Genomic DNA, 115,343 nt, shown 5'->3' with positions numbered 1-115,343 from the left:
GGGGTTAGCAACCAGAGGGCAGGCGGAAGACGCAGGTGAGCGTGCGCATCAGGCCTTGCGGCGGACGCGCGCCACCGCGAAACGCATGGCGCATCGCGAGTAGTCGTTCAGAGATGTCAGGCTAAAGCGGGAGGACCGCGTGAAAACGCGGAGAGCCAGACGGTGCGGGAACGCAGATGTTCGGAAGGCGCAGAAAAGCGGGCGCTGCCATCGAGAACCGCCTCAAGAACGAGGGGCGACAAGCCTGGTAGCAAGGCTGCGTGCCCCGCGTGCGGCAGGCAGAACGGGCAGGCGTTGCGCTCGCTGCCGGTTTCGAGCGGGGGGTCACGCCCCTCCTCCGCCGACAGATCGACCAGGATCATGCCGCCGGTGGTGCAGATCTCCGTCCACCGTCCAGGATCGCTCGCGCGCAGCAGCGCCTGCCCTAAAACGGGCATGAGCGCGCTCAGCAGGATCACGAATATCGCGACCCGCGCAGCAAGCACCTGGTGATGGAAACGTCTGATCATGAACAGAACGGGACTGAATCGGAACGGTGGAAACGCGCCGGCCGAGCAGACACCGCACTCAGTGCGAATGTCCGGCTGACCGGCCCGGGTGATCAGTGCATCTTGTGCATCTGCATGCCGCCGGCCGCGCTGTTGAGCGGACGCACCGGCGCATTGACCTCAACGCTTTCACGCTTGCCGTCTTTGCCTTCGACAACAACAGTCAGGGGCACCATGTCACCCTCCTTCACCTGTGCGTTGAGGTTGATGAGCATGACGTGATAACCACCGGGCTTGAGCTCGACCGCCTTGCCGGCCGGCAGATCCAGACCGGGAATGGCGCGCATCTTCATCACATCCTTCTCCATGACCATCTCGTGCACTTCAACCACTTTGGCTGCGGGCGAACGAACCTCCACAAGCTTCGCATCCACCGGCGAGGTGATCTGCATGAATGCACCGGTCGCTTTCTGTTGCGGAACGGTAGCGCGTACCCAGGGCTCAGTGACGGAAACCTGCGCAAAGACGGCAGACGAAATCAGTGCAGCAAACAGCGAGGCGACGATCTTCACTTTCATGGTGTTCTCCTTAGGGGCGGGATGAAGCTGTTTGAATCAGGGTTTGCACATCGGCCGCAACGGATTCGGCCGGACTCTGGTAGGACACGGCGAGGCGCAGGCGCCCTGCCGGATCAAAAACGTAGCTCGTTGCGGTGTGATCCATCGAGTACGAGCCGCCAGTCGGCACCTTGCGATAGAAAACACGGAATTCGTCGGCAACCTTGCGGGTTTCCTCGAGACTGGTATAGAGCCCGAGGAAGTCGGGATCGAACGCAGCGGTATAGGCCTTGAGCACACCGGGCAGGTCGCGCTCGGGGTCGACACTGACAAAGATCACCTGCAGCCTGTCGGCATCGTCGCCGAGCAGTTGCCGCACCTGCGCGGCGCGCGAGAGTGCAGTCGGGCAGATGTCCGGGCATTGGGTGAAGCCGAAGAACATCATCACGACCTTGCCGCGAAAGTCAGCGAGGCTGCGGGTCGCGCCGTCGGGGTCGAGCAGGCTGAAGTCGTGGCCGAAATTGGCGCCGGTGATGTCGGTATTTCTGAAGCTGACCGTCTCCCTGTTGCAGGCGCTCAGCGCCATTGCAATGAACAGCCCCATCAACAGGACGAGCAGCGTACGCAGCAAGCGGGTCCGCGCCAGCGCGGCGTGGAAGAAATCGTGTAAAGGCATGAATGCCTCCGGAATCGGTGATTGGCCAGCGCACGCCGCGCACAGAGTGCGGGCAGAACGCGTTCAGCGACGATCAGGAGGCAGCGGGTGGCGCGCGCGGGCTCGAAGCCGTCCACGCAAACAGTGGCCGGGGAGCGGAGAAGAAAAGCGGGGGTTCGAGCGCGGCCATGCCGATGACGGCAAATCCGGCGGACAGCTCAGGAGGCAGACCGAACGAGCCTGCGTGCGGACAGCAATAAGGGCAGGATGCAGTGGACGCGCCCGGCGCGTCGTCGCCGTGTTGCTCGCTGTCCGCATCGACCGCAATCCATTGCATGCCAGACGCCGAGCACACCTCAATCCAGCGCTGATGCCCATCCCCGAGCACCGTCATTGCCTGGCTCACCGCAGGCGCAAGCGCACCGAGCAGGATCGCAAGCGTTGCGAACCAGGCAGCAAGGCGGAATTGGCGTCTTCGGATGAACATCAATCAGGGTCGGGGCAAAGGGGCTGGCGTGCAGACTGGCAGGGTGAGCGGTAATGTCGGGCGATTATAGACGTTTCGACACATTGAAACTTGACCCAAATCATTTAATGCTGTGCGACGCGCGCCTGCAGCAGTGCGATCATGCAAGCCCCTGTTCGGCCGCACTGAAGCGCGCCCACCCTGATGGAGGCCAGGCACTGAACGCCCGCTGCGCACAGACAGTCCTGAATGGCACAACGGGGTGCCGGTTCCCCGGTCACCCCGTTGTCACGCCCGAACCGGGTCGGGCGCAGAATCAGCGAACAGGCGCCGAGCCGATCACCCCAGCCACTTGCGCGCGTTGCGGAACATGCGCAGCCACGGCGAAGCATCCGGGCTCTCGTCGATCATCCACTGCGGTGCCCACGACATCTGCAACGTGCGGGCGGTGCGCTCGGGGTGCGGCATCATGATGGTGAAGCGGCCATCTGCCGTGGTGAAGCCGGTTGCACCCAGCGCCGAACCGTTGGGGTTCTGCGGATAGGTTTCGGTCGGCTGACCATGGTTGTCGACATAGCGCAGCGCCAGCAGCGCCTTCTCGCGGTCGGCTTCAGCCGCGAACACCGCCCTGCCCTCACCGTGGCTGACGACGATCGGCATGCGGCTGCCGGCCATGCCAGCGAGCAGGATGGACGGGCTGTCGACCACCTCGGTCATCACGAAGCGGGCCTCGAACTGCTCGCTGCGGTTGCGATGGAAGGTCGGCCAGGCTTCTGCACCCGGAATGATCGGTGCGAGGTGGGCCATCATCTGGCAGCCGTTGCACACGCCCAGCGCAAAGCTGTCAGTGCGCCCGAAGAAGGCTTCGAACTCTGCGCGCAGCCTGGGGTTGAACAGGATGGACTTGGCCCAGCCCTGACCGGCACCGAGCACGTCGCCATACGAGAAGCCACCGCAGGCAGCCAGGCCGTGGAAGTCGAGCAATTGCTTGCGGCCGGACTGCAGATCCGACATGTGGACATCGACCGGCTCGAAGCCGGCACGCTCGAAGGCCGCTGCCATTTCGAACTGCGAGTTCACGCCCTGTTCGCGCAGCACCGCGACCTTGGGTCGGGCGCCGGTGGCGATGAAGGGCGCTGCGACGTCGTCCTTGACGTCGAAGGACAGCGCGACCGACAGACCGGGGTCGGTCGCATCTGCGAGACCGTCGAACTCCTGCTGCACGCACTCGGCGTCGTCGCGCAGACGGGCGATCTGGTAGCTGGTCTCGGACCAGGCCTGCATCAGCTCGCTGCGGCTGGCGGCAAGAATGCGCTTGGCACTGCGCCAGAAGCGAATTTCGTCCTTGTCGTTGGGCTCGCCGATGAAGTGATAGGTCAGGCGGGCTTCACGCAGAATCTCGGTGATCTTCGAACGCTCGTCACGACGGATCTGGATGACCGCACCGAGCTCTTCGGCAAACAGGCCGGAGATCAGCTTGTCATCGAAGCGGCCCTTGAGCATGTCGGGCTTCTTCTCGAGGCCATCGACATCGTTCATGTAGGGGTCGTAGCAGACGGTGTCGAGCACCAGCGACAGGCCGCACTTGCTGGCGAATGCCATCTCGCACACGGCTGCGAACAGGCCGCCGTCGGATCGGTCGTGATAGGCCAGGATCAGGCCTTCGCGACGCAGACGCTGGATCGTGGCAAAGAAGGCCGCGAGCTGCTCGGGGCCGACATCGGGTGCGTGCTCGCCCACCGAGTTGAAGACCTGTGCCAGCACCGAACCGCCGAGGCGGTTCTTGCCATTGCCGAGGTCGATCAGCATCAGCTCAGTTTCAACACCTTCGGGCAACTGCAGTTGCGGCGTCAGCGTGCGACGGATGTCGGTCACCGGCGCAAACGCGGTGGCAATCAGCGACAGCGGCGACACCACCTGCTTGTCCTCGCCATTGTCGGCCCATGCGGTGCGCATCGACAGCGAGTCCTTGCCCACCGGGATCGACACACCGGCCTTGATACAGAAATCCGACACCGCCTTCACCGTGTCGAAGAGCTTGGCGTCCTCGCCGCGATGGCCGGCAGCTGCCATCCAGTTGGCCGACAGCTTGACGTCGCCAAGGTCGGCAATATCGGCCGCGGCGATGTTGGTAATCGCCTCGGCCACAGCCATGCGCCCCGAAGCCGGCGCGTCGACGCAGGCCAGCGTGGTGCGCTCGCCCATGGCGAAGGCTTCCCCACGATAGCCCTGGAAGCTCATCGCGGTAACCGCGACGTCGGCCACCGGCACCTGCCACGGTCCGACCATCTGGTCGCGCGCGGTCAGGCCGCCCACCGAGCGGTCGCCGATGGTAATCAGGAAACGCTTGCTTGCCACGGTCGGGTTGCGCAGCACACGCAGGCCGGCGTCCATCAGATCCATGCCGGTGACGTCGAACGGCGGCAGATGGACGGCGCGGCGCGAGACGTTGCGCGTCATCTTCGGCGGCTTGCCGAGCAGGACCTGCATCTCCATGTCGACCGGCTTGTTGTCGAAATGACGGTCGCTCACGGTGAGGTGACCGTCAGCGGTCGCGGTACCAAGCACCGCGAAGGGGCAGCGCTCACGCTCACAGAAGGCGCGGAACTGGTCGAGGCTTTCCGGTGCAATCGCAAGCACGTAGCGCTCCTGCGATTCGTTCGACCAGATCTCGCGCGGGCTCATGCCCGGCTCTTCGATGTGCACTTCGCGCAGTTCGAAATGCGCGCCCAGGCTGGCGTGGTCGGCCAGTTCCGGCATCGCGTTCGACAGACCGCCCGCGCCGACGTCGTGGATGGCGATGATGGGGTTGGCCTCGCCCTGCTGCCAGCAGGCGTCGATCACTTCCTGGCAACGGCGCTGAATTTCAGGGTTGCCGCGCTGCACCGAGGCAAAGTCGAGATCGGCTGCATTGGTGCCGGTGGCCATCGACGAGGCAGCACCGCCGCCCAGACCGATGAGCATGCCCGGACCACCCAACTGAATCAGCAGCGTGCCCGGCGGGAAGGTCGGCTTGTGCGATTGCTGTGCCTGGATGCTGCCCAGACCGCCGGCGATCATGATCGGCTTGTGGAAGCCGCGCACCTCGCCCTGCACTTCCTGCTCGAAAGCGCGGAAGTAGCCGGTCAGGTTGGGGCGGCCGAATTCGTTGTTGAAGGCTGCGGCGCCGATCGGCCCTTCGATCATGATGTCGAGGGCGGAGGCGATGCGCTCGGGCTTGCCGTAAGGCTTTTCCCACGGTTGCTGATAGCCCGGGATGTTCAGGTTGGAGACCGAAAAGCCGGCCAGGCCCGCTTTCGGGCGCGAACCGCGACCGGTCGCACCTTCGTCGCGGATCTCGCCACCGGCGCCGGTGGCTGCGCCCGGGAAGGGCGAAATGGCGGTCGGATGGTTATGGGTCTCGACCTTGGCGAGGATGTGGGTTTCTTCACTGTGGTAAGAGAAACGACCGTTCGCATCCGGGTACAGGCGCTCGATGGCCGCGCCCTCGATCACCGAGGCGTTGTCCGAGTAGGCCACGACCGTACCTTGCGGATGGGCCTTGTGCGTGTCCTTGATCATGCCGAACAGGGTCTTCTCCATCGGACGGGCATCGATCACCCAGTCGGCGTTGAAGATCTTGTGGCGGCAGTGCTCGGAGTTCGCCTGGGCGAACATCATCAGTTCGACATCGGTCGGATTGCGTGCGATGCGGGTGAAGTTCTCGACCAGGTAATCGACTTCGTCGTCCGACAGCGCGAGCCCCAGCGTACCGTTTGCCTCTTCCAGCGCAGCGCGGCCACCACCGAGAATATCCACCGAAGTCAGCGGCTGCGGGGCGTAGTGGTGGAACAGGGCATCGGCCTCGTCCATCTTCGCCAGCACCGACTCGGTCATGCGGTCGTGCAGCTTCGCCAGCAGCTCGGGCCGGCCATCGACGCCCTTGCCCGCCAGCGTGAAGGCCGTGCCGCGCTCGATGCGCACGACCTTGTCGAAACCGCACTGATGCGCGATATCGGTCGCCTTGGAAGACCACGGCGAGATCGTGCCCAGGCGGGGAACGACCAGCATCATGGTGCCGGCCGGCGCCGTCGGCGTCTCCGGCGTGGCACCGAGCAGATCGACCAGACGGGCGGTCTCTTCGGCGTCCAGCGCGGCATTCAGTTCAACGAAATACCAGTGCTCGGCGGCCAGCCCCTGCAGTTTGGGCAGCACTTCGGCCACACTGCGGGAGAGACGATCCAGGCGGGACCGGGAGAGCGCGGCAGCGCCACGGAGCTTGAGGATTTGGGTCATGTCTGTCGAAACGCGAAAAAAGAGGTACCGAACAACGGCAATCGGAAGCGCGGAATTATACCCGAGGCGCTCCCTCCCCCGACGCGGATGAAGCGTCTGTGACAAAGCTGCGCGGCTAGAAGTACGGGGGATCAGCTAAAATGCGCCTTTGTCTGCCCGCCCCACGCCCGATGAGCGCTTCCGTTTCACGTTTCGCGAGCGATGACTCACCCTCGATCGGGTGGTTCGTCTTCCCTGCCGCAGTGTGCGCACTGTGTGCAGCAGTGCTGGCTGCGCTCGGCCTGAACGAGACCTGGTTCATCGCCTGGAACACCGCTGCAAGCGGCATCGCACCGGGATTCGTGTGGGCCGGCATCACCAACCTGGCCTCGACGCTGGGCGCCTTCGCGCTGATCACGCCTGCACTTGCGTGGCGTCCGCGCTGGCTCGCAGCCACCCTGCTCGCGGCCCCCGTCGCCACCCTGTATACCCACGGCCTGAAACAGTTTTTTGCCGAACCACGGCCTGCCGCCGTGCTCGCGCAGGATCAGTTCAACGTTGTCGGCCTGCCGCTGCGCACCGACTCCTTTCCCTCCGGACACTCGCTTACCGCCTTCGTCATAGCGGGCGTGGTCGTACTCTGTGCCAGCCCTGCGGTGCGCCGGCAATGGGCGTGGGTTGTCCTCGCGGCTGCGGTTCTGATGTGCTTTTCCCGCGTTGCCGTCGGTGCGCACTGGCCGCTCGACCTGTTTGCCGGGGCGGCGGGTGGATGGCTGAGTGCGGTCATCGGCGTGCGCTGGTCCGCTCACTGGCGCTTCTGGGAACGCCGACGCGGCGTGCAGACCATGGGGGCGCTGATGATCCTGGTCGCCGTGCTGCTTGCGTTCGAGGACCTCGGCTACCCGGAAGGGCTGTGGATGCAGTACCTGCTGGTGGTGTGGGGCATGGCCGGCGCCGTTTTCGCACTGGTGCGCCCGGTGACCGGCAAGGTGCCCGCATGAAGCGCGCCATTGCAATCCTGCTCAGCCTCGGTCTGCTGGGCTGGTTTCTCGCCGACGCCCGCTGGCAGACCCTGGGCACGGCGCTGGGCCGCCTGACCCCCGCCATCGTGGCCGTCGCCGTGGCCGGCTTTGCCGCCAGCTACCTGCTGCGCGCACTGCGCGTGTACGACGAATTCCGTCGCGATGCCGCGGGCCGCTTCGGCGCCTGCGTGCGCATCGTGCTGATGCACAATGCGATGGTCAATATCGTGCCCTTCCGGGGTGGTGAGGCCGCATTCCCGCTGCTGCTGCAGCGTACCTTCGGCACGCCGCTGCCGCGGGCGATTGCCTCGCTGTTCTGGTTCCGCCTGCAGGATGCGCTCGTGGTCGGCATGGTCGCGGTCGCGGTATGGCCCGAACTGCCTCTGGCACTGCGCATTGCGGGCCTGGTCGCGCTCGCCGTCTTTGCCTGGGGCCTGCCGCGCTGGGCACGCAAGCCACATGACTGGGCAGAGCGCGGTGCGTTCGCGGGCAAACTGGCGAAGCTGCGCAACGCATTTGGCGAATCCACCCGTCACGCCCGTTTCGGCTGGCTATGGACGGTTTCCAACTGGTCGGTGAAGCTCGCCGCGCAGGCGTGGTTGCTCGCAGCCCTGCTCTCCACCGGCATGCCGGAGGGCGCAGCCGGTGCGCTCGGCGCAGAGCTCGCCGCCATTCTTCCGATTCAGGGCGTGGCCGGTTTCGGCACCTACGAAGCCGGCGCCGCCGCCGCCCTGCTGCCCGCCGGCATCGCTTTCGGCGACGGCCTGCAGGCGGCACTCGCCCTCCATCTTTTTGTCATTGCCTGTGCGCTGAGCGCAGGCGCGCTGGCCTGGCTGTTCCCGAACGCCGGCCCGGCAGCTGCCGCAACATCGGCACAAGCCCATTCATCTTCCGAGAGTGCATCCCGTTCATGAACAAGTCGCCCCTGCCCCACGCCGAACCGCAGATCCCCGAGGGCCTGCCCGAGCACACCCTGTCCGTGGTGGTGCCGATGTACAACGAGGCGGAGAACGTCGAGCCGCTGCTCGACCGCATTCATCTCGCCCTCGGTCCCTACCCGTGGCCCTGGGAAGTGGTGCTGGTCGATGACGGCAGCTCGGACGCCACGCCGCTTGAGCTGGCGCGCTGCGCCAAGCAGTTCGGCCCTCACGTCCGTGTTGTCGAACTGATGCGCAACTTCAAGCAGACCGCCGCGATGCAGGCCGGGCTCGATGCCGCCCGCGGCAGCGTGATCGTGACCATGGACGGCGATCTGCAGAACGACCCGATCGACATCCCGCGCATGGTGTACCGCCTGCTCACGGAAGATCTCGATCTCGTGGCCGGCTGGCGCAAGGATCGCCAGGACGGGCTGCTGCTGCGCAAGATTCCGTCACGCATCGCCAACCGCCTGATCGCCCGCCTCACCGGCGTGCATCTGCGCGACTACGGCTGCAGCCTCAAGGTGTTCCGCGGCTCCGCCATCAAGAGCGTGCGCCTGTACGGCGAAATGCACCGCTTCATTCCCGCGTGGCTGGCGACCGTCACCACGCCGCGACGCATTGCCCAGGAAGTCGTCACCCACCACGCACGGGTGTTCGGCCAATCCAAGTACGGCATCTCGCGCACCTTCCGCGTCATTCTCGACCTCGTCTTCGTGTACTTCTTCATGCGCTTCCGCACGCGCCCGGGTCACTTCTTCGGCGGCATCGGTATCGGCCTCGGCGCCCTGGGCAGCCTGATCCTGGCCTACCTCGGTTTCGTGAAGATCTTCCTCGGCGAAGAAATCGGCACCCGCCCCCTGCTCTTCGGCGGCTTCTTCCTGGTGATTGCGGGCGTTCAGATGGTGACGTCCGGGGTACTGGCAGAGCTGCTCACCCGGGTCTATTACGAGTCGGGCACGTCGCGCCCCTACCTTTCCCGCCCGGCCGTCGAACTTTCAGCGGATGAGGGCTGGCGCCAGCCCGTCGAGGCGTGAGCATGCTGTCGCGCAACCCCGTCGTCGCCACCCTGATCCTGCTGCTGCCGCTGGCGAGCTTCTTTCTGCTGCTGGGCGGTGCGCCGCTGTTTGACGTAGACGAAGGGGCCTTCTCCGAGGCAACCCGCGAGATGTTCGCGCGCGGGGACTTCCTGTCCACCTATCTCAACGGCGAGCACCGCTTCGACAAGCCGATTCTGGTGTACTGGTTTCAGGCGCTGGGCTACCTGATCTTCGGCGCCACCGAGTGGGCCTTCCGTCTGCCTTCCGCAGTTGCGGCAGTGATCTGGAGTTACGCCACCTGGTATTTCGCGCGCCAGCGTTTCGGCCCGGACACTGCGCTTGCCGCACTCGCCGTCGCCGCCACCGCCATCGGCCCCTTCGCCATCGGGCGTGCGGCCACCGCCGACGCCCTGCTCAACATGCTGCTGGCGCTGGCACTGTTCGATGCCTGGCGTCATCTGGAGTCGGGCCAGCGCACGCCCTTGCTGCGCAGCTACGTCTGGATTGCGCTGGGCGTGCTCACCAAGGGGCCGATTGCCCTGATCGTGCCGGGCACGGTCACGCTGCTGTACTGCGCCACGCGCGGCGAATGGAAGCGCTGGGCACGCTCCGTGTTCGACCCCACGGGCTGGGCGATTCTCGCCGTCCTGGTCACGCCCTGGTACGTCTATGCGCTGTTCACCCACGGACAGAACTTCATCGACGGCTTTATCCTCAAGCACAACGTCGAACGCTTCACCGGCACCCTCGAAGGGCATACCGGCAGCCTGTTCTATTACATCTTTGCCGTTCCGCTGCTGCTGCTGCCATGGACCTCGCCGCTGATCGCGTCGCTGCGAAACATCCGCGCCGACGCGGGCACCGGCGTGCGCCGTTTCCTGTGGATCTGGGCCGGGTTCGTCGTCGTCTTCTTCTCGCTCTCCGGCACCAAGCTGCCGCACTACGTGCTCTATGGCTCGACCCCGCTGTTCCTGCTGATCGCAGCACACCGCGACAGTCTGCGCCGGGGCTGGGTGCACTTCGCACCGCTCACCCTGCTGCTAGCGCTGTTCGTGGCCCTGCCGCTGGTGTTCGATCTGCTCTCGGCGAGCTCGGCGGGCAATGCCTACTACCGTGCCCAGCTCGGCGATGCGCTGGCGCGTGCCGATGCGATCTACTACACCGTCACCCTTGCCTGCCTGCTGCTGTGGCTGGCAGTCGCATTTCGCCTGCCGGCGGGCATCTGGTCAAAGATGATGGTGGGTGCGGCGCTGCAGGTACTGGCACTGACCACGGTCGTCGTCCCCTGGGTCGGCAACGTGCTGCAAGGGCCCGTGAAGGAAGCCGCAGCCTTCGTGCGCGAGCGACCCGAGCCCGTGGTGGCATGGCGGCTCGACGTGCCCAGCCTCAGCGTCTACCGCGAGGCCGTCACACCCTCGCGTGCGCCGCTTGCCGGTGAGCTTGCCGTCACCCGCATCGATCGCGTACCTGAAACCGGATACGAAACACTGTTCCTCAAGGGCGGTGTTGCAGTTGTCAGGCAGCAAACCGCAGAGGAATGAACATGGACGCAGCACAGACCCCGGCCGGCACTGCGCCTGAAGGCGGACCGCGAAGCCGCCTCACCCTGATCATGCTGGTCAGCATGCTGGCCTGCTCCGCACTGTTTCTGCTGTGGCCTGAAATCGATCTCCGCACCAGCGCTGCCTTCTACACCGAGGGCAGCGGCTTCTGGGGCGAGCGCAATGCATTCGTGATGGCGCTGTACCGGGGCATTCCGATGATGTCGAACGCCATCATCATCGGCCTCTTCATTGCGCTCTTTGCCTACATGTTTCAGCGCGGCCTTCAGGGTGCCCGCAGGCGCATCCAGGTCGGCTACCTGATCACGGCGCTCATCCTCGGCCCCGGCCTGCTGATCGACGTCGTGCTGAAGGATCACTGGGGACGGGCGCGACCGGCAAAGGTCACCGAGTTTGGCGGCGCCGCGACCTTTTCGCCCGCCATCATTCCGACCGATCAGTGCGGCAAGAACTGTTCGTTCGTCAGCGGCCATGCATCGGCAGGCTTCTATTTCGTCAGTCTCGGCTTTCTCGGCGGGGTTGCAGCCCGCCGGCGGTGGACGCTGATCGGACTCGGACTCGGCGCGGTCTTCGGGTTTGGTCGCGTCGCACAGGGCGGACATTTTCTGAGCGACATCGTCTTCAGCTTCTACGCAACCTGGTTCGCCGCGTGGCTGGCATGGGTGATCTTCATAAAACTCGGCTGGATGAGCGACCCCGACGAAACCGGAGCCACCACGCCCGGCTGATCCTCGCACCCCGTTTCAAGCCGGGCATCGCACAACCCCGACATCGCGTCTGTCGCCGCAGCGCATGCACACGGCGCAGGCCGTGCTCCGCTCAGCGCGGCTTGGGGCTTGCCGTTCGCGACTTGAGAAAGGCCAGTTCGGCCTGACGCTTCTTCAGCGCATCGTTGAGTTCAGCCAGCTGGCGCTCCAGCTCGGCCCGGGTCGCGCGCTCCATCTCAAGCGCAAGACGCCCCACACTGAGCTCCTCGGCAAGGCGCTGATTGTCCTGCTCCAGCGCCTGCACCTTGACCCCATGCGCCAGGTCGGTGTCGAGATACCACACCAGGCAGATCAGAAAAGTCAGCAAGGCTCCGCCAATCGCGGCCCCGATCACCAGCTTGCGCTGGTGCGCGGCAATACGGTCGCTGACGGCGTCCTCTCCCAGACGACGCGGGCGAAAACCGGCGAATCGGTTCACAGTGGCACTGCGTCAGGAGTTGTCGAGGTAACGCAGGGGATTGACGAAGGCCCCGTTGCGGAGCACTTCGAAGTGCAGGTGCGCGCCGGTCGAGCGGCCGGTCGAACCCACCGCGGCGATCCGCTGCGACGGCGTCACCACGTCGCCCACCTTCACGAACAGACGCGAACAGTGCGCATAGCGACTCACGAGCCCGTTACCGTGATCGATCTCGACCAGATAGCCGTACTCGCGGTGATAGCCGGAAAATACCACCCGACCGCCGGCACTGGCATGAATCGGGGTGCCCGCACGCGCCTGAAAATCGAGACCGGAATGAAACGCACTGCGCCCGTTGAACGGATCGACCCGGGTGCCAAATGACGAGTTGCGACGCCCGTTAGGCACCGGATTACGGCTCGGAAAGGCCATCTGCGCAAGGTCGAGTTCGGTGGCTGCACGATCGACCTCGAACAGCACGGCGCCCAGACGCTCAAGCTCGTATTCGAGATCGGTCAGGCCCGCGCCCTGGTCGTCGAATGCGGCCAGCGCGGCATCCGCCTGACCCGTACTGCCAAGCAGCGAAATCAGCGGTCCACCACTTGCGCCGACCGCTTTCCTGGCCGCTTCGGACTGCGTGGCAGCGGTCTTTCCGGCTTCCGCCGCCGGCGGCACTGCCTGTGTGGCCGCAGCGCTCTCGGCACCGGTGCCCTTGCCCTTCAGGACGCCCACCCGCTTGGCGAGTGTCAGCGCCTCGGATTCGAGCCGTGCAAGTTTTCCGGAGATCTCGCCCAGCCGATCGACCAGAAAACGGCCTTCGGGATGGTCCACACTCAGCGGAGAGGCAGGCGTGTCGACCTCGGCACGCCCCACACCGACGCCGAGCGCGAAAGCACCACCGGCCACTGCAAGCAGGGTTCCTGATGCAATCAGGATCAGGGCGCGCGAACTCAGCGTGCGGACACGCGAGCGGCTGAAGCGTCCCATGGAAAGAATGACCAGTGCCATCCCCTTCCTCCGATAAGTGCCCGCCAGCCTGAACGAATCCCGGCGTGCGGCCTGATAGTGGGGTGTGCCGACCGCAGTGGCGGTTACATCCCCGCACAACTGATTTGGTCAAACACAAAACAGCAGGAGTCTATCACTAAGTTCGGATAAGGAAAGCACTGCAGATTCTGGCAGCCGTAAACGCACAACGACGACCTGAGTCGCCGTTGTGCCTTGATGCCGAAGTACGCTTTACTTGGAAGCGTGCGTCGACAGGCTCAGCCAGGTCGAGACCACGGTGTCCGGGTTCAGCGAAATGGTCTGAATGCCTTCATCCATGAGCCACTCGGCAAAGTCGGCGTGGTCCGAAGGGCCCTGACCGCAGATGCCGACGTACTTGTCGAGACGATTGGCCGACTGGATCGCCATCGACAGCAGCGCCTTCACTGCTTCGTCGCGCTCGTCGAAGGCATGCGCCACCAGACCGGAGTCGCGGTCCAGGCCCAGGGTGAGCTGGGTCAGGTCGTTGGAGCCGATCGAGAAGCCGTCGAAGAACTCAAGGAACTTGTCAGCCAGCAGCGCGTTGGACGGGATCTCGCACATCATGATGAGCTTGAGATCGTTCACGCCACGCTTCAGACCATGCTCGGCGAGCAGATCCACCACGCCCGAAGCCTCTTCGAGGTTGCGCACGAACGGAATCATGATCTGGACGTTGGTCAGACCAAGCTCGTTGCGAACCTTGCGCATTGCGGCGCATTCCATCTCGAAGCAGTCACGGAAGGAGTGCGCGATGTAGCGCGACGCACCGCGGAAGCCCAGCATCGGGTTTTCTTCTTCCGGCTCGTAGATGTCGCCACCCAGCAGCTTGCGGTACTCGTTCGACTTGAAGTCGGACATGCGCACGATCACGGGCTTCGGATAGAAAGCCGCAGCAATCGTGGCCACACCTTCGACCAGCTTCTCGATGAAGAACTGCTTCGGCGTGGCGTAGCCGCGCGAACGGCGATTGATCTCGTCGCGCAGACTGGCCGGCACCTGGCCCAGTTCGAGAATGGCCTTCGGGTGAATGCCGATCATGTTGTTGATGACGAACTCGAGACGGGCCAGACCGACACCGCCGTTGGGGATCTGCGCGAACTCGAAGGCGAGTTCGGGGTTGCCCACGTTCATCATGATCTTCACCGGGATCTCGGGCAGATTGCCCATGTCGGTGGTGATGACCTCGAATTCGAGCTTGCCACGGTACACGTAGCCGGTATCGCCTTCGGCGCAGGACACGGTCACCGAGTCGCCTTCGGAAAGGATGTCGGTGGCGTTGCCACAACCCACGATGGCCGGAATGCCGAGCTCACGCGCGATGATCGCAGCGTGGCAGGTACGACCGCCACGGTTGGTGACGATGGCGCTGGCGCGCTTCATCACCGGCTCCCAGTTGGGATCGGTCATGTCCGTCACCAGGATGTCGCCAGCCTGGACGCGGTTCATTTCGGACGCATCCTTGACCACGCGCACGGTGCCGGCGCCGATCTTCTGACCGATGGCGCGGCCATGGGTCAGTGCCTTGCCGTACTGCTTGAGGCGGTACTTTTCCATCACGTGGCCGGAGGACTGGCTCTTCACCGTCTCGGGGCGTGCCTGGAGGATGTACAGCTTGCCGTCGACGCCGTCCTTGCCCCACTCGATATCCATCGGGCGGCCGTAGTGCTTTTCGATGACCACTGCGTAGCGCGCGAGTTCGAGCACGTCTTCGTCGGTCAGCGAGAAGCGGTTGCGATCGGCCTCGGGCACATCGATCGTGCGCACCGACTTGCCGGCTTCCTTCTTGTCCGCGAACACCATCTGGATGAGCTTGGAACCGAGGTTGCGGCGAACCACAGCCGGACGGCCCAGTGCCAGCATGGGCTTGTGTACGTAGAACTCGTCTGGGTTCACCGCACCCTGGACGACAGTCTCGCCCAGGCCGTAGGATGACGTGATGAAAACCACGTCCTTGAAGCCGGACTCGGTATCGATGGTGAACATGACGCCGGAAGCACCGGTATCCGAACGCACCATGCGCTGCACGCCAGCCGACAGCGCAACGTCGGCGTGTGCAAAATCCTTATGAACGCGATAGGCGATCGCGCGGTCGTTGTACAGGGAAGCAAACACTTCCTTCATGGCGTGCAGGATGTTCTCGTAGCCATGAATGTTGAGGAAGGTTTCCTGCTGACCGGCAAAGGATGCGTCGGGCAGGTCTTCCGCGGTCGCCGAAGAGCGAACGGCAAAGCTGCCCTCACCTTCAGAGGTAATCTTCTCGTAAGCCGCCTTGATCTCGGATTCGAGCTGAGCCGGGAACGGGGTATCGACGATCCACTGACGAATCTCGGCACCGACCTTGACCAGCGCATCGACGTCGTCGACGTTGAGGGCATCAAGTGCGGCATTGATCCGGTCAGCCAACCCGTTGTGAGCAAGGAACTCGCGATAGGCGTCGGCGGTGGTGGCAAAACCACCTGGAACGCGAACGCTCGAAGGCAGCTGGCTGATCATCTCGCCGAGCGAGGCGTTCTTTCCGCCGACCTTGTCGACATCGGTCATGCGAAGTTCTACGAAGGGAATGACGTAACGGCTCATGAGTGGCTTCCGGATTCCATGAAGTGACAGCAAAATGCGATTTTACAGAAAAATTGTGCTCTGCCGCACGGCAGGGTATGCCCTAATCACAATTTGACACATCAGAAAGAGCCATCGCACATGAGCAACCTTCCGAACCGGACAGTTTTTTTCATCTCCGACGGCACCGGCATCACCGCGGAAACACTGGGACACAGCCTGCTGGCACAGTTCCCGGACGCCCGTTTTCGCCAGGTCCGGATCCCATTTGTCGATGATCTCGACAAAGCGATTGAATGTGCAAGCCAGATTCGAGACGCATTTGTTACCGACGGCACGCGGCCAATCGTGTTCAGCACCTTGGTCAACCCCAAGACGGTCGAAGCCCTGCACAAGGCCGACGCCCTGTTTCTGGAGCTCTTCGACCGCTTCATCGGCCCGCTCGAGTCGGAACTCGGGCAGCGCTCGACCCACGCCGTCGGCCGCTTTCACGGCATTGCGGACAGCAACGACTACAAGAACCGCATCGAGGCGATCAACTTCGCGATGGCCCACGACGACGGCGTCTCGTCCGACGGCGAACTGGCCGAAGCCGATGTCATCCTGGTTGGTGTCTCCCGCTCGGGAAAAACACCCACCAGCCTTTACCTCGCCATGCAGTTCGGCGTGAAGGCTGCCAATTATCCGCTTATTCCGGAAGATTTCGAGCGCAACAAGCTCCCCGGCGAGCTTCATCGCTATCGCAGCAAGCTGTTCGGACTCACCATCGCACCCGAACGCCTGTCGCAGATCCGCCAGGAGCGCCGGCCCAACAGTCGCTATGCGTCGCACGACAACTGCACCTACGAAATTGACGCAGCGCAAAAACTGATGCGCCGCGAGAACATCCGCTGGCTCGACTCCACGACCAAGTCCATCGAGGAAATCTCGGCAACCATCCTGCAGACCGTCCGCCTCAACAAACCGGCATACTGAACCGGCTACGCTAGAATGGCTCAAAGTGTTCAAGAGCTCATCCGAACACATCATTGCCACACAGGACATGAGATGAAAAGACCGCGCATCAAGCGCCGCGGCGGCATTGGCCGCCTTGCTGAACAACTTGTCTGGCTCTCCACAGGCCTTGCCGAATCCGGCTGCCGGGTTGAGGACCACTACTGGGAGGAGCGGCTGACGAGTGCTATCGACACCATCCTGAGCAACGACGACGAAGATACGCTGAACAGCGCCCTCGACCGCCTGTTCGGGAGCGAAAGCCCGGGCTACGACGAACTTGCTGACCACATCGAATCGCGCTCGGAGTCGGCTGCAGGCGTCGCCCCGGAGCACGACATCCTGCTCATCGCAGCGCCCATCCTGGCATGGTCGCGGTTCAGCATCCCCGCCACGTCACTGTCCGCGTCGACGCTGGCAAACCTGCGGGTGCACCTGCAGGCGCACGTGCTTGCCTCGGATACGCAACTGGCGATTGCCGACTTCCTCTTCAGCCCCGACCAGTTGCCGCAGGGCTACTGCTCAACGGCCGGCTTTGCAGGACTGGCCGGGCGTGCCGCCATCAGCGGGCAGGACTTTCACATCGACACGGCCGGCATGCCGGAAACATCGCAGTTTCTGTCCGACACACGTTACCTGCTTGCTGCGGTTGCCGTGCGCAAGGGCGAAGCCCTGTTCCGCTGGCAGGAGCAGGATGGCAGTCGCGAACAGGCGCTCACCCAGTGGCGCAGCCAGGGCGGTGCCTGCCTCGCCCCGCTGATGCCGGGCTGCGTCCTCGAACTCGTGCTGCCCGAAGCCTACTTCAGCGCCTGCCGGGCGGCCGACAAGGCCAGCAGGCCCTACTCCATCCGCGCATCGGTCGCCTTCCTTGGTGCCGCGCTCGACGCCCCTGCCCCCAAGCTGCTGGCGGTGATTGCGCCGTTCCGTGACGAAGAGATCGAGGAATACCGCATCGGCTTCACCATGCACGGCCGCGAAGACGTGCTGCATGGCGTCGTATGGCCCCTGCTTGGTGCAGAGGATGAAACCATCGATGTGCCCGCTGAAATCGAAGCCGTGCTGCGCGAATGCGGCGTCGGCGAGGTGCGTTACCTCGACCACCGTTTCCCGCTGGAATACTGCGAGGACTGTGGCGCCCCGATGTACCCCTCGCCCGAAGGCGAGATCATGCACGCCGAGATGCCCGAAGAGCAGACCGAACACGTGCCGCGCCACCTGCACTGAGCGGGGCGCGCACAGGAGACAGACATGAGTCGAACAATCGAGAAATCCGACGCCGCCTGGCGCGAACTGCTGACGTCCATCCAGTACCACGTCGCGCGCGAGAAAGGCACGGAACGCGCCTTCACCGGGGAATACTGGAACACCTGGGACAAGGGCGAGTATCACTGCGTGTGCTGCGACGCACCGCTTTTTGCTTCCGAGCACAAGTTCGATGCCGGCTGCGGCTGGCCCAGCTTCTGGACTGCAGCCGAAGCGGAAAACGTCGAGTCTGCAGAGGACAACAGCCATTTCATGCGCAGGACCGAAGTGCTGTGCCATCAGTGCGGCGCCCACCTCGGGCATGTCTTCGAGGACGGCCCTCAGCCGACCGGCCTGCGCTACTGCATTAATTCAGCATCGATCCGCTTCATCCCCGAGGAAAAATCGGGAGACTGAGCGGACAAACCCTGCTTCGGGCCCTCAGGCCTGAAGCAGGAATTCGCGCACGACCGAAATCTGCGCCGGGTCCATCAGCATCGGTGCATGGCCGATGCCTTCAAATTCAACGATCCTTGCCTTGGGACCGCGAACTGCCATGGCCTCGAGGGTTTCGTGTTCCAGCAGATCGGACTCGGCCCCGCGCAGGGCCAGCGTCGGGCAGCGGACCCGCTCGTAGGTGTCCCACATGTCGATGTCCATCACGATCGGAAGCTGGCGGAAAGCTTCGCCGATGCCCGGGTCATAGATCATTGCAAATCCATCGGCGACCGGTCTCACGGTGTATTGAGTCAGGTGGCGCCACTGCGCATCCGTCAGCGGCCCAAATGGGGCGCTGACCTCACGCACGTAGGCCTCGGCGGCCTCCATCGACGGAAAGACCGGTGCGGTGCCCACATAGGGTCCGATCCGGCGCAGGGACACCGCGGTGATCACCGGGCCCACATCATTGAGCACGAGCCGGCTGATCGGCGAATGCGGCTGAGCGGCGATCAGCATGCCGATAATGCCCCCCATCGAGGTTCCCACCCAATGCACCTTCTCGACATTGAGCCGGGCGATGAGCGTGATCATGTCGGCCACATAGAGCGGAAAGCCGTAGTCCGACTTGACCCCGAGCCAGTCACTGCGACCGCGCCCTACGACATCCGGGCAGATCACGCGGTACTCGTCCGAGAGCGCGATCGCGAGATCATCGAAGTCGCGCCCGTTTCGCGTCAGGCCGTGCGCACAGATCACGACCCGCGGGTTGTCGCGGTCGCCCCACTCCGTGTAAGCCATGCGATGCAGGCCATGCGGACCGATGCATTGAACCGAGCCTTCACGCAGCCCGCGGTAGGGCCGAACCGGCGCGGGAGGCGCCTTGAACAGATTGCGCAGGTTGTCGAGCAGGCTCATTGCGTGGGCACCGGTAATCAGAATGGTTCGAGTCTAGCACCATCCATGCCAGTCCACGATTCATCCAGCGGGCACCATGAAGCCCTTCGGATTCAAGCCATGGCCGAGCGCGCAGCACGCATCGATCAGCCCGGATCAAGCCTCAGCACCGAACCCTCGGTTTCCTCCAGCAGCCACAACTTGCCGTCCGGCCCCTGACGAACATCCCGGATACGGCGTCCGACATCCTCCAGCAGCCGTTCGGCCTCGCGCACCTTGCCGCCCTCCTCGCTCATTCGCGCCAGCAGGCGGAACTTGAGCGCCCCCACGAACAGGTTGCCCTGCCATCCCGGATAGACGTTGCCGGTGTAGAAGCTCATGCCCGATGGCGCAATCGAGGGCGTCCACTGGTGGCGAGGCGGCTCGACATCGGCCCGCTCCGTGCCCTCGCCGATGCGCGTACCGATGACATACTCCCGGCCATAGGTAATCACCGGCCAGCCGTAGTTGCGCCCGGGCAGAATCTCGTTGATCTCGTCGCCCCCCTGCGGTCCGTGCTCATGCGCCCAGAGCGTGCCGGTCAGCGGATGCAGCGCGGCACCCTGAACGTTGCGATGGCCATAGGACCAGATCTCCGGCAGCACCCCCGCATTGCCGACAAAGGGATTGTCCGGCGGCACCGAACCATCGGGCCGGATGCGCACAATTTTCCCCATGTGACTGTCCAGATCCTGCGCACGGTCACGGAAACTGTAGCGGTCGCCCAGCGTGACGAAGAGATTGCCGTCGCGCCCGAAAACCAGTCGTGAGCCCCAGTGGTGGCCGCCCGACGGGGACTCGTTCTGTGCAAAGATGATCTTCACTTCACTCAGCTTCAGCGCATCGCTGTCCAGCACTGCACGCGCCACGGCGGTGCGTGCCCCGTCCCGCGTGGGCTGTGCAAAGGAGAAGAAGATCGTGCGGTCCGTTGCAAACGCCGGACTGAGCACAACATCAAGCAGGCCGCCCTGTCCGCGCGAGTGCACATCGGGCACGCCCGCGATCGGCGCAGACACCGTGCCGTGTGGCGACACGATGCGCATGCGCCCCGGGCGCTCGGTCACCAGCATGCGGCCATCCGGCAGAAAGGCCAGAGACCAGGGCGTCTCAAGCCCGCTTGCCACTACCGTGACCCGTACCGGGCTCGCTGCCTGGGTCATGCCGACCACCAGCAACAGCACCATCGACAGCAGCCCGCTTCTCAGCCACCCGCTCACGCCGGACACACATCGTTTTCCAGCCATCTTCAACCTCCCGATTCGGGCGTTCGCCCATGGCTTCACCTAGATCTGAGGCAGCAGCCCGCGGAAATCGTTCGCAGCCCGGACACGCCCCCTCACACGTCATGTCGAACCCTACAAACGACGATCAACTGCTTTGAAAATGCTACCATTTGCGCCATGCAGGAGAGCAAATGCTGACAAACGACAAACCCGGCCCGAGCACACCGGAACCTCATCACGGCGGCACCGAAGGCCGGTCGGCGGAGCGCGTCGACCGTCGCGGCATCCAGTCGATCGAGGTCGGCGGCACCTTGCTGCAGGCGCTGGTGCGAAACGGCACCCCGATGATGCTCAAGGACCTTGCGCGCGAGGCCGGCATGCCGCCGGCAAAGGCCCACCCCTACCTGGTGAGCTTCGGCAAGCTCGGACTCATCGAACAGGATCCCGTCACCGGCCGCTACGGCCTGGGGCCGTTCTCCCTGCAGATGGGCCTGACCGCACTGCACGCGCTCGACCCGCTCAAGGCGGCGATGCCCGAAATCGCCAAGCTGGCCGATGACATCCAGCTCAACGTGGCGATCGCGGTATGGGGCAATCGTGGCCCCACCATCATCCGCATCGAAGAGTGCCACCGCCCGATCCATATCAACATGCGTCCGGGCACCGTGATGACGCCGCTGATGCTCACGGCCACCGGCCGCGTCTTTGCCGCCTTCCTGCCCGATCGCATCACCCGCCCGCTGGTGGACGAAGAGCTGTCGCAACTTGCTGCGGGCGAACAGCCGGCGCTCAAGATGTCAAAGCGTCATATCGACGAGATCCTGAGCGATGTGCGCAAACATGGCATCGCACGCGCCCTCGGCCACCCGATCCCGGGCATCAACGCCTTCTGCGCCCCGGTGTTCGACAACAGCGGCGCACTTTCGCTGGCCATTACCGCGATGGGCCCCGCAGGCGCCTTCGACACCGACTGGAACGGCAGCACCGCCACCAAGGTGCGTGCCTGCGCCCGCGAGATTTCCGGCCGCCTGGGCAATATCTCGGGCGCGGGCTGAATACGACGGGGCAGTCACGGCCCCGGCTGCACCTCACTCGGCGTCGGACTGATTCCCCGGCGCCGCGAGGCGGAAGGCTTCGAGGTCTTCGCAGCGTTCGGCAATGCGGCTGATTACCGGCAGCGCGTCCATCCGGCAATTGAAGCGACGCGCATTGAACACCTGCGGCACCAGACAGCAATCTGCCAGCGTGGGCGTGTCCCCATGGCAGAACGCACCGGTACGCTCGTCGACCGCGAGCATTGCTTCGACCGCGGTAAGCCCCAGTTCGATCCAGTGCCGATACCACGCGCTCTTCTGCTCGTCACTCGCGCCCAGGTCGCGCCCGAGGTACTGCAGCACGCGCAGGTTGTTGAGCGGATGAATGTCGCAGGCAATGGCCTGCGCAATCGCGCGGATACGGGCGCGGTCGACTGGCGTCCCGGGCAGCAGCGCCGGCTCGGGGTGGGTTTCATCCAGGTACTCGATGATCGCCATCGACTGGGTCATCACCCGGCCCCCTTCCACGAGCGCGGGCACCAGGGCTGCGGGATTGACCGCCAGATAGTCTTCCTGCCTGTGCTCGCCGCCGGTGCGGGTCAGGTGGACGGGTATCGACTCGTAGTCCAGCCCCTTGAGATTGAGGGCAATACGCACGCGATAGGCCGCCGAACTGCGGAAGTAGGTATAGAGCTTCATGGTGTCTCCTGTGTTAACCAGGCAACGCGCCACCCCGAGCATACGCAGCATGACCCGGCCGGTTCAAGACCGGGCCCTGTGCTGAGGGCGGTTACGCCCGTGCAGCACGCGGCGACCGGGGCCTAGCCCGGATCAGCGCTTGTACTTCTCGATCAGGCTCTTCGCGCTGTCGAGCATGGCCTGCCCGGGGTAACCCTTGCCGTTCATCTCATCGACCCACTCTGCCGCCAGCTTGTCGCCTTCCTTGCGCCACGACGCCAGCTCCGACGCTGGAATGGTGTTGAACACGTTACCGTGATCAACCGCCTGCTGACGTGCAGCCGGCGCGGACTCATCCCACACGCGACCGATCTGGGCCGAGAAATCAGCACCGGCGTTATTGTCGATCACCTTCTTCAGGTCCGCCGGCAGACTGTCGTACTTTGCCTTGTTCATCGCGATGACAAACACCGCCGTGTACAGGGCCGGTTCGGCAGGATCGGTTTCGGTGTGATACTTCGTGAGCTCCTGCAGCTTCATCGTGGGAATCACCTCCCACGGCAGGACGTAGCCGTCGATCACGCCCTTGGACATCGACTCGGTAACCGCGGGCAGCGGCATTGCGACGGGCGCGGCACCGAAAGCGGCCAGCATCTTGTTGGTAAGCCGGGTGGGCGCGCGCATCTTCAGCCCGTTGAAGTCGGCCATCGTGCTGATCTGCCTGTTGCCATGCACGTAGCCGTTGTCATGCACGTGAAAGGCCAGCGGCTTGACCCGCGCAAAATCCTTCTTGCCGTAGGTCTCGACGTATTCCCAAAGCGCACGGCTGGTCGACTCGGCCGAACGCGACATGAAGGGGAGCTCGAACGCCTCGACCGACGGGAACCGCCCCGCGGTATAGCCGGGCAGGGTCCACACGATGTCGGCCACGCCATCGGTCGCCTGCTGGATCAGCTGCGGCGGCGTGCCGCCAAGCTGCATCGAGGGATAGATCTGACATTTGAGCCGGTTCGCGGACTCCTTGGCGATCTTCTCGCACCAGGGCAGCAACACCTTTTGCTGCGACAGGGCCGCCGACGGCCAGAAGTGCGCCACCTTGAGCGTGATCTCCTGCGCACCGGCCAGCGTGGCGCCCAGCGCAAGTGCAGCGCCAAACGCTGCGTTCACGAAATGTCGGGTCTTCATGCGTGTCTCCGTTCTTTCTTATAAGCCTGGGTCGTACGCCGCCCGCGTCGGCGGGTGGATGCTGCTGACGAGCGCTCAGCCGGCTGGCGTCGCGACCGTGTTCTCGATGGCACCGAAGATGCTGCGCCCGTCGCCGTCGAACATCTCGATGCGAACCCTGTCACCGGCGCGCATGAAGGGCGTCACCGCCTTGCCCTGCTCGATGGTTTCATAAGTCCGCACTTCTGCCAGGCAGCAATATCCAACGCCGCCATTCTCGACCGACGAGCCCCACAGGTTGCCCTGCTTGTTGGACACCGTGCCGGAGCCGACGATGGTACCGGCCTCCAGCTGACGTGTCTTGGCGGCATGCGCCACCAGTTGCGCCAGGCTGAATGTCATGTCGATGCCCGCGTTCGGATGACCGAAGCGTTTCTCGTTGAGGTCGACCACCAGCGGCAGATGCACCTTGGCATCGCGCCACGCCACACCGAGCTCGTCCGGCGTGACCGCTACCGGGCTGAAGGCGCTTGACGGCTTGCTCTGGAAGAAGCCGAATCCCTTCGCCAGCTCGTTGGGGATCAGGTTGCGCAACGATACGTCATTGACCAGCATCAGCAGCCGGATGGCCTTTCCCGCCACCTCTGGGCTCGCGCCCATCGGCACGTCGCCGGTCACCACGGTCACTTCAGCCTCGAAGTCGATGCCCCAGCTTTCATCTGCCACCACCTTGTCGCGCGGGCCGATGAAGCTGTCCGAGCCGCCCTGGTACATCAGCGGATCGGTGTAGAAGGACGCCGGCACTTCGGAGTTGCGCGCCTTGCGCACCAGTTCGACGTGGTTGATGTAAGCCGACCCGTCGGCCCACTGATAGGCGCGCGGCAGCGGCGAATGGCAGTGCACCGGGTCGAAGGGGATCGCGTGGCGCGCATGGCCGGCGTTGAGCATGTCGTAGACGAGCTCGAGCTCGGCCACCACGTTATCCCAGTCATCAAGCGCCGCCTGCAGGGTTTTGGCGATACCGCCCACGGTCTGGCAGATGCTCAGGTCGCGGCTGACAACGACGAGCGTGCCGTCACGGCCGCCATGCTTGAGGGTAGCGAGCTTCAATTGAACATCTCCTTGTGACGGCCGTCATGCATCCATGCGGCGTGCTTGGGCGCCTTCTTGGTCTTTGCCCATTCTTCGAGCATGTCCCACTTTACCTTGTCGAGCGCTTCGAGCATCTTCGGGCTGCCAGTGTTGCACGCCAGCTCAAGGCGGTGGCCGTTCGGATCGAAGAAATAGATCGACTGGAACAGGGCGTGATCGGTGGGGCCGATGACCTCGATCCCCGCCGCTTCGAGCCGCGCCTTGGCCGCCATCAGCACCTCCATCGACTCAACCTCCATCGCCAGATGCTGGGTCCAGGCCGGAGTGTTCTCGTCGCGTCCCATCGGCGCCCGCGTGGGCAGCTCGAAAAAGGCCAGCACGTTGCCCATGCCCGCATCCATGAAGATGTGCATGTAGGGGTCGGCCTCGCCAGTGGAGGGCACGGCGTCCTCGGCAATCGACAGCACCAGCTTCATGTCGAGGTTCTTCTCGTACCAGCGCGCGGTTTCGAGTGCGTCCTTGCAGCGGTAAGCGACGTGGTGAATCTTCTTGATCATGATGGATGTCTCCTGCTTGCGTGTGGCTCAGACGCCTTCGCGGGCGATCTTCATCGCCTCGCGCAGCACCGATATGTCGCCGATGTGATTCGACAGCAACAGGATCAGGCGGGCGTTGACTGCGGCGCTCTGTTCGTCGGTGAGGTCGCGGTGGGTTTCGATCAGGGCTTCGTAGAAGTCGTCGCCAGGTGAGAAGGCACGGAAGTAGCGTTTGCCGGGTTCGTGCAGATTGCTTTGTGTATTCAGGGCCATGGTCTGCTCCTTCAGGCGTTGCAGCTTGCTTTGGCGACGGCTGCGCGCACTTTCGCCACATCGAGGGCGCGCCAGCGCGCGGCCACGTGTTGATCGGGACGGGCCAGAATGCTCGCACCGGGGCTGAGGTCGTAACGTTCGCGGATACGCCCCTTGGTGTCGATCAGGGTTTTCAGCCCTGCCGGTGCCGTGCCGCGCTCGGCCACCACAAGGGCCTCGACCGCAATCGGTGCATCTACCAGTGCAGCAAGCGCCTGCACCGTTGCAGCATCCAGCGCGGACGCATCCGGCACGTAATGCAGCAGCTTGAAGCCGTTACCGAGCACCCCGAGCAACCACTGCGCGCCGCCTGCGGTCTCGATCGGTGCGTCGTCCATCGATGCGCCCGGCACCATGTCGCCGGCAAACTCGTCACTGTCCGGGGTATTTAGCCGCGATTCCGTATAGAAGCTCGGCACCGACAGACGCCCCGAATTGACCAGCGCACGCGCAAACGGATAGTGCTCGGCCAGACCCAGCACCGCGTTGCGGAAGGTCTTGCTGACGGCGCTCTTGGGGGTGATGAAGTCGGTCGAGCGCGTCGAGTTCATCAGGTTCTCGTCGGCGGCGAATACACGCTCGTCGCTGTAGGTGTCGAGCAGATCGGGCGGTGCCTTGCCATCCATCACCAGTTTGAGCTTCCACGCCAGGTTGTCCGCATCCTGAATGCCGGAGTTGGCGCCACGCGCTCCGAAGGGCGACACCTGGTGCGCCGCATCGCCGACGAAGAGCACGCGCCCGTGGTTGAAGCGGTTCATGCGTCGGCACTGGAAGGTATACACGCTGACCCATTCCAGTTCGAACTCGCGCTCGTCACCGAGCATCGCCTTGATGCGCGGGATGACGTTCTCGGGCTTTTTCTCTTCTTCCGGGTCGGCCTGCCAGCCGAGCTGGAAGTCGATGCGCCACACGTTGTCAGCCTGGCGGTGCAGCAGCACCGACTGGTTGGGGTGAAACGGCGGGTCGAACCAGAACCAGCGCTCGGCGGGATACTCGGCCTTCATCACCACGTCCGCGATCAGGAAGCGGTCCATGAAGATCTTGCCGTCGATGTCCAGCCCCATCATCGTGCGGATCGGGCTGCGTGCGCCGTCAGCGACCACCAGCCAGTCGGTACTCAGGGTGTAGGCGCCATCGGGCGTTTCCACCCGCAGCGAGGCCTTGCCCTCGTCCTGCGTCAGCGCAATCACGGTGTTCTTGAAGCGCATCTCGAGATTGGGCAACTGCTGAGCGCGCCTGACCAGGTAATCCTCGAGGTAGTACTGCTGCAGGTTGATCATGCCCGGGCGGTGGTGGTCCGGCTGCGGGCACAGGTTGAAGTTGAACACTTCCTCTTCGCGGAAGAAGGTGCGGCCCACGTTCCACGACACCCCCTTCTGCACCATCTCTTCGCCGCAACCGAGGCGGTCGAGCACTTCGAGCGCGCGCTTGGCATAGCACACCCCGCGCGAGCCGAAAGACACGGTGTCGTCGTTATCCAGCAGCAACACGTCGCAGCCCTGCTGCGCGAGGTCGATGGCGGTCGTCAGGCCAACCGGACCGGCGCCGACCACAACAACCGGATAGTGCCCGTCGCGCCCCTCGCTGATCTCGGGCGGACGTCGATAGTCGAATTTCGGGTATGAGAACGTGCTTGGCACGGCTGTCTCCTCCAGGTCTGTCAATGAGACGCGGCGCCGCCCATCTGCGGGGCGTGTCGCCGGATGCTGTCGATACTCTGTTGTAGTACGAGCTTGCGGGCGCAGCTCACGCCCGGCAAAGCATCACTCCTGCAGCGCGTGCCACATCTGCTGGTCGCGCTCGGCGGTCCAGATGCGCGGATCACGAATGCCGCTGGCTTCGTCATGCGCGCGGGTCACGTCGAAGGGCAGGCAATGCTCGTAGATGAAGACCTGGCCGAACTTCGGATCCATGTTGGCCCGTGCATGCGCCATCGTGCCCTTCAGATCCAGACCCTTCGCCACCGCTTCCTGCGCGCTGCGATACAGCGTCGAGACGAAATCGCGGGTGTAGGCCAGGCCTTCCTGCACACGCTGCGGGCTGAGCAGCGCGGGGCCACGGCCCGGCACCAGCTTGTCGAAGTTCATCGCAGCGAGGTTGTCCAGCGTCTGTGGCCAGTCGGCCAGGTAGGCGTCGCCGGTATAACAGGCGGCATCGGCCTCGACCAGATCGCCGGAGAAGCAGATGTTCTGCGACGGCAGATAGACAATGGTGTCGCCCTTGGTGTGACCACGACCAACCTGCTTGATCTTCACCTCGAGCTTGCCCATCCACAGCGTCATTTCGCCCTGGAAGGTCATCGTCGGCCAGGTCAGGCCGGGCACGCTCTCGACCGCGTTGAACAGGCGCGGGAAACGCCCGATCTCCGAATCCATGTCCTGCTGGCCACGCTCAACGATCAGGTCGTAGGTGTCCTGGCTGGCAATGATCTGCTCCAGGCCTTCGTTCTTGTAGCCCGAAGCGCCCAGCACACGTACCGCGTGATAGTGGGTGAGCACCACGTACTTGATCGGCTTGTCGGTGAGTTCGCGCACCTTGGCGATCACCTCCTGAGCCATCACCGGAGTCGCGGTCGCGTCGATGATCATCACCGAATCGTCACCGATGATGATGCCGGTGTTCGGATCACCCTCGGCGGTATAGGCGTAGGCATTCTCGGACAGCTTGTCGAAACTGACCTGCTTCACTTCGAGGTCAGCCTGGGAAGCAAAAACCTTGGTGTTCATTGTTGTCGTCTCCTGATTGGGTGGATGGGTGCATCGTAGTTGATGATTTGTTAATGGTCAATACGTTCGCCAATAGCAAATTTCACGACACACACCCAACAGCGTCCGACACCCACCGCGCGCACGTGGCCGATAATTCCAAATTGGTAGCACAACCCATCTTGGTTATGATTCTGCGATTACATCAAGAGAACCACCGTGAGCCAGACCGACCGCATCGTGAGCATTCGACGCCTGTTCTCGGAACGGCGCCTGGTATCCCGGGCCATGCTGCTCGAAACGCTGGAGGTGTCGCTCGCCACCCTTAAGCGCGACCTCGCCTTCCTGCGCAACAACATGAACACCCCGATCGTGTTCGACCACGAGCACGCCGCCTACCGGATCGACCCCACCCAGACCACCGGCGCTCAGTTCGAGCTCCCCGGCATGTGGTTCAGCGACAAGGAGATCCACGCGCTGCTCACCATGCAGCACCTGCTCGCCAACCTCGACCCCGGCGGCCTGCTCGCCCCCCACGTCGCCCCGCTCATCGAACGCCTCAACAAACTGCTCGGCGCCGCCGACAACCCCGCCGACGAAATCCGCCGCCGCGTGCTCATCGTCGGCATCGGCAAGCGCAGCATGAAGCTCGCCCACTTCGAAAACATCGGCGCCGCCCTGCTCCGCCGCAAGCGTCTGCGCATCCGCTACTACGCCCGCGGCAAGGACGAAGAGAACGAACGCGAGATCTCGCCGCAGCGGCTCGTTCATTACCGCGAGAACTGGTACCTCGACGCCTGGTGCCACCTGCGCGGCGCCCTGCGCAATTTCGCTGTGGACAGCATTCGCAGCGTCAACCTGCTCGACCGCGCAGCCGACGACATCCCCAGCAAGACCCTCGACACCGTGCTCGGCCCCGGCTACGGCATCTTCGCCGGCGACCAGCTGCAATGGGCGCGACTGCGCTTCAGCGCGGAACGCTCAAGGTGGGTCGCGAGCGAACACTGGCACCCAGACCAGCGCGGCACGTTTGAAGCGGACGGACGCTACGTGCTGGAAGTGCCGTATGCCGATCATCGGGAGCTGATGATGGATGTGCTCAAGCACGGGCGGCACTGCGAGGTGCTGGGGCCGGAGGGGCTGCGGGCGCAGGTCCGCACAGAGATCGCGGCAATGATCGCAGCCGCAGAAGAGCCGCCCTCTGGCTCACTCCATGAGCCTGAGTATGTACAAGATATCGCCAGTCTTGATCAACCCGGAGACTGAAGAATGCAAGTTCTAACGCCTTCAGACCTGAAGACCATCCTGCACTCGAAACGAGCCAACCTCTACTACCTCGAGCATTGCCGGGTTCTGGTCAATGGCGGGCGGGTTGAATACGTTACCGACGAAGGAAAGCAGTCTCTTTACTGGAACATTCCGATTGCCAACACAACGACCATTCTGCTCGGCACCGGCACCTCGGTGACTCAAGCCGCCATGCGCGAACTGGCCAAGGCTGGCGTCATGGTTGGTTTCTGCGGTAGTGGAGGCACCCCGCTGTTCAGTGCCAATGAAGTCGACTTTGAGGTTGCGTGGTTCTCCCCTCAAAGCGAATACCGCCCAACGGAATACCTTCAGCACTGGGTGGGTTTCTGGTTTGATGATCGACTCCGCCTCGACGCTGCCAAGGCCATTCAGCGGGCAAGACTCGCTCGCATTGCGGCGCACTGGACAAACAACCGCCGCCTGGCCGAGGCGGATTTCATCATTCCGGCAGAACGCCTCACGAATGCGCTCGAAGCATCACTCCGCGAGATAGACCGTGCGCCAGACAATACCGCGCTACTTACGGAAGAGGCTCGCCTCACCAAGAAGCTGTTCAAACTCGCTTGCGACGCAAGCAACTATGGAGACTTTACCCGCGCAAAGGGTGGCAGCGGGGGCGACCCGGCCAACCGATTCCTCGACCACGGCAACTATTTGGCCTATGGCCTGGGCGCCACGGCAACCTGGGTGCTCGGTCTCCCTCATGGCCTTGCAGTGCTTCACGGAAAGACGCGCCGAGGCGGGCTGGTGTTCGACGCCGCAGACCTCGTCAAAGACGCGGTCATCCTGCCCCAGGCATTCGTCTCTGCAATGCGCGGAGACAGCGAACAGGAATTCCGGGAGAGCTGCATCGAAGCGCTCGTTCAGACCGAGTCGCTCGACTTCATGATCGACTCGCTCAAGGCCATTGCCACCAGCATCGGTAGTGCCTCCAAATGAACGTGCTACTTGTTTCCCAGTGCAGCAAGAATGCACTCACTGAAACCCGGCGCGTTCTTGATCAGTTCGCCGAGCGTCGCGGCGAGCGAACCTGGCAGACACCCATCACGCAGGCAGGCCTGGAAACCCTCCACCGGTTACTCCGCAAGACTGCGCGCAAGAACACGGCCGTCGCCTGCCACTGGATCCGCGGAAAGGACCACAGCGAGTTGCTGTGGATTGTCGGTGATGCACGACAGTTCAACGAGCAAGGGGCAACGCCGACCAACATGACGCGGCGCAACGTGCTGCGGGCGGAATCGGAGAACGACTGGCACAGCCTCACCCGCATCCACTTGCTCACCTCGCTCGCTGCACTCTTGCACGATCTGGGAAAGGCGTGCCTCGCTTTTCAGCAACGACTGACTGCGAAAGGGCCGGTCGAGCGCAACCTCTATCGCCACGAATGGGTATCGCTGCGCCTGTTTCAGGCTTTCGTAGGCGATAGTTCAGACGCCGAATGGCTGGAACGGCTCATTGCGCCGTCGGCGGACGACGACCAAAGCTGGACCACGCGCGTGCTCCGCGACGGACTCGATGCCGCTGCGCAGAACAGCAAGCCATTTGCCGTTCTTCCACCACTGGCAAAGGTCGTCGCTTGGCTGGTACTGACCCATCACCGCCTGCCGGTCATGCCGACCAGGGACAACAACGGCAAGTGGAAGTGGCTGGGTGCGCGCGTAGCCGATCTGAACGCCGCCCAACTGGACAGCCTCCTGGAAAAGGTGGATGCGAACTGGAACGAACTTGCAGATGGCGCAAACAAGGACGCGACCCAAGCCTATTGGAAGTTTCCGCACGGTCTACCTGTCACGACCGATGCCTGGCGCAAACGGGCTTCACGTGTGGCAAGCCGACTGCTGGCAATCGGGCAAAGCGCGGATGTTCGCGACTGCCTGGACGACCCCTATGTGATGCATCTCGGCCGACTCAGCCTGATGCTGGCGGATCACCATTACTCCAGCCTCACCGACCTCGCAGCACGCAGCGACCTCAATCCGGGCTATCCGCTATTCGCAAACACCGACCGCAAAACCGGCACGTTCAACCAGACCCTTGACGAACATCTGCTCGGCGTCGCCAGGCACGCCGGCATGGTCGCACACGCGCTGCCCGGATTCGAGCATCACCTTCCCCGACTGGTCCGTCACAAGGGTTTGCGCAGGCGCAGCGCCGATGCCCGCTTCCGCTGGCAGGATCGTGCAGCCGACCTGGCCGAGGCAATGCGCGAGTCCGCTTTCCGACACGGCGCGTTCATCGTCAACATGGCCTCCACCGGCTGCGGCAAGACGCTTGCCAACGCACGAATCATGAACGCATTGGCCGACCCGTCCCACGGAATGCGCTGCGCCTTCGCCCTTGGCCTGCGCGCCCTCACGCTACAGACCGGCCGCGCCTTCCGCGACGAACTCCAGCTATCGGACGAAGCGCTGGCAATTCGGGTTGGTGGTGCAGCCAACCGCGAGCTGTTCGAACATTACGAACAGCTCGCCGAGCAAAGCGGATCGGCTTCCTCCCAGTCCTTGCTGCCAGAAGACGCGGGCGTAGTCTATGAGGGCAACACGGCACATCCGTTACTGCAGCGCTTGTCCCACGACCCGCGCATCCAAGCCCTGCTCGCCGCACCGCTGCTCGTCTGCACCATCGACCACCTGACCCCAGCGACCGAAAGCCAGCGCGGCGGCGGCCAGATCGCGCCAATGTTGCGCCTGATGAGCGGCGATCTGGTGCTGGACGAACCCGACGACTTCGACATCGACGACCTGCCTGCTCTCGACCGCCTGGTGCATTGGGCCGGCCTGCTCGGTAGCCGCGTGCTGCTGTCTTCTGCGACCCTGCCGCCGGCGCTGGTGCAAGGCCTGTTCGAGGCCTATCTCGACGGACGGCGCTGGTTTCAGCGCAATCGAGGAGAACGACCCGGCGCCATGCCGGAGGTGTGTTGCATGTGGGTAGACGAGTTCGACCAGACGCATCACACCTGTACCGACAGCAATGTATTCGCCGCGCAGCAACTTGATTTCGCCCGGCGTCGCCATGCACGTCTCGCCAAAGAAGCGGCAAGGAGACGCGCCGAACTCCTGCAGCTTCCGCTCGCGGGCAAGCCGCGCGACGCGCTGCGTCCAACACTGGCCGCAACCATGCGCGAGGCGGCGCTAAGCCTGCACGCCACGCACCACTCCATTGATTCTCAGTCGGGCAAACGGGTCAGCTTCGGGCTGGTCCGAATCGCTAATATCGACCCGCTGATCGACGTTGCACTCGCCCTCTACACGCTTGGCGCACCGGACAACATCCGGATTCACCTGTGCACCTATCACTCGCAGTATCCACTGCTGATCCGCTCGGCAATCGAACACCGCCTGGACGCCGCACTCAACCGCCGCACTCCCGACGCCGTCTTTGCGTTACCGGAAATCCGAAGCCGGCTCGACACCAACCCGGAAACCGACCATCTCTTCATCGTGCTCGGTAGCCCGGTCACTGAAGTCGGACGTGACCACGATTACGACTGGGCCGTGGTCGAGCCATCGTCAATGCGCTCACTGATCCAGCTCGCCGGCCGCGTCCGCCGACATCGCCCCGGCACGGTGGCGGCACCGAACATGATGGTGCTCGAGAGCAACCTGCGCCACTTCGAACACCCGGGCGAGCCGGCCTACTGCAAACCCGGATTCGAGACCCCGGAACCCCGCTTCAAGCTACAGTCCCATTGGCTCACGGACCTGCTTGAGGCCGAACACCGCGACATCATCGACGCCCGCCCGAGAATCTTGCCCAAACCGGATGAAGCGCTACTGCCGACGGCGAGACTGGTGGACCTCGAACACGCTCGCATACAGTTTCAGATGCGCCCGCAAACCGGCGAGGCCGAACTCAGCGACTATCAGCGGCGCAAGGGTGCCCGCCCGGTTCCGCCGATCAATGCCACCACCCATTGGCTTCGATCCGGCGTTTCACTGACGGCAGTTCTACCCCAGCAGCAACCCTTCCGCCATGACCCGCTACCAAAAGTGGACGTCATCCTGCTACCGAACGAAGACGATGAGGACTACGCGCTCTTCCGTGTCGCGCCCGGCCAGGACCGCTATCGCAAGCTGTACGTGAAGATCGAGGACAGCATGAACTGTCGCATTGACGATGAGCAGCTTACCGGCACGCGCATCACCCCCTGGGGCGTGACCGACTACATGACGGAACTGGTCGCGCTGGCCGAAGAACGAGACATGACGCTGGAAACATGTGCCGAACGCTATGGCACTGTGACACTACCCACGCACCCACACGGCTGGCGGTTTCATCCTGCGTTGGGTTTCACGAGGAATCGCTGATGGCTGCAACGCCACCCTGCAAGCGCTCATTGAGCGTCAAATTCCCCGGCCGACTGCAAGAGTCTCGGCAATTTTCCTGCAAGTTCAGGAACGGCGTCATGGACCGTATCCCATACAACCTTGATATCGAGTTCGAAGTAACCGTGGGCAATCCGGTTGCGCATACCCCGCATCGCTGCCCACGGAATCTCCGGGTGCGCTGCAGAGAAGTCCGGTGTGCTCTCGGTGATTCGCGACGCCACTTCGCCAATCAACAGCAGATTCAGAACCACCGCCTGCTGGGTTCGCTTGTCATGTTCAAAGGCCTCAAAGTCGAGCCCGTCAATGTAACTGCATGCATTGCCCGCAGCTTCGCGCATTTGCTCGATCCAGAGCGTGAGACGCGCCGTGTTGTTCATAGGGGGCGAGCTTCGCCAATCACTTGCGCACGAATCCGGGCGGGCAAATCGCCAGGCGTAACCACATCAACGCTTACGCCCAGCATGTCTTCAAGCTCCACCTGCAGCCCCCCAAGGTCGAACAGGGTCGTTCCAGGCTGCGGATCAACCAGAAGATCAAGGTCACTGCCGTCCTTGTCCGTTCCATGCAGAACGGAACCAAACACTCGCGGATTACGCACATGGAAACGTGCGGCTGTATCGCGGACCGACTGCTCGCGATGCCGAAGTGCGTCCGACGGTTTCATGGTTCACCTTTGAACTGAGTAAGCCACAACATTTGAACAAGGGGAGGAATGGAATGCAATCACATTCGAGCATCTATCTCACTGATACGGGAAACGCGTGATGACCTCACCCACCGAACGCCGGGTCGCTTTCCGCAATGCCATCGAGCACTTCCTAAAGGAGCGCCTCGTCGCAAAGCTGGACAAGCTGCCGCCCGGCGACCCGAAACGTGACGAACTGACTGCCCAGCACGCTCGCGAGACCTGGCTCGCCGACGCCGCGAGGCGCGTGGCGCAGATCCAGATCGTCACCCACACCCTCAAACCCATCCACCCAGACGCCCGCGGCACCAACCTATTCCGCGAACCCCGCGAGTTGCCTGCGCACCGGGAAGTCGGCAGCCACGTTCTGGGACAGAACTTTAGCAGCGACGTGGTGGGCAACGCAGCCGCGCTCGACGTTTTCAAGCTGCTGAAACTGCCAGTCGAAGGCCGCCCCTTGCTCGCCTGGATGCAGGAAGGCGACGCTGATCTGATCGCAGCACTCAGCGACGACGCCGACCAGGCAGGCGAATGGCTGACCGCTTTCACCGGCATCACTGCTCCTCGTAGCGCCACGCCAAGTTCGCACACCCTGGCCAAGCAGCTCTACTGGCTGGCGGGTAAAGACCCTGCGGACAACGCTCAGTATCACCTGCTCGCCCCCCTTTATTCGAGCGCGCTGGCCCACTCGGTCTTCCAGACCATCAACGAGGACCGCTTCGGCGAGGCCGGCAAGCTCGCGCGACAGGCGCGCTACGCACAACGCGACCACGACACAGGCTATCGCGAGTACCCCGATCTCGCCGTACAGAAATTTGGCGGCACCAAGCCGCAGAACATCAGCCAGTTGAATAGCGAACGCGGAGGCAACAACTACCTGCTGTCTTCGCGTCCGCCAAAGTGGAAGACGCATGCGTTGAAAGCGCCGCTGTTCGTCGACACGGTATTTCCACGACTCGGAAAGATTGCAGAGGTGCGAAACACCGTGCGCATTCTGCGTGACTTCCTGAAGAGTGACCCGCGCCCCACCATGGAAACCCGCAACCGCCGCGATGCCCTGCTCGACCGACTGATCGACGAACTGGTCGACTTCGCCCATCCCCTGCAAGCCGCCCTGCCCGCTGGCTGGACGCGCGATACAGATTGCCGGCTCGTCGAAGCTGAACGGCTCTGGCTGGATCCCGGGCGCGCAGAAACCGACGACGAGACTGACACGGAATTTTCGGCAGCCTGGCACCGCATGGACTGGCCCGTCGAAATCGGACGCCGCTTTGGTAACTGGCTGAACCACGAACTCGGGCAGAGCTTGCCATTGGGCGATATCGAAGGCCGCCACTGGCGCGACGAGTTGCTGCTCCACACGGCATGGGCAGGCAGGTTGCACACGCCGCGGGTTCAGGGCAATGCGCCGACCTACATTCCGGTTAGGGAGGCCATGCAATGAACAACTTGCCCCATAGCGACGGCCTGCTGATCCTGCCGCGCGTGCGCGTGCAAAGCGCCAACGCCATCTCCAGTCCGCTGACCCACGGCTTCCCTGCGATGACCGCCTTCTTCGGCCTGATGTGGGCGCTTGCCCGTAAGCTGGAAGCGCACGATTTGCCGCTTGCCTTCGACAGCGTCGGCGTGATCTGCCATGACTTCGACGAGCAGATCACCGAGGGCGGCTATGTGAAGGCCTTTCGCCTGACGCGCAACCCTGTGGACAAGGACGGTGGTAGCGCGGCCATCGTCGAGGAAGGCCGCATGCACATGGAGATCACGCTGATCTTCGGCGTCAGCGGTGGCTTCGTCGAGCTCGATGAACAAGCGCATGACACCATCGCCCAGACCGCCGCTCACGAGCTGGCCGCCATGCGCATCGCGGGCGGCAGTGTGCTCCCTGACCGCGACTGGCGCAGTCGCCCGGCACTCCTGCGCTTCGGCGACGATGCCGAGGACGTTCGCCGCCGCTTCCGCCATCTGCGCCGCCGCTGGCTGCCGGGCTTCGCGCTGGTGTGCCGGGACGATCTGCTGCACGCACGCCTCGATCAACTGCGCGAAACCGCACCGGAGACGACCGCGCTGGATGCCCTGCTCGATCTGTCGCGCTTCAACTGGCGGCCGGTTCGGCCCGATCCCGCATCGAGTCCCACGTCCAGTGCTGCCGCAAAGGTCGAATGGAAGCCCGAGCCGCGTCCCGGCTGGATCGTACCGATCCCGGTCGGCTTCGGCGCGCTGTCCGAGCTGTTGCTAGCGGGCGAAGTACAAAGCGCACGCGACCGCGACACGCCCTTCCGTTTCGTCGAAAGCCTGTACTCCATTGGCCAGTGGATCAGCCCGCACCGGCTGGACAACGCCGAGCAACTCCTTTGGTACGCCAGCACCGACCCAGCTGCCGGCCTGTACCGCTGCCACAACGACTTCACATCCCGGCAATCTGCCTGAACCACCGAACCTCAATTGAAAGGAATCCAGACCATGACGCTCAAGACCGCTTCCGTACTCGCCTTCGAACGCAAACTCGATCCTTCCGACGCCCTGTTCTACGCCGGCAACTGGGATCAACGCGACATTGCCAACGACTGGCAGGCCGTGTCGATCCGCGAGAAATCCGTGCGTGGCACCATCTCCAACCGGCTGAAGACCAAGGATCAGGACCCTGCAAAGCTCGACGCCGCAATCGAGAACCCCAACCTGCAGACAGTCGACGTCGCCGCGCTGCCCAGTAGCGCCGACACCTTGAAGGTGGTGTTCACGCTGCGCGTCCTCGGTGGCACCGGCAAACCGTCCGCGTGCAATGACGCGGACTACCTGAACAAGCTGCTCGACACCGTGCGCGGCTACGCAGATACGCAGGGCTTCGGCGAACTCGGCCGGCGCTACGCCTTCAACCTCGCCAACGGCCGCTTCCTGTGGCGCAACCGCATCGGAGCCGAGCAGGTGGAAGTGCGGATCGCCCATCTGGTGAGCGGTGCACCACAGGAGACCTGGACCTTCGACGCCCTGGCGCTCCCGCTGCGGAGCTTTGACGCCCCCGCCGAAGCCACTGACGCGCTGAACGGCCTCGCCCGCCTGATCACCGACGGTCTGGCCGGACAGCAACACGTGCTGCTGCAAGTTACGGCCTTCGTCCGCATCGGCGCCGGACAGGAAGTCTTCCCGTCGCAGGAGCTCATCCTCGACCGGGGCCGTGGCGACAAGAGCAAGACGCTCTACCACGTCAACGACATCGCCGGCATCCACTCGCAGAAGATTGGCAATGCTCTGCGCACCATCGACACCTGGTACGAAGACGCCGACGAAATGGGTCCGATCGCGGTCGAGCCCTATGGGTCCGTCACAACCCAGGGCAAGGCCTACCGCCAACCCAAGCAGAAACTCGACTTCTACAACCTGCTCGACAACTGGATCATCAAGGACCAGGTGCCGCCGCTGGCGCAGCAACATTTTGTCATTGCCACCCTGGTACGTGGCGGGGTCTTTGGCGAGGCGGGCTGAGCATGGACCACTACATCGACATCAAACTGCTGCCCGACCCGGAGTTTCCGGCAACCATGCTGATGAACGCTCTGTTTGCGAAACTGCATCGTGGACTGGTTGATCATGGAGGTGGCGACATAGGCGTCAGCTTTCCCGAGGTTGGCGGCAAAACCTTGGCGCTGGGCAGCCAACTGCGTTTGCACGGAAACGCCACAAGCCTGGGGCTGCTCATGCAAAACGGCTGGACTCAAGGTATGCACGACCACATCACGCTCATTGAACCACGCCCCGTTCCAGCAGACGTTAAGCATCGCGTCGTACGCAGGGTGCAGGCCAAGAGCAATCCAGAACGACTCCGCCGCCGGCTGATGTCCCGCAAGCGTATCGGCGGTGAAGATGCTCTGGCAGCCATTCCTGACTCAAGCGCGGAACGCCTGACACTTCCCTATCTGGAGATGTCCAGCCGTACCACGGGGCAGCGCTTCCGACTATTCATCGAGCACTTGGCCCCACAGTCTGAGGCGGTTATTGGTCGCTTCAGCGCTTACGGCCTGAGTAGCACCACGACCGTCCCCTGGTTCTGACCCTTTTTTAGGCGCCGCCAATAGACTTCTTAGAAACAGTCACTTAGCGCTTTGTGTCGTTTTTAGGTGATCGGGCGCCTTTGCGCCCGATTTCTTTAACAATTAGTATCTTAGCGCTTCGTTGTTCTACGTCACTGCCGGACAGGCAGCTCAGAAAACAGCGGCGGCTTCGTGCCCGGCAAGCGGTTCCGTCACTGCCGGACAGGCAGCTCAGAAATACGCATCAGAGGTATTTACGCTCACCGGTGCCGTCACTGCCGGACAGGCAGCTCAGAAATTGCCGGATGGCCCGCCGGTAACGGCAGGCCACGTCACTGCCGGACAGGCAGCTCAGAAATTCAGCACTGGGAACGCTGCTGCGTACTCTTCCGTCACTGCCGGACAGGCAGCTCAGAAATGCGATCAGCGATGGATACACCGCGCCCGCATCGTCACTGCCGGACAGGCAGCTCAGAAAATTCCCGCGACGGGTCTTGTGACAGCCTGATCCGTCACTGCCGGACAGGCAGCTCAGAAATTGCGTTTAGCTTTACTTCACTCCCATACGGCCGTCACTGCCGGACAGGCAGCTCAGAAAGGATTGACAACCCGGAAAACACGAAGGTTTCGCGTCACTGCCGGACAGGCAGCTCAGAAAACACGAGCGTGAGTCTTCTCGGGTGCGATTTGCGTCACTGCCGGACAGGCAGCTCAGAAATGAAGCGCATGGCGGCCGAGGCCGCCGCCGCACGTCACTGCCGGACAGGCAGCTCAGAAACTGAAAAGCGACTCCCAGGCGGCCGCCCTCATCGTCACTGCCGGACAGGCAGCTCAGAAACGAATAAATAGCCATCCGACGAATTGCGTGCCGCGTCACTGCCGGACAGGCAGCTCAGAAATTGGCCCGCGGCTGCTTGGGATGGATGGGGAGCGTCACTGCCGGACAGGCAGCTCAGAAAATCCGCCGAACTCAGATCGCACCCCGTCGCCACGTCACTGCCGGACAGGCAGCTCAGAAATCGCAAGGCATGAGCCGGACGAGCGCGGGGCGCGTCACTGCCGGACAGGCAGCTCAGAAATTAAGCTCTGTTTCTCCGCTTCCAGAGTTCTTCGTCACTGCCGGACAGGCAGCTCAGAAATCATAGATCGCTTTCGCTTCCTTGACGTTACCCGTCACTGCCGGACAGGCAGCTCAGAAAACGATCCCCCATGCGCTTGAGCGCCGCCTCGACGTCACTGCCGGACAGGCAGCTCAGAAACGCTCGACCGCAAGACATTCATCAAAGACCCACGTCACTGCCGGACAGGCAGCTCAGAAATATGGATTGGGTTGAGAGAGAGGTATTCACGCCGTCACTGCCGGACAGGCAGCTCAGAAATCTCGCGTTAGATCCGGCAGGCTCTTGAGTTCCGTCACTGCCGGACAGGCAGCTCAGAAAATGAATTTGGCGGACTATGGGCCGGATAACCACGTCACTGCCGGACAGGCAGCTCAGAAACGAGCCAATCCCCATGCGCTGCATGAGCTTGCCGTCACTGCCGGACAGGCAGCTCAGAAATCCATCATGTCGGCCGGAATGTCTGCCGGGTTCGTCACTGCCGGACAGGCAGCTCAGAAATATGCCGAGGCCCTGTACCCCGACCGCATCGTCGTCACTGCCGGACAGGCAGCTCAGAAAAGAAGATCAAGCGCCGGCACCGCTGCCATGCCCGTCACTGCCGGACAGGCAGCTCAGAAAGAATTTCACGCACGCCGGCAACGGGGGCGGAGCGTCACTGCCGGACAGGCAGCTCAGAAAAGCCGCGCATCCGAGCTGACCGACGCCGCTTCCGTCACTGCCGGACAGGCAGCTCAGAAATGATGCGCCCGCAAGCCAAAAACGAATACAGCCGTCACTGCCGGACAGGCAGCTCAGAAAGAGAGGACAACCGCGACCCGCTCGACCGCAAGCGTCACTGCCGGACAGGCAGCTCAGAAATGAAGGCGCTGGAGGCGAATTTGGCTTCAGAGCGTCACTGCCGGACAGGCAGCTCAGAAATCGACAGCCATTGCCGCATAGGCGCCGATGCCCGTCACTGCCGGACAGGCAGCTCAGAAATCCAGCCGCTTCTGCTCTGCCAGCGGCTCGGCCGTCACTGCCGGACAGGCAGCTCAGAAAACCAGGTCGCGCACCGCCCGCACCTCGGTGGCCGTCACTGCCGGACAGGCAGCTCAGAAAGAACAGTCGGAAGACCTGCCCGACTACACCAGCGTCACTGCCGGACAGGCAGCTCAGAAAAGACGGCCCCGCGGCAATTGCTACTGCACCGACGTCACTGCCGGACAGGCAGCTCAGAAAGTGGAGCGGCGAGTAACGCTCGCATGGCCCGTCGTCACTGCCGGACAGGCAGCTCAGAAAACAATTCCATTGTCCGGCTCACTGCTCGGTGCCGTCACTGCCGGACAGGCAGCTCAGAAAGTCAGCAGTGGGTAGTAGTAGACGAGATACGCCGTCACTGCCGGACAGGCAGCTCAGAAATTCACGTGCCCGGTAACGTCATCCCACTGGAACGTCACTGCCGGACAGGCAGCTCAGAAAATCGTCGATTGCTCGAAAGACTGCGCCGCAAACGTCACTGCCGGACAGGCAGCTCAGAAATCGGACGTCTAGACGTCTGCACCGCTCGGGGGCGTCACTGCCGGACAGGCAGCTCAGAAAGCGCCCGACACCGGCGCCAGCGTGGCCACATCCGTCACTGCCGGACAGGCAGCTCAGAAAGCTGGCCTGCGACTGTGCCTGCCGGTTGATCACGTCACTGCCGGACAGGCAGCTCAGAAAACCCAGGCACGCGATCGAATTCACGCCGCTGGCGTCACTGCCGGACAGGCAGCTCAGAAATGCACGGGCGTGGCCGGACAGGATTGGCGGTGCGTCACTGCCGGACAGGCAGCTCAGAAACCGCGCGCAACCTAAAATATCGCGGCGTGTGACGTCACTGCCGGACAGGCAGCTCAGAAATTCTCGTCGCCCGGGCTCGTGAGGGCTGCGTACGTCACTGCCGGACAGGCAGCTCAGAAACCGAGATGCACTCCTGCGCATCGAATCGCTCGCGTCACTGCCGGACAGGCAGCTCAGAAATTTACGATCTGGCGTGCGATTGGGTGACGGATCGTCACTGCCGGACAGGCAGCTCAGAAATGCCGGAGCGGTGGCGGGCGAGGGCGGCGGAGCGTCACTGCCGGACAGGCAGCTCAGAAAGAATCCAGGCGCGCGGGTTGGGTGATGACAACCGTCACTGCCGGACAGGCAGCTCAGAAAAAATCCGACGCGCCCCGGCCTCGTTCCACAAGCGTCACTGCCGGACAGGCAGCTCAGAAATGCAGCTGATCGGGCGAAACTTCGGGAGAGACCGTCACTGCCGGACAGGCAGCTCAGAAATGGAACTTCGCCACGGCCGGCTCATCGGCATACGTCACTGCCGGACAGGCAGCTCAGAAAATCGCGTCGCGGTGATCGTGGTCGCAGTCGATCGTCACTGCCGGACAGGCAGCTCAGAAAATGGCGTTGCGCAGCAGGTCGATGAAGCTCGACGTCACTGCCGGACAGGCAGCTCAGAAACCGCCAGGTGGCGAGCTTCGCGGTGATGAAAGCGTCACTGCCGGACAGGCAGCTCAGAAACCGTACAATTCCGCATCAACGATGACTGTGCGCGTCACTGCCGGACAGGCAGCTCAGAAATTGCCGCGCAGCCTCCCATGCTTTCAGCAGCGCGTCACTGCCGGACAGGCAGCTCAGAAAATGGCCGGGATCACCGCCGAGCCGATGCGGATCGTCACTGCCGGACAGGCAGCTCAGAAATGATCTTCGGCGGGCTTGGCCTGCTCGAGTACCGTCACTGCCGGACAGGCAGCTCAGAAATGCGCATGTTCCATGAAGCGAACGGACAATTTCGTCACTGCCGGACAGGCAGCTCAGAAACCGCGGCAATTGCTACTGCACCGATCGATGATCGTCACTGCCGGACAGGCAGCTCAGAAATTGAATACGTGGCCGAGCAGGGCGTTTTCGGTCGTCACTGCCGGACAGGCAGCTCAGAAAGCGATTGCACTTGCCGCATACGTCGGCGCCGTCGTCACTGCCGGACAGGCAGCTCAGAAATGAGCTTTGACGCAGGCACCTGCACTGCGTCGCGTCACTGCCGGACAGGCAGCTCAGAAAACTCTCTGAACTTACGCACATCGAAAGCATTACGTCACTGCCGGACAGGCAGCTCAGAAATCCTGACCCAACATCAATGATCTTCTGGCTGACGTCACTGCCGGACAGGCAGCTCAGAAAATCGAGGTTTCGAGCCACAGGTTCGGCTGATCCGTCACTGCCGGACAGGCAGCTCAGAAAGCGCCCTGCTCCGTCGTTGCCCCGAGGGCCGGACGTCACTGCCGGACAGGCAGCTCAGAAAGGTCGCACTTGACGTGCCCGCCGCAGCACCGGCGTCACTGCCGGACAGGCAGCTCAGAAATGAATTTCACGCACGCCGGCAACGGGGGCAGAGCGTCACTGCCGGACAGGCAGCTCAGAAACTGCCGTGGCCGCGCTCGTCGGTGATCGCATCCGTCACTGCCGGACAGGCAGCTCAGAAAACGGTCGTGCCATCAGATTTGAAGATGCGGATCGTCACTGCCGGACAGGCAGCTCAGAAACTTCGTGGCAAGGCCCGAGCTGTTGATGCAGACGTCACTGCCGGACAGGCAGCTCAGAAATCGCCGCGGCTACTCCCGTGCAGGGACTGCAACGTCACTGCCGGACAGGCAGCTCAGAAACACCGTACTGCTTCTCGAAGGCGATGCGGTAGCGTCACTGCCGGACAGGCAGCTCAGAAAGATACTGCGAGGCACGCGCGGCCTGGCGGGTGCGTCACTGCCGGACAGGCAGCTCAGAAAATAGAGCGGCCCGCCGCAGATCGCCGTAACGCCGTCACTGCCGGACAGGCAGCTCAGAAATAGCGGGGATTTGTAGCGAGTCACTGCGAAATCGTCACTGCCGGATAGGCAGCTCAGAGAATAAGTATGGCGCAAGCCGGCCCCCTCATCCCTAAACCTCTTTCGCCACTGCGCCTAAAAACCATACCTCGCTAAACTTCAGACGGCGGGAGCGAGGTGCGCTTAAATCGGTTTGCAGCGTCTCGCGTTGGCATCCATGCTCTATAAACCGATCTTGAACAGAAAGCCGATCAGTGTCAGAAGTCTAGGTAGCCTCAGCTATTCGTCGGGCAGCCATCCGGATTCGGCAACTGCGGATAGCGCACGTAATCCACCAGATCCTGGATCTCCTTCGGCGGGGGCGGGGTCAGCAGGCTGACGATGACGATCACCGCAAAACCGAGCGGTACGCCGAATACGCCGGCTGAGATCGGGTTGATCTCGAACCAGGCGTTGGCCATCGAGCCGCCGAAGAAGGGGTGGGTGCGGACGACGTAGTAGAGGGTGACGCCGAGCCCGATCAGCATGCCTGCAACCGCGCCGGGACGGTTTGCGCGTTTCCAGAAGATGCCGAGCACCAGAGCGGGGAAGAAGGAGGCGGCGCCGATCGAGAACGCGAGGCCGACCATGAACAGGATGTTGTCCGGGCGCAGCGACGCGACCCATGCGGCCACGACGGCCACCACCAGCAGCTGTGACTTGGAAATCACCAGCCGGCGGTGGGTGGAGGCGGCAGGGTTGATGACCTTGTAGTACAGGTCGTGCGACAACGCGTTGGAGATGGTCAGCAGCAGGCCGTCGGCAGTCGATAGCGCAGCGGCGAGCCCGCCGGCTGCGACCAGACCGGTGACGACGTAGGGCAAGCCCGCGATCTCCGGGGTGGCGAGCATGATCACGTCGGTGTTCATCCTCAGCTCGGCGAGTTGCAGAATGCCGTCGCCGTTGATGTCTTCGATGTGCACCAGCCCGACCTTGCCCCAGGATGCGACCCAGTCGGGCAGGATGGAAAGGCTCGAGCCAATGAGGTTGTTGTACACCTCCCACTTGGCAAACACGGCATAGGCCGGGGCCGTGACGTAGAGGAGGAAGATGAAGAACAGCGACCAGAATACCGAGCGCCGCGCCTCCACCACGCCAGGCGTGGTGTAGTAGCGCATCAGGATGTGCGGCAGCGCTGCCGTGCCGACCATGAGCACGAAGACAAGTGCGAGAAAGTTGTTGCGGGAGGCCGTCCGCTCCTGCGGCGTTCTTCCGGGGTGTGCGTCTGCGTGGCGAGGTGGTGCGCGCGAACGTTCGAGCGATTCCGCCTGCGCCTTGTTCCACTGCACCCGCGCCTCTTCGGGCGTTCGCGGCAGGTCGCGCAGCGAGCGCTCGGTGGCGGCGATGTCGCGAGCCGAGGCGTTCTCCAGTCGCATGATGTTGAGGCGTTCAATCAGCGAACGGCGCTCGGCATCGAGCGAACCCGGCAGGTCGGCAATCTTGCTCGCGTAGTCCTGCGATCGATAGCGATACTGCTTACGCGCCTCGACTTCGCCCGGATCGACGAGCAATTCGGCCTCACGCTCCGTCACCTGACTGAGCACCGTCCCGTACATGATCTGCGGCACCGGAACCCCGGTGAGCTTGTAGGACAGAATGACCACGGGCACCAGGTAGGCAATGATCAGGATCACGTACTGTGCGACCTGGGTCCAGGTCACTGCCCGCATGCCGCCAAGGAAGGAACACACCAGAATGCCGGCGAGACCGATGAAGAGACCGATCTCGAACTCGACACTGACGAAGCGGCTGGTCACCAGCCCCACACCGTAGATCTGCGCCACAAGGTAGACGAAGCTCGCAAGCACGGTGGCGCCAAGCCCCACGAGACGGGCGACGTTGCCCTGGTAGCGCGCGCCGAGAAAGTCGGGGATGGTGTATTGGCCGAACTTGCGCAGGTAGGGCGCAAGCAGCAGGGCCACCAGCACGAAGCCGCCAGTCCAGCCGGTGACGAAGGCCAGCCCTTCGAAGCCGGAAAAGTAGAGCGTGCCCGCCAGGCCGATATACGACGCGGCACTCATCCAGTCGGCTGCGGTCGCCATGCCATTGAACACGGCCGGCACGCGCCGCCCCGCGACGTAATACTCCGACACGTCGGTGGTGCGGCTCATCACGCCGATACTGGCGTAGATGGCGATGGTGACGAACAGGAAGACGTGACCGATCAGGTGTTGCGACAGGCCCAGCTGTTCGCCGATGGCGAGCATCACCACGAAGAACAGGAAGGTGCCTGTGTACCAGCCGTAATAGCGACGAAGCTGTCGGGAAAAGGCGCTCAAAACTGCCGCTCACCGACGATGTTGATGAATACAGCGTCCGGCATCAATACTTGATCCGCGCGTAGTAGGTTTTCTCCGCGGCTTCACGTGCTTCGCGCAAGGTCCGGATGCCCTTCTCCGCCAGCAGCGGAACGAGCTTGAGGAAGACCTCTGCGGTGACGATGGCATCGCCGAGTGCGGTGTGGCGCCCGATGATGGTGAGGCCAAGGCGGTCCGCAATCGCTTCGAGGCGGTGCGATTCCTGATTGGGGTGAATCACCGCAGACAGCAGCAGGGTGTCGAGCACCGGCTGATCGAAACGCAAACCGGTGAGCTGTTCCTTGAGCTGCAGGAAGCGCATGTCGAACGCGGCATTGTGGGCAATCAGCACCGTTTCTGCGGCAAAGGCATGAAAAGCCGGCAGCACCGACTCGACCGTGGGCTGCCCCCGCAGCATGTCCTCGGTGATGCCGTGGATCTTGGCCGACTCGGCCGACAGGGGGCGACACGGATCGATCAGCTGCTCGAAGGATTCGCTGCGAAGCAGCTTGCCGTTGAGGACACGGGTTGCACCGATCTGGATGATCTCGTCACCCTGAGAGGGGTTGAGGCCGGTGGTCTCGGTATCAAACACGGTGTAGGCCAGCTCTGAGAGCAGACGGTCGTCAAGCGCATGCGATCTCTCGGACCATTTGAAGAGATCGAAATCGTAGTACTCGGGGCGACTTTCGCCGCGCAGGTAAGTCCCGGCCTCGACCACCTCCTGCGGCAGTGCAGCCGGGATGAGGAGACGGAAGAAGGCGCGATGGCGCACCTTCTCGCGCTCGAGCCACATCTCGCCATCGTGGCGCTCGATGACGTCACGCACCGTCAGCGGACTGCTTTCGCCGGCGAACTGCATGGATTCGAGCTCCCAGCTCATCACCGTTTCGGTGCTCATCGCCTGGCCCGACCAGATGAGGTCAAGGTGGACATGACGGCCCGCAGCAGTGAGGCGGAAGCGCACCTCGCGCACCTCGAATTCGTCGGACAGGCGGCTGGCAAGATAGGTGAGCGCCTGCATCAGCGAGAAGCTGTCGACCTTGAGCCACAGCGATTCGTCGACTTCCTCGAGCTTGGTGCGAAGGCTGATCCGCTGTTCGACGTGGCGCTGGACGGCCGCGATAAGGTCGGCACCGAGCATCTCTTCGAGCGGCCAGCGCGCCTTGAGCGAATCGGCGAACTCGTTCGCCGTCTGGTCGAGGCGCCGGCTCATGGCCTGGGTCTCGTCGCGGATGACGGTGCGGAAGCGCTCGCGCAGTTCGCCCTGCAGATCGGGATACTCCAGCATCTCGGCGGCTGCGCGCACATTGGCCAGCGCAGCACGGTTGCCCTCGGTCAGGGTGTGCAGCATCTGGTCGCGTCGAGACTCGTTCTCGAAGTTGCGCGTGATGTTGTCGAGCATGAGGATGAAGCCGGTCAGGACGCGTTCTGCACCCTCGCCCTGCCCCGCGCCCTTGTTCTCGCCCTCGTCCGTGTTCTCGCCCTCGGTCTCGACGCGCTCGGTCGCCGACAGCACCGGCGCCATCTGCACCCGCAGCAACTGCCCGGCCTTCGTCGTGGTAACGAAGTTGGCGACCGGCTGCACGCCTTCGCGATGAAGGCGCTGGTTGATGGTTTCAAGCGCATGGCTCACCAGGTTGCGCTCGAACACGCCATAGATGGAACGCCCGAGACCAATCAGCTCGCCGCCACCGGCGACACCGGGCGCATCGGACATGGCGCGGAACTGGAGCCTCGCGCGGTTGTTGTAGAGCAGGATGCGGCCGTCGAGATTGCACACCACCACGCTCTGGGTGAGCTCCGACATCAGTGCGGCGAGGCGGTTCTTTTCCTGCTCGACTGAGGCCTTGGCGTTGCGGATCTGGGTTTCGACGTCCTTCGAGACGTTGTCGCGCTGCTGCGCGAGTTCATTGACCGCCACCGCCAGCGCCTGCACTTCCGGTGGCCCCTCGGGCTCGACGCGGAAACCGACGTTGGCGCCGAGCATCAGGCGCAGGTTCTCGGCCATGCGCAGCAAGCCCTGCACGTACTGGCGGAACAGGTTGCGCAGCACACCGATACCGACGCCGAAACCCATGATGGTCAGCAGCGACCCCAGCGGCAGGTGCGGCTGTATGACCTGGATGAGCAAATCGCGCTGACTGCCCTTGGTTTCAACCCACACCAGCACGGCCGTAAGGATGAAGGGGCCGGTCATCAGCAGACCGAGGACGATGACTGCCAGAATGAAGCGCATGCGTGCCGACATCGTTCAGCTCTCCAACATGCTGCGCACGCGCTCCACGAGCTCCTTGGTGGAAAAAGGCTTGGTCATGTAGGCATCAGCCCCCAGCGCAAGCCCCTTGCTGACTTCGGTGTCCCGCCCCTTCGCCGTCAGCATCAGGATGCGAGTGGATTCCAGCTCCGGGTCCGCCTTGATCTCCTGGCACACCTCGAAGCCGCTCTTCTTGGGCATCATGACGTCGAGCAGCACAAGATCGGGCCGGTCGGAGCGGATGCGATTTACCGCCTCCTCGCCGTCCGTTGCCACAGTGACATCGAAGCCCTCCCGCTTCATCAGGAATTCGAGCGAGATCACGATATTCGGCTCATCGTCCGCAATCAGTATTTTCTTGGCCATGCATTCCCTCCCCTGACGCCTATTTTATGCCATCCGTTCGTCAGCCCGGTGCAAGCGGCAGCACAAACGAAAATATTGCGCCTTCTCCCGGCTTTGAGCTGACCCAAAGCCGACCTCCAAAATGCTCCACGATCTGCCGGCTGATCGGCAGCCCCAGACCCGTACCCTGCGGCCGGGCCTTCGCGTCTCCGCCCTGCCGGAACTTCTCGAACACCACCGGCAGCAACTCGGGCGCGATTCCTCCTCCATTATCCGCCACGTCGACACGGATGCCTTCGTCGTCCACGAACAGCCTCACCTTGACGCGGCCGGTCTGCGCTGGCACGAACTTGGCCGCGTTCGACAACAGGTTGATCATGACCTGCAGCAGCCGGTCGTGATCGGCCTTCAGCGTCGGCACCGTGTCCGCCAGGTCGGTTTCAACCACGGCGCCGCGGTCGCTGAACAGCTGTGCGGTTGCGTCCACCGCGTGTTCGACGAGTTCGCGCATGTCGATATCCGAATTGTGCCACTCGGCGTGGCCCGATTCGATCTTGGCCAGATCAAGCACCTGATTGACGAGGCGCGTCAGACGCTCGGTCTCGGAAACAATGATGCCGAGGAAACGTTTCCGGTTGGCGAGATCCGTCTTGGGATCGTCCAGCATCATCTCGGAAAGCGCCCTGATGGACGTCAATGGGGTGCGCAACTCATGCGTCACCGAGGACATGAAATCGTCCTTGAGGCGGTCGAACTCCTTGAGCTGTTCATTGGCCGCGCGCAGTTCGGCAGTGGCGGCTTCAAGCGCGCGCGACTTCTCTTCGAGCTGATGCGAGTAGGCGCGGACCTGCGAGGCCTCATCAAGGATGTCCATCACCTCGTCCAGGCCCAGCGGCTCTTCCTGAACCACGGTGGACACCATCACGCGGGCTGACGCGCTGCCGATCGCCCCCGCCAGCAGGGATTCGGCAAAGTTGACCAGTTCGGGGTCGGCCTTGAGCTGGTCCGGGCTGGAAAGCGAATGCGAGCGTGCGTAACGCTTGAAGGCTTCTTCTGTGCGGTGCCGGCCAAGGAAACGCGCAACCAGCGGAATGAGTTCGCGCACCTCGGCACCGGTGCGCCAGAAGCTTGCCGGCGTACTCAGCCCGCGCCGGAACACATCGACAAACAGCGTTGCCTGGCTGGCCTCGGCGCCGGTTGGCGAGCGCAGCAGCGACACCGCCACGTAGCAGCCGACGTTGACGAACAGGCTCCAGAACAGCGCATGGCTCAGGCTGTCGAGCTCACTCAGACCAAACAAGTGCTCGGGGCGCAGGAGTTCGATACCGAACGGACCGTGCGAGAGCAGGCTCATGTCGAGCCAGCCCGACTTCGCGAACGAGGGCAGCAACAGGGTATAGCCCCACACCAGGAAGCCCGCAAGCAACCCTGCCAGCGCACCGTCGCGGGTGCCCCCGCGCCAGTACATGCCACCCAGCATGGCCGGGGCAAACTGCGCCACCGCCGCGAAGCTGATCAGCCCGATGCTCACCAGCGCATAGGCCTCGCCCGCGAGCCGGAAGTAGAGATAGCCGAGCAACATCACGCCGACGATGGCCCCGCGCCGGATCATCAACAGCAGGCCGGTAAGATCGCGGCCATCGTTGCGTGCGACTTCGGTGCGGCGCAGCAGCAGCGGCATCACGAGATCGTTGCACACCATGGTCGACAGCGCGATGGTTTCGACGATCACCATGCCGGTCGCGGCAGACAGTCCGCCGATGAACACCAGCAGGGCGAGCTCGACCTGGCCCGTCACCATCGGCAAGGTGAGCACGAAGGTGTCGGGGTCGACTACGCCACGACCAAAATACAGCAGGCCACCGAGCGCGATCGGCATCACGAAGATGTTGATCGCCAGCAGGTAGGCGGGAAACATCCAGGTCGCCCGCCGCAGGTGCTGCTCGTTGACGTTCTCGACCACCACGATCTGAAACTGGCGCGGCAGGAAGATGATCGACAGCATGGCCAGCAGCATCAGCGAGAACCAGCCTCCGTAGCCGCCCTTGTCCACCCCGTCGAAACTCAGCAGGGACAGCAGTTCGGGGTGCGCCAGGGCACGGGCGTAGATGTCGCCGATACCGTCAAACATGACGTAGGTGACGTACACACCCACGGCAAGGAAAGCGAGCAGTTTCACCACCGATTCGAAGGCGATCGCGGCCACCATGCCTTCATGGCGCTCGGTGGTGTCGAGGTGGCGGGTACCGAACAGCACCGTGAAGGCTGCCAGCGTGAGTGCGAGATAGAGGGTGCTGTCATCCAGCCAGCCGCCGAGGTGCAAGGGCCGGAAGTTGCTGTCGTGATCGCCGGTGAGCAGCGCATATCCGCTCGAAATCGCCTTCAGCTGCAGTGCGATGTAGGGCACGGTACCGACCACTGCGATCACCGTCACGAGCCCCCCGAGCAGGTGGCTCTTGCCGTAGCGCGAGGCCACGAAGTCGGCAATCGATGTAATCCGGTGGGTCTTGGCGATGCGGATCATCTTCAGCACCACCAGCCACGACAGCGCCAGCCCGAGCGTGGGGCCAAGGTAGATGGGCAGAAACCAGATACCGCCCGAGGCGGCCCGGCCCACGCTGCCGAAATAGGTCCACGCGGTGCAGTACACCGCTAGCGACAGAGAATACACCCACGGGTTGGAAATGACCGAGCGCCCCTGGTCGGCCCGGCGGTCACCAAAGTAGGCCACCGCAAACAGCACCAGCAGATAGGCGACGGAGGCGCCGATGATGACGCTGCCCGAAAGCATCAGTGACGTCCCGTCATCGGGAGCCCCGCTCCGCAATCCAGCCCATGAGCACAATCAGACCCGCCCATGCGACGAAAAGGGACACGTGCAGCAACGGCAGACCGAACACCAGAACGGGTCGGTCGAACAATGACATCAGCGGAAAATTGAACAGCAGAACGCCGACCAGAAAAACGGCGACCAGACGTTGCCCGGCAAGACCCTTGCGCATCATGTACCCCAATGATGACGGCGTTGCCCTGAGTATAGCGGAGCCGCGCTCCCGCTCTTGACGGCGGGATTCGCGGCTCACGACAAATATGGGGACGCATCTAGCGTGCGCCTTCCCTCTCCTCAACCGGGTCCGACTGCGTGGTCGGACCTTCTCCTGTCGACTGTTGCAGGTACCGGCGGCAGTGCCACCGGTACCGGAGGGTCATCAGCCCTTGAGCTGTTCCAGGATCCCCGGGTTCTCGAGCGTCGAGGTGTCCTGCGTGATCTCTTCGCCCTTGGCGAGCTGGCGCAGCAGGCGACGCATGATCTTGCCGGAACGGGTCTTGGGCAGGTTCTCACCGAAGCGGATGTCCTTCGGCTTGGCGATCGGTCCGATCTCGTGACCAACCCAGGTCTGCAGCTCCTTGATGACGGCCTTGGCTTCTTCGCCGGTCGGACGCGAGCCCTTGAGCACCACGAAGGCCACGATCGCCTCGCCGGTGAGGTCGTCCGGACGGCCAACGACTGCAGCCTCGGCAACCTTCTCGTGCGCCACCAGCGCGGATTCGATTTCCATCGTGCCCATGCGGTGACCGGAGACGTTCAGCACGTCGTCGATACGACCGGTAATGGTGAAGTAACCGGTGTCCTTGTCGCGGATCGCGCCGTCGCCTGCCAGATACAGCTTGCCCTGGAAGTCGGCCGGATAGTAGGACTTCACGAAACGCTCGGGGTCGCCCCAGATGGTACGGATCATGGCAGGCCACGGACGCTTGACCACCAGGATGCCGCCCTGGCCCCACGGCACTTCAGTGCCGGTCTCGTCGACCACCGCTGCCTGAATACCCGGGAACGGCAGCGTGCAGGAACCCGGAACCAGCGGCGTCGCGCCCGGCAGCGGGGTGATCATGTGACCACCGGTCTCGGTCTGCCAGAAGGTATCGACGATCGGGCAGCGACCGCCACCGACGTTATCGTAGTACCACTCCCATGCAGCCGGGTTGATCGGCTCGCCCACGGAGCCGAGGATGCGCAGGCTGCTCAGGTCGTAACGCTTGGGATGGACGGCTTCGTTGTTGTCTGCCGCCTTGATCAGCGAACGGATCGCGGTCGGAGCGGTGTAGAACACGGAGACCTTGTGATCCTGGATCATCTTCCAGAAACGGCCGGCATCCGGGTAGGTCGGCACGCCTTCGAACACGATCTCGGTCGTGCCGCAGGCGAGCGGGCCGTAGGTGATGTAGGTGTGACCCGTAACCCAGCCGATGTCGGCCGTACACCAGAAGACATCGTCAGGCTTGATGTCGAAGGTGTACTTCATGGTCAGGATGGCGTGCAGCAGATAGCCGCCGGTGGAGTGCTGAACACCCTTCGGCTTGCCGGTCGAGCCCGAGGTATAGAGCAGGAACAGGGGATGCTCTGCACCCACCCACTCCGGTTCGCACACGTCGGACTGGCTGGCCACGGCGTCGTGGTACCAGGTGTCGCGTCCGGCTTCCATGGCGCAATCTACGCCGGTGCGCTTGACGACGACGACGTTCTTGATCGTTTCGCAGCCACCGAGGCCGAGTGCTTCGTCGGCGATCGGCTTCAGCGGCAGCGCCTTGCCACCACGGAACTGGCCGTCGGAGGTAATCAGGGCAACAGCGCCGGCATCGTTGATGCGGTCGCGCAGGGCCTGAGCGGAGAAGCCGCCGAACACGATGGAGTGCGTGGCGCCGATACGGGCGCAGGCCTGCATGGCGACGATGCCTTCGATCGACATCGGCAGATAGATGACGACGCGGTCGCCCTTCTTGACGCCCATGCCGCGCAGTGCGTTGCCGAACTTGGACACGCGGGTGAGCAGATCCTTGTAGGTGATACGGGTCACTTCACCGTTATCAGCCTCGAAGATGATTGCCACCTTGTCGCCCAGACCGTTGTTTACATTGCGGTCGAGGCAGTTGTAGGAGACATTCAGTTCGCCGTCGGCAAACCATTTGAAGAACGGTGCATTGCTCTCGTCGAGCACCTGGGTGAAAGGCTTTTTCCAATCGAGCAGCTCACGGGCGTTACGTGCCCAGTAGCCCTCATAGTCGTCTGCCGCTTCCTTGACCAACGCCTCATAGGCTTCCATGCCGGAAACTGCGGCGTTTTTCTTGAATTCTTCCGTGGGGTTGTAAATGCGGACCTGTTGCTCGTTCGACATGCTGACCTCTCCTCAACTAATCAAAGAATTGAAGCTGACCCTGACGGCACGGCTGGTTATATCCAGCCTCTGATTCGTTTTCATTCCCGCCGTGGAATGGACGGCATTTAATAACACCTATCTTACACAGGACTTACACTACTGTGCGAACCCCCCGTCATTCCAGCGAGTGCTAGAATTTCGGGCTGCAACATCCCCTTCGCTAAAGCCACTCCGGAGATCAAGCATGACCGTAATTCGCGAAGAAGACCTCATCCAGTCAGTCGCGGATGCTTTCCAGTACATCAGCTACTACCATCCGCTCGATTACATCAAGGCGCTCGGCGAGGCCTATGAGCGCGAGGAAAGCCCCGCAGCCAAGGACGCAATCGCCCAGATTCTGACCAACTCGCGCATGTGCGCCGAGGGCCACCGCCCCCTCTGTCAGGACACCGGTATTGCGGTGGTCTTCCTGAAGGTGGGGATGGACGTGCGCTGGGACGCCAAAATGAGCGTCCAGGACATGGTCAACGAAGGCGTTCGTCGCGCCTACAATCATCCCGACAACAAGCTGCGCGCCTCGGTGCTGCTTGATCCGGCCGGAAAGCGCCAGAACAGCAAGGACAACACCCCGGCCGTTGTTCACTACGAAATCGTCCCCGGCGACCACGTGGAAGTCATCTGTGCGGCCAAGGGCGGTGGCTCCGAGAACAAATCCAAGATGGTTATGCTGAACCCCTCCGACTCGATTGTCGACTGGGTCATCAAAACTTTGCCGACCATGGGCGCCGGCTGGTGTCCGCCGGGCATCCTCGGCATCGGTATCGGCGGCACGCCCGAGAAGGCGATGCTGCTGGCCAAGGAATCGCTGATGGCGCCGGTCGACATTCACGAACTGCGGGAAAAGGCCGCCAGCGGCGCAGCCCTGAGCCGCGTCGAAGAGCTGCGTCTCGAACTCATGGAGAAGGTCAACGCGCTTGGTATCGGCGCCCAGGGCCTGGGCGGCCTGACGACGGTGCTCGACGTCAAGATCATGGACTACCCGACCCACGCGGCCTCGCTGCCGGTCGCCATGATTCCGAACTGTGCTGCAACGCGTCACGTGCATTTCCACCTCGACGGCAACGGCCCGGCCAAGCTCGAAACCCCGAAGCTGGAAGACTGGCCGCAGGTCACCTGGAAAGCCGACACCAACGTCGCCACGCGGGTGAACCTCGACACCCTGACCAAGGAAGAAGTCGCGTCGTGGAAGCCGGGCCAGACCCTGCTCCTGAACGGCAAGATGCTGACCGGTCGTGATGCAGCGCACAAGCGCATCCAGGACATGCTGGCCAAGGGCGAGAAGCTGCCGGTGGACTTCACCAACCGCGTCATCTACTACGTTGGCCCGGTCGACCCGGTGCGTGACGAAGTCGTCGGCCCCGCAGGCCCGACCACCGCCACCCGCATGGACAAGTTCACCCGCATGATGCTGGAACAGACCGGCCTCATCTCGATGATCGGCAAGTCCGAGCGCGGCCCGACGGCGATTGACGCGATCCGCGACAACAAGTCGGCCTACCTGATGGCGGTCGGTGGTTCGGCCTACCTGGTATCGAAGGCGATCAAGGAAGCCAAGGTTGTCGGCTTTGCCGACCTCGGCATGGAAGCCATCTACGAATTCACCGTGCAGGACATGCCGGTGACCGTGGCGGTCGACTCAAGCGGCACCAGCGTGCACAACACCGGCCCGAAGGAATGGCAGGCTCGAATCGGCAAGATTCCGGTTGCCATCGCCTGATCCTGCTGTTGCACAGCAAAAAGCCCGACCAGAAATGGTCGGGCTTTTTTACGTCTGTCTGTTCGCGCCTGTTTGTTCGGAGCAGCCGAACGCGAAGCGAATCAGTGCAGCGTCGCGTCCGGTTCGGCACAGACCGGCGCATCAGCGGTTCTGTCCCAGAGATACTTGTCGCCAAGCGCCATCAGGCGGCGCAGTGCGGTGGGCGTGACCAGACAGCGCTCGAAGCAGTCGATGCTCGGGTCAAACGTGCCCAGCACCACCCCAAGCGACATCAGCTCTTCACGATCGGATGCGATCGCAAAAATGTCGACCAGCATTGCGCGGTGGTCTTCGCTCGCCCGCGACGGGGATGACAGAAAAGGGGACATCAGATTCACGATGGAACTCCTGCGCTTGCCAGAACACGCCAATACGACGCCATATGGTGAAAGCATCCCATATTGCAAGGGCGTAAACAAGGAACAAAGTCACACTGAATGTGCCTTGGCGGAATCACCGCCTGTCCGTTCTTGATTCAGATCATGGAGCGCCGGTTCCTGGAAAACCAGAATCCGCCTCACCCAATGGTCACCTTTCATCTTCCGGACATAACGAGACAATCATGAGGAGCACTCCATGAGCGGCATTTTCACCAAGGCAATGGCGCGCAATATCTTCTACGGGGGCACGGTCTTCTTCTTCCTGCTGTTCCTCGCGCTAACCTTCGACACCGAGAAAACCCTTCCCAAACGTGACAACCGCGAGAACCTCACCGCGGAAGTGATCGCAGGCAAGAAGATCTGGGAAACGCGCAACTGCATCGGCTGCCACACCTTGCTCGGTGAAGGCGCCTACTTCGCCCCGGAACTCGGAAACGTCTATACCCGCCGTGGCCCCGAATTCATCAAGGCCTGGATCCAGTCGCAGCCAACGGGCGCCCCCGGTCGCCGTCAGATGCCGAACTTCCACCTCAGCGACGAGGAGCTCGATCACTTGGTCGCCTTCCTGAAGTACAGCTCCGAGATCAACACCGCCAACTGGCCGCCCAACATCGAGGGCTGAGTCGGTACACGACGCATTTCTCGACAGGATTCAAGGGGATATACAGATGCAATACAAATCACAAGCGGTCGCGATGCCGTACTTCATCGCGGCGATCGGCCTGTTCATCGGGCAGATCGTCTTCGGCCTGATCATGGGCCTTCAATACGTGATCGGCGACTTTCTGTTTCCGGAAATTCCGTTCAACGTTGCACGCATGGTGCACACCAACCTGCTGATCGTGTGGCTGCTGTTCGGCTTCATGGGTGCGGCCTACTACATGGTGCCGGAGGAGTCCGAAACCGAGCTGTGGAGCCCGAAACTGGCCTTGGGGCTGTTCTGGATCTTCCTCGCCGCCGGTGCGCTGACCATTCTCGGCTACCTGTTCGTGCCCTACGCGACGCTGGCCGAGATGACCGGAAACGACCTGCTCGCGACCATGGGCCGCGAGTTCCTCGAGCAGCCGCTGCCGACCAAGCTCGGCATCGTCGTGGTCGCGCTGGCCTTCCTGTTCAATATCACCATGACCATGCTCAAGGGCCGCAAGACCGCGATCAGCATGGTGCTGCTGCTCGGTCTGTGGGGTCTGGCGATCTTCTTCCTGTTCTCCTTCGTCAACCCGCACAACCTGGTGCGCGACAAGTTCTACTGGTGGTGGGTGGTGCACCTCTGGGTGGAAGGCGTTTGGGAACTGATCCTCGGCGCACTGCTGGCCTTCGTGCTGATCAAGGTGACCGGTGTCGACCGTGAAGTCATCGAGAAGTGGCTGTACGTCATCATCACCATGACCCTCGTCACCGGCATCATCGGTACCGGCCACCACTACTACTGGATCGGTGCACCGGAGTACTGGCAGTGGTGGGGCTCGATCTTCTCCGCGCTGGAGCCGATCCCCTTCTTCGCCATGACCGTTTTCGCCTTCAACATGGTCAACCGCCGTCGTCGCGAGCATCCGAACAAGGCCGCCGTGCTGTGGGCACTCGGAACCGGCGTGATGGCCTTCCTCGGTGCTGGCGTATGGGGCTTCCTGCACACGCTCGCCCCGGTGAACTTCTACACCCACGGCACGCAGATCACCGCAGCCCACGGTCACATGGCGTTCTACGGTGCGTACGTGATGGTGGTCCTGTGCCTGATCAGCTACGCCATGCCGATTCTGCGTGGTCGCGCCGCCAACTCGAACAAGGCGCAGGTGCTGGAGATGTGGAGCTTCTGGCTGATGACGATCGCCATGGTCTTCATCACCCTGTTCCTGACCGCCGCCGGCATCCTCCAGGTGTGGCTGCAACGGGTGTCGGATACACCGATGTCCTTCATGGCTGCGCAGGACCAGGTGTCGCTGTTTTACTGGATGCGTGAAGGCGCCGGGGTGATGTTCTTCATCGGACTGGTGGTCTATGTGATCAGCTTCTTCGTCAAGGGCGAACCCAGAACGGTAAATAGCTGAAACAGGATGTCTCTCCTATGTCGTCCGGCCTGACCGGACGAGGAGTTGAGGGGTGGCGCAAGCCACCCTTTTTTTGTTCACTTCAAGGACAGACGGCGGGCCCGGCGGCGTTGCGCAACAGGGGCAGACACCCGCTTCATGTGTCGGCTGGAATTGGTTTTTTGCTTGCTGGAAAGCATTCTAAAAACTATACTGCTCAGCATGAACCCAAGATGCCGAACCCGTTGCGAAGACATGCTGCGCATGACTGCCGAGAGCTTTCCCGAGATCCACTCCCCCGGCATGCGCTTTATCGCCCGCGTTTTTCGTCTGCGTGACCTGATCTTCGAGAATGCACAGCGCGAGATGAGCCGCTTCGAGCTCTCGCCGGTCGAGTACTCGGTGCTCGCCACCCTGCGCAAGACGCCCTCACCGCACGCACTCCGCCCCTCGGACATCTACAAAGGCATGCTGATCACCTCGGGCGGCCTCACCAAGGTGCTCAAAGGCCTGGAGCAACGCGGCCTGCTGCTGCGTGAGGACGACGACACCGACCGCCGCGGTTCGCGCGTCCGCCTGACACCGGCGGGTATCGAACTCATCGAAGTCGCAATGAAAACGGTCATCGGCAGCGACATCGCCATGCTCCAGCGGGTCGCCAGCCCGGAACAACTCGACGCGCTCGCAGAAGCGCTGCAACCCTTCACAGAGAACCTCGACCTATGAGAAATGACAAGCCTGAGCCCACCCACCTCCGGGCCGGGAGGCGCAATTGAACCGCGCCGATCGCAGCCCGATGGGCTTTACTGAGTTTGTCGGCTTCATTGCGGCCTGCATGGCGCTCAATGCACTCGCCATCGACGTGATGCTGCCCGCGCTGCCCATGCTTCACGCCGACTTCAGCCTGACCGATCCGAACCAGGCCCAGGCCGTGATCGGGGTGTATCTGCTGGGCATGGGCGCATCGCAGCTTGTGTATGGCCCCTTGTCCGACCGCTATGGCCGTCGCCCTGTGCTCATTGGTGGCCTGATCGTGTTTGCGGTGGCCGGGATGCTTTCGTCCCTGACCGACAGTTTCGCCACCCTGCTTGCGGCCCGCCTGCTGCAGGGTGTCGGCGCAGGTGCGCCGCGCGTCATCGCAGTGTCGCTCGCCCGTGACAAGTACTCCGGCGCCCAGATGGGCAAGGTCATGTCACTGGCGATGATGGTCTTCATGGCCGTGCCGATTCTCGCACCTTCGATGGGGCAGCTGATCCTGCTGGTCGCGCCCTGGCGCTGGGCCTTTGGCGCACTGGTCATTGCCGGCGCTGCCGTCCTGACCTGGACCCTGCTGCGGTTGCAGGAATCCCTGCCCGAGGAGCACAGGCGTGCCATCTCGCCGCGCGCAATCTTTGGTGCCTACCGCATCACCCTCACCACCCGGACCTCGGTGGGCTACATGCTGGCGCTCGGGCTGGTCGTGGGCGGACACATGAGCTTCATCACCTCGGCGCAACAGATCTTCGTCGATGTGTTCGACGTCGGGCGCCGCTTCACCCTGCTGTTTGCCGCAGTCGCGGTAGCGATGGCGGTGGCGGCGTTCACCAATTCGAGGCTGGTGCACCGCTTCGGCATGCGCCGACTGTCACTGACAGGTCTGGTTACGCTCATCGTGTTGAACGTGATCCACCTCGGACTCGCACTGAGCGGCAATGAAACCCTGCCCGCCTTCATGCTGCTGCAGGGCGGCAGCGTGTTCGTGTTCGGTTTTCTGGCCTCCAACCTGAACACCCTGGCGATGGAGCCGCTTGGCCATGTCGCAGGCACCGCATCGTCGATGATCGGCTTTTTCAGCACGGTGACGGGCGCGCTCATCGGCCTCATGGTGGGGCATTTGTTCAATGGCAGCGTATCGCCCCTGGTCGGCGCCTACGTGGTGCTCGGGTCGCTGGCGCTGGCGACGGTGTATTACACGGAACGACCGGCCCCGGCCCTCGCGGCCTGAGGACCACACCGCTCCGTTTCAGACTCGATCCGGAAGCCCCGCCGCCCGCAAGGATGGCGGGGCTTCTGCCATTTCGCCTCAGCGGAGGGGCGGCACCTGCTCACGCGTGGTCGAGCGCCGGGTGCAACTTGTCCGGAATCAAGGCCGGCGACCCCATGCTTTCCTAGACTGCCGGCTATGAACACGCCCGGTCTCGCTTCCACCCTGCCCGATCACGGCCCGGTCGCCGAACAACGACTTGCCGGCGATCTGGCGATCTGGATTTTCATCCTCGCCGAACTGCTGGCCTTCGGTGTGTTCTTCGCCGCCTATGCCTTCACGCGTGCCAACCACATCGAACTGTTCGATGCCGAGCAGCAGGCGCTGCACCGTGGGGCCGGCGCGCTCAACACCGTGCTGCTGCTGACCGCGAGCTACTTCGTGGTACGCGCGGTGCAGGCGGCCGAACAGCGGGCTTCAGCGCTGTCCGCACGCTGGCTGGTGGGCGCAATCGCCTGCGGCAGTGGCTTCGTCATCGTCAAGCTGACCGAATACTCGGCTGCGTTCGAACAGGGCATCAGCCTGTCGAGCAGTCCATTTCACATGTTCTACCTGTCACTCACCTTCTTCCACTTCATGCACGTCATCCTCGGCATGGTGATTCTTGCCGCGCTGTGGCAGGGCGCGCGCAAGGGTCGCTACCAGCCTGGCGACATGAACGGTCTCGAAACCGGCGCGGCCTACTGGCACATGGTGGATCTGGTGTGGCTCATCCTGTTCCCGCTCGTCTATGTCATCCACTGAAAATCGCCCGCCCGTCATGCACGGCACGCCGCGTCGCGCCACCCTGCTGTGGGCGGCGCTGATCGTCGCCACCCTGCTCACCTGGTGGGTCGGCGAAGGCGGTGCCGCCGGCCCTGCCATCGTGGCCCTGCTGGCAGCGATCTCGATCATCAAGGGCAGCATCGTCATCCTCGACTTCATGGCCTTGCGCCATGCGCCGCTGATGTGGCGCCTGATTACCCTCGGCTGGATCACCCTCGTCTGGGTTCTGATCGGCCTTGCCTACTGGAAGGGACTTTACCAATGAAGCTCGAAACGCCGAATCTCGACAACCCGTTCTATCAGCCGGCAGGCAACGAGGTGGATGTCTTCGAGCAGGCCTGGAAGAACCGCCTGCCGCTGCTGATCAAGGGCCCGACCGGTTGCGGCAAGACCCGTTTCGTCGCGCATATGGCGGCACGCCTCGGTTTGCCGCTCTACACCGTGGCCTGCCACGACGATCTCACCGCCGCCGACCTGGTCGGCCGCCACCTGATCGGCGATGGCAAGACCGTCTGGTGCGACGGCCCGCTGACCCGCGCGGTGCGCGAAGGCGGCATCTGCTATCTGGACGAGGTGGTCGAGGCGCGCAAGGACACCACCGTGGTGCTGCATCCGCTCGCCGACGACCGCCGCATCCTGCCGATCGACCGCACCGGCGAACTGCTGCAGGCACCGCCCTCCTTCATGCTGGTAGTGTCCTACAACCCCGGCTATCAGAACCTGCTCAAGGGCATGAAGCCCTCCACCCGGCAGCGCTTCGTCAGCCTGCGCTTCGACTTCCCCGCGCCGGCGCAGGAAGAAGCCATCCTGATCGGTGAAACCGCCTGCGCCCCCGATCTCGCCCGGCGTCTGGTCGGCATTGCCGGTGCCCTGCGCGCACTCAAGGATCGCGACCTCGAGGAGGCCGCGAGCACCCGGCTGCTGATCTATGCTGCGCTGCTGATCAAGGAGGGGATGGACCCGGTTGCCGCCTGCCGCTCAGCCATCGTCGAAAGCCTCACCGACGACGTCGAAACCGTTGAAGCGCTGATGGAAGTGGTTGCCGCCACTTTCGGCCGCTGATCGCGGCCGCGGGCAGAACAGCACATGGCCATCGAACGCAGTGATCCGCTCAAGAATCTGATGCCGGGACCGCCCATCGCGGTCGCCGCCGAGGCCTTGTTCATCATCAACCTGATGCTGCTGCCGGGCATCGCCTTCATTGCGCTGGTGGTGATGTGGGTGATGCATGGCAAGCACCCCGACCCACTGGTGCGCAACCACCTGCGTCAGACGGTGGTGACCTGTCTGTGGGGGGGCAGCCTGCTGGTGTCGATCAGCGTGGGCATCTTCCTGCTGGGCGGCTTCGACAACCCGTGGTCGTGGGTGATCGGGGTGCTGTACTTCACGCTCTTTCACGCCGGGCTGATCCTGCTGGGCGTGATGGGCCTGGTCCGCGCAATCAATGGCCGCACCTGGCGCTACCCGGTGTTCGGCCCCCGCCGCGATGACTGAGGCTGCAGTGACGTCTGCCGCACCTGCCCGCGCCCAGGGCAAGGCTGCGCGCGTCATCCCGATTGCGGTCGAGGGTCGCACGCCGCCGCGCGCGCTGCAGCGCCGTCGTCTGCTGTTTCAGGTGGGCTTTTTCCTGCTTTTCATCCTGGCACCGGTGTTCGACCTGTTCCGCTACGATCTCGACGCCGGCCACGCCTGGCTGCTCGGCTTCGAATGGCGTCTCGGGCTCGACGACTTCCTGGCCGGGCGCATCGGTGCGCTCGAAGCCGGAGCCAACGTTCTGCTGCGTCTGTTCGTGCCGATTCTTGTCGGTGCGGGCGCCTTCCTCTATGTCGCGTGGCGCTGGGGGCGGCTTTACTGCGGCTGGCTGTGCCCGCACTTCTCGGTGGTCGAGACCATCAACACGCTGATGCTGCGCGCCTCGGGAAAGCCCAGCGTATGGGAAAAGGCGCCCATCACACCGTGGTTGCCCGCTGGCGGCAAACGCAAACCGGATGCGCGCTGGTGGGGCCTGGTCGTGCCCGCGGCAGTCGCCTTCGCCTTCACCTGGGCCGTGGTCTTCCTGACCTATCTGCTGCCGCCGGGCGAGGTGTATGGAAACCTCATCCACGGCACGCTCACGCGAAACGAGACGATTTTCATCCTTGCCGCCACCACGGTGCTGTCGATGGAGTTTCTGTTCGCACGCCATCTGTTCTGCCGCTACGCCTGCGCGGTCGGGCTGTTTCAGAGTCTGGCATGGATGAGCAACCCGAAGGCAATGGTGGTCGGTTTCCTGCGCGCACGGGCAAGCGACTGCAGCACCTGCCTGCCCGAAAAGCAGTCGGCCTGCGATGCGGTATGCCCGATGCGGCTCACCCCTCGCAACATCAAGCGCCACATGTTTACCTGCACCCAGTGTGCGCAATGCGTCGATGCCTGCGGCGAAACCCAGGCCGACAACCCGGACGGTCCCTTGCTGCACTGGGTCAGTGACGAGGCCGCGAGGCAGAACGAAGCCGGTTTTCGCGCCGGCAGGGAGCGCTAGGCCATGGAAGAAGTCGTCGGCAAACTCTGGCACCGGCTCGTGACCCGCGCCGCCGGCGGCAGTTTCCCGGAAGCCGCGGTGACCCTCAAGGAAACCGGGCGCTCGGTGGGCATTCTGTTTCGCGCGCTCGGCGGCGACGGCGGCCTGCGCGTTGCAGCATCTGCCGCGGATACGCACGGCGCACGCCGCAGCTGGCTGGCGCGCCTTGCAGGCAGTGGCGAGAGACTGGCGCGCGCGAGCATGGACGAAAACACCCTGCGCCTGCCGCCGCGGATCGACGCCTTTGCCGAACGCGACCTGAACCGTGAGCTCTACCTGTGGCTGTCGGCGCTTGCCGCCGCCCACGCCGAAATGGCGCAGATGCCGCCCGACGATGCGAGAGGCGCCAGCCACAGTCACGCCGGGCACAGTCAGGAAACGCGCGAGTTGCTGCTCAACCAGCGCGCCGTGCGGCACACGCTGGCACGCTGGCCGGGCCTCGTTCCGCGCTACCGGCGCCTGGCCGCAGCCACGCTTGCGCAGCGCCCCGACCCGGCAAAGCTGCCGCCATCCGAGGGCGAACGCGAGCGCGCGCTGCGCCGCGCCATCGACGACCCAGGCAGCGTGAGCGCGCTGCCGCCGGTTGAGGCCGACGCACCTTCGGCACAACCGGTGCTGCTGTGGCTGACGCTGCCCGCCGCACGGGCGCCCGAGCCCGCGCGCAGTGCCGGCCAGGACGGCAAACAGGGCGAGACTCCACCGGGCGGATCGGGCAAGCCCGACGAGACCGAGCACACTGCGCACAAGGCCGAACGGGTCGATGCACCGCCCGAAAAGCACGGCCTGCTGATGTTCTTCCGCGCCGAAAGCCTGCTGTCGGTGGCGGAGTTCATCAAGGTCAATCGCAGCGAAGACGATGACCCCGATCCCAATGCGGCCGCCGCTGCCGCCACTCTCGATCAGCTGTCGCTGACACGCGACGGCGAACGCACCGCGTCGAAAGTGCGATTCGACCTCGACCTGCCCTCTGCCGCCGAGGACGACGTCGTGCTTGGCGCAGGCATCCCCTTGCCGGAATGGGATTACCGCAAGAGCCGTCTGCTGGAGGATCACGTGCGCCTGCTGGAGATGGCTGCCGCTGCCGACGATCCGCGCGCGGCCCCAGTGCCGCTGCCCGATCGCCTGCGCCGCACCGCACGCCGGCTGCACCAGCAGTTCTCGATGCTGCAGCCCGGACGGCGCTGGATCAAGGGCCAGGTTGACGGCAGCGAACTCGACATCGACGCCGTCGTGCGTTCATCCACCGACCGCGCCTGCGGCAGACAGGGCAGCGACCAACTGTGGCTGACGCTGGAAAAACGCGAGCGCGACCTCGCCTGTCTAGCGCTTGCAGACCTGTCGCTCTCCACCGACACCTGGATCTCGAGCGAAGCCCGCGTCATCGACGTCATCCGCGACAGCCTGCTGCTGTTCGGCGAGGCCTTGTCGGCCACCGGCGACCGCTTTGCGCTGTGCGGCTTCTCCTCGGTGAAGCGCAACAACGTGCGCTTCCACCACCTGAAGCGTTTCGACGACCGCTTCGACGACCGCATCCGCGGCCGCATCTCCGCCATCAAACCCGGCTATTACACGCGGCTCGGTGCCGCCATCCGCCATGCGACCAGCCTGCTCGACGGCCAGCGTGCCAGCCGCCGCATCCTGCTCATCCTGTCGGACGGCAAGCCGAACGACCTCGATCTTTACGACGGTCGCTACGGCATCGAAGACACGCGGATGGCGGTGATCGAGGCCCGCCTGTGCGGCGTGGTGCCGTTCTGCGTCACCATCGACCGCGAGGGTGCGGCCTACCTGCCCCACCTGTTCGGCCCCGCCGGCTTCGCGGTGATCCGCAAACCGGAAGAACTCCCGGCCCGCCTGCCGATGTTCTACGCCCAGCTCACGAGGTAATTGTGATGAACCGCTGTGACGAATTCTGCCGTGCCGCAATGCAGGACACGGACACCTCGGAACCGGCCGCGCCCGGCGAAAACACGCGCATCGCCCAGTTGCTCGCCAGTGCCAGCCTGTTTGCCGGCCTGACCCCGGCCGAGATCGCACCCTTTGCCCGTGGCGCACGCGAGACCTCGATCACCAAGGGTGACATCCTGTTTCACCGCGGCGACGCCTGCACCGGCTTCCACCTGATCCTCAGTGGTCAGATCAAGCTCGCCTTCATCTCCGCCGAGGGCAACGAGAAGGTGGTCGAGATCCTGAGCCGGGGCCAGAGCTTCGGCGAGGCCGTGATGTTCATGGATAAGCCCTACGTGGTGATGGCGCAGGCGCTGACCGACTGCTCGCTGCTGCACATCGCCAAACAGGTGGTCTTCGACGAAATGGGGCGCGACCCGATCTTCTGCCGCAAGATCATCGCCGGCCTGTCACGGCGACTGCATCAGCTGATGAGCGACGTCGAGAGCTACTCGCTGCGCTCGGGGCGCGACCGCATCATCGGCTACCTGTTGCGCGAGGAAGGCCTGGGCAGTGACGACGACGTCCTCACCACCGGGCCGGTGTCGATCCGGCTGCCGACCAGCAAGGGCATCATCGCCTCGCGCCTGAACCTGACCCAGGAGCACTTCTCGCGCATTCTCCACGAGCTGATCGAGTCCGGCCTGATCCAGGTTCAGGGCCGCAACATCCACGTACCGGACCTCGGCCGGCTGCGTGCGACCTTGAGCTAGCGCCGCTCGATATCGGGCAGCAGGACCGTCAGCAAGCCGATCAACGGCAGAAAGGCACACACCTGATAGACGGTCGCGATGTCGGTCGCATCCGCCAGCCGGCCAAGCAGCGCCGCGCCAATGCCGGCAAGCCCGAACGCGACGCCGAAGAACAGTCCCGATATCGCCCCCACCTTGCCCGGCACGAGCTCCTGCGCGTAGACCAGGATGGCCGAGAATGCCGAGGACAGGATGAGTCCGATCACCCCCGACAGCACCGCGGTCCACATCAGGCCGACGTGCGGCAGCATCAGCGCAAACGGTGCCACGCCCAGGATCGATGCCCAGATCACGCGCTTGCGTCCGATGCGATCGCCGACCGGGCCGCCCGCCACCGTGCCCGCGGCGACCGCCAGCAGGAATCCGAACAGGTACATCTGTGCCGTCTGCAGCGGCAGTGCGAACTTCTCCATCAGGTAGAAGGTGTAGTAGTTCTGCAGGCTCGCCATGTAGAAGAACTTGGAGAACAGCAATCCACCGAGCACGGCCAGCGAGAAGCCCACCTGGCGACGGCTGAGCGTGTGCCCCGGGCTGGCCTTCATGCGCTTGCGGAAACCCGCCACATGCACCGCCGCCCAGCGCCCGACCTGGGATAGCACGATGGCGCCTGTCAGTGCAGCAAGTGAAAACCATGCGGCGCTGCCCTGCCCGAACGGTACGATCACCAAGGCGGCGAGCAGCGGGCCGAGCGCCGTTCCGAGGTTGCCCCCGATCTGGAACAGCGATTGCGAAAGCCCCGGCCGTGCGCCAGCAGCCATGCGCGCCACCCGCGACGACTCGGGGTGGAAGATCGACGAACCCATTCCCACCAGCGATGCCGCCAGCAACACCGCGCCGAAACTCGACGCCTGCGACAGCAGCAACAGCCCGACCATGGTGAAGCAACTGCTCAATGGCAACAGCCAGGGCTTAGGGCGGTGATCGGTGTATAGACCGATGAGCGGCTGCAGGAGCGACGCGGTGAACTGGAAGGCCAGCGTGATCATGCCCACTTGGGCAAAGGAAAAGCTCATGCGTTGCTTGAGGATCGGATAGATCGCGAGCAGCACCGACTGCATCATGTCGTTGAGCAGGTGCGAGAAACTGATCGCGGCGATCACCACGAAGGTCGTGTTGTTGAGCACGTCGTGCGCAGTGCCGGGGGTCGCGTCGGCAAGTGCCGTGTCGGCGGTGAGTGTCTTTTCCATGACCATCAGCAAGAATTGTTCAGGCCTGAAGTCTAGAATGACAAGTTCTGAATTGTCCCGACAAAAACCATCGTGAATCGGACAAACGATATCGACTGCATCACCGTCAGCCATGACGACGAGTACCAGACCCTGCCGCACCCGGTCACGGTCAAGGCGCGCGACTACCGCAGTGGTCAAACGCCGTTCCACCGCCATCCACGCGCACAGCTGATTTACGCCGGCAGCGGCGTGATGCGGGTCGAAACCGCAGAAGGCTGCTGGGTAGTGCCGCCGGTGCGCGGGGTATGGATTCCAGCCGATATCGACCACAAGGTCATCATGCTCGGGCCGGTGGAGATGCGCACCCTGTACATCCGCCCCGAAGCCGCCCCCGAACTCCCGGACCGCTGCTGCCTGATCGAGGTCAGCCCGCTGTTGCGCGCCCTGATCCTGGCCCTGCTCGACGAACCGCTGGCCTACGATCTCGGCGGTCGCGCGGGCCAGATTGCCGCACTCACGCTACAGGAACTGCACGTATTGCAGATCCCGGCGCTGCATCTGCCGATGCCGGCCGAACCACGCCTGCTCGCCTTGTGCCGCGCGCAGATCGAACACCCGGACAACCCGGAAACACTGGAGTCGCTGGCTGCGCGCCACGCCACCAGCAGCCGCACCCTGGCACGCCTGTTCGCACGCGAAACCGGCATGAGCTTTCGCCAGTGGCGGCAGCAGGCGCGGCTGGTCGATGCCTTGGGGCAACTTGCCAACGGCGTGCCGGTGGCGCGCGTGGCCGACCGACTCGGCTATCGCAATGCGAGCGCCTTCACCGCGATGTTCCGCCGTACGCTCGGTATCGAACCACGACGCTATTTCAGCAACGACAATTGAGACACCACCGCGCGCGATGGCGTCACGTCAGTGGCTGGTGCCCTCGTCGCGGGTGATCTTGTTCCACACGTTGTACTTGCCCACCGGCTTCTTCATCGGCAGCCGCTTGACTTCTTCCAGCGTCTGCGCATCAAGCACGACGATGGCGCCGTCCTGCTCCCACAGGCTGGCGAGCGCATAGCGACCATCACGGGTGAATTCGATGTGGGCAAGGGTCTGGCCCGGTTCGGCGGTGATCTCCTTCACCACTTCCAGCGTCTGCTTGTCGATCACCTGCAGGATGTGGCTCGCCTCGCGGCTCATCATCGAATCGACAAAGGCGTAGCGGCTGTTCTCATGGCTGCGCAGGAAGAATCCCGGGCCGCGGGTCGGGATGCGGCGGACGACCTCCCAGGTCTTCATGTCGATGACGGTGACCTCGCCCGACTTGAGGTTGGTGCTCGCCATCACCGTGCGCTCGATGCCGCTGGCGTCGCGCCATGCCCAGGTGATGCCCGACCCGAGGTGCGGCATGCCGTCCAGCGGCAGACTGGCCACCTTGCGCCGTGCATCCAGATTCACCACCTGCCCCTCGCCCTTGCGCGAGGCACCCATCACCTGACGGTAATCCTGATCGAAGTAGAAGTCGTCGAGTACATCCTCCAGCGGTGTGCGGCGGGCGTTGAGGAAGCCGGGCTTGGCCACGCCCTCCTTCATGCGGTAGTCGTGCACATAGCCGTCGTAGATTGGCTCGACCTTCTCGTCGTAGCTGATCTCCCACAGCTCTGGAATGTCCTTCATCGCGGCGACAAAGCTCTTGCGCGGTGCGGCGTCATAGACCGCCGAGACACGCGAGCTGCGGCTGCCGTCGAGCGTCGTCGCATCCATTACCTTGACCAGATTGAGCTCGGCGTCGAACAGCACCAGATCCTGCGGCAGGTAGTTGGCCGCGATCACGAAGCGCCCGTCAGACGACACCGCCACGTTGCGGGTGTTGATGCCCGCGCGCACTTCGGCGATGACTTTCAGATTCCACAGATCGAACTTGGTGATCCAGCCATCCCGCGAGGCGAAGAAGACATAACGCCCGTCGGCAGTGAACTTCGGTCCGCCATGCAGGGCGAAGCGGGACTGGAAGCGGTAGATGGGTTCGAGCCTGTCGCCGTCGAGGACCGACACGTGATGGTCACCGGTTTCCACCACCAGAAAGAGGTTGAGCGGATCGGCGCTGAACACCGGTGTCGGCGACAGCGTCGCGGGGTCGGTGTGCTGGATGCGCGAGGCGCGAATGTCGGACTCGGTCCATTTGGGCGCCGGCGTGACCGGCGTGTAGATCCATTCGGCAAGGGCGGCGATCTCGTCCTTGCTCAAGACCTCGGCAAACGCCGGCATCTGCGTGGCTGCGCGCCCGCCGGTGATGACCTTGACCGCCTCCCCCTTGCGCAGCCGGGCGAGATTGTCGGGCAGCAGCGCCGGGCCCATGCTGCCCAGACGATCCGGCGCATGACAGGCCGCGCAATGCTGCTGGTAGTTCCGGGCGGTGGCCGGCGCCCCCTCATCGGCCCACGCCGGCAGTGCCAGTGCGATCAGCGCGGCTGCAATCGATGTCGGCAGGCGCATCATGAGCCCACCTTTTCAATCCGCGTCCATGGCGTGTTGAGCACACGCACGGAGCCGTAGTCCGCCGCATCCACGCCGATCTCCGCATCGCTCAGATAGCACGCGGGGTCTTCCGCCCACGGGTTGCCGGTGATCTGTTCCGCACGCACGCGCGAACTGCCATTGCAGATGTCGAGATACCTGCAGGCTCCGCACCGCCCCTCGAGCTTGCGCGGATGCGGCTTGAGCCCGGCCAGCAGCGGATTCGACAGATCGTTCCAGATCTCGCCAAAGGCCCGCTCCCGCACATTGCCCAGGGGGATGTGCCACCACATAGTGTCCGGGTGAACCACGCCGAGATTGTCGATGTTCGCAACGTTCACGCCGCTGGCGTTCCCGCCCCACTGGCGCAGCTTGCCCTCGATGTGTTCGGCATGCTGCGGAAAGCGGCGCCGCACCCAGTGCAGCAGGAACACGCCATCGGCATCGTTGTTTCCGGTCACGAAGTCCTTCTCGATGCCGCGCTGGTGAAGTTCGAGACAGGTTTCGAACAGAAGCTCCATGGCGTCGCGGGTGGTGCGGTGCTGGGCATCGTCGCCACGGTGCTTGTTGCCGCGTCCCGCGTAATTGAGGTGAGAGAAGTAGAACTTGTCGATCGCCTCCTCCTCCACCAGTCGCAGCAGTCCGCGCAGGTCGTGGGCGTTGTCCTCGGTCATGGTGTAGCGCACGCCGACCTTGATCCCGCGCTCAACGCACAGACGGATGCCCGCCATCGAAGCATCGAATGCGCCTGCCTTGCGCCGGAAGCGGTCGTGGGTGTCGGCAATGCCGTCGAGACTGACGCCGACGTAGTCGAAACCGATGTCGTCGATCGCGTCGATATTGCCTTTGTCGATCAGCGTGCCGTTGGACGACAGGGCAACATAGAACCCCATCTCCTTGGCCTGCCGGGCAATGTCGAAAATGTCCGCTCGCAGCAGCGGTTCACCGCCCGACAGGATCAGCACCGGCACCCGCGCCGCCTTGAGGTCACCCATCACCCGGTACACCTCGCCGGTAGACAGCTCCCCGGCGAAGTCCGTATCCGCAGAAATCGAGTAACAGTGCTTGCAGGTCAGGTTGCAGCGCCGGATCAGGTTCCAGATGACGACCGGCCCTGGCGGATTGTGCCGGGGCGCGACCGGGGTGGGATGATCAAGCTCGCGGATGAACTGGGATATGCGGAACATGACGGTCTGGCCTCCTGGTTCCCCGGATTACACCGCACCACGACATGACAATAAATGATGCGGGTCAAGCAAGGGGGCCGATCCCCTGTCGCCGCAGGTTTTTGCATTGCACCAAAAACAGGCAACTCGCGCCCCCCGCGCCCCAATCGGGGGAGCAAAAAGCGCTTCAGAACCGGGCGATCAAGGCAGGAACCCCGGATTCATGGGCTTTTCCATGCTGGCACGCTACATGCTTTTCATAAATCAGCTCGGGCCAACGGCGGCCTGAGGCATGTGCAACAGGGCATCAACCTGAATCAGCGCAGCAAATGGACAACGGCGTCCATTTCCACCCTTCGTTTCCGAGGGCGTGGAGATGGACGCTTTTTTGCGTTCACACGGCTTGCTCACCACTCACCCAGGGGAAAATCATGTCATATATCGCGCCCGCAGAATTCGTCACCAAGATGGTTGACGCAGGAGAGTCGAAGATCTTCATGTCGACTCGCGACACACTGGTCCGCGCCTACATGGCCGGCGCCATTCTTGCGCTGGCCGCGGCCTTCGCGGTCACCATCACCGTGCAGACGGGGCAACCGCTTGCCGGCGCCATGCTGTTCCCGGTCGGCTTCTGCCTGTTGTACCTGCTGGGCTTCGACCTGCTTACCGGCGTGTTCACGCTCTGCCCGCTCGCGCTCATCGACAAGCGCCCCGGCGTCACCGTCAATGGCGTGTTGCGCAACTGGGGCCTGGTGTTCGTCGGCAACTTCGCCGGCGCGCTGACGGTAGCGGTGATGATGGCGATCATCTTCACCTTTGGCTTCACCGAAGCACCCAGCATCGTTGGCCAGAAGATCGGCTCCATCGGTGAAGGACGCACCGTCGGTTACGCAGATCACGGCGCGGCCGGCATGCTCACGCTGTTCATCCGCGGCGTGCTGTGCAACTGGATGGTATCGACCGGCGTTGTCGCCGCGATGATGTCGACCAGCGTGTCGGGCAAGGTCATTGGCATGTGGATGCCGATCATGCTGTTCTTCTACATGGGCTTCGAGCATTCGATCGTAAACATGTTCCTGTTCCCGTCCGGCCTGATGCTCGGCGGCAACTTCTCGATCTACGACTACCTGGTGTGGAACGAAATCCCGACCGTCGTCGGCAACCTGGTCGGCGGCCTCGCCTTCGTCGGCCTCACGCTCTACTCCACCCACGTGCGCACCGCCCCCAAGCGCAGCGCTGTCTGAACCATCATCCGGCACACGGGCCCCACAGATCGCGGGGCCCGTGCCCATGACAGATGTCGAGCACACTCTCGCTGAGCGCCGGCCAGTACTCCGACAAGGGGCGCAAGGAAATCAACCAGGATTTTCATGGCCTGAGCATCCCTGACGGCCCCCTGCTGAACACGAAGGGCATCGCCATCGCCCTCGCTGACGGCATCAGCAGCAGCGATGTCAGCCACGTCGCCAGCGCAGCCGCGGTCCGGAGCTTTCTTGACGACTACTACTGCACCTCGGAAGCATGGACGGTCAGGACCGCTGCGCAGCGCGTGCTCGAAGCGACCAACTCCTGGCTGTACGCGCAGACCCGCCAGAGCCCCTACCGTTACGACGGCGACCGTGGTTATGTGTGCACCCTCAGCGCCCTGATCATCAAGTCCGCAACGGCCCACATCTTCCATATCGGCGACAGCCGGATCTACCGCCTGCGGGACTCGAATCTCGAACAACTCACCGACGACCATCGGATCGTCGTGTCGCATGACACCCACTACCTCGCCCGCGCCCTCGGGATTTCCGCACAACTGGATATCGAATATCAGCGCCTGGCAGTGAAAGAGGGCGACATCTTCGTGCTGGCCACCGACGGGGTGTACGAATTCGCCTCGCCCCGCTTCATCGTCGACGCCATCAGCGAAGCCGCGATGGATCTCGACGCCGCGGCACGGAGCATCGCTGAAGAAGCCCTCACCCGCGGCAGCACCGACAACCTGACGATACAGATCGCACGCGTCGACACCGTGCCCGACGGGACAGCGGCCGAACACAGGCAGCAATGGCTCGACCTGCCACCCGCCCCCATCCTCCAGCCGCGCATGCTGTTCGACGGCTACCGGATCATTCGCGAAATACACGGCAACAGCCGCAGCCACATCTACCTCGCCGAGGACGGCAACAGCGCCACACGGGTGGCAATCAAGATCCCCTCGGTCGATCTGCGCGGCGATCCCGCCTATCTGGAAAGATTCATGCTGGAAGAATGGATCGCGCGCCGCATCAACAGCGCGCACGTCCTCAAACCCAGCACGCTGAAGCGGCAGCGCACCGCGCTCTATGTCGTCACCGAGTTCATCGAAGGCCAGACGCTGGCGCAATGGATGATCGACAACCCGGCGCCACCGATCGAAACCGTGCGCGACATCGTCGAACAGATCGCGAAAGGCCTGCTCGCCTTCCATCGCATGGAGATGCTGCACCAGGATCTGCGCCCGAACAACATCATGATCGACAAGGCCGGCACGGTGAAGATCATCGATTTCGGTGCGACGCGCGTGGCCGGCCTGATCGAATCGGAAACGACGACCCTGCAGCCGCACATTCTCGGCACCGCCCAGTACACCGCGCCGGAATACTTTCTCGGCGAAGCGGGTACGCCCTGCGCTGACCTGTTCTCGCTTGGCGTCATCACTTACCAGATGCTGAGCGGCCGCCTGCCCTACGGCGCCGAGATTGCAAAAACCCGCAGCAAGGCCGCGCAGCGAAAGCTGAAGTACGCCTCGGTGCTCGACGACTACCGCGAGATTCCAGCCTGGATCGACCCGGTCCTCGCCAAGGCCGTTCACCCGGACCCGAACAAGCGCTACCAGGAACTCTCCGAATTCATCTACGACCTCAGGCACCCCAACAACACGCTGCTGGGCAAGGGGCCACCGCCGCTCATCGAACGCAATCCGCTGGTGTTCTGGCAAGCCCTGTCGTTCTGTCTGAGCCTGCTCGTGCTGCTGCTGTTGAGCACCAGTTCGCTGGTGAAATAGGCGACCTCAGGCAGACAGGATCAGCCACGCAGCAATGCCCCACAGCATCAGGGCCACGCCGCCATCGAGAACCTGCCATGCACGCGGGCGCCTGAACACCGGGGCCAGCAACCTTGCGCCGTAGCCCAGCAGCACGAACCAGCACACCGAACCGGCAATCGCACCCGCAGTGAACAACGGACGCAGTTCCGCCGCCTGGCTGTTGCCGATTGAACCCAGCAACACCACGGTATCGAGATAGGCATGCGGATTGAGCAGACTGAAGCCGGCAGCCGTCAGCAGTGCCTGGCGCCAGGTCAGGCGGCGACGCTGACCGGCGTCCGCCTGCAGGCTGCCACCCGCAAGTGCCGAGCGCAGTGAGCGCAGCCCGTACCAGCCGAGGAAAGCCGCGCCGCCGTAGCGGGCCGCCTCCATCCAGTCGGGATTGGCCGAGAACACTGCACCCAGTCCGTTCATGCCGAGCAAAATCAGGCTGATGTCGCACAGGACCGACACCACGACCGTGAGCAGTACATGTTCGCCACGCAGCCCCTGACGCAGCACATGTGCGTTCTGTGCGCCGATGGCCATGATGAGTCCGAGGGTCAGCATAAACCCGTTCAGAAAGCCGGCATTCATGATCAAGCTCCAGTGAATCCCAGACCGCCTGTGCCACGTCGCCGGATCGGTCTGGGTGCATGAAATGTAGATGCACCCGGACCTTAAAATAAGTAATATCGTTAAATATCGTTTTACATGATTTTTTCTAATGTTAGACCTGCGTCTGCAAGCTTTTGAGGCGGTGCTCAAGGAAGGTGGCTTCGAGCGCGCTGCGCGCCATCTGAATCTGACCCAGTCTGCGGTTTCGCAGCGGGTGAAGCTGCTCGAGGCAGAGCTCGGGCAGGCGCTGCTGGTGCGCAGCAAACCTGTGCAACCCACCCCCGCCGGCCGCCGCCTGCTGCCCTATCTGACGCAGCTCAGGCTCGTCGAGGCCGAAGCCCAGCGAGCCTTGCGTCCGGGCGCCAAGGGGCAGCCACTGCGCCTGCCGATCGGGATCAATGCGGACAGCCTGGCGACGTGGTTCCTGCCCGCGGTCGAGCACGTGGTGCGGGAAGAACGCCTGGTGCTCGACTGCGTGGTCGATGACCAGGACCACACGCACACCCTGCTGGCAAACGGCGACGTACTCGGTTGCGTGAGCACCCGCGCCGACCCGATGCGCGGTTGCGCAGTGATGCGACTCGGCGTGATGCGTTACCTGTGCGTCGCCTCACCCGAGTTTCGCGCCAGACACTTTCCTTCGGGCCTCACCCGGGCAGCACTCGCGCGCGCACCGGCCATCGTCTATGGCCGCAACGACGACATGCACGATCTCTTCCTGCGCAACCAGTTCGGTCTCGACGCCGGCCACTATCCCTACCACGTCGTCCCCTCATCCGAGGGTTTCCTCGCGTTTGCCAAGAACGCGCTGGGCTACGGATTCGTTCCTGAGATTCAGGTCGTCGATGCGCTTGCAGCAGGCAGCCTCGTCGATCTCGCGCCCACGCAGCAGGAGACCGTCGAACTGTACTGGCACCACTGGCAGGTTCAGTCCTCGGTGATGGCGCAGTTCTCGCGGGATCTCGTCACCGGCGCCGCACGCGCGCTGGAGCTGCCGTCCGTCGATGACACGGCGGCACGCTGATCGCAGTCTCAGTCGCAGCGGGCACAGCCTAGGTCCTCGCCCGGTTCGCGAGGGTGACGCCGATCGCCGCCAGCGCACCACCGACGACCATGGATATCAGGATCGTCTCGCCCAGCACCAGGGCCCCCAGAATGACCCCGAAAGCGGGCACCAGATTGGTAAACACCGCCGCACGCGACGCGCCGATGGCCTTGATCCCTTCGTAATACCAGACGAACCCCACAACCGTGCCGAACACCCCAAGGTAGGCCATTGCGCCCCACACCTCCCATCCGAAGGCATGCCAGTCACTCGCCCTGAACTCCCACGCGGCGCCAACCGACAGAAACGCCAGCCCCCACATCGCCGCATACGTCGTCGCCGCAACCGGGCTCAGATCCTTGAGCGCCTTGCGCCCGATCAGCGTGTATGCCGCCCAGTTCATCACCGCGATGAACATGAGCGTTTCACCCGTTCCGATCGAACGTCCCAGATCGTATGCCACGGTCAGCAGTTCGCCGCGGGTGATGACGACTGCGGCGCCCACGAAAGCGATGCCGAAGCCGAGCCATTTGACGCGGCCCAGGCGCTCGTGAAACAGGAGACTGGCAAACACAGCGGTCGCAATCGGGTTCAGCGCGACCAGCAAGGCCGTCCGCCCCGCCGGCATGTGTGAAAGCGCCGCCAGAAAGCAGACGTTGTAGAGAAAGATCCCGGTGAACCCGAGTGCAGCGGTCACCAGTATCTGCGACCCGCGCAGCCGGGGCAGACCACCTTCGAGCTTCCACGCCACGAGCAGCAACAGCACCACCGCAATCGCAAAGCGCCCCGTTGCCGCCGCCATCAGCGGCATCTCCTGGGCAAGCACCCGCCCCGCGATGAAGGTGCCGCCCCAGAACAGCGCCACCATGACCAGCTTGACATACACCCACAGGCTGACGCCTTCAGCAGGCCCTGCGACAGGCAGTTCGGGCGCGGACTCGATGGCGATTGCCGGCAGCGGCGAAGGACATGACACATCGGTCTTCATGATCGTACGGTAGTGAATGGAGTCGGAAGCACATTGGCCGGATCGATATGCTATTCCTTATCTGGACGCTTGAATGAATGCGCTTCTGCTCATCCCGCAGCGGATCATCCCCGAGTGACCCCGAGTGGCCTTTACCCAGCTGAACATTCTTGTGGAGGTGGCGGATTCCGGCTGCGCATCCATTGGCACGGAAGCGTGCGGTGAGCCTGGCCGTTCGCAGTCTCGATCAGGCAACGCCGGCCCCGTCAGCTTTCCTCGAGACCGGCAGGGATCTGGCGGCGAGATGGGTCAGCTGCCGCAGGCAGGGGTCAGGTGACGCGGGCAGTGCGCAACTGTGCGCGCATCACCCGCATCCGGCAGCAGGGCATCCGTCAGGAACGGAGCTGGACGTACTTCAGCACTCTGGCGCCGAACATCACCACGAACAGCGAGAGCCCGATGAAGGCCACGCCGACCGCCTGCCACAGGCCGACCGTCTCGCCAAAGGTCAGCATGCCGGCCACGAGGCCGATCACCGGGACACCGAGGCTGAAAGGTGCGACGCGATTAGCGGGATGACGCTTCAGGAGGTGGGTCCATAGCCCGTATGCAGTGATGGTGGCGAGCCAGCCCAGATAGGCCACGCCGAGCCAGCCGGTCACGGAGGCATTGGTCCAGTTCGACTGCGCCTCGGCGGGGTCGAATGCCCAGCTCATCATCACGAACGGAATGATCGGCGTCAGGCTCGACCAGACCACGAACTGGAACGGGTTGTAGCCCGGGCTGCTGCGCTGCAGGTTGCGGGCAACGATGTTCGACACGCCCCACATCGCGGCAGCGCTCAGCGTCAGCACGAAGCCGCTGATGGTCATCTGCGTGGCCGTCACATCATGCGCGGCGAGGAAGCTCATCGCGAAACACAGCAGCCCCATACCAGCGAAAACCAGACCACCGGTGATCTGGCGCGTCAGCCGCTCCTTGAGCAGGAAGTAGCCGATGATGGTGGTAAAGAACACCTGCGTCTGCATCAGCACCGAAGCAAGGGCCGAGCTCATCCCGAGCTCAAAGCCGAGGAACAGCAGTCCGAACTGCCCAACGCCCTGAGCCAGACCGTAAGCGGCAAGCCAACGCCACGGCACCTTGGGCCGGGGGACGAAGAAGATGAGCGGCACGAGTGCAAACACATAACGTGCAGCCCCGAGCTGCCACGGAGTGAAGTCACGCAATGCCAGTTTCATGGCAACGAAATTGAGGCCCCAGATCACCACCACCGCGAGTGCCGCCGCCAGATCGCGACCGCTGAGTGCTTGATTGTTCATGCCAGCCTCAAGGCGCGCGGGCCAGCCGGATTCAGCGGAAGACAGGCGTCGTGCATACGCCAGGTGCCGTGCCAGCTCCGGGCGGGCTTGTAACCCAAACGAAAGCAGTCATCGAGCGGGGGTTCGACGCAGGTCATCGAGATTCCTTCAGAACATGCCGGGTCGGCAACGAGGAGCCGCAGGAAGCAGCAATCTCATCGTGATGACATGGATATTAGGCACACCGAAGGAAAACGGCTGGATCCACAGCGCAGGGAATATGGGGCCAGCGGGCACTCAGAACGGGCCCGGCCAGCCTCTGCGGCGCTGAAGACGGGAGGCGCTTGGCACGATGCCCCGTCGCCCGAGCCGCGGACACACGTTGATGCTGCCGGATACGGCCGCCAAGACAGCAGGCATTGCCGGCGGGTGCTGCACAGGTCCGGCCTGCGCCGGATCCGATGTCGAACGGATGCGGGAACCGCTCAAGAGCCGGCGTGATGCGGTCCGATTGAAACGCTGCAGCCCTACGCTGTCCTGAACCGACTGACTTGTTCTCGCAGCATGTGTGCCAGTTCGACCAGCTCCTGCGCACGCTCACTGGAATTCGCCGTCGACAGGTGAACCTCTTCGGTATCCTGGGCAATCTGCTCAATACGCTGTGCAATATCGGTGCTGGCTGCGCTTTGTTCCTGCAACGCAAGCTTGATTGAATCGACAGCATCGCGAACCGAGCTTGTGGCTTGATTGAGACCCAGCACCGACGATTGAACCTCCTCAGTGTATTGGGCGCCCTCGAGTGCCAGGCGTTGAGTGAGTGACAGATTCTCCTGCGCCACTTTAGTGCTGTTCTGTACGCCAGTGATCATCGTCGAAATTTCGAGCGTAGAGGCGGTTGTCCGTTCAGCAAGCTTCCTGACCTCATCTGCTACAACTGCAAAGCCCCGGCCCTGCTCACCTGCGCGCGCGGCCTCAATAGCCGCGTTGAGTGCGAGAAGATTCGTTTGATCAGCAATGTCCCGAATCGTCCTGGCAATGCCATTGATGCCGTCAACCTTCGAGCTCAGCTCGTCCATCATGGCCGACGACTGGATCATGCTGTTGGCCACCCTGCTTATTGTGCCAGTGGTCGCAGTAACCCCGTTAAGGCCTTCGCGGACTTTCTCTTCAGCATCCAGCGATAGCGTAGCGGCCTGGGCCGCATGCTCTGACATGACCCCAATACTGACCGTCAGTTGCTCAACGGCGGCCGCAATCGCCGAGGTTGCCGAGCTCTGTTCCTCTGTTCTCAGCGAGATGTTCGTTGAATTGCTCCGAAGACTATCGCTGGTTTTCAGCACCGCTTCCGAGCTGAGGACAATCTTGTTGATCAGCTCACGCAAGTGCGTCTGCATTGCGTGCGCTGCTGCCAGAATGCTTTTCGGGTCTGCGCTGCCCAGCTCGATCTCATGTGTAAGGTCACCTCCGGCAATGCGACTTAAAGCCGTGGCGGTGAACTCAGGCTCCGCGCCAACCTGACGAAAAACACCGCGCCCTACAAAGATCGTGAACAGGACCACTAACACCAGAACAAGACCGCTTACTGCGATGGCGCTCGTTATTGACGCGTTGAGGACGGAAACCAGTTCAATCCGTTTCAGCTCAGCCTGCTTCTCGCTTTGCTTTACCTGGTCCAGCAATAACGCTCGAACAGCGCGCCACGCCGGCGTCTCCCTGGGCGAAAGGAAGGCGATAGCCTCGCTGACCTGACCGCCCTTGGCCAACTCAAGAACCTCGAACTGCAAGGGCCGCCACTCCGCGATGCGCGCTTCAAGCTCATCCGCTTTGCTGGCTTCCGTGGTTTCCTTTCTCATGAGTTCGAGCAAACGTACGATCTCCGTGTTGAAGATTTCGCCCGCATTGCTGTAGTTGTCATACCCCTTCTTGTTGGCCGGGTCGAGAATGATGTTCCTTAGCGCCTGCCCCATCTGCAAGCCGTTCGCGTAGGTGACGGTGGCACTGCGATTCAGCGCGACAGACTGATCGACAAACTCCAGGAGGTGTGCCTTGCTTCGCTGCGAATACCAGAGCGTTGCGCCTGCCAGCACGACCACGCCGAGAAAGCTGACCAGTCCAAGCAGCAGAAGACGAGCTTTCAACGATTGAAAATTGTTTAGCATTCTATGTTCCTGTCAGCTTCGCAGCACTACTGTGCCGTAACTTTGCGCCTTGAAGACCAGCGCCGGATCTGCGTGAGGACAGCTTCCAGCCATTCGACTGCAGATTGCGTTTGGCCTTGATTACGTAAACGGCAGACTTCCCCAGAACTGAATATTGATTGTGCAGAAAAATGAGCCTAGATCGCTTCCTGCGTGTGGGGTAAACCTCGCCATTGCCCGTATTGGGAACTGAAGCGTCCCGCCAACGCCTGCTTCGACGATTTCATGCAAAAGCCATATTACCTACGGGCTCGCGATCGAATACTGGGTCCTCCGTGGATCAGACTTCCGCTGATCGCAGATGACCGGACCGTGACCTCGCGGGGGTGGCACCGTACGTCAGCACGGCGCCAGTCCGAGATGGCTCTGCGGGATCCTCCGCTACGGATTCCCGAATTGGCTAAGGCTGAAACGCAATGGATACTCCAACAAGCAATCTTGAACGTCCTTTCCTTCAACTTTATGCCTTTCGCAACGAGGCTTCATTGTTACTTGGAGACAGTTCGAGCTGACTGATCGGCTGAGGATCCGCGACCTGTCTGAGTCACGGTGCTTTGCCCAACTTTTTGATGGCCACCCGGTATATGTCAGGATAACAACAACCCCCGATCTCTCCGCAGTGGTGCGTACCGCGTGTGCCGTCGCGTTGAGTCTGAGCGTCGGTGCCGCCATGGCTCAATCGGCGGAGTATTCCGACTCGAACCTGCGCATCAGCGGCTTCGGAACCGTGGGCCTGACCCATGCCAGCGCCCCGTCCGGATGGGGTTTTCGCCGCGATATATCACAGCCTGAAAACGATGGCGGCACGCGGGCTGATATCGATTCGCGTCTCGGCGTACAGATCAATTATTCGCCTACGCCACAGTTCGAGCTTGTAGGTCAGATCGTTGCGGCCCGTCGCTCTTCCTGCGCGCCCCTTGGCGACAACATCGAGTGGGCATTCGCAGCCTATCGTCCGCAACCCGATGTGCTCGTGCGTATCGGACGGGTGAATATCGATTCATTCCTGTTGTCGGATTATCGCAATGTCGGTTTTGCCTACCGTTTCGTGTGTCCTCCGGTTGAATTCTACGGGTCGCTCCCGGTATCGCTCGACGGCATCGATGTCAGCCGGGATCTGCGGTTTGACAACAGCCGCTGGCGGCTCAAGGCGTTCGCAGGAAGATCCGTGAGCGGTGACCTCGCCGTCGACGGCCGCGTCGGGGCAAACCCGGTGTTTGGTGTCACGGTGTCACGGTGTCACGGTGTCACGGTGTCACGGTGTCACGGTGTCACGGTGTCACGGTGTCACGGTGTCACGGTGTCACGGTGTCACGGTGTCACGGTGTCACGGTGTCACGGTGTCACGTGAGTCGGACGGTTTGACCGTGCGGCTAGGCTTCGCCCGCACCGGTTTTTCCAGCAATGCGCCGGAACTCCGGCCTCTGATTGATGGCCTGGATGCGATGGCAGCCGTACCTGTACCAGAGGTCGCGGCCCAGGCGCGCGAGCTGGCCGCCAGTCTCGACAACAAGGGCGATCACACGATCTACCAGTCCCTTGGCCTGAACTACGAGGTGCTGGACTGGCAGTGGACACTGGAACTCACCAAGGTTTCCGGTCATCCGACGTCACGGTTTGTCGCAGGTTATGCCGGTGTCGGACGCCGATTCGGGTCGGTCACGCTATCGGGTGGGGTCAGTCGTATCCGTACCCCCGACTTGCCGGAGGCAACGCCCGACTGGGCCTCGGCCCTGCGGCTGCACAGCAGGCCCAGATTCTGGCGTCGTCTGCGGCCTATGCCCGCAATGCCTCGGGAGCAAACCAGCAACCCCTGTCACTGGGGCTGCGCTGGGATCCGGACCCGCAAATGTCGCTCAAGGTGCAGTGGGATCACGTCCGGATCGATGCAAACGGCGGCAGGTTATGGTCAAACGCAACGCTGGATTCCGGCCACGCCAACGTGATGAGCGTAGCACTGGACTTCATCTTCTGAAGTCGCCCATGTGCAGACTTGTCCTCTCTCTACTGTTCGCTGCCACGATCTTGCAGGCCGGGCATTCACGAGCCGACTTCTTTCTGATTGTGCAAAGCAGCAATCCAGTACATGCATTGACGCTGAAAGAGGCAGTCGACCTGTTCATGGGGCGCAGCCGGGCGTTTCCGAACGGGGGCTTTGCACTTGTCTTCGATCTGCCGCGCGACGATCCGAAACGTGTCGCGTTCTATCGTGCCCTGACCAGCTGGAGCCTGCGCAGGTTAACAGCTATTGGTCGCGCCTGATGTTCTCCGGGCAAAGCATGCCGCCGCAACCCCTGCCCAACGAAGAAGCCGTGATTGACATCGTAAAACGCAATCCCAGCGCATTGGGCTGGGTGACCCGGGAGCCCGCACACAAGGACGTACGCACGGTACTGATATTGAAGGGACCGTCCTGATGAAAGGGGACGACGCAATCAACCGGACCGGCGGGCTGCAGGCGCGTCTCATGCTGACAATCGTGCTTGGCGCTGTCGTCCTTTCGGTTGCTGCGGGCGCACTGGCCTTCGTCCTTGGACACCAGCGCGCGGTCCGCACCAGCATTTCCACCCTTTCGGATCTGGCACAGGCAGTCGAGAAAACGGTTGCGATCGGAGCCTATGCCGGCGACGCCATTTTGTTGCGTGAAGTCGCCGACGGGCTGATGCGCAACCCTCTGGTGGCCTCGGTCGAGGTTCGCTCGGCACGCGGCGAGACCTTGGTCCGGCTGCCCGATGGCCCGCCCCCTGAAGTGTCTGACGACATCGAGCCCATGCATGCCGAACGCCTTTTGAGTTCGCCCTTCGACGAGAGTGAATCGGTCGGCGTGTTTGTAATTCGGGCCAACCAGACGCGGGTCAATGGCATTGCCCGACAAGAGGCCTTGTTGCTGGCAGCCATGATGATCGGCCAGGCCGTGCTGCTTGCACTGCTGCTGTGCGGCGCAGTGGCGGTACTCATATCGCAACCCAACATCAAGCTGGCGCGGAACATGCGGGCGATGACGCCCGGTTCCACAGAGCGTCTGGACACCCCTTCCCGCCACCGCCGCGATGAGATCGGCTCCTTGCTTGGCGGCGCCAACGCCTTGCTCGACGCCAATACGCGTGCCTTGCAGCGCGAGCGAACCTTGCGCGAAGGGATCGAAGCAATGGAAGCGCAGTATCGACGGATTTTCGATTCGAGCAGCGCCGGCATATTCGTGCTCGATGAACATGGCCGGCTGATCAACAGCAACCCCACGGTGTCGAAAGTCGTCGGCATGTCTCTGGCGGCGATGGGCGACCTGCCCCGCGATGACTTCATCGACCGGATACTCGCACAGCCCGAAAGGGTGCGCACCATGATGCAAACCGCTGCACGCACGGGCGAGACTGTCTCTGGCGATCTGGAGCTGATCCAGAGAGTAAATGCGCGGCGCTGGGTCCATTGCCTGTTTTCGGTTCATCACAGTCTCGAGGCAAGCACTCAAGGACAGGAGCAGAACACGACTGAAGGTCTCATTTATGACATTACCGAACGCAAGAGAACGGAAAGTGCGGTCCAGTACCAGGCTGAACATGACGCGTTGACCGGCCTGCACAACCGCGCCGGCAGTCATGCCGTGATCGATCGCCTGATTGCCGGCGCCGTCGCCGTCGCGGATGGCTCCGCTTTGAGCGTGCTGCGCATCGATCTCGACGGCTTCAAGCAAGTCAATGATGAGCACGGCCATGAAGCCGGCGACCAAGTGCTGAAGGTCTGCGCCGAACGCATGAACGCAGTGGTCCGGCGCTCCACCGATCTGGCCGGGCGGCTCGGCGGGGACGAGTTCGTGGTGGCCTTGCGCGATGTCGGCCCCCTGGAGCCGACGCTGAGCGCAACCGCGGCCAATCTGCTGTCCGTGTTGTGCGAACCCGTCATCCTGAGCGACGGGACGGCAGTGCGCGTCGGTGCCAGTATCGGGATTGCCTGTGCGCCACGTGATGGTACCGACCGGGCCACGCTGTTCGAACTGGCGGACGCGAGCATGTACGAGGTCAAGCGGACCGGAATAAACAATTTCGCGATGGCCGTCGCGCCTGCGCCCTGCGATCGGCATTGATTGACCGAAGTTGATTGACCGGAGTCAGGTTCCCCTGCGCCGGCGCAGTGCGATGAGAAACGGCAGGCTGAACGGAGCCATATCCCGTCCAGCGCGAAAGCGCGCGGCCAAACCGGCGCTTTCGGCTGAAAGCCGCTTGATCTCCATCAGTCGGTTTGCGACGCTGGTGACGTGCTCCCGCCATTTCGCACTAACGAAGCTGCAAGGGCGATCAATGCGATCAGTCCGGCAAGCCTTGCCCACCCGCTGATCTGGGTCTCGACCACCACGCTGTTGCCGGCGGTCGCAGCATAGACTCTTCGCGGCGCCACCGGATCGACCGCGAGCACGGTGATCGGGGGTAGATCCGCACCGCTGTTGATGATCCGCCAGTGCAGACCGGCATCATCCGAGCGGAAGATGCGTCCCGACCGCCCGCCTGCATATAGCGTCGCCGGGGCCTGCGGGTCGAATGCGATGGTCTGGATGAAGGGATCGATGAGGCCCTCATTGAGCGGCAGCCAGTGCCCCCCCCCGTCCGAAGACCGATGAACACCGCCGCCGTTGCTTGCCGCGTAGATGACCGCAGGACTGAGCGGATCGATTGCCAGCGCCTGTATATCGAGCTGCCGCAAGCCCATATTGACCGCCAACCAGACCGCCCCACCCGCAGCGCGCTTGAAGATGCCTTTGCTGGTGCCGACATAGACGGTATCGAGGTGCTGAGGATCGAACACGATGTGTCTGATGATCGCGCCGCCGATCTCGCCCACGACGCGCCAGTGCTCACCGCCATCCTGTGTGCCGAACAACTCACCGCTGGCACCACCTGCAAGCATGACGCCCTCGTGCCGGGGATGAACTGCCAGCGAAAACAGGCCGGACCCCACGCCCTGACCCACGACATGCCAGTTTCTGCCTCGGTCGCGGGACATGAAAACACGCCCTCCACCGCTCACTGCATGAACCCTGAAATGGTCCACCGGATCGGCGACGATTGCAGACACCCAGGGGTCGGCAATCCCCTGCCCCGCCTCCCACGAGCGCCCCCCATCCAGAGATCTGAAGGCGCCAGAATACCGGCTGCCGACGTGTATGACGGCGGGCTCGCCGGCCTTGAGCCCCTGATCGATGAGCAGTGTTTCGACCTGCAGATTGTGCAGCCCGCGATTGGCGCTGCGCCACCCGTCGCCGCCATCCGACGACATCCGCACACCGGCAAACCGCGTCCCCGCAAAGACATGTGCTGGCAAGCGCTCGTCGATGGCGAGCGTTTCGACCTCCGAGCCACGCGTCCATGCCGCCACGGCGTGCCAGGTGTGTGCGCCGTCGCCTGAGCTGAACACCTCGCCCGATTGCGCTTGCGCGTAGAAAGTCCCGCTGGGCGCTCGCGCCAGCCCGGTCACCATGGAATCGTCGAGCCCCTCGTTTGCAGCAGTCCAGGTACGGCCGTCATCACGGGACACGACGACGCCTTCGCCCGGCAGCGCCACAAGAATTGCATCGCTGCCGGCGTCGACAAGCACGTCCTGCACAAACCAACCCGGCATGCCGATTTCCACCCAGTGCGCGGCGCCGGCCTGCTTGCGGTAGAGGCCACCCATCGTGCCCGCATAGACGGTACCCTGCACCCGCGTATCGGTGGACAGCGCATTCACAAACGCATCATTCAGCCCCTCGGAATCGGCTCGCCAGCTTTCACAGGCATCGTCCGAGCGGTATACGCCGCCCCCGAAGCTCGCAACCATCAGCCCGGAAGGGTTCGCAGGGTCGACGATGATGGCGCGCAGCGCGAGCGTGTCCAGACCTGCATTGCACGGCTGCCAGGTCCGACCGCGGTCTGCGCTGCGGAACACACCTTTTGCGTCGGTCGCCGCAAAAAGTCGCGAAGGCGTGAGCGGCCCCACGGCGATGTCCACCACGGTCGCACCCGCCAGCCCGGCACTGGCCCGCTGCCAGCGCTTGGCCGCATCGAGCGAGCGGAATACCCCGCCTTCCCGCGTTCCCGCGTACATCACCCGCGCATCAAGACGATCGAAAGCGATGGTCCGCACCGTCCCCCCCTCGGGGCCGATCGACTTCCAGCCGCCATCCCACCTTGCACTGCAGAACAGGAACGCAAGCGCCACCCACGCGCCAGATACGAGCACACCACCCCACGCCACCTCAGAGCGCAAGCTCATGGACGAACACGGCAACGTTGTCTGCGAGACTTGCCCGGATCCGCTGCGCAACAGGTGCATGCGCGCTCAGATCGAGTGAGCAACGGTAAATGCTTGCGCCAAGCTTGATCGTGCGCCGATCGAACACCTGGTTCATCAGGTGGGCGACCCGCAAGGAGGTATGGAAGTTGATGCACATCAGCGTGGTTTCGATCCGCTTGCCGAGCTGGACACAGGTCCCGATATGAAAGCACCCCGCACCCGCCGAATGACTGCTCTCGTCAAATACGGGCGGCATGCCACGCTGCGCGGCATCAAGCGCGCTGCGCGCAAGGCTGCGCTCGACACCGCTCGCATTCGCATGAAACAGCGCCAGCCCAAGCTCGCCGATGGTAAAGCGCTCGAGCGCCGGCGGGTCGCAGTCGCGCGCCTCCACCGTCCATCCGACGTTATCCATGATGATCATATGGAAGCGGTGCCAGCGATCGAAATCGCGCTCGCGATCGAAGCGTGCGTCTGCCCCCAATTGCGCAAAAAGCAGTGCATCCAGCACATCGGCCCGTGCGGCATGAGCAACTCCGGCAACGAAGGACACAAGGCTGCCCTTTGCAACATAAGCACTTTGCTGCTCATCACTTGTCGCGGTCGATAACCCCCGCATCGCAGGGCGAAGCGGTCCGGCGAAGGCGCGGCCTGCATGCACCAGCCCGGGCGCGGGAAGGGGCAGGTTCTCGACGAAGGCAATCTGTTCCGGGGAGTCGGTCCGCAACGGTCTTCACTCCAGTCGTTCGCACACGCCGGGCCGGGTGCGTGTGGGTCGGTCAGGGACGGTTCCCGGCTTCCTCCTGTTCCAGAAACCGGCGCAACAGCACCGGCCGTGCGGTCTCGAAGATCGCCATGTTGAGCCTCGCTGCCCAGATGGCGAGCCGGAACGCATGACGGGGCGCGGCTTCAGGCACGGCGGCTGTTGGCAGTTCGACCAGTTCCGCAGGGAGCGCAACGAGCAAGATCGATGTCAGCAGCGGCACTCCATTCGCGTCCTGCTCGACAAGCCCGGCCCAGCGTGGCCGGCGTGGCCATTCACCCGCAACCTGCAGCTTTCCGATCAGTCCGCGCGTCATCGGATGTTCGCCAAGCGCCTGCTTCAGGATGCGCTTTGCCGCCCCCTCCTGCGTTTCGTCCGGCACTTCGTACGCGGTGTTCCAGGCACGCTCCACCATGACCCAACCCAGTTTCGCAAGCGTCTTCTCGCAGGTATCCAGCCAGTCATCGGGCTGCTCTTCGATGGACACGCCGACATGGGCCGCATGTGCCTCGGCCGCCCAGGTCGTCAGCGTCACCGCGTCGCGGGCCGCATCGGCGACATCCTGACCAAAGGCGAAGATCAGGTTATCGGAGACGCGGTACGCCCTCTGAGACTCAAGGTAACGCTCCGTGGCCGTCACGCCTTCCCGCCCGCTATCCTAGAAACCAAGATCGAGATCTTCGACGTAGGCCGCGACATGGTCGCGCATCTTCTGCTCCAGCTTGTCGCGCGCGCCCTTGGCGTAATAGTCCTGATTGAAGGTCGCCACCTTCTGATCCTTGTAAATGGACACATCAGAGCTCTTCCAGTTGAACCACAGCACTGTGGTGTCACGCGTCTTGAAGTCCAGCGCAAACGCGCCGAAGGCCAGCGACAGCGACTCGTTCTCCTTGCTCGCCACGCCGAGGAGAAACTTCCCGGCCTTGTCGCTCATGGTGGAGTTGTTGAACAGCTTGATACGGTTCCCGTCCCGCGGCAGCTTGCCGATGGCATCAATCGCAGCCTTCGCGATCGCCGCCCCGTTCTGCGATGCCACAGCCGTCAGCACCTCGATGATCACGGCATCCACCGACAGCCCCTGCGAGGCCGCCTTGTACTTCTCCCAGCTGAACGACATCACCCAGCCCAGGTTGGACATCACCTTGGAATAGTTCGCGAACCATGCCTGCATGCTTTCGAACGACTGGTTGTCGGGCACCACGATGTCGGAATTGAGTTGTGCCGCCAGCGTGGTGTATTCGATGTCCTGCTTGTCCTGCCCGGAGAGGTTCCCCGAGAACGCAGTCACCTGCCCCTTGATGAGGGCTGCAGTGGGTTTGTCTGTTTCAGCGCTCAGGGGCGCGCCAAGAATGGCGGCACGTTTGGACTGATGCCCGAGCATTCTTGCGTCGGCTTCAATGTCCGGAATCTGAAGGGACATCACGTACTGGTCGGAATCCTGTGTCATCTGGCTCTCCGTTATGTGATTCAGGGGCTGATCGACAATGTTCGACGTAACGCGCTCAACAGCGGAGGTCGACAGCGGCGTCCTGTCAGTCTAGTTCAATCACCGGGCATTGAAAGTCCGAGGGGAGATGCGCCTGCGATGTGCAGGCGGACCAAGGCCGCCATGCCGCGCGTCATCCTCCCCACCGGCCACTAGCTCAGCCTGATGCCGGTCTTCTTGAGAATCGCCGTGGAAAAAAGGACATCGTGCGCGCGACACGCGCGGGGAAAGCGGGTCTGGATCAGCGCCGCGACTTCGTCGACACGCTCGAGTGCGGCCTCGCGGCTGCCTGCGTGCACCATCGCAAACAGGTTGTACGGCCAGTCGGGCAACTGGCGCGGCCGGCGGTAGCAATGGGTGATGAAACCGAGCGCCCCCACCAGCTCGCCGACTTCATCCACCAGCGCGTCGTCGATATCCCATACGGTCATGCCGTTTGCGGTATAGCCGATGGCGTAGTGATTGGGCACTGCGCCGATACGCCTGATCGCACCGCTGGACAGCATCGCCGCGAGACGTTCGCGCACCACGGCTTCGGTGCAGCCAAGCTGGCTGGCGAGCTCGGCATAGGGACGCGGCACCAGCGGCAAGCCCTGCTGGGTGGCGAGTACCAGGCGACGATCCAGTTCGTCGCCTCCCGCATCGACACCGCTCACCGATTCGTTCGTCATCAGGCCTCCAGCCTCATTTCGACGAAGTACTCCCTTTCCTTGGGAAACAGATGTACCGGCAAGCCGGTAAGAGTCTCGATGCGCGCCGCCGCATCCGCGATGCCCTCGGGGCTTGCGGTTGCGAGCACGAACCACATGTTGAAGGCATGCGTGCGGCAATAGTTGTGCGCCACGGCCGGCAGGGAATTGACGGCGTCCACCACCCGCTCCCAGTCGGCCTCGGGCACCGCCATCGCCGCCAGGCAGAAGGCACCGCCCATGCGCTCGATCTGGAACATCGGCCCGAAGCGGGTCAGCACGCGGTCGTCGAGCAGACTGCTCAGACGCGCGATCACTTCGTCCTCGCTCAGGCCAAGCATCGCCCCGATGGCTGCATAGGGTTGTTCCACAAGGGGAAACTCGCCCTGCAGTGCGTTGATCAGGCGGCGGTCGACGGCGTCAGGCTCACGACTGGCAGCGATACCGCGTGCGCCTCGTGCCGTGTGTTCAGCCATGACCGCTCTCCGGCCCCAGCGGCAGGTAGTGCGCGCCGCTCTGCTTGAAACGCCGTCCGCTGAACAGCACCGCATGCGGAAAGTGATCGAGCCCGAGCGCGCAGGCGATCTCGTCCCGCTGCGCAAGCACGGTTTCGCGGACGCTGCCGTGGATCATGCAGAACAGGTTGTAAGGCCAGTGCGGAAGGGACCGTGCGCGCCGATAGCACAGCGTCACGCCGGGGTGCCGTGCAAGCTGCCTGCCCAGCGTGCTGGCCAGTTCGTCCGGCACATCCCACACACACATGGCATTGGCCTTGATGCCGAGTTCATGGTGACGAACCACCACGCCGAAGCGCCGGATCAGCCCGTCCTCGAGCGCACGCGACACGATCTCGATCACCATGTTCTCGTTCAGACCGACCCGCTGACCGACGCCAGCCCACGGCGCGGGCATGATGGGCAAGCCGCGCTGCAGGGCGGCGAACAGACTGCGTTCCATCTCCGGCAGGGCACATGCCGTCGCAGTGCTGCCCGACACACGGGACTCGCACTCGGCCCGGTCTGCCGCACTGCGTCCGGAAAGATCGAAACCGAGATCGATATGGAATTCTTCTTCCAGCGGCAGGATGAGGGCATGGCAGCCGGTATCGGCCTCGATGGAACAGACCATGCGCCGCAAGGTCTTATCGTCGGCAGCGGACGCGACGAACCACAGATTGAAGGCGTGCTCGCGCTCATAGTTGTGATTGACGCCAGGCTCGGCGCTTACGCGTGCAGCGACGTCGTCCAGGCGTTCCGGTGGCACCGCCAGCGCCACCAGCGCGCCCGCACCCAGGCGACGCGGTGCGAACACCGCGCCCACCCGGCTCACCACACCGGACGTCACCCAGTCGAGATAGCGTTCGATGACCGCCTGCTCGCTCAGACCGACGCGGTCGCCGATCACGGCAAAGGGACGCGGCACGAGCGGAAAGCCGCGCTGCCAGTCGTTGAGAAGACGAAACTCGGCACTGTCGATGTCGAGCAGCAAGGGATGGATGCGTGCCATGGCTCAGAACCCGGTACGCGCTGCGCGGCTGGTAAAGAAGATGCCGCTCGGACTGGCTGCCGAAAAGCTGTGAAGCGGCTTGTGGCTGGCCGTGTCGTAGATGAACACCCGGTTGTCGTCCCGCGACGACAGCCATACGACCTCGCCGCGGGGCGCGAACTCCATGTGCAGAATGGCGCGTCCCGGCTGCAGCGTATCGACCACATCCTGGCTCAGGGTGTCGATGACCTGTACCCAGCCGTTCTCGGGAAAGGCGAAGTTGACCCACACCTCACGCCCGTCCGGCCGCGCCATCACGAACACCGGCTGGCTCTTCACCGCAATCCGCCCCACTTCCTGCCAGGTGGTGGTGTCCACCACCAGCACTTCATGACGGCCGATGGCGGGCAGGTAGGCACGCCCGGCTGCAATCGCCCAGCCGCGAAGGTGCGGCATCTTGTACACCGGCAATGGTGCGTCGCCCTTGCCGTAGCCGGCGAGAATCTTGCGCACACCCTGCTGCGGTTGCCACAGGTCGAGCATGGCCAGCCCGTCCTCACCGAACAGGCCGGCGATGTAGTAGCGCCCGTCGGGTGTCACCAGCGCATCGTAGGGCTGACGACCGGCGGGGAAGCGCTGCGTTGTCGGGTGTGCCGGATCGGAGAGATCGGTCACGCGGATCTCGTCCGCATCGAACAGGGAATACACGAAACGGTTGCCCGGGAGATCTGCCAGACCAACCACCTTGGAGCGCTGACCGTCGCTGCCGTAGCTCGCTGGCACGTCTGCGACCAGTTCGAGGGTTTCGGCATCGAAGGCCTTGATGCCGCCGGGGGTGTAGTTCTGCGCAACGACGATGCGGCCATCCTGTGAAATCGCGCCGCCAATCGCGTTGCCCGCCTGCATGATCCGCCGGACGATGCGCCCGGTCAGCAGGTCGACCTTGCTCAGGCCGCCATCGCGCCCGAACACGAAGGCATAGCGCGCGTCACGCGAGAACACCACCGAGGCGTGCGACAGGTCACCCAGCCCTTCGACCTGAGCGAGCACGGCGCGCGCGCTGGTATCGACAATTTTCACCCGCCCGTCGGCACGCTCGATCAGCACGCCAAGATCGCCGGTACCGCGCAGTACGGGCGCGGCCGTGGTGCAGGCCGACAGCAGGAGCACCATCACCGGCAACAGAATGCCCCATAGCAGCGGCGGGGAAAGGCGAACGTTTTCCTTCGACATGTAGCGACTCCTGCTTCTTTCTAGCGTTCTGCGCGCTGCAACGCCAGTCCACGATCGGCCGGAAAGCCGCGCATCAGCTGATCAATGATCCAGCGCGCTTCGAGTTCGGAGAGAATGCCGCGAAACGGCGGCATCGGCGTGCCGGGACGCCCGTACATGACGGTTGCCACCAGTCCGTCGACCGGTTTGTCCGCAAGTGCAGCGGGGGTCAGCGCGGGCCCGAGCCCACCGCCAAGCGTCAGCCCATGACAGGAGCCGCAGTCCTGGCGAACCATGTGCACCAGCACGCGTTCGCGTTCGGCCGCAAGCGGCGGCGTGGCCGAAGCGAACACGGACATCAGGGTGAGCCCGACAAGAACGAGAACATGCATCAACAGTGCTGGCGGCTTCATCATGCTATCCGTATGCGCTTCATCTGGGATAAGCATGACGCCTGAGCCCCATGCATGCCTTGACCCGAATCAACCGTGCCCTTCGGCAGCCGGGGCCGGCCCCGACTTCGGGCCGCAGAGACGAAAAAGCCAGGACAATCGCTGACGAGAGTCCTGGCCGTCGGAGCAGCGCGACCGGCGTCGCGCCTTCACTGCATCAATACACGTCGTGCTGGGTGTTATACAGGTTGAACTTGCCGGTCGGCGTGATCAGACGCGGATCCTTGATCACCGCCTTGAGCGTGCGCGTCTTGTCATCGACCACGACGATTGCCGACTCCTGGTTCTTGGCTGACCACACCGAGAACCAGACCTCGTCACCCTTGACGTTGTACTCGGGCTGCAGCACGCGCTTGGCGCCTTCACCCAGCTCAGCCCACTTCGCGATCGGCAACACCTCGAAGCCCTTGTCGAGCTTGTTGATGTCATACACGGCGATCGACTGGCTTACCGCCGGATCGGGGTTCAGTGCGGTGTCCACCCACAGGTTCGTCGACTTCGGGTGAGTCTTGAGGAAGAGCGATCCTCCGCCCTGCCCGTTCAGCGACTCGACCATCTTCCACGCATACTGCTTGTGCTTCTCGGGATCGGTACCGATCAGCGCAATGGTTTCGTCGCCGAGGTGGCCGGTCGCCCATACCGGACCATACTTGGGATGGATGAAGTTGGCGCCACGACCCGGGTGCGGGATCTTGCCGACATCGATCAGACCGGCAAGCTTGCCGTCCTTCGAATCCACCGCCGCAACCTTGTTTGACTGGTTGGCGGCAACCATGAAGTAGCGCTTGGAGCTGTCCCAGCCGCCATCGTGCAGGAAGCGTGCGGCTTCGATCTCGGTGGTTTTCAGCGCGTTGATGTTGGAGTAATCCACCATCAGGATCTTGCCGGTTTCCTTCACGTTCACCACGAACTCGGGCCGGTAGTGCGAGGCCACGATCGAGGCAACCCGCGGCTCGGGGTGGTATTCCTGCGTGTCCACCGTCATGCCGCGCGTACCGACGATCTTGAGCGGTTCGAGCGTGTCGCCTTCCATGATGACGAACTGCGGCGGCCAGTAGGAGCCTGCAATCGCGTACTTGTCCTCGAAACCCTTGTACTTGGAGGTTTCGACCGAGCGGGCCTCGAGACCGGTGCGGATCTCGGCGACGGTGTCCGGTTTCTCCAGCCACAGGTCGATGAGGTTGATCTTCGCATCGCGACCGATCACGTACAGGTAACGACCGGACGCCGAGGTGCGCGAAATGTGGACGGCATAGCCGGTCTTGAGGATGTTGATGATCTTCTTGCTGTCGCCGTCGATCAGGGCCACTTCGCCACTGTCACGCAGAGTGGTGGAGAAGATGTTGTCGAGGTTGTAGCTGTTCATCTTCTTCGTCGGACGCTTCTCCGGCGGCACGATCACCTTCCACGTCGCCTTCATGTCGGCCATGCCGAACTCCGGCGGTTGCGGCGGGGTTTGCTGAACATAGCGCGCCATCAGATCGACTTCGTCATCGGTCAGCTCACCCGACGTACCCCAGTTCGGCATCCCGGCCGGCGAACCGTACTTGATGAACACCTTGAGGTACTCGGTGCCCGAGGCCAGGGTCTTGTCGGGCGTCAGCGGCTTGCCGGTTGCGCCCTTGCGCAGCACGCCGTGACAGCCTGCACAGCGCTGGAAATAGATCTGCCGGGCCTTGTCGAACTCGGTCTTGGACATCGACGGTGCCTTGGGATTGATGTCCTGATACATCTCGACCGCCTCAAGCGGCGAACCACCCGCCTGGTACTTCATCTCGGCAGGCGAGACGTCCTTGTGAGTCTCCTCGGCCCAGGCCGCAGTCAGTGCCAGCGGCAGCGCAGCCAGCACGGCGGCATGACGAATCCAACGCATATGCTGCATTTTCCCTCTCCTTCGTAACGCATGAACAGACGAAAAAATCATGCGATCAGTATCGAACTGGTGCCGACTTGCGATCCTTGATGTGAATTAATTTTCCATGCTGCACTTAGGGATAAAGTCCAGTCATCCTAAAACTAGCAGATATTGACTGAGAATAAAGACCATGACCCAAAGCACCCTGCTTCGCCCTGCGTCCTCCTCGCTCATCCACCTCAACCGGGGATCTGCTGGCTCCTTCGCAAGCCCGGCGGCACCGCGCGAACCCGGGCACGCCGGCACCGCAACCGGCTCGGTCGCCCTCGTGGGCGCCGGCCCGGGCGACCCCGAACTGCTCACCATGAAGGCGGCCCGGCGCATCGCCGAAGCCGATGTCATCGTCTATGACCAACTCGTGGGCGAAGGCATCCTGGATCTGGCGCGCCCCGATGCACGGCGCATCTATGCGGGCAAGAAGGCCGGCAGGCATGCACTGCCCCAGGACGAGATCAACCTGCTGCTGGTGGAACTCGCGCTTCAGGGGCTCAGGGTCGTTCGCCTCAAAGGCGGAGACCCCTTCATTTTCGGACGCGGCGGGGAGGAGATGCAGGCACTGATCGCCAGCGGCATCGCCTGTGAGGTCGTACCCGGTGTCACCGCTGCAGCAGGCATGGCGGCAAGCACCGGCATTCCGCTGACGCACCGTGACCATGCACAGACCGTGGTGTTTGCCACCGGCCACCTGAAGGAAGGCAGCGTCGATCTCGACTGGGACGCGCTGGCCAGACCCCATCAGACCATCGTCATCTACATGGGCCTGGGTGCGCTCGACATCATCTGTCGTGAGCTGGTAGCGCACGGTCTGTGGCGCACCACGCCTGCCGCGGTCGTGCATGCCGCCACAACGCCGCAGCAGCGCATCGTCACCAGCACCCTGATGTCGCTCCCCTTCGAGGTGCGTGCCGCGAAGCTGCAGACGCCCAGCCTGATCGTGGTGGGCACGGTGGTTGAGCTGCATACCATGCTGACCAGAACGGTCGATCAGGTTGCAGCGCTTGCCGTCTGACCAGGCCCCTCGAACACCACGACGCTGCAATTCATCAGCGGACCTCCCGATGCCATAAACTGGGGTGGGCCCTGCATCGGTTGTAGAATCCTGCCCTTGTCCCGCATCCCATCATGGCAGGCTCGAACGTGGCGTCATCCCGCTCCAACCCGTTTCGCATCGCGATCAATGGTTACGGTCGCATCGGCCGTTGCTTTCTGCGTGCCCTTCACGAATCGTCGATCAGCGACCGCTTCAAGGTCGTTGCCATCAACGAGCCGGCCGATCTGGCCAGCATCGCCTACCTCACCCGCTTCGATTCCACCCACGGCCGCTTTCCCGGCCGGGTCGTCGCCGATGACGACGCCCTGCTGATCGGCGATCAGATGATTGCGGTCACCCACGCCACCACGCCGGAAGGCGTGGACTGGGCAGGCCTGGATCTCGATCTGGTGGTCGAGTGTTCGGGCCAGTACAGCGACCGCGCCGCACTGCAGCGCTTTCTCGATTCCGGTTGCCGGCGCGTGCTGCTCTCACACCCGGGCAACAGTGCCGCGGATGTGGACGCCACGATCGTGCACGGCATCAACGATGAAACGCTCACCGGCACCGAACGTCTGGTCTCGAATGCGTCGTGCACCACCAACGCGGTCGTCCCGGTGCTCGATCTGCTGCATCGCGAGCTCGGGATCGAGCAGGTACTGCTCACCACCCTGCATTCGGCGATGAACGATCAGCCGCTGATCGACGGTTATCACGACACCGACCTTCGCCGCACGCGCTCGGCAATGCAGTCGATCATTCCGGTCTCGACCGGTCTGGCGCGCGGAGTGGAACGGCTGCTTCCGGCGCTGACCGGCCGCGTGCACGCCAAGGCGATCCGGGTGCCGACGCACAACGTGTCGGCCATCGACATGGTGCTCACCCTCGAGCGCGACGCGTCAGCCGCGCACATCAACACCTTGCTGCAGCAGGCTGCCGCAGGTCCGTTTGCCGGCCTGATCGCCTGGTCGGACGAGACCCACGCCTCGATCGACTTCAATCACGATGCACACTCGGCCATCGTCGATGGCAGCCAGACCCGTTCCTGTGGTCCGCGCATGGTCAACCTGCTGGTGTGGTTCGACAACGAATGGGGGTTCGCCAACCGCATGCTCGATGTGAGCCGTCACTGGCTGAGCCTGAGCGACCACACGGCTGCCGCCGATGCCTAGCCCTGCCCTGCTGCTTAATCTGGCGCTCGACCTGTTTTCAGGCCAGCGCCAGCCGCGCGTTACGGAACCCGAGCTGGTGATGGACGACCCGGCCAGTGCCGAAGCCTTCATGCTGGCGGGGCGCGAAGACGGCATCCTGGCCCACACCTACCTCTACCATGCAATCCAGGCCAGCGCGGTCATCGCCCCCGGCGCCACCGTACTCGACCTTGGTTGCGGCCCGGCAAACCAGCTGGCCTTCATTGCCCGACTCAACCCCGACGCCCGCTTCATCGGTCTCGATGCGTCCGATGCGATGCTCGATCTGGGACGCGAAACACTGGCACGCAACGCCATCAGCAATACCCGGCTGTGCGCCGGCGACATGACCGCCCTGCGCGGCTTCGACGATGGCTCGGTTGATGCGGTGATCTCCACCATGTCGCTGCACCATCTGGGCAGTCTGGAGGCGCTGTCGAAGACCCTGTGCGAGGCACTGCGGGTCCTGAAGCCCGGCGGTGGTATCTATTTGGTGGATTTCGGCCGTCTGCGGAGACAGGCTTCGCAGGCCTTCTTTGCCACCGAAAATGCGGCGAGGCAGCCCAAGCTGTTTACCGAGGATTACTACAACTCCTTGCGAGCCGCCTTCAGCCTCGACGAGCTGCGTGCCGCAGCCGCGGTATTCGGCGCTGCGACACGTGTTCACCGAACCTTCCTGGTGCCCTTCCTGGTTGCCATCCGCAGCACCGCTTCGCAGCCCCTCAGACCCGCCACAGTGGCCGCAGCACGTGCAATCCATGCCGAGCTAAGCCCGCGCCAGCAATACGAGCTGCGCGACCTCTCACGCTTCTTTGCGCACGGTGGTTTTCCGCTCGCCTTCAAACCCTGGTGAGCTGCGCGGGCACCCGGCCCGCAGCAGCGCACCAGCGCACTCGGCGAATCGCTGGCGCATGCGCCAGCGGGGCTGTCAGGGCAATCAGCCGATCTTGAAGCGGCTCACAGAGGCATGCAGGCCGCTGGAGAGTTTCTGCATGTTGCGCGCAGCCTCTGCGGTGTTGTGCACCGCGCGCGTGCCCTCTTCCGACATCTGGGCGATCTGCTCGATATTGCGCGCGATCTCGCTGGAAACCGTGCCCTGTTCGCGAATCGCATCGGAGATGCTGTTCACCACTTCCATGACGCGCTGCGCGCCGTCCCGGATCTCGGTGATCGACGCGCCCGCCTGACTCGCCAGCGCCACGCCTGCGCCCGCCTGCCGGACACCGGCTTCCATGCTCGACACTGCGTTGCGCGTGCCATTCTGGATCTTGTCCACCATGCCGGCGATCTCGGTCGTCGACAGACTCGTGCGCTCCGCCAGCTTGCGCACCTCGTCGGCCACCACCGCGAAACCACGTCCCTGCTCGCCCGCACGTGCAGCCTCGATCGCCGCGTTGAGCGCCAGCAGATTGGTCTGGTCGGCGATCTCGCGAATCGTATTGACGATGGACGTGATCTGGTTCGACTGTTCGCCCAGGTCCTGGATGATTGCCGACGAGGATTTGACCGCATCGGAAATGTTGCGCATCTCGGTCGCAGCGCTCTGAATGACGCCCGTACCCTTGGCCGACAGCTCGCCCGAATGAACCGTGATCGCGTGCGCCTCATGTGCGTTCTCGGCCACCTGGTCGATACTGACCGTCATCTCCTCGACGGCCGCAGCCATCGACGATGCAGCCTCGCTCTGATGGCTCGACTGGATGGCCACCTCTTCCGACGCGGTCAGCATCTGGGACGACGCAGAAGCAAGCTGTTCGGCCCCTCTAACGATCTCCCCGATCATCTGGCGCAGCGTCTGCTGCATGACCTTCATGCCCGCCAGCACGCTGGTGGTGTCTCCGGGGGCGCAATCCACATCGCTCGTCAGATCACCTGCGGCGATGGCCCGGGTAATCCGCGACGCGTACTCTGGCTCCCCCCCGAGCGTACGCAGAATCCAGCGTCCGACCAGGGTCAGCGACACCGCGATGAAGGCGCCAATGCCAAGCCCCCACGCCAGCAGCCACAGCGCCTTGGCCTTGAATATGGTGTCGACGTCATCGACATAGATGCCGGTGCCGATGACCCATTTCCATGCGTCGCTACCCTTCACATAGGACACCTTGGGCACCGGCGCATCGGACCCGGGTTTGGCCCATACGTAATCGACGAAGCCGGCGCCCTTCGTCTTCACGACGCTGTTGAACTCGACGAACAGGAGTTTCCCATTCGCGTCCTTCAACTGGTCCAGTTTCTTGCCTTCGAGATCGCCCCGAATCGGATGCATGACCATGAGGTCGTTCAGATCATTGATCCAGAAATACTCGTTCCTGTCGTAGCGCATCGTGCGCAGCACTTCCTTTGCCGCTCTCTGCGCATCGGCCAGTTCGAGCGTGCCATTCGCCGCCAGCTTCTCGAAATGGGAGACGGTGGCATGTGCGACCTCGACCAGATTGCGTACCTTCTCCTGGCGGTCTGTCATCAACTGCTGGCGCTCACTCATGAGCACGACGACAAAGAGCACGCACAGACCGATGACGGTGGCGACGGTGAGCGCAATCAGGCGACTGCGCAGGGACAAGGACCGATCTTTACTCATGACAATCTCCGCAAACCGCTCTTAACCCGGATTCCGCTTCGAACTCCAGAAGCAGCCAGTGTCCGTGCTAACGGCAGCCTCCGCCGGATCTTTAGCCGGAACCTTGCGGGACCGCAGACACCACCGCCAGCCACGTCGTCGCGGACTCGACCAGACCGCCCGCACACCATGGCCTGCACAAACGCCAGACAACAAAAAAGTTCCGGTGTCAAGTGTTTTGTGAAAACAGCCTGATGGCCGGAAGTCTATATGGGGCGCGGGTTTAGCTCTACTTCGGGCCGCTTTGCGGGGCTGCGGCGTTGTGGACTAGGAGCCACATAAGAGCGTCGCGGTAGAAAGCCGGAGCGTGCTGCATCGGGGACGATTGCCAGCAGACGGCGGCCGCGTCTCATCATCATAGCCCACAACGCCGCAGCCCTCCAGAACGAAGAACGCGCAGCCTTGGGCTGCGCGTTCGAGGGATGGATACCACGGGAACCGGCGTCATCAGCTTGGCTTCGACGGCGCGGCCTTGCCCGCGCCTCCCTTCCTGAATCCCCGATCCCCCGCCATGAAGGCTTCCAGCATGTGCGGAATCAGCACCGTGGCATCGACCGCTTCGCCGTAGGTCTGCGCGTGCAGCGCGGCGTAGCGGTCGAGGTCGGCTTTCAGGCTGGCCGGGCAAGCAAAGGTCAGCTTCGTGGATTCGGTTTTCGGCAGCGGCCCCAGCCGCAGCTTGCGCGTCGTCATCGTGAAGTCCCCCTGTTGAAGAAAAGCGGCTGGTACGGCCGCAGCACCAGATCGCGGTTGACGATGATGCGAACCGGCAGGCCCGGCCGTTCGGTCAGCGTCGGTTGGATGTTCATGTTGCGCCGTGTCATCTCTTGGCCGACCTGATTGATGCTGTCTTGGGCGCTGTCGCGGCCGGCGATGATGACGCGATCACCGTCCTGCCGGTTCTCCGGCGCGGCCAGCTCGGCACCGACACCCAGCAGCGTGGTCAGCGCCGCGCCGGCAAAGATGCGGCCCCAATGCCAATCCACGTCGTCTTCCAGCCCGGCATAACCGGCCGGGTCGGTGCCGGCCAGGTTGTCGAGCGTGAGCGAAGACGTGTCGGGCAGGATGATCCGGTTCCACACCACCTGCACGCGGCTCTGCCCGTAGCTGACCTGGCTGTTGTATTTGCCCAGGATGCGCGAACCCTGCGGGATCAGCAGGAACTTGCCGGTGGCCGTGTCATAGACCGGCTCCGTCACCGTGGCGATCACGTCGCCCGGCAAGTCCGACTTGATGCCCGTCACCAGCGCCCCGGCGACCACCGTTCCGGCCATGACCTGATACGGCGAAGCCGGCAGGGTCAGATTGCCGGAATTACGGGTTTCCGTGGTTCCGGCTTTCTGGAACGCCTCTTTCTGGTCTTGCCGGTTCTGTACGGCGGTCGGGTCGGCAGGCTGGGCCGCCGTCGAGGCCGGGCCAGCCGCCAGTGGGTCGAACGCCGCATTGGCGGCGAAGCCCTGCGAGGCAGCCACCTGCGTCTGCGCTACCGGCGCGGCCTTCTGCGAACCCGAGCGGAAGAACACCGACGATGCCGCAGCCGCTTCGGCTTCCTTGCGCAGCGCGTCGTTCGGGTCGTGGCCGGGGGCCGCGTAGGCGGCCGTCACCGGCTGCTGCGACTTCACGATGGCCGGGCCAAGATCGCCCGGCAGCGGCGGCCCCAGCTCCGGCACCTTCGGCGGCAGCTTCGAGTAGTCGGCCGGCAGCGCGTCCAGCCCTTCAGACTTCGAGACGCGATCGACGTTGTAAAGCTCGGTCTGCTCGCCAGTGCTGCGCCGCTGCGGTTGCAGCGACCACATCAGTGCGCCGAGCACGGCGACCGATAGGCCGCCGGCGAGGATGGCCAGCGTGCGCCGGTTCAGGCGCGTGACCGGGCGCGGTTGCGCGCGCAGCGCCACCGCCTCGGGCGCTACCTTGCCCGCCTGCGGCGTGGCGAGGTCGGGAGTGTCGTCCTGGCTCATGGTCAGTTCCTCCGCGCCACGCCATCGGTGCGTTCGATACGCACCACGTCGCCGCCATCACCGCCCAGGTGCAGTTCGGCCGCGCCGAACAGCCGATCCACGATGTAGTAAGGCGGACGAAAACGGTAGTTCACCAGTTGCCCGTCGCCCTGCGCGCCGATGACGAACAGAGGCGGCAGTTCGCCTTGCGCGATGCCCGGCGGAAACTGGATATAGACCTTCTCGCCGTCATCGAAGGCACGCAGCGGCTTCCACGGCGGATTGCTGCCGCTGACCGCGTAGCGGAAGCGGATCTTCTCCAGCGACAAGCCGGTATCGACTGGCGCGGCGGCGCTGGCCGCCTGCGCCTGGCGCTGCAAGGCCAGCATCCGGTCTTTCGGATAGTCCCAGGACACCGAAGCCATCCATGCACGCTCGGTCGAGGTCAGCTCCAGCAGGTACGTCCTGCGGCTGGTGGTGATGACCAGATTGGTTTTCAGGCCCGACCGGATGGGCTTCACCAGCACATTGACGCGCAGCGCCTCGCCGCTGCCGCTGGACGTGTCGCCCACGATCCACCGGACGGTATCGCCTGCGGCAACAGTCACCAGTTCTTCGCCGGGCTGGAGCGAAACCACGGTCACGCGCCCCGGCGCGGCATAGACCTGATAGAGCGCGCCGTCCGTGAAGGGCCATACCTGGATCGCATTGACGTAGCCCTCGCGCGTGGGCGCGATGCGGGCCTCGGCATTGGCGCGGGACACGCGCACCTTCTCGTCGGCCGGTTCCGGCGCAGCCGGGGCCGTGTCCACCTCGGGCAGCGGCTTCAACTGCGCCGGGAGTGCCAGCGGTTCGGGTACGGCAACCACTTCCACCGGCGCGGGCGGTTCCGGCAGCGGCTGCGCCTGCACCGGCTCATCGAGCGAGATGGACGGCGGCGGCTTGCCCTGCGAGGCGCAGCCCGCAAGGGCCAGCAGGATCAACGGCAAAACGGATTTACGGAAAAGTGCATTCATGGCTTGGCTCCTTCGGAAGAATCCAGTTCGCGGCTCCACGACAGGCCATTGACGTAGATACCCAGCGGGTTCTTGCGCAGGCGCTGTTCGGTGCGCGGGGTTTGCAGGACGGTGGAAAGCACGGCGTTCCAGCGTTCGGTGCCAGCGGGTGCGCCGTTGACGAACCGCTGTTCTGTCCAGCGCACGTTGAAAGACGTGTCGCTGGCGCGGACAACGCTGGTGATCTGCACCGTCACCGACTCCTTGCCGATGCGGGCGAAGGGATCGTTCTTGCTGGCGTAGTCGTTGAGCACCGCCGCGCCCTTGTCGGTGGTGTAGTCGTAGGCATCCAGCCAGTTCTGCCGCACCACGATGGGGTCGATGGACAGCGAGCGCACCAGCGTCACGAAGCGCGCCAGGTGGTGCGCGATCTGCGCATCGGCGGGCCGGTACGGCGTCGCCGCCTCACCGACGGCGCGCACCTGCCCCGACTGATCGACCTCGATGACATAGGGGGTGACGATGGATTGCGCCGAACGCCACACCAGGCCGCCGGCCATCAGCAGCGCGAGCGCGAGGCAACCGAAGGCCATGAATCGCCAGTTCTTGGCCTGGACGCGGGCCGAGCCGATGCGCTCGTCCCACACCTGCGCGGCAGATTGGTACGGGGTGGCAGGCTGCGGCGTGTCGGCATAGCGCACCTGCGGTCGCTTGAATCGCATAGGGGTTCTCCTTGGTGGTCAGGTATCGGGTCACTCATCGGGGCGCAGGCTCGGGCCTTGCCCCGAGCCGCCGCCGTCGCCACCGCGCAGCGTGTGGGCGGCGGTGGTCGCGGCATGGGTGATCTGCTGGCGGCGGTGCATCCGCTTGGCCCAGGCGGGTTGCTCCTGCTTCGGTGCGCTGTCCGCGCCTTCGCCGGCGGCGGCCTGGCCGGAACCGGCCGCGCCGCCGTTCCAGCCAGAACGGAAGGAATCGGCCACCTTCTGCCCGGCGGCGGAAGCGCCCGATGCGGCGCGGCGGCCTGCCGCCTGCGCGCCGGTCTTGGCGACATTGCCAAGGCCAGCCGCCGCGCCCTTGGCCCCGCCACCCGCAGCGGCGGAACCGGCCTGGAATGCGGACTTGGCGCTGCTGGCCGCCGACGTGGCGGCGCGTGCACCGCTACCGGCCAGCTTGGCGGCGGCCGGGGCCATACGCGCGCCCGCCATGACCGCACCGCCCACGCCGGTCGCGGCGGCACCGATGGCAACGCCAGTGCCGACCGCGCCGACGGCAGCGCCGGCCATCGCGCCCGCGCCAAGCTGCGGCGCACCGGACACCAGGCCCGTGGCGATGCCGGGGCCGAAGATGCCCAGCGCCAGCAGCGCGAGCGAGGCCAGCATCACGACCAGCGCATGGTCGATGGAAGGCTCGTCGGGATGAACCTGGAACTCCGCGAACAGGCCCGAGCCGATACCGACGATGACGGCCAGCACCAAGACCTTGATGCCCGACGAAACCACGTTGCCGAGCACCTTTTCCGCAAGGAAGCTCGTCTTGTTCCAGAGTGCGAACGGAATCAAGACGAAGCCGGCAAGTGTGGTCAGCTTGAACTCGATCAGCGTGATGAAAAGCTGTACCGCGAGCACGAAGAAACAGAGGATCACCACCAGCCAGGCGATGAACAGCACCACGATGGGGTCGAGGTTCACGAACACTTCGGGGAAGCCGGCCATGTCGCCGATCTGGTCGAGGATCGGCGCGGCCGCGTCGATGCCGGTCTTCGCCAGGTGGCCCGGCTGCAAGAAGTTCTCCATCGTGATCGCCGAGCCGGTGGCGGTGATACCCAGCCCCGCAAATGACCGGAACACGATGCCCGACAGCCAGTTGAAGTTGTTGATGATGTAGGCGAAGGCACCGACGTAAAGCACCTTGCGCAGCAGCTTGGCGATCACGTCCTCGCCCTGGCCGGTGGCATGGCTCATGGCCCAATACAGGCCGGCGATGGTCATGTCGATGGCGATAAGCGTGGCCGTCAGGAACGCGACTTCGCCTTGCAATAGCCCGAAACCGGAGTCGATGTAGCGCGAGAACGTATCGAGGAATCTGTCGATGATGGTCACGTCGTTCATGGCGTGTCCTCCGCAGCGGCGAGCGGCGCATCGCCTTCCGGCGCGTCGTCGGCGGGTGTGTCGAAGCTGGGCGGGATCGGCGGCAGTTCGGCCAGCGTCCGGTATTCGTCCGGCCCGGTTTGGCCGGCGAAGAAGCGCCGCCGGAAGGCTTCGGCGGCGGCGCGGCAGGTGTCTTCGCCTGCGGTGTGCCGGTCGGTCGCGCATTGGGCACGCAGCGCCTTGAGCCGCACGGGATCGGCGGCCAAGGTCGCGGCCAGGTCTTCGGCCGGCTGCTGGCCGCAAGCGGTCAGCAGCACGGCCAGCAGGACAGGAACGCATCGCATGGCCGCCCCCTGTCAGTTGTTGTAGAAGTTGACGGACTGCGGCGTGTACGGCGTGCCGGTGCCGAGGAAGCGCCGCCGCACTTCGCGGGCGCGCTCGGTCGCCGCCGCCTGCCGCGCCAATTCCAGCGAGGCCGCCCGGTCTTGCGTGATCTGGAGTTGCTGGGCCTGGATGGACTGCTTGGCCTGCAAAGCGAGAAGCTGGTTCGTCGCCTGCATGGCCTGCAAGGCACCCGTGGCCGATTGGCTCTGGCTCACGAGGTCGGCCAGCGCGCTTTCGTCTTGCGCCAGGTTCTGCGACACCTGCGCCTGCATCCGCATTGCGGTGTGCAGCCCGTCGAGGGTGTTCTTCCACCGCTGGCGGGCATCGCGGAACATCTGATCGCCGCTGATCGTGGCGGCGTACTGATCGGGGTACAGGCGCGCAAAATCGCGGTCGAGGTTCTGCACGTCATAAGCCAGCCCCTGCGCCTCGGCAATCAGGCGTTCGGTGGTGGCGAGCGTCGAGCGCAGCCGGTTGACGATGTTGAAGTCGAGATTCGCCAGGTTGCGCGCCTGGTTGATGAGCATCTGCGCTTCGTTCTGGAGTTGCTGAATCTGGTTGTTGATTTGCTCCATCGTGCGGATCGCGGTCAGCGTGTTCTGCACGAGGTTCGTGGGATCGACCACGACCCATTGAGCATGGACAGTGGTGGCGGTGCAAAGCATGGCCGCGACGGCAGCGGCGACAAGGCGCTTCTTCATGATGGGTTCTCCTGTGGTTGGGAAAGAAAAGAAGCCGCCGCCGGTGAGGACGGCAGCAGGTCGGCGGCCCAATCGAGGCCGCGATGGCGCAGCCACGCACCGGCGAAGCCGGGAGCGCCGGCCTGCGTCAGCACGCGCTCTATGTCGCGTTGGTCTTGCGGTGTGGATGCGCCCGCGAAGGCGAGCGCGGCCGGCCCCAGGTCGAGGTCGAACAGGCGATTTCCCAAGCGCGATTGGTAGTAGTAATCACGCTTGGGCTGCGCGGTGGCGACGATTTCGATTTGCCGGCTGTTGAGGCCGAAGCCCTCGTAGATCGTGCGAATCTGCGGCTCGGTCGCCTGCGGGTTGGGCAAGAAAATCCGACTCGCGCAGCTTTCGATGATCGCGGGCGCGATGGTTGAATCCTTGATGTCCGCGAGCGACTGCGTAGCGAAGATCACCGACACGTTTTTCTTGCGCAGCGTTTTCAACCATTGCCGGATGCGTGCCGCGAAGGACGGTTCATCAAGGAACAGCCAGGCTTCATCGAGAATCAGCAGCGTGGGCGCACCGTCGAAACGCGCATCGAAGCGGGCGAACAAATAGCGCAGAACCGCTTGCACGGCGGCGGGGCTGTGCATCAGTTCTTCCATCTCGAAGCCCTGCACGTCGCCGCTGCCGAGCCGGTCGCGGTCGGCGTCCAGCAGCTTGCCGTGCGCGCCGCCCAGCACATACGGCGACAACGCCTGCCGCAGCGCGTTCGATTGCAGCAGCACCGATAGCCCGGTCATCGTGCGCTGCTCCACGGGCGCACCGGCAAGACTGCCGAGCGCCGACCAGATGGCGGCTTTCTCGTCGGGGCCGACGGTCACGCCTTCATGCAGCAAGCGGCCTTCGATCCATTCGGCCGCCCAGGTGCGGTAGCCCTCGCCGTCGATGCGGGCGAGCGGCTGGAAAGCGATGCCGCCATCGGCCCCGAGGTCGTAGTGCTCGCCACTCAGGCCGAGGATGGTGGCGCGCATCGAGCGCCCCATGTCGAACGCGAAGATGCGCGAGCCGCCATAGCGGCGGAACTGCAAGGCCAGCATCGCCAGCAGGACGGACTTGCCCATGCCGGTCGGCCCCGCGACCAGCGTATGCCCCACGTCGCCGATGTGCGTCACCAGCCGGAACGGCGTCGCGCCATCGGTGCGGGTGACGATCAGCGGCGGGCCGTCGAGGTGGGCGTTCTTTTCCGGGCCGGCCCACACCGCCGATACCGGCATCATGTGCGCCAGGTTCAACGTCGAGACGATGGGCTGGCGCACGTTGGCATACGCATTGCCCGGCACCGACGACAGCCACGCATCCACGGCATTGAGCGTTTCGGGAATGGTCACGAAGCCCCGGCCCTGGATGACGCGCTCCACCATGCGCAGCTTTTCGTCGGCCGCGGCGGCATCCGTGTCCATCACGGTGACGGTGGCCGTCAGGTAGCCGAAGGCGACTTGATCGCTGCCCAGCTCCTGCATGGCGGCATCCGCATCGGCCGCCTTGTTGCTGGCATCCGTATCGACCAGCGGGCTTTCCTGCTGAAAGATCGTTTCGCGCAGCAGCGCGATGACGTTCTTGCGCTTGGCAAACCATTGGCGCCGCAGGCGGCCCAGTTCCTTTTCCGCCTCGGCTTTGTCGAGGCAGAGGAACCGGGTGCTCCAGCGATAGGCAAAGCCCAGGCGGTTGAGGTCGTCCAGCAGTCCCGGCCAGGTCGAGGTCGGGAAGCCCCGCACCGACACCACGCGCAGGTGCTGGTCGCCCAGCATGGGCGCCAGACCACCGACCAGGGCGGAATCGACCAGCAGCGCGTCGAGGTGGAAAGGCACTTCGGGCACGCCTACGCGGTAGCGCCGCGTGGACACCGTGGCGTGCAGGTAGGTCAGCGTCTGCGCGTCATCGAGCCAGGCGATTTCCGGCATCACGCCATCGAGTAGGTCGAACACGCGATCGGTTTCCGCCACGAAGGCATCGAGCCGACCGCGCCAGTCCACGCCATCGCCCGGCGCATGCTCGTAGAGCAGCTTGGCCGCCCGGGCACGGGATTCCTCCGGCGGCAGGTAGGCCAGCGTCAGGTGATAGGCGCTCTCGAAGTGGTTGCCGGATTCCTCGAAGGCGGCGCGGCGTTCCTCGTCCACCAGCCAGGACAGTGGTTCGGGGAAGTCGGAATGCGGATAGTCCGCTGCCGGTTGGCGTTCTGCTTCCACGAACAGCGCCCAGCCCGAACCCAGCCGGCGCAGCGCGTTGTTCAACCGCGCCGTGGTGGCGATCAGTTCGCCCTGTGTCGCGCTGTCGAGGTCGGGGCCACGAAATCGTGCTGTTCTCTGGAAACTACCATCCTTGTTCAAGACGACACCCGGCGCGATCAGCCCGGCCCAGGGAAGCCAGTCGGCCAGCAAGGCGGGCCGCTGGCGGTATTCGGCAAGGTTCAGCATGGCGGCGTCCCCCTACACGTCCAACAGCGGGCGGTGCTTGATGTGCCGGGCGAAGACCTGCATGAACTGCGGATCGACGCGCGCGCCCCACACGGCCAGCGAGTGACCGACGATCCAGAGCACGACACCGGGAATCCAGAGTTGCAGGCCCAGCCCGACGGCGGCGGCCAGCGTGCCGTTGGCAATCGCCACGGTGCGCGGTGCGCCGCCCATCAAGAGCGGTTCGGTCAGCGAGCGATGCAGCGGCACCTCGAAGCCGGCCGCGAAGCTGTCCGGCCCACTCATACGACCGCCCCGCCGGAGAAGCTGAAGAACGACAGGAAGAACGAGGATGCGGCGAACGCGATGGACAGGCCAAAGACGATCTGGATCAGCTTGCGAAAGCCGCCCGACGTGTCGCCGAAGGCCAGCGCCAGGCCCGTGGCGATGATGATGATGACGGCGACGATGCGCGCGACCGGCCCCTGGATCGACTCCAGAATGGATTGCAGCGGGCCTTCCCACGGCATCGAAGAACCGGCGGCCTGCGCCGTACCGGCCAGGAACAGCAGCAGCGCGGCCAGCAGCAGCCCTTGCCCCGCCGGGCGGGCCAGGCTGCGCAGCCGCGCGAGGCTGGACAGGTGGGAAAGCGGATTTACGGAAAGACGGAAAGCATGGGCGTGCGTCATGGCAGTTCTCCAGGTTGGTCAAGGGACGGGGAAGGCGCAGCGGCATCGGCTGCGAGAGGAACCGGCGTCAGCTCGGGAAACGGCGTTTCCAGCGCGTCCGCCAGGCGGTAGCCCACACCGTCGAAGCCGACGACGCGGGCGATGCTTTCGACGCGGCGCTTGCGGCCGCGTCCGGCGATGTGGATGACGACATTGACCGCCTCGGCGATCAGCGCACGCGGCGGGTTCACCGCGACTTCGAGAATCAACTGTTCGAGGCGCAGCAATGCGCCCAGCGCGGAACCGGCGTGGATGGTGGCGATGCCGCCGGGATGGCCGGTGCCCCACACCTTCACCAAGTCCAGGGCTTCGCCGCCGCGCACCTCGCCGACAATCACGCGGTCGGGCCGCAGGCGCATCGTGGCGCGCACCAGCTCGGTCATGGACACGACGCCCGCGCGGGTGCGCAGCGGCACATGGTCGCGGGCGGCGCATTGCAGCTCTATCGTGTCTTCGAGCACCAGCACGCGGTCGCCGGTGGCGGCGATTTCCGCAAGCAAGGCATTGGCGAGCGTGGTCTTGCCGCTGCTCGTTGCCCCGGCGATCAGGATGTTCTGGCGCTCGCGCACGGCGCGGCGCAGGAACTCGGCCTGCCCGGTAGTCAGGATGCCGTCGGCCACATAGCGATCCAGGCCGATGATGCTCACGGCACGCTTGCGCAGCGCGAAGGCCGGGCCAGGCGCAGCCGGCGGCAAGATGCCCTCGAACCGCTCGCCGGTTTCGGGTAGCTCGGCGGTCAGCAGCGGTCGCCCGCGATGTACCTCCGCGCCGACGTGCGCCGCGACCAACCGGATGATGCGTTCGCCATCGTCTTCGGACAGTTCCACACCCAGCGGCGTGCGGCCCGACGACAACCGATCCACCCATAGGGTGCGGTCGGGGTTGAGCATGATTTCCACCACGTCCGGGTCGGCCAGCGCGGCGGCGATGACCGGCCCCATAGCCGTGCGCAGCATCTGGATGCGGCGATCCAGCGAGGCCGCAGCGGATGAACGCGGTTCGGGCGGGGTCTGCGGAACGGCGCTCATAAGGCACGCTCCGCAGTTCGTTCGTGGGCTTCGGCCAGCGCCGCCGTGTCATCCATCCGCGCCGGGTCGGGGTGTAGTTCCTCCACCACGTCGCGCACCAGGCTGCGGCCGCGCAGCAGGTGACGGCCAAGCTGTTCCACGAATTGCTCGAAACGCGCTTTGCCCTGCGCGCGGGCTGCGTCCTGATGGGCTTCGGGAACCGGCGTGCTGACGGTCAGGAAGTAGCGGATGAACAGCGCCAGCGTTTCGATCTGGATGTTCTGGTCGCGCTCCATGCGCTCGGCCTGGCGCGACAGGCGATCCAGCCGCTTGGCGATGGCCGCCTCGCGCTGGTCGCCGGCATCGGGCGACAGCCACGATGCGAGCGCCGCCGCGACGATGGATGACTTGGACACGCCTTTCTTGGCGGCCAGTTCTTCGAGGCGCTTGGCGTGCTCGGGCTGGATGAACAGATTGAGGCGGTATTGGCTCATAAGTCGATTCCGTCGTTGGGGTCGAGGGAAGCCAGCCGGGCCGTGCGCTGCATGGCCGGGTCGAGCTGGCCGGGGAGAGACGCCAAACCAGGCAGCGGCAAGTCGTCGTCGTCATCGAGCAGCGCCAGGTCGTTGCCTGCGGGCTGCGGTTCGGGGCTGTATTCGGCGACTTCGGATAGCTCCGGCTGGCGGCGTGGGCCGCCGTCGTCGGCGGTGCCTGCGGCGTCACTGGACAGGCCCGCAGCCGGGGCCGCTGGTACAGCGGGAATCGCCAGGCCGCTCCAGTCGTCGGGCCGGGCTGGCGGCGCATCGGCGTACTGCCCGGCCGCGAGCGCGGGCGGCGGCAGCACGCGGCGCTTGAAATTGCTGTCCGCGTAGTAGCGCAGCTTCTTCGCCTTGATCGGTGCCACGCTGGACACCATCACTACGGCTTCGTCAGTCGGAAGCTGCATCACTTCGCCGGGCGTCAGCAGCGGGCGGGCCGTCTCCTGCCGCGACACCATCAAATGCCCGAGCCACGGCGCAAGCCGGTGGCCGGCATAGTTGCGCTGTGCGCGCAGTTCGGTGGCGGTGCCAAGCGTTTCGGAGATTCGTTTGGCCGTGCGTTCGTCGTTGGTGGCGAACGTCACGCGCACATGGCAGTTGTCGAGGATGGAATGGTTCTGCCCATACGCCTTGTCGATCTGGTTGAGCGACTGCGCGATGAGGAAGCTGCGGATGCCGTAGCCGGCCATGAACGCCAAGGCCGTCTCGAAGAAGTCGAGCCTGCCCAGCGCCGGGAACTCGTCGAGCATCAACAGCAGTTTGTGGCGACGTGCGATGCCGTCGCTGCCGTCGAGCGATTCGGTGAGCCGCCGCCCGATCTGGTTGAGGATCAGGCGGATAAGCGGTTTGGTGCGGGAAATGTCCGAGGGCGGCACCACCAGATACAGCGACACCGGATGCTCGGATGCGATCAGGTCGGCGATGCGCCAGTCGCAGCGCGAAGTGACTTCGGCCACCGTGGGGTCGCGGTACAGGCCGAGGAACGACATGGCGGTGCTCAACACGCCCGAGCGTTCGTTGTCCGACTTGTTGAGCACTTCTCGGGCAGCGGACGCGACAACCGGGTGAGGCGCATCGCCCAGGTGCTTCGTCGTCATCATCCGGTGCAAGGTCAGCTCGAACGGGCTGGCCGGGTCAGACAGGAAGTTGGCGACGCCGCGCAGCGTCTTGTCCTCGCCCGCATAGAGCACATGCAGGATGGCTCCGACCAGCAGCGCATGGCTGGTCTTCTCCCAATGGTTGCGCTTCTCCAGCGCGCCTTCGGGGTCAACGAGAATGTCCGCGATGTTCTGCACGTCGCGCACTTCATGCGCGCCGCGCCGGACTTCGAGCAGCGGGTTGTAGGCCGCTGATTTCGGATCGGTCGGGTTGAGCAGCAGGCAGTGCGAGAAGCGCGAGCGCCAGCCCGCGGTGATCTGCCAGTTCTCGCCCTTGATGTCGTGGATGACGGCGGACGCGGGCCAGCTCAACAAGGTGGGCACCACCAGGCCGACGCCTTTGCCCGAGCGCGTGGGCGCGAAGGTCAGGACGTGTTCCGGGCCTTCGTGGCGCAGGTACTCGTTGCGGTACTTGCCGAGGAAGACGCCGGCTGGCTGCGTCAGCCCGGCCTTGCGAATGTCATCCGCTTCGGCCCAGCGCGCCGAACCGTAGGTCGTGACCAGGCGTGATTGCCGCGAGCGCCACACCGACATGGCGATGGCAACCACCACGGCCGCTAGGCCGCTGCCGCCCGCGATGGCCCCGCCTATGTCGAAGACATGCGGCGCATAGGCATCGAAGAAGAACCACCACTCGAACAGCCGCCAAGGGTGATAGACCGGCGTTCCGAAGAAATCAAACCACGGCAAGCCAAGGCGTAGTTGATAGCCGAGGGCGGCGGCTGTCCATTGCGTTGCACTCCATACGCCGGCGATCACGATGCCGAAAACGGCGGCGATCTGCCCAAACAGCACGCCCTGAGCTTGCATGACTGGCCTCCGATATTCCTGCGCTTTTCCTCGTCCGAAAGCAGCACAAGGACGTGCCGCATAGCGCGAGGATCAGTGCCGGGTCAGTGCCGGTCAAAGACTGTTATCGGAAGATATTTGATGAAAAAAGCATCGTTTCAGGTTGGGGAGAAACCAATAAAAACGCCGCAGGCGCGGGCGCGCTGCGGCGTGTTAGCAAAAAATGCAGATTATTTTTCGGCGATCGGGCAATCAGAACTTCGGCGGCGTCTCCGATGGTGTGTAGGGTGTCTTTCCATCGCCGTAGAACCGCTTGCGCGTAGCTTCGGCCACTCGGTTGCACAACACGTCGCCAAGCGTTGCACGGTCGGTCTTGCATTGCTGGCGCAGTTCCTTCAAGCGCACTGGATCGGCGGCCAGTTCTTCCACGGTCGGCACGTTGGCCTGCTTGGGTGTTTCCGACGGGCCGCAGGCCGTGAGCAGCGCGACCAGCAGCAAAGGTGTCACTCGCTTCATAGCTCGATTTCCTCCTGTGGGTCGGGTTCAGGTGGTGGCGGGGCCCTTGTGCCTTCCGGTAAGTCGATTGCTTGTACCCGCTCGATAAATCTCGACAGCACTTCGGAAACCTCGCCTTCGCACCGCAGCAGGTAGGTCGTCAGCATGGAAGAGCGTCCAGCCAAAGGCCGGGCCACCACGCCAGGCTCCCGGCTTGCTGCGATGTGCGGCCCTCCAGCCAGTCCCAATGCGAAGCCAGCCGATACCACCACCATCATCAACTCGAACGAGGCAACACGCTCGGCAATCAACGGTTCGCGTTCGGAACGGCGCAGCACACGTTCAACCTGCTTCGCATGTCCCTCGCACACCTGTGGGTCAGATAGCACCAGCGGGAATTGCAGCACCTCGTCCAATGGGATGCGCTTGTGCTTAAGCAGATGATGCCGCGCCGGTACGGCCACCATCAGCGGATCACTCCACACCGCTTCGACAGCAATGCCTTCACCCACTTCATCCGACTGCGCAAAGCCCACGTCGTACAGGTCATCTTGCAGCCCCTTGATCTGCTGCGCCAGCGGTACTTGGAATAGTCGAATATCAACCTCCGGTTCCTCCTGTCGGCAAAGCGCGAGTAAGGCCGGCAAGCGCGAGGGCGTGATGCCATCAGACAGCGCTATGCGTAGTTGGCCGTGGAAACCATTAGCTGCTGCCTTCACGCTGTCTCGGGCCTGCTGCAAGGCGCTGAACACGCGCGGCACATGCTCCAGAAATAGCTTACCCGCCCGCGTCAATCGCGTGCTGCGACTGGTGCGGACGAACAACTGTTCGCCTAGGTCTTCCTCTAGTTCCTTAATTGTGCGGGACAGCGGCGATTGCTCAATGTGCAACTTCTCAGCTGCGCGGGCGAAGTGAAGTTCTTCCGCTACTGCCTGGAAACAACGCAAGTGTCTCAATTCCACCGAAGAATACCCCTCAGAACTAGGAAAAACTCAGCAGGCGCCTGTTGTCCCTGTGCTTTGTTTGGAAGAAATCAATCACGAGGTAGATTCCATTATCCAAGCGCATCAATCATGGCTCAGAATCTTTTGCAACCTCCATCAATTCGATTCGCGCGGAATTATCATCACCCAATCCATTGAAAAAAAGGTTTAGCAGAATAGCACTGATTGCGGTTAGCAGAATTGGACTCTCTAAGATGGGGGCCAGTTCATGAGGAAGCTTGGAGAAGAACTTCGGCATCACGACAGGAATCATGCCCAAGCCTATGCTAATGGCAATGACATATAAGTTATAAACATTCTTCAGATTGACTCGCGCCAGAACTTTAATTCCAGTTGCGGCGACCATGCCAAACATTACGATCCCCACTCCACCCAATACAAAAGGAGGAATCGAGGCGACTAGAACAGCCATCTTGGGAGAAAGCCCAAGAACCATCAGGATAACTCCCGCCATTACACATACCCAACGACTCTTTACCCCGGTCACACTCACTAGGCCTACATTTTGTGCATATGAGGTATACGGGAAAGTATTGAATATTCCGCCAATTACCGTGCCCGCCCCATCGGCGCGAAATCCTCGAACGAGATCCTTTTCGCTGACTGGCTTATCCACGATCTCGCCCAAGGCAAGGAACATTCCAGTTGACTCTATGAACGTCACCAGCATGACAATGCACATCGCCGCAATGGCCCAGAAGCTAAATTTCGGCAGCCCAAAATGAAAAGGAAGAATCAAGCCAAACAAGGGTGCATCGCTTAGCTCATTCAACGACACAAGACCTACTGCGCTAGAGACAACGAATCCGCCGATCAACCCCAGCAGAATTGCAATGTTGTTGAGAAAGCCAGTGGTAAACCTCACCAAGGCCAAAACAGATATGAGAACCAAGCCTGCGATCGAAAGATATAACGGGCTACCGAAGTCCGGGTTGCCATATCCACCTGCTGACCAAGCAGCCGCAACTCCCATTAGAGAAAGCCCAACTGCCAAGATTTCTGTTCCTGTTACGACAGGAGGGAAGAACCTCAGCATCTTCCCAACCAATGGGGCAACCAGTACGCCAAAAATGCCTGCCGCGATTGTCGCTCCAAAAACGCCAGGCAACCCCGCTTGCGGATCGCTGCCGATTGCAATCATGGGGCCAATGGCCGTAAAAGTTACCCCCATCATTACAGGAAGCCTGATGCCAACGCCTTTGAAGCCTATGCATTGAATCAAAGTGGCAATCCCGCAGGCGAACAGGTCGGCACTAATAAGAAACGCAATTTGATCTTTTGGAAGTCCGAGGGCCGCGCCAAGAACAAGCGGGATGGCGATAGCGCCAGCGTACATCACCATGACATGCTGCGCGCCAAGCAGCAGCAGTGTTGGAGCGTTCATTTTCTTCTCGATATGGATACTCTTCATTTATTCCTCAAGTCTGTAGGTGCTTCTTAATCTTCTGGCCACCGTATGCGCTGCCTTTGATGCCCCAACAGATTAGGACAGCACCTCAAAGTAGCTTGGTGTGGTGTAAATTAAAATTTTGAGGATATTCGGTGACTTGGCGCTGAGGAAGTCATCAGCAGAAACGCTGCGTTCCATTTTTGAAATGGTTGTGCGCGCGCGGATCAGTCCATGACATGCGTAAGCCCACACCGTAGCGCGGCATCGCAGGGGGGCACCACCCCCATGCTTGCTTGGGGCACGCGTCTACCTAAGGAGACAAGCCGCTCGGGTCGTTTCAGAACAGGAACGTATCGTTTCCTTTAGACGCCTTACGTGATGAGCCGCAACGCCATAGATTAGCAATCTTCCAAGCGAAGCCTTCGTGCCTTGCATTTGAAGATCAACTAAATATGGATGCTTGCATCAATGATTATTTACACCCCCGCCTCAGCGGCAAAATTTATTCCTGTGATCGACTTGACGGGTAGCTTTTCCGAAGATATCGCCGACAAGAAGGCGGTGGCGTGGGAAATTCACAAGGCCTGTCGAGAAACTGGTTTCTTTTATATCAAGAATCACGGCATCCCTGAAGGCATGATTCAGGCGCAACTTGAATGTGCCCGGCAATTCTTTTCGCTGCCTCAGGAAGATAAGATCAAGTTGAATGTGGCGCACTCGCCGTCAATGCGCGGTTACGAGCCAATGGCAATTCAAGCATTGGATGACGGTTCGAGGCCAGACTTCAAAGAAGGGTTCATGGCCGGTATAGATGGACTGCAGGCCTACACCACAAATGGGGAATTCA

101 protein-coding genes and 1 CRISPR repeat array are annotated in these 115,343 nt (G+C 63.3%); of the genes, 40 read left to right on the top strand and 61 right to left on the bottom strand.

The window, feature by feature from the left end; all coding sequences use genetic code 11:
- Positions 1-116: 116 nt before the first annotated feature.
- From AC22G6_RS14770 to purL, 5 genes are all read right to left on the bottom strand, one after another.
- On the bottom strand, positions 117-509 hold the full coding sequence (locus AC22G6_RS14770) for a DUF2946 domain-containing protein (protein ID WP_487367383.1): 393 nt from the start codon (positions 507-509) through the stop codon (positions 117-119).
- Between the two features lie 92 nt (positions 510-601).
- A complete protein-coding gene (locus AC22G6_RS14765) occupies positions 602-1,066 on the bottom strand; it encodes a copper chaperone PCu(A)C (protein WP_487367382.1) in 465 nt (154 codons plus the stop codon).
- Positions 1,067-1,076: 10 nt separating this feature from the next.
- Positions 1,077-1,721 (bottom strand): SCO family protein, encoded by a 645-nt coding sequence (locus tag AC22G6_RS14760; RefSeq protein WP_487367381.1) that lies wholly within the window; start codon positions 1,719-1,721, stop codon positions 1,077-1,079.
- Positions 1,722-1,794: 73 nt separating this feature from the next.
- Positions 1,795-2,187, bottom strand: a complete 393-nt coding sequence (locus AC22G6_RS14755; RefSeq protein WP_487367380.1) for a DUF2946 domain-containing protein — start codon at positions 2,185-2,187, stop codon at positions 1,795-1,797.
- Positions 2,188-2,505: 318 nt separating this feature from the next.
- Entirely contained in the window at positions 2,506-6,441 is a 3,936-nt protein-coding gene (gene purL / locus AC22G6_RS14750) for a phosphoribosylformylglycinamidine synthase (protein ID WP_487367379.1), read from the bottom strand.
- A gap of 170 nt (positions 6,442-6,611) precedes the next feature.
- Between purL and AC22G6_RS14745 the strand changes: the two genes are divergently transcribed.
- Genes AC22G6_RS14745 through AC22G6_RS14725 form a run of 5 tightly spaced genes read left to right on the top strand, consistent with a single transcriptional unit; the run spans position 6,612 to position 11,692 of the window.
- Positions 6,612-7,421 (top strand): phosphatase PAP2 family protein, encoded by an 810-nt coding sequence (locus AC22G6_RS14745; protein WP_487367378.1) that lies wholly within the window; start codon positions 6,612-6,614, stop codon positions 7,419-7,421.
- The gene (locus AC22G6_RS14740; protein WP_487367377.1) at positions 7,418-8,356 is read left to right on the top strand and encodes a lysylphosphatidylglycerol synthase domain-containing protein; all 939 of its coding nucleotides are present in this window, start codon (positions 7,418-7,420) and stop codon (positions 8,354-8,356) included. Before AC22G6_RS14745 ends, AC22G6_RS14740 begins: the two co-directional genes overlap by 4 nt.
- Entirely contained in the window at positions 8,353-9,399 is a 1,047-nt protein-coding gene (locus AC22G6_RS14735) for a glycosyltransferase family 2 protein (RefSeq protein WP_487367376.1), read from the top strand. Before AC22G6_RS14740 ends, AC22G6_RS14735 begins: the two co-directional genes overlap by 4 nt.
- A gap of 2 nt (positions 9,400-9,401) precedes the next feature.
- Positions 9,402-10,943, top strand: coding sequence for an ArnT family glycosyltransferase (locus tag AC22G6_RS14730; protein ID WP_487367375.1), 1,542 nt, complete (start codon positions 9,402-9,404; stop codon positions 10,941-10,943).
- Between the two features lie 2 nt (positions 10,944-10,945).
- Positions 10,946-11,692, top strand: coding sequence for a phosphatase PAP2 family protein (locus tag AC22G6_RS14725; RefSeq protein WP_487367374.1), 747 nt, complete (start codon positions 10,946-10,948; stop codon positions 11,690-11,692).
- 91 nt (positions 11,693-11,783) lie between these two features.
- Here the strand turns inward: AC22G6_RS14725 and AC22G6_RS14720 are convergent, their stop codons facing one another.
- The 3 genes from AC22G6_RS14720 to ppsA form a co-directional block, all read right to left on the bottom strand.
- On the bottom strand, positions 11,784-12,149 hold the full coding sequence (locus AC22G6_RS14720; RefSeq protein WP_487367373.1) for a hypothetical protein: 366 nt from the start codon (positions 12,147-12,149) through the stop codon (positions 11,784-11,786).
- A 12-nt stretch (positions 12,150-12,161) separates the two neighbouring features.
- Complete coding sequence (locus AC22G6_RS14715; protein ID WP_487367372.1) at positions 12,162-13,136, bottom strand: M23 family metallopeptidase; 975 nt, start codon at positions 13,134-13,136, stop codon at positions 12,162-12,164.
- A gap of 231 nt (positions 13,137-13,367) precedes the next feature.
- On the bottom strand, positions 13,368-15,734 hold the full coding sequence (gene ppsA / locus AC22G6_RS14710) for a phosphoenolpyruvate synthase (protein ID WP_487367371.1): 2,367 nt from the start codon (positions 15,732-15,734) through the stop codon (positions 13,368-13,370).
- A gap of 120 nt (positions 15,735-15,854) precedes the next feature.
- On the opposite strand from ppsA, the gene ppsR reads away from it, so the two are divergent.
- From ppsR to msrB, 3 genes are all read left to right on the top strand, one after another.
- Entirely contained in the window at positions 15,855-16,688 is an 834-nt protein-coding gene (gene ppsR, locus AC22G6_RS14705) for a posphoenolpyruvate synthetase regulatory kinase/phosphorylase PpsR (RefSeq protein ID WP_487367370.1), read from the top strand.
- 72 nt (positions 16,689-16,760) lie between these two features.
- Complete coding sequence (locus tag AC22G6_RS14700; protein WP_487367369.1) at positions 16,761-17,930, top strand: DUF2863 family protein; 1,170 nt, start codon at positions 16,761-16,763, stop codon at positions 17,928-17,930.
- 24 nt (positions 17,931-17,954) lie between these two features.
- Positions 17,955-18,365: a peptide-methionine (R)-S-oxide reductase MsrB gene (gene msrB / locus AC22G6_RS14695; protein WP_487367368.1), complete on the top strand. Its 411-nt coding sequence runs from the start codon at positions 17,955-17,957 to the stop codon at positions 18,363-18,365.
- A gap of 24 nt (positions 18,366-18,389) precedes the next feature.
- On the opposite strand, the gene AC22G6_RS14690 is transcribed toward msrB, so the two are convergent.
- Entirely contained in the window at positions 18,390-19,304 is a 915-nt protein-coding gene (locus AC22G6_RS14690) for an alpha/beta fold hydrolase (protein ID WP_487367367.1), read from the bottom strand.
- 125 nt (positions 19,305-19,429) lie between these two features.
- Positions 19,430-20,506 (bottom strand): PQQ-dependent sugar dehydrogenase, encoded by a 1,077-nt coding sequence (locus AC22G6_RS14685; RefSeq protein ID WP_487367390.1) that lies wholly within the window; start codon positions 20,504-20,506, stop codon positions 19,430-19,432.
- A 230-nt stretch (positions 20,507-20,736) separates the two neighbouring features.
- On the opposite strand from AC22G6_RS14685, the gene AC22G6_RS14680 reads away from it, so the two are divergent.
- Positions 20,737-21,600 (top strand): IclR family transcriptional regulator, encoded by an 864-nt coding sequence (locus AC22G6_RS14680; protein ID WP_487367366.1) that lies wholly within the window; start codon positions 20,737-20,739, stop codon positions 21,598-21,600.
- Between the two features lie 33 nt (positions 21,601-21,633).
- Here AC22G6_RS14680 and maiA read toward each other — a convergent pair whose 3' ends face one another.
- The 7 genes from maiA to AC22G6_RS14645 form a co-directional block, all read right to left on the bottom strand.
- Complete coding sequence (gene maiA / locus AC22G6_RS14675) at positions 21,634-22,278, bottom strand: maleylacetoacetate isomerase (protein WP_487367365.1); 645 nt, start codon at positions 22,276-22,278, stop codon at positions 21,634-21,636.
- 132 nt (positions 22,279-22,410) lie between these two features.
- Positions 22,411-23,442, bottom strand: a complete 1,032-nt coding sequence (locus tag AC22G6_RS14670) for a TRAP transporter substrate-binding protein (RefSeq protein WP_487367364.1) — start codon at positions 23,440-23,442, stop codon at positions 22,411-22,413.
- A 75-nt stretch (positions 23,443-23,517) separates the two neighbouring features.
- Complete coding sequence (locus AC22G6_RS14665) at positions 23,518-24,531, bottom strand: fumarylacetoacetate hydrolase family protein (protein WP_487367363.1); 1,014 nt, start codon at positions 24,529-24,531, stop codon at positions 23,518-23,520.
- Positions 24,528-25,070, bottom strand: a complete 543-nt coding sequence (locus AC22G6_RS14660; protein ID WP_487367362.1) for a VOC family protein — start codon at positions 25,068-25,070, stop codon at positions 24,528-24,530. Before AC22G6_RS14660 ends, AC22G6_RS14665 begins: the two co-directional genes overlap by 4 nt.
- Before the next feature lie 27 nt (positions 25,071-25,097).
- Positions 25,098-25,322: a DUF2783 domain-containing protein gene (locus tag AC22G6_RS14655; protein ID WP_108948601.1), complete on the bottom strand. Its 225-nt coding sequence runs from the start codon at positions 25,320-25,322 to the stop codon at positions 25,098-25,100.
- Between the two features lie 11 nt (positions 25,323-25,333).
- Positions 25,334-27,001, bottom strand: a complete 1,668-nt coding sequence (locus AC22G6_RS14650; RefSeq protein ID WP_487367361.1) for an FAD-dependent oxidoreductase — start codon at positions 26,999-27,001, stop codon at positions 25,334-25,336.
- 123 nt (positions 27,002-27,124) lie between these two features.
- Positions 27,125-28,087 carry an MBL fold metallo-hydrolase gene (locus tag AC22G6_RS14645; protein WP_108948603.1) on the bottom strand — a complete coding sequence of 321 codons (963 nt, stop codon included), beginning with the start codon at positions 28,085-28,087 and terminating at the stop codon, positions 27,125-27,127.
- A gap of 198 nt (positions 28,088-28,285) precedes the next feature.
- Here AC22G6_RS14645 and AC22G6_RS14640 point away from each other — a divergent pair, with 198 nt between their 5' ends.
- From AC22G6_RS14640 to cas3f, 3 genes are read left to right on the top strand one after another with little or no spacing between them, the layout of a single operon-like run.
- A complete protein-coding gene (locus tag AC22G6_RS14640) occupies positions 28,286-29,332 on the top strand; it encodes a helix-turn-helix transcriptional regulator (protein ID WP_487367360.1) in 1,047 nt (348 codons plus the stop codon).
- A gap of 3 nt (positions 29,333-29,335) precedes the next feature.
- Positions 29,336-30,313, top strand: a complete 978-nt coding sequence (gene cas1f / locus AC22G6_RS14635; RefSeq protein ID WP_487367359.1) for a type I-F CRISPR-associated endonuclease Cas1f — start codon at positions 29,336-29,338, stop codon at positions 30,311-30,313.
- Entirely contained in the window at positions 30,310-33,681 is a 3,372-nt protein-coding gene (gene cas3f / locus AC22G6_RS14630) for a type I-F CRISPR-associated helicase Cas3f (RefSeq protein WP_487367358.1), read from the top strand. The genes cas1f and cas3f overlap by 4 nt, the downstream gene beginning before the upstream one ends.
- A gap of 26 nt (positions 33,682-33,707) precedes the next feature.
- Here cas3f and AC22G6_RS14625 read toward each other — a convergent pair whose 3' ends face one another.
- Together AC22G6_RS14625 and AC22G6_RS14620 are read right to left on the bottom strand one after the other, a co-directional pair.
- Positions 33,708-34,079 carry a HepT-like ribonuclease domain-containing protein gene (locus AC22G6_RS14625; protein ID WP_108975552.1) on the bottom strand — a complete coding sequence of 124 codons (372 nt, stop codon included), beginning with the start codon at positions 34,077-34,079 and terminating at the stop codon, positions 33,708-33,710.
- Positions 34,076-34,366, bottom strand: coding sequence for a nucleotidyltransferase family protein (locus tag AC22G6_RS14620; protein WP_108975554.1), 291 nt, complete (start codon positions 34,364-34,366; stop codon positions 34,076-34,078). The genes AC22G6_RS14625 and AC22G6_RS14620 overlap by 4 nt, the downstream gene beginning before the upstream one ends.
- 100 nt (positions 34,367-34,466) lie before the next feature.
- Here AC22G6_RS14620 and csy1 point away from each other — a divergent pair, with 100 nt between their 5' ends.
- From csy1 to cas6f, 4 genes are read left to right on the top strand one after another with little or no spacing between them, the layout of a single operon-like run.
- Complete coding sequence (gene csy1 / locus AC22G6_RS14615) at positions 34,467-35,831, top strand: type I-F CRISPR-associated protein Csy1 (RefSeq protein WP_487367357.1); 1,365 nt, start codon at positions 34,467-34,469, stop codon at positions 35,829-35,831.
- Entirely contained in the window at positions 35,828-36,814 is a 987-nt protein-coding gene (gene csy2, locus AC22G6_RS14610; RefSeq protein ID WP_487367356.1) for a type I-F CRISPR-associated protein Csy2, read from the top strand. The genes csy1 and csy2 overlap by 4 nt, the downstream gene beginning before the upstream one ends.
- Before the next feature lie 33 nt (positions 36,815-36,847).
- Entirely contained in the window at positions 36,848-37,867 is a 1,020-nt protein-coding gene (gene csy3, locus AC22G6_RS14605) for a type I-F CRISPR-associated protein Csy3 (RefSeq protein WP_487367355.1), read from the top strand.
- A gap of 2 nt (positions 37,868-37,869) precedes the next feature.
- On the top strand, positions 37,870-38,433 hold the full coding sequence (cas6f, locus tag AC22G6_RS14600; RefSeq protein WP_487367354.1) for a type I-F CRISPR-associated endoribonuclease Cas6/Csy4: 564 nt from the start codon (positions 37,870-37,872) through the stop codon (positions 38,431-38,433).
- Positions 38,434-38,562: 129 nt separating this feature from the next.
- Positions 38,563-43,453: a CRISPR direct-repeat array (repeat unit 28 nt; unit sequence CGTCACTGCCGGACAGGCAGCTCAGAAA).
- Between the two features lie 194 nt (positions 43,454-43,647).
- On the opposite strand, the gene AC22G6_RS14595 is transcribed toward cas6f, so the two are convergent.
- From AC22G6_RS14595 to acs, 6 genes are all read right to left on the bottom strand, one after another.
- Positions 43,648-45,690, bottom strand: a complete 2,043-nt coding sequence (locus tag AC22G6_RS14595) for a sodium:solute symporter family protein (protein ID WP_487367353.1) — start codon at positions 45,688-45,690, stop codon at positions 43,648-43,650.
- A gap of 43 nt (positions 45,691-45,733) precedes the next feature.
- On the bottom strand, positions 45,734-47,959 hold the full coding sequence (locus AC22G6_RS14590) for an exonuclease domain-containing protein (RefSeq protein ID WP_487367352.1): 2,226 nt from the start codon (positions 47,957-47,959) through the stop codon (positions 45,734-45,736).
- Between the two features lie 3 nt (positions 47,960-47,962).
- A complete protein-coding gene (locus tag AC22G6_RS14585) occupies positions 47,963-48,331 on the bottom strand; it encodes a response regulator transcription factor (RefSeq protein ID WP_487367351.1) in 369 nt (122 codons plus the stop codon).
- A 40-nt stretch (positions 48,332-48,371) separates the two neighbouring features.
- The gene (locus AC22G6_RS14580; protein ID WP_487367350.1) at positions 48,372-51,101 is read right to left on the bottom strand and encodes an ATP-binding protein; all 2,730 of its coding nucleotides are present in this window, start codon (positions 51,099-51,101) and stop codon (positions 48,372-48,374) included.
- A 13-nt stretch (positions 51,102-51,114) separates the two neighbouring features.
- Complete coding sequence (locus AC22G6_RS14575; RefSeq protein WP_199915219.1) at positions 51,115-51,312, bottom strand: hypothetical protein; 198 nt, start codon at positions 51,310-51,312, stop codon at positions 51,115-51,117.
- Positions 51,313-51,519: 207 nt separating this feature from the next.
- A complete protein-coding gene (gene acs / locus AC22G6_RS14570; protein ID WP_487367349.1) occupies positions 51,520-53,484 on the bottom strand; it encodes an acetate--CoA ligase in 1,965 nt (654 codons plus the stop codon).
- A gap of 226 nt (positions 53,485-53,710) precedes the next feature.
- On the opposite strand from acs, the gene AC22G6_RS14565 reads away from it, so the two are divergent.
- Positions 53,711-55,243, top strand: a complete 1,533-nt coding sequence (locus tag AC22G6_RS14565; protein ID WP_487367348.1) for a fumarate hydratase — start codon at positions 53,711-53,713, stop codon at positions 55,241-55,243.
- Between the two features lie 101 nt (positions 55,244-55,344).
- Here the strand turns inward: AC22G6_RS14565 and AC22G6_RS14560 are convergent, their stop codons facing one another.
- A complete protein-coding gene (locus AC22G6_RS14560; RefSeq protein ID WP_487367347.1) occupies positions 55,345-55,620 on the bottom strand; it encodes a hypothetical protein in 276 nt (91 codons plus the stop codon).
- A 238-nt stretch (positions 55,621-55,858) separates the two neighbouring features.
- On the opposite strand from AC22G6_RS14560, the gene AC22G6_RS14555 reads away from it, so the two are divergent.
- From AC22G6_RS14555 to AC22G6_RS14505, 11 genes are all read left to right on the top strand, one after another.
- The gene (locus AC22G6_RS14555) at positions 55,859-56,284 is read left to right on the top strand and encodes a c-type cytochrome (protein WP_108948636.1); all 426 of its coding nucleotides are present in this window, start codon (positions 55,859-55,861) and stop codon (positions 56,282-56,284) included.
- Between the two features lie 46 nt (positions 56,285-56,330).
- A complete protein-coding gene (locus tag AC22G6_RS14550; protein ID WP_108948637.1) occupies positions 56,331-57,710 on the top strand; it encodes a cbb3-type cytochrome c oxidase subunit I in 1,380 nt (459 codons plus the stop codon).
- Between the two features lie 243 nt (positions 57,711-57,953).
- Positions 57,954-58,415: a MarR family winged helix-turn-helix transcriptional regulator gene (locus tag AC22G6_RS14545; protein ID WP_234419013.1), complete on the top strand. Its 462-nt coding sequence runs from the start codon at positions 57,954-57,956 to the stop codon at positions 58,413-58,415.
- A 46-nt stretch (positions 58,416-58,461) separates the two neighbouring features.
- Positions 58,462-59,673 (top strand): multidrug effflux MFS transporter, encoded by a 1,212-nt coding sequence (locus tag AC22G6_RS14540; RefSeq protein WP_487367346.1) that lies wholly within the window; start codon positions 58,462-58,464, stop codon positions 59,671-59,673.
- A 177-nt stretch (positions 59,674-59,850) separates the two neighbouring features.
- A complete protein-coding gene (locus AC22G6_RS14535; protein WP_487367345.1) occupies positions 59,851-60,456 on the top strand; it encodes a cytochrome c oxidase subunit 3 family protein in 606 nt (201 codons plus the stop codon).
- Complete coding sequence (locus tag AC22G6_RS14530) at positions 60,443-60,742, top strand: cytochrome C oxidase subunit IV family protein (protein WP_487367344.1); 300 nt, start codon at positions 60,443-60,445, stop codon at positions 60,740-60,742. The genes AC22G6_RS14535 and AC22G6_RS14530 overlap by 14 nt, the downstream gene beginning before the upstream one ends.
- Entirely contained in the window at positions 60,739-61,539 is an 801-nt protein-coding gene (locus tag AC22G6_RS14525) for a CbbQ/NirQ/NorQ/GpvN family protein (RefSeq protein ID WP_108975603.1), read from the top strand. The genes AC22G6_RS14530 and AC22G6_RS14525 overlap by 4 nt, the downstream gene beginning before the upstream one ends.
- Before the next feature lie 24 nt (positions 61,540-61,563).
- The gene (locus tag AC22G6_RS14520; protein ID WP_108948643.1) at positions 61,564-61,971 is read left to right on the top strand and encodes a magnetosome magnetite crystal formation protein family; all 408 of its coding nucleotides are present in this window, start codon (positions 61,564-61,566) and stop codon (positions 61,969-61,971) included.
- Positions 61,964-62,998, top strand: coding sequence for a 4Fe-4S binding protein (locus AC22G6_RS14515; protein ID WP_487367343.1), 1,035 nt, complete (start codon positions 61,964-61,966; stop codon positions 62,996-62,998). The genes AC22G6_RS14520 and AC22G6_RS14515 overlap by 8 nt, the downstream gene beginning before the upstream one ends.
- A 3-nt stretch (positions 62,999-63,001) precedes the next feature.
- Complete coding sequence (locus AC22G6_RS14510; protein ID WP_487367342.1) at positions 63,002-64,924, top strand: nitric oxide reductase activation protein NorD; 1,923 nt, start codon at positions 63,002-63,004, stop codon at positions 64,922-64,924.
- A 5-nt stretch (positions 64,925-64,929) separates the two neighbouring features.
- Complete coding sequence (locus AC22G6_RS14505; protein WP_487367341.1) at positions 64,930-65,697, top strand: Crp/Fnr family transcriptional regulator; 768 nt, start codon at positions 64,930-64,932, stop codon at positions 65,695-65,697.
- Here AC22G6_RS14505 and AC22G6_RS14500 read toward each other — a convergent pair.
- Positions 65,694-66,923, bottom strand: a complete 1,230-nt coding sequence (locus tag AC22G6_RS14500; RefSeq protein ID WP_487367340.1) for an MFS transporter — start codon at positions 66,921-66,923, stop codon at positions 65,694-65,696. The genes AC22G6_RS14505 and AC22G6_RS14500 overlap by 4 nt on opposite strands.
- Before the next feature lie 72 nt (positions 66,924-66,995).
- On the opposite strand from AC22G6_RS14500, the gene AC22G6_RS14495 reads away from it, so the two are divergent.
- Positions 66,996-67,793, top strand: a complete 798-nt coding sequence (locus AC22G6_RS14495; protein WP_487367339.1) for an AraC family transcriptional regulator — start codon at positions 66,996-66,998, stop codon at positions 67,791-67,793.
- A 27-nt stretch (positions 67,794-67,820) separates the two neighbouring features.
- Here the strand turns inward: AC22G6_RS14495 and AC22G6_RS14490 are convergent, their stop codons facing one another.
- Together AC22G6_RS14490 and nirJ are read right to left on the bottom strand one after the other, a co-directional pair.
- Positions 67,821-69,392 carry a cytochrome D1 domain-containing protein gene (locus AC22G6_RS14490; protein WP_487367389.1) on the bottom strand — a complete coding sequence of 524 codons (1,572 nt, stop codon included), beginning with the start codon at positions 69,390-69,392 and terminating at the stop codon, positions 67,821-67,823.
- Complete coding sequence (nirJ, locus tag AC22G6_RS14485) at positions 69,392-70,600, bottom strand: heme d1 biosynthesis radical SAM protein NirJ (RefSeq protein WP_487367338.1); 1,209 nt, start codon at positions 70,598-70,600, stop codon at positions 69,392-69,394. The genes AC22G6_RS14490 and nirJ overlap by 1 nt, the downstream gene beginning before the upstream one ends.
- Before the next feature lie 410 nt (positions 70,601-71,010).
- On the opposite strand from nirJ, the gene AC22G6_RS14480 reads away from it, so the two are divergent.
- Entirely contained in the window at positions 71,011-71,823 is an 813-nt protein-coding gene (locus tag AC22G6_RS14480) for a formate/nitrite transporter family protein (RefSeq protein ID WP_487367337.1), read from the top strand.
- 53 nt (positions 71,824-71,876) lie between these two features.
- Positions 71,877-73,613 carry a bifunctional protein-serine/threonine kinase/phosphatase gene (locus AC22G6_RS14475; protein ID WP_487367336.1) on the top strand — a complete coding sequence of 579 codons (1,737 nt, stop codon included), beginning with the start codon at positions 71,877-71,879 and terminating at the stop codon, positions 73,611-73,613.
- Positions 73,614-73,619: 6 nt separating this feature from the next.
- On the opposite strand, the gene AC22G6_RS14470 is transcribed toward AC22G6_RS14475, so the two are convergent.
- Positions 73,620-74,231 carry a LysE/ArgO family amino acid transporter gene (locus AC22G6_RS14470; protein ID WP_487367335.1) on the bottom strand — a complete coding sequence of 204 codons (612 nt, stop codon included), beginning with the start codon at positions 74,229-74,231 and terminating at the stop codon, positions 73,620-73,622.
- A gap of 130 nt (positions 74,232-74,361) precedes the next feature.
- Between AC22G6_RS14470 and AC22G6_RS14465 the strand changes: the two genes are divergently transcribed.
- A complete protein-coding gene (locus AC22G6_RS14465; protein WP_487367334.1) occupies positions 74,362-75,276 on the top strand; it encodes a LysR family transcriptional regulator ArgP in 915 nt (304 codons plus the stop codon).
- A 28-nt stretch (positions 75,277-75,304) separates the two neighbouring features.
- Here AC22G6_RS14465 and AC22G6_RS14460 read toward each other — a convergent pair whose 3' ends face one another.
- The 3 genes from AC22G6_RS14460 to AC22G6_RS14450 all read right to left on the bottom strand — a co-directional run bounded on the left by AC22G6_RS14460 (position 75,305) and on the right by AC22G6_RS14450 (position 79,721).
- On the bottom strand, positions 75,305-76,285 hold the full coding sequence (locus tag AC22G6_RS14460) for a DMT family transporter (protein ID WP_487367333.1): 981 nt from the start codon (positions 76,283-76,285) through the stop codon (positions 75,305-75,307).
- Positions 76,286-76,656: 371 nt separating this feature from the next.
- The gene (locus AC22G6_RS14455) at positions 76,657-77,583 is read right to left on the bottom strand and encodes an EamA family transporter (RefSeq protein ID WP_487367332.1); all 927 of its coding nucleotides are present in this window, start codon (positions 77,581-77,583) and stop codon (positions 76,657-76,659) included.
- 506 nt (positions 77,584-78,089) lie between these two features.
- Entirely contained in the window at positions 78,090-79,721 is a 1,632-nt protein-coding gene (locus tag AC22G6_RS14450) for a methyl-accepting chemotaxis protein (RefSeq protein ID WP_108948655.1), read from the bottom strand.
- 709 nt (positions 79,722-80,430) lie between these two features.
- On the opposite strand from AC22G6_RS14450, the gene AC22G6_RS14445 reads away from it, so the two are divergent.
- A complete protein-coding gene (locus tag AC22G6_RS14445; RefSeq protein WP_487367331.1) occupies positions 80,431-81,111 on the top strand; it encodes a hypothetical protein in 681 nt (226 codons plus the stop codon).
- A gap of 22 nt (positions 81,112-81,133) precedes the next feature.
- Here the strand turns inward: AC22G6_RS14445 and AC22G6_RS14440 are convergent, their stop codons facing one another.
- Positions 81,134-81,364, bottom strand: coding sequence for a hypothetical protein (locus tag AC22G6_RS14440; RefSeq protein ID WP_487367330.1), 231 nt, complete (start codon positions 81,362-81,364; stop codon positions 81,134-81,136).
- A gap of 245 nt (positions 81,365-81,609) precedes the next feature.
- On the opposite strand from AC22G6_RS14440, the gene AC22G6_RS14435 reads away from it, so the two are divergent.
- From AC22G6_RS14435 to AC22G6_RS14425, 3 genes are all read left to right on the top strand, one after another.
- Positions 81,610-81,735, top strand: a complete 126-nt coding sequence (locus AC22G6_RS14435; protein ID WP_487367329.1) for a hypothetical protein — start codon at positions 81,610-81,612, stop codon at positions 81,733-81,735.
- An 8-nt stretch (positions 81,736-81,743) separates the two neighbouring features.
- The gene (locus AC22G6_RS14430; protein ID WP_487367328.1) at positions 81,744-82,022 is read left to right on the top strand and encodes a hypothetical protein; all 279 of its coding nucleotides are present in this window, start codon (positions 81,744-81,746) and stop codon (positions 82,020-82,022) included.
- 154 nt (positions 82,023-82,176) lie between these two features.
- Positions 82,177-83,841: a diguanylate cyclase gene (locus AC22G6_RS14425; protein WP_487367327.1), complete on the top strand. Its 1,665-nt coding sequence runs from the start codon at positions 82,177-82,179 to the stop codon at positions 83,839-83,841.
- Positions 83,842-83,987: 146 nt separating this feature from the next.
- Here AC22G6_RS14425 and AC22G6_RS14420 read toward each other — a convergent pair whose 3' ends face one another.
- The 10 genes from AC22G6_RS14420 to AC22G6_RS14375 all read right to left on the bottom strand — a co-directional run bounded on the left by AC22G6_RS14420 (position 83,988) and on the right by AC22G6_RS14375 (position 93,993).
- Positions 83,988-86,003 (bottom strand): WD40/YVTN/BNR-like repeat-containing protein, encoded by a 2,016-nt coding sequence (locus AC22G6_RS14420; RefSeq protein ID WP_487367326.1) that lies wholly within the window; start codon positions 86,001-86,003, stop codon positions 83,988-83,990.
- Complete coding sequence (locus tag AC22G6_RS14415; protein ID WP_487367325.1) at positions 85,987-86,751, bottom strand: hypothetical protein; 765 nt, start codon at positions 86,749-86,751, stop codon at positions 85,987-85,989. The genes AC22G6_RS14420 and AC22G6_RS14415 overlap by 17 nt, the downstream gene beginning before the upstream one ends.
- Before the next feature lie 52 nt (positions 86,752-86,803).
- Positions 86,804-87,427: a hypothetical protein gene (locus tag AC22G6_RS14410; protein WP_487367324.1), complete on the bottom strand. Its 624-nt coding sequence runs from the start codon at positions 87,425-87,427 to the stop codon at positions 86,804-86,806.
- A gap of 18 nt (positions 87,428-87,445) precedes the next feature.
- Positions 87,446-88,234 (bottom strand): hypothetical protein, encoded by a 789-nt coding sequence (locus AC22G6_RS14405; RefSeq protein ID WP_487367323.1) that lies wholly within the window; start codon positions 88,232-88,234, stop codon positions 87,446-87,448.
- Between the two features lie 191 nt (positions 88,235-88,425).
- Positions 88,426-88,944: a siroheme decarboxylase subunit beta gene (gene ahbB / locus AC22G6_RS14400; RefSeq protein ID WP_487367322.1), complete on the bottom strand. Its 519-nt coding sequence runs from the start codon at positions 88,942-88,944 to the stop codon at positions 88,426-88,428.
- Positions 88,944-89,438, bottom strand: coding sequence for an Lrp/AsnC family transcriptional regulator (locus AC22G6_RS14395; protein ID WP_487367321.1), 495 nt, complete (start codon positions 89,436-89,438; stop codon positions 88,944-88,946). Before AC22G6_RS14395 ends, ahbB (AC22G6_RS14400) begins: the two co-directional genes overlap by 1 nt.
- The gene (ahbB, locus tag AC22G6_RS14390; protein ID WP_487367320.1) at positions 89,431-90,468 is read right to left on the bottom strand and encodes a siroheme decarboxylase subunit beta; all 1,038 of its coding nucleotides are present in this window, start codon (positions 90,466-90,468) and stop codon (positions 89,431-89,433) included. Before ahbB (AC22G6_RS14390) ends, AC22G6_RS14395 begins: the two co-directional genes overlap by 8 nt.
- A 3-nt stretch (positions 90,469-90,471) precedes the next feature.
- On the bottom strand, positions 90,472-91,680 hold the full coding sequence (locus AC22G6_RS14385; RefSeq protein ID WP_487367319.1) for a cytochrome D1 domain-containing protein: 1,209 nt from the start codon (positions 91,678-91,680) through the stop codon (positions 90,472-90,474).
- 20 nt (positions 91,681-91,700) lie between these two features.
- Positions 91,701-92,072 carry a c-type cytochrome gene (locus AC22G6_RS14380; protein WP_487367318.1) on the bottom strand — a complete coding sequence of 124 codons (372 nt, stop codon included), beginning with the start codon at positions 92,070-92,072 and terminating at the stop codon, positions 91,701-91,703.
- 196 nt (positions 92,073-92,268) lie between these two features.
- Positions 92,269-93,993 (bottom strand): cytochrome D1 domain-containing protein, encoded by a 1,725-nt coding sequence (locus AC22G6_RS14375; RefSeq protein WP_487367317.1) that lies wholly within the window; start codon positions 93,991-93,993, stop codon positions 92,269-92,271.
- A gap of 163 nt (positions 93,994-94,156) precedes the next feature.
- Here AC22G6_RS14375 and cobA point away from each other — a divergent pair, with 163 nt between their 5' ends.
- The 3 genes from cobA to AC22G6_RS14360 all read left to right on the top strand — a co-directional run bounded on the left by cobA (position 94,157) and on the right by AC22G6_RS14360 (position 97,099).
- A complete protein-coding gene (cobA, locus tag AC22G6_RS14370; RefSeq protein WP_487367316.1) occupies positions 94,157-95,035 on the top strand; it encodes a uroporphyrinogen-III C-methyltransferase in 879 nt (292 codons plus the stop codon).
- 113 nt (positions 95,036-95,148) lie between these two features.
- Positions 95,149-96,228 (top strand): type I glyceraldehyde-3-phosphate dehydrogenase, encoded by a 1,080-nt coding sequence (locus AC22G6_RS14365; RefSeq protein WP_108948669.1) that lies wholly within the window; start codon positions 95,149-95,151, stop codon positions 96,226-96,228.
- A complete protein-coding gene (locus tag AC22G6_RS14360) occupies positions 96,221-97,099 on the top strand; it encodes a class I SAM-dependent methyltransferase (RefSeq protein ID WP_487367315.1) in 879 nt (292 codons plus the stop codon). Before AC22G6_RS14365 ends, AC22G6_RS14360 begins: the two co-directional genes overlap by 8 nt.
- Before the next feature lie 84 nt (positions 97,100-97,183).
- Here the strand turns inward: AC22G6_RS14360 and AC22G6_RS14355 are convergent, their stop codons facing one another.
- The 17 genes from AC22G6_RS14355 to AC22G6_RS14275 form a co-directional block, all read right to left on the bottom strand.
- The gene (locus AC22G6_RS14355; RefSeq protein WP_487367314.1) at positions 97,184-98,824 is read right to left on the bottom strand and encodes a methyl-accepting chemotaxis protein; all 1,641 of its coding nucleotides are present in this window, start codon (positions 98,822-98,824) and stop codon (positions 97,184-97,186) included.
- 486 nt (positions 98,825-99,310) lie between these two features.
- Positions 99,311-99,553 (bottom strand): DUF2274 domain-containing protein, encoded by a 243-nt coding sequence (locus tag AC22G6_RS14350; RefSeq protein ID WP_033475083.1) that lies wholly within the window; start codon positions 99,551-99,553, stop codon positions 99,311-99,313.
- On the bottom strand, positions 99,550-100,818 hold the full coding sequence (locus AC22G6_RS14345) for a TraB/TrbI/VirB10 family type IV secretion system protein (protein ID WP_034046876.1): 1,269 nt from the start codon (positions 100,816-100,818) through the stop codon (positions 99,550-99,552). Before AC22G6_RS14345 ends, AC22G6_RS14350 begins: the two co-directional genes overlap by 4 nt.
- Before the next feature lie 2 nt (positions 100,819-100,820).
- Entirely contained in the window at positions 100,821-101,813 is a 993-nt protein-coding gene (gene trbG, locus AC22G6_RS14340; protein ID WP_034046878.1) for a P-type conjugative transfer protein TrbG, read from the bottom strand.
- Positions 101,810-102,514, bottom strand: coding sequence for a conjugal transfer protein TrbF (gene trbF, locus AC22G6_RS14335; protein ID WP_034046881.1), 705 nt, complete (start codon positions 102,512-102,514; stop codon positions 101,810-101,812). The genes trbG and trbF overlap by 4 nt, the downstream gene beginning before the upstream one ends.
- Before the next feature lie 30 nt (positions 102,515-102,544).
- The gene (trbL, locus tag AC22G6_RS14330) at positions 102,545-103,900 is read right to left on the bottom strand and encodes a P-type conjugative transfer protein TrbL (protein ID WP_034046882.1); all 1,356 of its coding nucleotides are present in this window, start codon (positions 103,898-103,900) and stop codon (positions 102,545-102,547) included.
- A complete protein-coding gene (locus AC22G6_RS14325; protein WP_036412893.1) occupies positions 103,897-104,223 on the bottom strand; it encodes a hypothetical protein in 327 nt (108 codons plus the stop codon). Before AC22G6_RS14325 ends, trbL begins: the two co-directional genes overlap by 4 nt.
- A 12-nt stretch (positions 104,224-104,235) precedes the next feature.
- Positions 104,236-104,964, bottom strand: coding sequence for a P-type conjugative transfer protein TrbJ (trbJ, locus tag AC22G6_RS14320; RefSeq protein WP_034046887.1), 729 nt, complete (start codon positions 104,962-104,964; stop codon positions 104,236-104,238).
- The gene (gene trbE / locus AC22G6_RS14315; protein WP_034046898.1) at positions 104,961-107,408 is read right to left on the bottom strand and encodes a conjugal transfer protein TrbE; all 2,448 of its coding nucleotides are present in this window, start codon (positions 107,406-107,408) and stop codon (positions 104,961-104,963) included. The genes trbJ and trbE overlap by 4 nt, the downstream gene beginning before the upstream one ends.
- Positions 107,409-107,420: 12 nt before the next feature.
- Positions 107,421-107,693, bottom strand: a complete 273-nt coding sequence (locus AC22G6_RS14310) for a VirB3 family type IV secretion system protein (RefSeq protein ID WP_034028659.1) — start codon at positions 107,691-107,693, stop codon at positions 107,421-107,423.
- Entirely contained in the window at positions 107,690-108,076 is a 387-nt protein-coding gene (locus tag AC22G6_RS14305; RefSeq protein WP_022995779.1) for a TrbC/VirB2 family type IV secretion system protein, read from the bottom strand. The genes AC22G6_RS14310 and AC22G6_RS14305 overlap by 4 nt, the downstream gene beginning before the upstream one ends.
- Positions 108,073-109,143 (bottom strand): P-type conjugative transfer ATPase TrbB, encoded by a 1,071-nt coding sequence (trbB, locus tag AC22G6_RS14300; protein ID WP_034046907.1) that lies wholly within the window; start codon positions 109,141-109,143, stop codon positions 108,073-108,075. The genes AC22G6_RS14305 and trbB overlap by 4 nt, the downstream gene beginning before the upstream one ends.
- A complete protein-coding gene (locus tag AC22G6_RS14295) occupies positions 109,140-109,616 on the bottom strand; it encodes a ribbon-helix-helix protein, CopG family (RefSeq protein WP_034046909.1) in 477 nt (158 codons plus the stop codon). The genes trbB and AC22G6_RS14295 overlap by 4 nt, the downstream gene beginning before the upstream one ends.
- Positions 109,613-111,628 (bottom strand): conjugal transfer protein TraG, encoded by a 2,016-nt coding sequence (locus AC22G6_RS14290; protein WP_034046911.1) that lies wholly within the window; start codon positions 111,626-111,628, stop codon positions 109,613-109,615. Before AC22G6_RS14290 ends, AC22G6_RS14295 begins: the two co-directional genes overlap by 4 nt.
- Positions 111,629-111,859: 231 nt before the next feature.
- Positions 111,860-112,123 carry an EexN family lipoprotein gene (locus AC22G6_RS14285; protein WP_034046912.1) on the bottom strand — a complete coding sequence of 88 codons (264 nt, stop codon included), beginning with the start codon at positions 112,121-112,123 and terminating at the stop codon, positions 111,860-111,862.
- Positions 112,120-113,064, bottom strand: coding sequence for a LysR family transcriptional regulator (locus AC22G6_RS14280; protein ID WP_034046914.1), 945 nt, complete (start codon positions 113,062-113,064; stop codon positions 112,120-112,122). The genes AC22G6_RS14285 and AC22G6_RS14280 overlap by 4 nt, the downstream gene beginning before the upstream one ends.
- Positions 113,065-113,173: 109 nt before the next feature.
- Positions 113,174-114,517 (bottom strand): nucleobase:cation symporter-2 family protein, encoded by a 1,344-nt coding sequence (locus AC22G6_RS14275; RefSeq protein ID WP_034046916.1) that lies wholly within the window; start codon positions 114,515-114,517, stop codon positions 113,174-113,176.
- A 447-nt stretch (positions 114,518-114,964) separates the two neighbouring features.
- On the opposite strand from AC22G6_RS14275, the gene AC22G6_RS14270 reads away from it, so the two are divergent.
- Positions 114,965-115,343, top strand: a 379-nt coding sequence (locus AC22G6_RS14270) for a 2-oxoglutarate and iron-dependent oxygenase domain-containing protein (RefSeq protein ID WP_487367313.1), incomplete at its 3' end; no start/stop codon positions are given.

This window comes from Parazoarcus sp. PS-13 R2A, from assembly GCF_057621855.1.
This window is presented reverse-complemented; position numbering and strand designations above follow the sequence as displayed.

Bases quoted from the DNA above. Each gene is read 5' to 3' on its own strand.
- AC22G6_RS14445 (WP_487367331.1), top strand. From the start codon at position 80,431: ATGGCTCAATCGGCGGAGTATTCCGACTCGAACCTGCGCATCAGCGGC.
- AC22G6_RS14685 (WP_487367390.1), bottom strand. From the start codon at position 20,506: ATGGTGCTGTTGCTGGTGGTCGGCATGACCCAGGCAGCGAGCCCGGTA.
- nirJ (WP_487367338.1), bottom strand. From the start codon at position 70,600: ATGTTCCGCATATCCCAGTTCATCCGCGAGCTTGATCATCCCACCCCG.
- AC22G6_RS14550 (WP_108948637.1), top strand. From the start codon at position 56,331: ATGCAATACAAATCACAAGCGGTCGCGATGCCGTACTTCATCGCGGCG.
- ppsA (WP_487367371.1), bottom strand. From the start codon at position 15,734: ATGAGCCGTTACGTCATTCCCTTCGTAGAACTTCGCATGACCGATGTC.
- AC22G6_RS14425 (WP_487367327.1), top strand. From the start codon at position 82,177: ATGAAAGGGGACGACGCAATCAACCGGACCGGCGGGCTGCAGGCGCGT.
- trbB (WP_034046907.1), bottom strand. From the start codon at position 109,143: ATGAGCGCCGTTCCGCAGACCCCGCCCGAACCGCGTTCATCCGCTGCG.
- AC22G6_RS14490 (WP_487367389.1), bottom strand. From the start codon at position 69,392: ATGCGCCTGCCGACATCGATTGCAGCCGCGCTGATCGCACTGGCACTG.
- AC22G6_RS14305 (WP_022995779.1), bottom strand. From the start codon at position 108,076: ATGACGCACGCCCATGCTTTCCGTCTTTCCGTAAATCCGCTTTCCCAC.
- csy3 (WP_487367355.1), top strand. From the start codon at position 36,848: ATGACGCTCAAGACCGCTTCCGTACTCGCCTTCGAACGCAAACTCGAT.
- AC22G6_RS14295 (WP_034046909.1), bottom strand. From the start codon at position 109,616: ATGAGCCAATACCGCCTCAATCTGTTCATCCAGCCCGAGCACGCCAAG.
- AC22G6_RS14310 (WP_034028659.1), bottom strand. From the start codon at position 107,693: ATGAGTGGGCCGGACAGCTTCGCGGCCGGCTTCGAGGTGCCGCTGCAT.
- AC22G6_RS14565 (WP_487367348.1), top strand. From the start codon at position 53,711: ATGACCGTAATTCGCGAAGAAGACCTCATCCAGTCAGTCGCGGATGCT.
- AC22G6_RS14725 (WP_487367374.1), top strand. From the start codon at position 10,946: ATGGACGCAGCACAGACCCCGGCCGGCACTGCGCCTGAAGGCGGACCG.
- AC22G6_RS14655 (WP_108948601.1), bottom strand. From the start codon at position 25,322: ATGGCCCTGAATACACAAAGCAATCTGCACGAACCCGGCAAACGCTAC.
- AC22G6_RS14275 (WP_034046916.1), bottom strand. From the start codon at position 114,517: ATGAAGAGTATCCATATCGAGAAGAAAATGAACGCTCCAACACTGCTG.
- maiA (WP_487367365.1), bottom strand. From the start codon at position 22,278: ATGAAGCTCTATACCTACTTCCGCAGTTCGGCGGCCTATCGCGTGCGT.
- AC22G6_RS14680 (WP_487367366.1), top strand. From the start codon at position 20,737: ATGCTGACAAACGACAAACCCGGCCCGAGCACACCGGAACCTCATCAC.
- ahbB (WP_487367322.1), bottom strand. From the start codon at position 88,944: ATGACGAACGAATCGGTGAGCGGTGTCGATGCGGGAGGCGACGAACTG.
- AC22G6_RS14385 (WP_487367319.1), bottom strand. From the start codon at position 91,680: ATGTCGAAGGAAAACGTTCGCCTTTCCCCGCCGCTGCTATGGGGCATT.
- AC22G6_RS14365 (WP_108948669.1), top strand. From the start codon at position 95,149: ATGGCAGGCTCGAACGTGGCGTCATCCCGCTCCAACCCGTTTCGCATC.
- AC22G6_RS14745 (WP_487367378.1), top strand. From the start codon at position 6,612: ATGAGCGCTTCCGTTTCACGTTTCGCGAGCGATGACTCACCCTCGATC.
- ahbB (WP_487367320.1), bottom strand. From the start codon at position 90,468: ATGGCACGCATCCATCCCTTGCTGCTCGACATCGACAGTGCCGAGTTT.
- AC22G6_RS14515 (WP_487367343.1), top strand. From the start codon at position 61,964: ATGACTGAGGCTGCAGTGACGTCTGCCGCACCTGCCCGCGCCCAGGGC.
- AC22G6_RS14660 (WP_487367362.1), bottom strand. From the start codon at position 25,070: ATGATCAAGAAGATTCACCACGTCGCTTACCGCTGCAAGGACGCACTC.
- AC22G6_RS14690 (WP_487367367.1), bottom strand. From the start codon at position 19,304: ATGAGCCTGCTCGACAACCTGCGCAATCTGTTCAAGGCGCCTCCCGCG.
- AC22G6_RS14545 (WP_234419013.1), top strand. From the start codon at position 57,954: ATGACTGCCGAGAGCTTTCCCGAGATCCACTCCCCCGGCATGCGCTTT.
- AC22G6_RS14735 (WP_487367376.1), top strand. From the start codon at position 8,353: ATGAACAAGTCGCCCCTGCCCCACGCCGAACCGCAGATCCCCGAGGGC.
- AC22G6_RS14535 (WP_487367345.1), top strand. From the start codon at position 59,851: ATGAACACGCCCGGTCTCGCTTCCACCCTGCCCGATCACGGCCCGGTC.
- AC22G6_RS14645 (WP_108948603.1), bottom strand. From the start codon at position 28,087: ATGAACACCAAGGTTTTTGCTTCCCAGGCTGACCTCGAAGTGAAGCAG.
- msrB (WP_487367368.1), top strand. From the start codon at position 17,955: ATGAGTCGAACAATCGAGAAATCCGACGCCGCCTGGCGCGAACTGCTG.
- AC22G6_RS14715 (WP_487367372.1), bottom strand. From the start codon at position 13,136: ATGGCACTGGTCATTCTTTCCATGGGACGCTTCAGCCGCTCGCGTGTC.
- AC22G6_RS14500 (WP_487367340.1), bottom strand. From the start codon at position 66,923: ATGGAAAAGACACTCACCGCCGACACGGCACTTGCCGACGCGACCCCC.
- trbE (WP_034046898.1), bottom strand. From the start codon at position 107,408: ATGCTGAACCTTGCCGAATACCGCCAGCGGCCCGCCTTGCTGGCCGAC.
- AC22G6_RS14530 (WP_487367344.1), top strand. From the start codon at position 60,443: ATGTCATCCACTGAAAATCGCCCGCCCGTCATGCACGGCACGCCGCGT.
- AC22G6_RS14670 (WP_487367364.1), bottom strand. From the start codon at position 23,442: ATGAAGACCCGACATTTCGTGAACGCAGCGTTTGGCGCTGCACTTGCG.
- AC22G6_RS14475 (WP_487367336.1), top strand. From the start codon at position 71,877: ATGTCGAGCACACTCTCGCTGAGCGCCGGCCAGTACTCCGACAAGGGG.
- AC22G6_RS14325 (WP_036412893.1), bottom strand. From the start codon at position 104,223: ATGCGATGCGTTCCTGTCCTGCTGGCCGTGCTGCTGACCGCTTGCGGC.
- AC22G6_RS14465 (WP_487367334.1), top strand. From the start codon at position 74,362: ATGTTAGACCTGCGTCTGCAAGCTTTTGAGGCGGTGCTCAAGGAAGGT.
- AC22G6_RS14380 (WP_487367318.1), bottom strand. From the start codon at position 92,072: ATGAAGCCGCCAGCACTGTTGATGCATGTTCTCGTTCTTGTCGGGCTC.
- AC22G6_RS14525 (WP_108975603.1), top strand. From the start codon at position 60,739: ATGAAGCTCGAAACGCCGAATCTCGACAACCCGTTCTATCAGCCGGCA.
- AC22G6_RS14510 (WP_487367342.1), top strand. From the start codon at position 63,002: ATGGAAGAAGTCGTCGGCAAACTCTGGCACCGGCTCGTGACCCGCGCC.
- AC22G6_RS14450 (WP_108948655.1), bottom strand. From the start codon at position 79,721: ATGCTAAACAATTTTCAATCGTTGAAAGCTCGTCTTCTGCTGCTTGGA.
- purL (WP_487367379.1), bottom strand. From the start codon at position 6,441: ATGACCCAAATCCTCAAGCTCCGTGGCGCTGCCGCGCTCTCCCGGTCC.
- AC22G6_RS14455 (WP_487367332.1), bottom strand. From the start codon at position 77,583: ATGAACAATCAAGCACTCAGCGGTCGCGATCTGGCGGCGGCACTCGCG.
- cobA (WP_487367316.1), top strand. From the start codon at position 94,157: ATGACCCAAAGCACCCTGCTTCGCCCTGCGTCCTCCTCGCTCATCCAC.
- AC22G6_RS14740 (WP_487367377.1), top strand. From the start codon at position 7,418: ATGAAGCGCGCCATTGCAATCCTGCTCAGCCTCGGTCTGCTGGGCTGG.
- csy1 (WP_487367357.1), top strand. From the start codon at position 34,467: ATGACCTCACCCACCGAACGCCGGGTCGCTTTCCGCAATGCCATCGAG.
- AC22G6_RS14360 (WP_487367315.1), top strand. From the start codon at position 96,221: ATGCCTAGCCCTGCCCTGCTGCTTAATCTGGCGCTCGACCTGTTTTCA.
- AC22G6_RS14480 (WP_487367337.1), top strand. From the start codon at position 71,011: ATGTCATATATCGCGCCCGCAGAATTCGTCACCAAGATGGTTGACGCA.
- AC22G6_RS14520 (WP_108948643.1), top strand. From the start codon at position 61,564: ATGGCCATCGAACGCAGTGATCCGCTCAAGAATCTGATGCCGGGACCG.
- AC22G6_RS14285 (WP_034046912.1), bottom strand. From the start codon at position 112,123: ATGAAGCGAGTGACACCTTTGCTGCTGGTCGCGCTGCTCACGGCCTGC.
- AC22G6_RS14440 (WP_487367330.1), bottom strand. From the start codon at position 81,364: ATGACCGGAAACCTTGGTGAGTTCCAGTGTCCACTGCCAGTCCAGCAC.
- AC22G6_RS14770 (WP_487367383.1), bottom strand. From the start codon at position 509: ATGATCAGACGTTTCCATCACCAGGTGCTTGCTGCGCGGGTCGCGATA.
- AC22G6_RS14575 (WP_199915219.1), bottom strand. From the start codon at position 51,312: ATGCGCAAGGGTCTTGCCGGGCAACGTCTGGTCGCCGTTTTTCTGGTC.
- AC22G6_RS14765 (WP_487367382.1), bottom strand. From the start codon at position 1,066: ATGAAAGTGAAGATCGTCGCCTCGCTGTTTGCTGCACTGATTTCGTCT.
- AC22G6_RS14460 (WP_487367333.1), bottom strand. From the start codon at position 76,285: ATGAAGACCGATGTGTCATGTCCTTCGCCGCTGCCGGCAATCGCCATC.
- csy2 (WP_487367356.1), top strand. From the start codon at position 35,828: ATGAACAACTTGCCCCATAGCGACGGCCTGCTGATCCTGCCGCGCGTG.
- trbF (WP_034046881.1), bottom strand. From the start codon at position 102,514: ATGCGATTCAAGCGACCGCAGGTGCGCTATGCCGACACGCCGCAGCCT.
- AC22G6_RS14760 (WP_487367381.1), bottom strand. From the start codon at position 1,721: ATGCCTTTACACGATTTCTTCCACGCCGCGCTGGCGCGGACCCGCTTG.
- AC22G6_RS14555 (WP_108948636.1), top strand. From the start codon at position 55,859: ATGAGCGGCATTTTCACCAAGGCAATGGCGCGCAATATCTTCTACGGG.
- ppsR (WP_487367370.1), top strand. From the start codon at position 15,855: ATGAGCAACCTTCCGAACCGGACAGTTTTTTTCATCTCCGACGGCACC.
- AC22G6_RS14590 (WP_487367352.1), bottom strand. From the start codon at position 47,959: ATGTCGGCACGCATGCGCTTCATTCTGGCAGTCATCGTCCTCGGTCTG.
- AC22G6_RS14350 (WP_033475083.1), bottom strand. From the start codon at position 99,553: ATGACGACGCGCAAGCTGCGGCTGGGGCCGCTGCCGAAAACCGAATCC.
- cas3f (WP_487367358.1), top strand. From the start codon at position 30,310: ATGAACGTGCTACTTGTTTCCCAGTGCAGCAAGAATGCACTCACTGAA.
- AC22G6_RS14505 (WP_487367341.1), top strand. From the start codon at position 64,930: ATGAACCGCTGTGACGAATTCTGCCGTGCCGCAATGCAGGACACGGAC.
- trbG (WP_034046878.1), bottom strand. From the start codon at position 101,813: ATGAATGCACTTTTCCGTAAATCCGTTTTGCCGTTGATCCTGCTGGCC.
- trbL (WP_034046882.1), bottom strand. From the start codon at position 103,900: ATGAACGACGTGACCATCATCGACAGATTCCTCGATACGTTCTCGCGC.
- AC22G6_RS14470 (WP_487367335.1), bottom strand. From the start codon at position 74,231: ATGAATGCCGGCTTTCTGAACGGGTTTATGCTGACCCTCGGACTCATC.
- AC22G6_RS14355 (WP_487367314.1), bottom strand. From the start codon at position 98,824: ATGAGTAAAGATCGGTCCTTGTCCCTGCGCAGTCGCCTGATTGCGCTC.
- AC22G6_RS14580 (WP_487367350.1), bottom strand. From the start codon at position 51,101: ATGCTTTCGGGCAGCGTCATCATCGGCGCCTCCGTCGCCTATCTGCTG.
- AC22G6_RS14290 (WP_034046911.1), bottom strand. From the start codon at position 111,628: ATGCAAGCTCAGGGCGTGCTGTTTGGGCAGATCGCCGCCGTTTTCGGC.
- trbJ (WP_034046887.1), bottom strand. From the start codon at position 104,964: ATGAAGAAGCGCCTTGTCGCCGCTGCCGTCGCGGCCATGCTTTGCACC.
- acs (WP_487367349.1), bottom strand. From the start codon at position 53,484: ATGTCGAACGAGCAACAGGTCCGCATTTACAACCCCACGGAAGAATTC.
- AC22G6_RS14420 (WP_487367326.1), bottom strand. From the start codon at position 86,003: ATGAGCTTGCGCTCTGAGGTGGCGTGGGGTGGTGTGCTCGTATCTGGC.
- AC22G6_RS14430 (WP_487367328.1), top strand. From the start codon at position 81,744: ATGTGCAGACTTGTCCTCTCTCTACTGTTCGCTGCCACGATCTTGCAG.
- cas1f (WP_487367359.1), top strand. From the start codon at position 29,336: ATGCAAGTTCTAACGCCTTCAGACCTGAAGACCATCCTGCACTCGAAA.
- AC22G6_RS14345 (WP_034046876.1), bottom strand. From the start codon at position 100,818: ATGAGCCAGGACGACACTCCCGACCTCGCCACGCCGCAGGCGGGCAAG.
- cas6f (WP_487367354.1), top strand. From the start codon at position 37,870: ATGGACCACTACATCGACATCAAACTGCTGCCCGACCCGGAGTTTCCG.
- AC22G6_RS14405 (WP_487367323.1), bottom strand. From the start codon at position 88,234: ATGACACAGGATTCCGACCAGTACGTGATGTCCCTTCAGATTCCGGAC.
- AC22G6_RS14755 (WP_487367380.1), bottom strand. From the start codon at position 2,187: ATGTTCATCCGAAGACGCCAATTCCGCCTTGCTGCCTGGTTCGCAACG.
- AC22G6_RS14700 (WP_487367369.1), top strand. From the start codon at position 16,761: ATGAAAAGACCGCGCATCAAGCGCCGCGGCGGCATTGGCCGCCTTGCT.
- AC22G6_RS14585 (WP_487367351.1), bottom strand. From the start codon at position 48,331: ATGGCCAAGAAAATACTGATTGCGGACGATGAGCCGAATATCGTGATC.
- AC22G6_RS14620 (WP_108975554.1), bottom strand. From the start codon at position 34,366: ATGAAACCGTCGGACGCACTTCGGCATCGCGAGCAGTCGGTCCGCGAT.
- AC22G6_RS14395 (WP_487367321.1), bottom strand. From the start codon at position 89,438: ATGGCTGAACACACGGCACGAGGCGCACGCGGTATCGCTGCCAGTCGT.
- AC22G6_RS14375 (WP_487367317.1), bottom strand. From the start codon at position 93,993: ATGCAGCATATGCGTTGGATTCGTCATGCCGCCGTGCTGGCTGCGCTG.
- AC22G6_RS14435 (WP_487367329.1), top strand. From the start codon at position 81,610: ATGTCGCTCAAGGTGCAGTGGGATCACGTCCGGATCGATGCAAACGGC.
- AC22G6_RS14625 (WP_108975552.1), bottom strand. From the start codon at position 34,079: ATGAACAACACGGCGCGTCTCACGCTCTGGATCGAGCAAATGCGCGAA.
- AC22G6_RS14730 (WP_487367375.1), top strand. From the start codon at position 9,402: ATGCTGTCGCGCAACCCCGTCGTCGCCACCCTGATCCTGCTGCTGCCG.